General features: G+C 72.2%; 111 protein-coding genes and 2 rRNA genes (1 of these 113 running past the window's edge). 69 read left to right on the forward strand and 44 right to left on the reverse strand.

Annotated features, from left to right (window positions below):
- The first annotated feature begins 52 nt into the window (after window positions 1-52).
- From BSB02_RS08505 to BSB02_RS08515, 3 genes are all read left to right on the forward strand, one after another.
- Window positions 53-3161: ribosomal RNA gene (locus BSB02_RS08505) — 23S ribosomal RNA — on the forward strand.
- An 88-nt stretch (window positions 3162-3249) separates the two neighbouring features.
- Window positions 3250-3366: ribosomal RNA gene (rrf, locus tag BSB02_RS08510) — 5S ribosomal RNA — on the forward strand.
- A gap of 154 nt (window positions 3367-3520) precedes the next feature.
- Complete coding sequence (locus tag BSB02_RS08515; protein ID WP_084958161.1) at window positions 3521-4033, forward strand: pyridoxamine 5'-phosphate oxidase family protein; 513 nt, start codon at window positions 3521-3523, stop codon at window positions 4031-4033.
- Window positions 4034-4048: 15 nt separating this feature from the next.
- On the opposite strand, the gene BSB02_RS08520 is transcribed toward BSB02_RS08515, so the two are convergent.
- Both BSB02_RS08520 and BSB02_RS40515 read right to left on the reverse strand, forming a co-directional pair.
- Window positions 4049-4777 (reverse strand): SAM-dependent methyltransferase, encoded by a 729-nt coding sequence (locus BSB02_RS08520; protein ID WP_206184588.1) that lies wholly within the window; start codon window positions 4775-4777, stop codon window positions 4049-4051.
- Window positions 4778-4860: 83 nt separating this feature from the next.
- Complete coding sequence (locus BSB02_RS40515; protein ID WP_158088585.1) at window positions 4861-5919, reverse strand: hypothetical protein; 1059 nt, start codon at window positions 5917-5919, stop codon at window positions 4861-4863.
- Here BSB02_RS40515 and BSB02_RS08530 point away from each other — a divergent pair.
- Window positions 5863-6891, forward strand: coding sequence for a hypothetical protein (locus BSB02_RS08530; protein WP_206184589.1), 1029 nt, complete (start codon window positions 5863-5865; stop codon window positions 6889-6891). The genes BSB02_RS40515 and BSB02_RS08530 overlap by 57 nt on opposite strands.
- A gap of 108 nt (window positions 6892-6999) precedes the next feature.
- On the opposite strand, the gene BSB02_RS08535 is transcribed toward BSB02_RS08530, so the two are convergent.
- Window positions 7000-7941: an MBL fold metallo-hydrolase gene (locus BSB02_RS08535; protein ID WP_240506280.1), complete on the reverse strand. Its 942-nt coding sequence runs from the start codon at window positions 7939-7941 to the stop codon at window positions 7000-7002.
- A 109-nt stretch (window positions 7942-8050) separates the two neighbouring features.
- Here BSB02_RS08535 and BSB02_RS08540 point away from each other — a divergent pair, with 109 nt between their 5' ends.
- Window positions 8051-8452 carry a single-stranded DNA-binding protein gene (locus BSB02_RS08540; RefSeq protein WP_084958164.1) on the forward strand — a complete coding sequence of 134 codons (402 nt, stop codon included), beginning with the start codon at window positions 8051-8053 and terminating at the stop codon, window positions 8450-8452.
- A 141-nt stretch (window positions 8453-8593) separates the two neighbouring features.
- Here the strand turns inward: BSB02_RS08540 and BSB02_RS08545 are convergent, their stop codons facing one another.
- Entirely contained in the window at window positions 8594-9841 is a 1248-nt protein-coding gene (locus BSB02_RS08545) for a DUF1015 family protein (protein ID WP_084958165.1), read from the reverse strand.
- 95 nt (window positions 9842-9936) lie between these two features.
- Between BSB02_RS08545 and BSB02_RS08550 the strand changes: the two genes are divergently transcribed.
- Window positions 9937-10329, forward strand: coding sequence for a tetratricopeptide repeat protein (locus BSB02_RS08550; protein ID WP_084958166.1), 393 nt, complete (start codon window positions 9937-9939; stop codon window positions 10327-10329).
- Between the two features lie 8 nt (window positions 10330-10337).
- On the opposite strand, the gene BSB02_RS42055 is transcribed toward BSB02_RS08550, so the two are convergent.
- Window positions 10338-11123: a BTAD domain-containing putative transcriptional regulator gene (locus BSB02_RS42055; RefSeq protein WP_240506281.1), complete on the reverse strand. Its 786-nt coding sequence runs from the start codon at window positions 11121-11123 to the stop codon at window positions 10338-10340.
- Window positions 11124-11639: 516 nt separating this feature from the next.
- Between BSB02_RS42055 and BSB02_RS08560 the strand changes: the two genes are divergently transcribed.
- Window positions 11640-12635, forward strand: coding sequence for a M23 family metallopeptidase (locus BSB02_RS08560; RefSeq protein WP_240506282.1), 996 nt, complete (start codon window positions 11640-11642; stop codon window positions 12633-12635).
- Between the two features lie 122 nt (window positions 12636-12757).
- A complete protein-coding gene (locus tag BSB02_RS42930; RefSeq protein WP_084958168.1) occupies window positions 12758-14209 on the forward strand; it encodes an N-acetylmuramoyl-L-alanine amidase in 1452 nt (483 codons plus the stop codon).
- A gap of 88 nt (window positions 14210-14297) precedes the next feature.
- Here BSB02_RS42930 and BSB02_RS08570 read toward each other — a convergent pair whose 3' ends face one another.
- On the reverse strand, window positions 14298-14735 hold the full coding sequence (locus BSB02_RS08570) for a TipAS antibiotic-recognition domain-containing protein (RefSeq protein ID WP_084958169.1): 438 nt from the start codon (window positions 14733-14735) through the stop codon (window positions 14298-14300).
- A gap of 49 nt (window positions 14736-14784) precedes the next feature.
- On the opposite strand from BSB02_RS08570, the gene BSB02_RS08575 reads away from it, so the two are divergent.
- Window positions 14785-15735 (forward strand): HAD-IIA family hydrolase, encoded by a 951-nt coding sequence (locus BSB02_RS08575; RefSeq protein ID WP_084958170.1) that lies wholly within the window; start codon window positions 14785-14787, stop codon window positions 15733-15735.
- 103 nt (window positions 15736-15838) lie between these two features.
- Here the strand turns inward: BSB02_RS08575 and BSB02_RS08580 are convergent, their stop codons facing one another.
- From BSB02_RS08580 to BSB02_RS08590, 3 genes are read right to left on the reverse strand one after another with little or no spacing between them, the layout of a single operon-like run.
- Window positions 15839-16099, reverse strand: coding sequence for a hypothetical protein (locus BSB02_RS08580; protein WP_084958171.1), 261 nt, complete (start codon window positions 16097-16099; stop codon window positions 15839-15841).
- On the reverse strand, window positions 16027-16365 hold the full coding sequence (locus tag BSB02_RS08585) for an ATP-binding cassette domain-containing protein (protein WP_084958172.1): 339 nt from the start codon (window positions 16363-16365) through the stop codon (window positions 16027-16029). The genes BSB02_RS08580 and BSB02_RS08585 overlap by 73 nt, the downstream gene beginning before the upstream one ends.
- A gap of 31 nt (window positions 16366-16396) precedes the next feature.
- A complete protein-coding gene (locus BSB02_RS08590) occupies window positions 16397-16735 on the reverse strand; it encodes an SCP2 sterol-binding domain-containing protein (RefSeq protein WP_084958173.1) in 339 nt (112 codons plus the stop codon).
- 103 nt (window positions 16736-16838) lie between these two features.
- Between BSB02_RS08590 and BSB02_RS40520 the strand changes: the two genes are divergently transcribed.
- From BSB02_RS40520 to BSB02_RS08655, 13 genes are all read left to right on the forward strand, one after another.
- A complete protein-coding gene (locus BSB02_RS40520) occupies window positions 16839-16976 on the forward strand; it encodes a hypothetical protein (RefSeq protein WP_158088586.1) in 138 nt (45 codons plus the stop codon).
- Window positions 16976-17785, forward strand: coding sequence for a TlyA family RNA methyltransferase (locus tag BSB02_RS08595; RefSeq protein WP_084958174.1), 810 nt, complete (start codon window positions 16976-16978; stop codon window positions 17783-17785). Before BSB02_RS40520 ends, BSB02_RS08595 begins: the two co-directional genes overlap by 1 nt.
- Window positions 17782-18681, forward strand: coding sequence for an NAD kinase (locus BSB02_RS08600; protein ID WP_084958175.1), 900 nt, complete (start codon window positions 17782-17784; stop codon window positions 18679-18681). Before BSB02_RS08595 ends, BSB02_RS08600 begins: the two co-directional genes overlap by 4 nt.
- Window positions 18682-18757: 76 nt before the next feature.
- A complete protein-coding gene (gene recN, locus BSB02_RS08605; RefSeq protein ID WP_084958176.1) occupies window positions 18758-20467 on the forward strand; it encodes a DNA repair protein RecN in 1710 nt (569 codons plus the stop codon).
- Between the two features lie 145 nt (window positions 20468-20612).
- The gene (steA, locus tag BSB02_RS08610) at window positions 20613-21809 is read left to right on the forward strand and encodes a putative cytokinetic ring protein SteA (protein WP_084958177.1); all 1197 of its coding nucleotides are present in this window, start codon (window positions 20613-20615) and stop codon (window positions 21807-21809) included.
- Complete coding sequence (locus BSB02_RS08615; RefSeq protein WP_084958178.1) at window positions 21806-22756, forward strand: copper transporter; 951 nt, start codon at window positions 21806-21808, stop codon at window positions 22754-22756. Before steA ends, BSB02_RS08615 begins: the two co-directional genes overlap by 4 nt.
- A gap of 1 nt (window position 22757) precedes the next feature.
- Window positions 22758-23585: a hypothetical protein gene (locus BSB02_RS08620; protein ID WP_084958179.1), complete on the forward strand. Its 828-nt coding sequence runs from the start codon at window positions 22758-22760 to the stop codon at window positions 23583-23585.
- 20 nt (window positions 23586-23605) lie between these two features.
- Window positions 23606-25216 carry a murein biosynthesis integral membrane protein MurJ gene (murJ, locus tag BSB02_RS08625; protein ID WP_240506283.1) on the forward strand — a complete coding sequence of 537 codons (1611 nt, stop codon included), beginning with the start codon at window positions 23606-23608 and terminating at the stop codon, window positions 25214-25216.
- A complete protein-coding gene (locus tag BSB02_RS08630) occupies window positions 25209-26315 on the forward strand; it encodes a glycosyltransferase family 4 protein (RefSeq protein ID WP_084958397.1) in 1107 nt (368 codons plus the stop codon). Before murJ ends, BSB02_RS08630 begins: the two co-directional genes overlap by 8 nt.
- A gap of 196 nt (window positions 26316-26511) precedes the next feature.
- Entirely contained in the window at window positions 26512-27507 is a 996-nt protein-coding gene (locus BSB02_RS08635) for a TerC family protein (RefSeq protein WP_084958180.1), read from the forward strand.
- Between the two features lie 103 nt (window positions 27508-27610).
- Window positions 27611-28261: a phosphatidylserine decarboxylase gene (locus BSB02_RS08640; protein ID WP_420855838.1), complete on the forward strand. Its 651-nt coding sequence runs from the start codon at window positions 27611-27613 to the stop codon at window positions 28259-28261.
- Window positions 28248-29075 (forward strand): CDP-alcohol phosphatidyltransferase family protein, encoded by an 828-nt coding sequence (locus tag BSB02_RS08645; RefSeq protein ID WP_084958182.1) that lies wholly within the window; start codon window positions 28248-28250, stop codon window positions 29073-29075. Before BSB02_RS08640 ends, BSB02_RS08645 begins: the two co-directional genes overlap by 14 nt.
- Before the next feature lie 54 nt (window positions 29076-29129).
- A complete protein-coding gene (locus tag BSB02_RS08655; protein ID WP_084958183.1) occupies window positions 29130-29399 on the forward strand; it encodes a hypothetical protein in 270 nt (89 codons plus the stop codon).
- Here BSB02_RS08655 and BSB02_RS08660 read toward each other — a convergent pair.
- The 3 genes from BSB02_RS08660 to BSB02_RS08670 form a co-directional block, all read right to left on the reverse strand.
- Window positions 29383-30123 carry an Ig-like domain-containing protein gene (locus BSB02_RS08660; RefSeq protein ID WP_084958184.1) on the reverse strand — a complete coding sequence of 247 codons (741 nt, stop codon included), beginning with the start codon at window positions 30121-30123 and terminating at the stop codon, window positions 29383-29385. The two genes, BSB02_RS08655 and BSB02_RS08660, sit on opposite strands and share 17 nt — an antisense overlap.
- 79 nt (window positions 30124-30202) lie before the next feature.
- A complete protein-coding gene (locus tag BSB02_RS08665) occupies window positions 30203-30844 on the reverse strand; it encodes an MBL fold metallo-hydrolase (RefSeq protein WP_084958185.1) in 642 nt (213 codons plus the stop codon).
- Window positions 30841-31611, reverse strand: coding sequence for a maleylpyruvate isomerase family mycothiol-dependent enzyme (locus BSB02_RS08670; protein WP_084958186.1), 771 nt, complete (start codon window positions 31609-31611; stop codon window positions 30841-30843). Before BSB02_RS08670 ends, BSB02_RS08665 begins: the two co-directional genes overlap by 4 nt.
- Before the next feature lie 215 nt (window positions 31612-31826).
- Here BSB02_RS08670 and uvrA point away from each other — a divergent pair, with 215 nt between their 5' ends.
- Window positions 31827-34667 carry an excinuclease ABC subunit UvrA gene (uvrA, locus tag BSB02_RS08675; protein WP_084958187.1) on the forward strand — a complete coding sequence of 947 codons (2841 nt, stop codon included), beginning with the start codon at window positions 31827-31829 and terminating at the stop codon, window positions 34665-34667.
- A 96-nt stretch (window positions 34668-34763) separates the two neighbouring features.
- Here the strand turns inward: uvrA and BSB02_RS08680 are convergent, their stop codons facing one another.
- The 3 genes from BSB02_RS08680 to BSB02_RS08690 form a co-directional block, all read right to left on the reverse strand.
- Window positions 34764-35561 (reverse strand): MBL fold metallo-hydrolase, encoded by a 798-nt coding sequence (locus tag BSB02_RS08680; RefSeq protein WP_084958188.1) that lies wholly within the window; start codon window positions 35559-35561, stop codon window positions 34764-34766.
- A 96-nt stretch (window positions 35562-35657) separates the two neighbouring features.
- The gene (locus tag BSB02_RS08685; protein WP_084958189.1) at window positions 35658-36395 is read right to left on the reverse strand and encodes a maleylpyruvate isomerase family mycothiol-dependent enzyme; all 738 of its coding nucleotides are present in this window, start codon (window positions 36393-36395) and stop codon (window positions 35658-35660) included.
- Window positions 36395-36997, reverse strand: coding sequence for a TetR/AcrR family transcriptional regulator (locus BSB02_RS08690; protein ID WP_084958190.1), 603 nt, complete (start codon window positions 36995-36997; stop codon window positions 36395-36397). Before BSB02_RS08690 ends, BSB02_RS08685 begins: the two co-directional genes overlap by 1 nt.
- Before the next feature lie 165 nt (window positions 36998-37162).
- Between BSB02_RS08690 and BSB02_RS08695 the strand changes: the two genes are divergently transcribed.
- The 7 genes from BSB02_RS08695 (at window position 37163) to whiA (ending at window position 43733) form a co-directional block, all read left to right on the forward strand.
- Window positions 37163-37567 (forward strand): Rieske (2Fe-2S) protein, encoded by a 405-nt coding sequence (locus tag BSB02_RS08695; RefSeq protein WP_240506284.1) that lies wholly within the window; start codon window positions 37163-37165, stop codon window positions 37565-37567.
- Between the two features lie 40 nt (window positions 37568-37607).
- Complete coding sequence (locus tag BSB02_RS08700) at window positions 37608-38141, forward strand: Rieske (2Fe-2S) protein (protein ID WP_338064331.1); 534 nt, start codon at window positions 37608-37610, stop codon at window positions 38139-38141.
- Between the two features lie 7 nt (window positions 38142-38148).
- The gene (locus tag BSB02_RS08705) at window positions 38149-38616 is read left to right on the forward strand and encodes a Rieske (2Fe-2S) protein (protein ID WP_240506285.1); all 468 of its coding nucleotides are present in this window, start codon (window positions 38149-38151) and stop codon (window positions 38614-38616) included.
- A 259-nt stretch (window positions 38617-38875) separates the two neighbouring features.
- Complete coding sequence (gene uvrC / locus BSB02_RS08710) at window positions 38876-40777, forward strand: excinuclease ABC subunit UvrC (RefSeq protein WP_084958192.1); 1902 nt, start codon at window positions 38876-38878, stop codon at window positions 40775-40777.
- Complete coding sequence (gene rapZ / locus BSB02_RS08715) at window positions 40764-41636, forward strand: RNase adapter RapZ (RefSeq protein ID WP_143590395.1); 873 nt, start codon at window positions 40764-40766, stop codon at window positions 41634-41636. The genes uvrC and rapZ overlap by 14 nt, the downstream gene beginning before the upstream one ends.
- A gap of 113 nt (window positions 41637-41749) precedes the next feature.
- Window positions 41750-42667 carry a gluconeogenesis factor YvcK family protein gene (locus BSB02_RS08720; protein ID WP_084958193.1) on the forward strand — a complete coding sequence of 306 codons (918 nt, stop codon included), beginning with the start codon at window positions 41750-41752 and terminating at the stop codon, window positions 42665-42667.
- Window positions 42668-42752: 85 nt separating this feature from the next.
- Window positions 42753-43733 carry a DNA-binding protein WhiA gene (gene whiA / locus BSB02_RS08725; protein WP_084958194.1) on the forward strand — a complete coding sequence of 327 codons (981 nt, stop codon included), beginning with the start codon at window positions 42753-42755 and terminating at the stop codon, window positions 43731-43733.
- A gap of 36 nt (window positions 43734-43769) precedes the next feature.
- Here whiA and BSB02_RS08730 read toward each other — a convergent pair whose 3' ends face one another.
- Window positions 43770-44405, reverse strand: a complete 636-nt coding sequence (locus BSB02_RS08730) for a hypothetical protein (RefSeq protein WP_143590397.1) — start codon at window positions 44403-44405, stop codon at window positions 43770-43772.
- Window positions 44406-44622: 217 nt separating this feature from the next.
- Between BSB02_RS08730 and gap the strand changes: the two genes are divergently transcribed.
- The 6 genes from gap to BSB02_RS08760 all read left to right on the forward strand — a co-directional run bounded on the left by gap (window position 44623) and on the right by BSB02_RS08760 (window position 49493).
- Window positions 44623-45627, forward strand: a complete 1005-nt coding sequence (gene gap, locus BSB02_RS08735) for a type I glyceraldehyde-3-phosphate dehydrogenase (RefSeq protein ID WP_084958196.1) — start codon at window positions 44623-44625, stop codon at window positions 45625-45627.
- A gap of 2 nt (window positions 45628-45629) precedes the next feature.
- The gene (locus BSB02_RS08740) at window positions 45630-46817 is read left to right on the forward strand and encodes a phosphoglycerate kinase (RefSeq protein WP_084958197.1); all 1188 of its coding nucleotides are present in this window, start codon (window positions 45630-45632) and stop codon (window positions 46815-46817) included.
- Window positions 46818-46834: 17 nt separating this feature from the next.
- Window positions 46835-47596 (forward strand): triose-phosphate isomerase, encoded by a 762-nt coding sequence (gene tpiA, locus BSB02_RS08745; protein ID WP_084958401.1) that lies wholly within the window; start codon window positions 46835-46837, stop codon window positions 47594-47596.
- 99 nt (window positions 47597-47695) lie between these two features.
- A complete protein-coding gene (secG, locus tag BSB02_RS08750; RefSeq protein ID WP_084958198.1) occupies window positions 47696-47926 on the forward strand; it encodes a preprotein translocase subunit SecG in 231 nt (76 codons plus the stop codon).
- A gap of 76 nt (window positions 47927-48002) precedes the next feature.
- Window positions 48003-48347, forward strand: a complete 345-nt coding sequence (locus BSB02_RS08755; RefSeq protein ID WP_084958199.1) for an RNA polymerase-binding protein RbpA — start codon at window positions 48003-48005, stop codon at window positions 48345-48347.
- A 90-nt stretch (window positions 48348-48437) separates the two neighbouring features.
- On the forward strand, window positions 48438-49493 hold the full coding sequence (locus BSB02_RS08760) for a beta propeller repeat protein (protein WP_084958200.1): 1056 nt from the start codon (window positions 48438-48440) through the stop codon (window positions 49491-49493).
- On the opposite strand, the gene BSB02_RS08765 is transcribed toward BSB02_RS08760, so the two are convergent.
- Window positions 49478-51088, reverse strand: a complete 1611-nt coding sequence (locus BSB02_RS08765; protein ID WP_084958201.1) for an amidohydrolase — start codon at window positions 51086-51088, stop codon at window positions 49478-49480. The two genes, BSB02_RS08760 and BSB02_RS08765, sit on opposite strands and share 16 nt — an antisense overlap.
- Window positions 51089-51170: 82 nt before the next feature.
- Window positions 51171-52571, reverse strand: a complete 1401-nt coding sequence (locus BSB02_RS08770; protein ID WP_084958202.1) for an NAD(P)/FAD-dependent oxidoreductase — start codon at window positions 52569-52571, stop codon at window positions 51171-51173.
- Between the two features lie 75 nt (window positions 52572-52646).
- Between BSB02_RS08770 and BSB02_RS08775 the strand changes: the two genes are divergently transcribed.
- On the forward strand, window positions 52647-53669 hold the full coding sequence (locus tag BSB02_RS08775; protein ID WP_084958402.1) for a GNAT family N-acetyltransferase: 1023 nt from the start codon (window positions 52647-52649) through the stop codon (window positions 53667-53669).
- On the opposite strand, the gene BSB02_RS08780 is transcribed toward BSB02_RS08775, so the two are convergent.
- Window positions 53640-54236 (reverse strand): Clp protease N-terminal domain-containing protein, encoded by a 597-nt coding sequence (locus BSB02_RS08780; RefSeq protein ID WP_084958203.1) that lies wholly within the window; start codon window positions 54234-54236, stop codon window positions 53640-53642. The genes BSB02_RS08775 and BSB02_RS08780 overlap by 30 nt on opposite strands.
- Window positions 54237-54318: 82 nt before the next feature.
- Between BSB02_RS08780 and BSB02_RS08785 the strand changes: the two genes are divergently transcribed.
- From BSB02_RS08785 to add, 4 genes are all read left to right on the forward strand, one after another.
- Window positions 54319-55065, forward strand: a complete 747-nt coding sequence (locus BSB02_RS08785; RefSeq protein WP_084958204.1) for a hypothetical protein — start codon at window positions 54319-54321, stop codon at window positions 55063-55065.
- A 36-nt stretch (window positions 55066-55101) separates the two neighbouring features.
- The gene (locus BSB02_RS08790) at window positions 55102-55932 is read left to right on the forward strand and encodes an oxidoreductase (protein WP_084958205.1); all 831 of its coding nucleotides are present in this window, start codon (window positions 55102-55104) and stop codon (window positions 55930-55932) included.
- Window positions 55929-56510 (forward strand): TetR/AcrR family transcriptional regulator, encoded by a 582-nt coding sequence (locus BSB02_RS08795; RefSeq protein ID WP_084958206.1) that lies wholly within the window; start codon window positions 55929-55931, stop codon window positions 56508-56510. Before BSB02_RS08790 ends, BSB02_RS08795 begins: the two co-directional genes overlap by 4 nt.
- 67 nt (window positions 56511-56577) lie before the next feature.
- Entirely contained in the window at window positions 56578-57594 is a 1017-nt protein-coding gene (gene add / locus BSB02_RS08800) for an adenosine deaminase (protein WP_084958207.1), read from the forward strand.
- Here the strand turns inward: add and BSB02_RS08805 are convergent.
- The 11 genes from BSB02_RS08805 to tkt form a co-directional block, all read right to left on the reverse strand.
- A complete protein-coding gene (locus tag BSB02_RS08805) occupies window positions 57572-58222 on the reverse strand; it encodes a hypothetical protein (protein WP_084958208.1) in 651 nt (216 codons plus the stop codon). The two genes, add and BSB02_RS08805, sit on opposite strands and share 23 nt — an antisense overlap.
- Window positions 58219-59232: a DUF58 domain-containing protein gene (locus BSB02_RS08810; RefSeq protein WP_084958209.1), complete on the reverse strand. Its 1014-nt coding sequence runs from the start codon at window positions 59230-59232 to the stop codon at window positions 58219-58221. The genes BSB02_RS08805 and BSB02_RS08810 overlap by 4 nt, the downstream gene beginning before the upstream one ends.
- Window positions 59214-59468: a hypothetical protein gene (locus BSB02_RS08815; RefSeq protein ID WP_084958210.1), complete on the reverse strand. Its 255-nt coding sequence runs from the start codon at window positions 59466-59468 to the stop codon at window positions 59214-59216. Before BSB02_RS08815 ends, BSB02_RS08810 begins: the two co-directional genes overlap by 19 nt.
- Complete coding sequence (locus tag BSB02_RS08820; RefSeq protein WP_084958211.1) at window positions 59465-60439, reverse strand: AAA family ATPase; 975 nt, start codon at window positions 60437-60439, stop codon at window positions 59465-59467. The genes BSB02_RS08815 and BSB02_RS08820 overlap by 4 nt, the downstream gene beginning before the upstream one ends.
- A complete protein-coding gene (locus BSB02_RS08825; RefSeq protein WP_084958212.1) occupies window positions 60440-60916 on the reverse strand; it encodes a hypothetical protein in 477 nt (158 codons plus the stop codon). It abuts the gene before it with no gap.
- Window positions 60917-60989: 73 nt separating this feature from the next.
- Complete coding sequence (locus BSB02_RS08830) at window positions 60990-61679, reverse strand: DUF4129 domain-containing protein (protein WP_084958213.1); 690 nt, start codon at window positions 61677-61679, stop codon at window positions 60990-60992.
- Between the two features lie 78 nt (window positions 61680-61757).
- The gene (gene pgl, locus BSB02_RS08835; RefSeq protein WP_084958214.1) at window positions 61758-62531 is read right to left on the reverse strand and encodes a 6-phosphogluconolactonase; all 774 of its coding nucleotides are present in this window, start codon (window positions 62529-62531) and stop codon (window positions 61758-61760) included.
- Window positions 62532-62629: 98 nt separating this feature from the next.
- A complete protein-coding gene (locus BSB02_RS08840) occupies window positions 62630-63541 on the reverse strand; it encodes a glucose-6-phosphate dehydrogenase assembly protein OpcA (protein ID WP_084958215.1) in 912 nt (303 codons plus the stop codon).
- Window positions 63541-65205 carry a glucose-6-phosphate dehydrogenase gene (zwf, locus tag BSB02_RS08845; RefSeq protein ID WP_240506286.1) on the reverse strand — a complete coding sequence of 555 codons (1665 nt, stop codon included), beginning with the start codon at window positions 65203-65205 and terminating at the stop codon, window positions 63541-63543. The genes BSB02_RS08840 and zwf overlap by 1 nt, the downstream gene beginning before the upstream one ends.
- 1 nt (window position 65206) lies before the next feature.
- On the reverse strand, window positions 65207-66298 hold the full coding sequence (gene tal / locus BSB02_RS08850) for a transaldolase (protein ID WP_084958216.1): 1092 nt from the start codon (window positions 66296-66298) through the stop codon (window positions 65207-65209).
- Window position 66299: 1 nt separating this feature from the next.
- Window positions 66300-68330, reverse strand: a complete 2031-nt coding sequence (gene tkt, locus BSB02_RS08855) for a transketolase (RefSeq protein ID WP_240506309.1) — start codon at window positions 68328-68330, stop codon at window positions 66300-66302.
- Window positions 68331-68612: 282 nt separating this feature from the next.
- Here tkt and BSB02_RS08860 point away from each other — a divergent pair, with 282 nt between their 5' ends.
- The 4 genes from BSB02_RS08860 to BSB02_RS08875 are packed head-to-tail and all read left to right on the forward strand — an operon-like array spanning window position 68613 to window position 72170.
- Window positions 68613-69566 carry a heme o synthase gene (locus BSB02_RS08860; protein WP_084958218.1) on the forward strand — a complete coding sequence of 318 codons (954 nt, stop codon included), beginning with the start codon at window positions 68613-68615 and terminating at the stop codon, window positions 69564-69566.
- Between the two features lie 39 nt (window positions 69567-69605).
- Window positions 69606-69980, forward strand: a complete 375-nt coding sequence (locus BSB02_RS08865; RefSeq protein WP_084958219.1) for an ArsR/SmtB family transcription factor — start codon at window positions 69606-69608, stop codon at window positions 69978-69980.
- Window positions 69981-70026: 46 nt separating this feature from the next.
- Window positions 70027-70959: a cation diffusion facilitator family transporter gene (locus BSB02_RS08870; protein WP_240506287.1), complete on the forward strand. Its 933-nt coding sequence runs from the start codon at window positions 70027-70029 to the stop codon at window positions 70957-70959.
- Window positions 70960-70985: 26 nt separating this feature from the next.
- Window positions 70986-72170, forward strand: coding sequence for a PrsW family intramembrane metalloprotease (locus tag BSB02_RS08875; RefSeq protein WP_084958221.1), 1185 nt, complete (start codon window positions 70986-70988; stop codon window positions 72168-72170).
- On the opposite strand, the gene BSB02_RS08880 is transcribed toward BSB02_RS08875, so the two are convergent.
- Both BSB02_RS08880 and BSB02_RS08885 read right to left on the reverse strand, forming a co-directional pair.
- A complete protein-coding gene (locus tag BSB02_RS08880) occupies window positions 72149-72832 on the reverse strand; it encodes a SanA/YdcF family protein (protein WP_206184592.1) in 684 nt (227 codons plus the stop codon). The genes BSB02_RS08875 and BSB02_RS08880 overlap by 22 nt on opposite strands.
- 8 nt (window positions 72833-72840) lie before the next feature.
- On the reverse strand, window positions 72841-73776 hold the full coding sequence (locus BSB02_RS08885; RefSeq protein WP_240506288.1) for a COX15/CtaA family protein: 936 nt from the start codon (window positions 73774-73776) through the stop codon (window positions 72841-72843).
- A 61-nt stretch (window positions 73777-73837) separates the two neighbouring features.
- Between BSB02_RS08885 and BSB02_RS08890 the strand changes: the two genes are divergently transcribed.
- The 8 genes from BSB02_RS08890 (at window position 73838) to BSB02_RS08925 (ending at window position 81294) form a co-directional block, all read left to right on the forward strand.
- Window positions 73838-74983: an NAD(P)/FAD-dependent oxidoreductase gene (locus BSB02_RS08890; protein WP_240506289.1), complete on the forward strand. Its 1146-nt coding sequence runs from the start codon at window positions 73838-73840 to the stop codon at window positions 74981-74983.
- On the forward strand, window positions 74980-75249 hold the full coding sequence (locus BSB02_RS08895; protein ID WP_084958225.1) for a (2Fe-2S)-binding protein: 270 nt from the start codon (window positions 74980-74982) through the stop codon (window positions 75247-75249). The genes BSB02_RS08890 and BSB02_RS08895 overlap by 4 nt, the downstream gene beginning before the upstream one ends.
- On the forward strand, window positions 75246-76709 hold the full coding sequence (locus tag BSB02_RS08900; RefSeq protein ID WP_084958226.1) for an FAD/NAD(P)-dependent oxidoreductase: 1464 nt from the start codon (window positions 75246-75248) through the stop codon (window positions 76707-76709). Before BSB02_RS08895 ends, BSB02_RS08900 begins: the two co-directional genes overlap by 4 nt.
- Window positions 76696-77589, forward strand: coding sequence for a dihydrodipicolinate synthase family protein (locus BSB02_RS08905; protein ID WP_084958227.1), 894 nt, complete (start codon window positions 76696-76698; stop codon window positions 77587-77589). The genes BSB02_RS08900 and BSB02_RS08905 overlap by 14 nt, the downstream gene beginning before the upstream one ends.
- On the forward strand, window positions 77586-78587 hold the full coding sequence (locus BSB02_RS08910) for a proline racemase family protein (protein WP_084958228.1): 1002 nt from the start codon (window positions 77586-77588) through the stop codon (window positions 78585-78587). Before BSB02_RS08905 ends, BSB02_RS08910 begins: the two co-directional genes overlap by 4 nt.
- On the forward strand, window positions 78584-79537 hold the full coding sequence (locus tag BSB02_RS08915; protein ID WP_084958229.1) for a proline racemase family protein: 954 nt from the start codon (window positions 78584-78586) through the stop codon (window positions 79535-79537). The genes BSB02_RS08910 and BSB02_RS08915 overlap by 4 nt, the downstream gene beginning before the upstream one ends.
- Before the next feature lie 65 nt (window positions 79538-79602).
- Window positions 79603-80595: an ornithine cyclodeaminase family protein gene (locus tag BSB02_RS08920; RefSeq protein ID WP_084958230.1), complete on the forward strand. Its 993-nt coding sequence runs from the start codon at window positions 79603-79605 to the stop codon at window positions 80593-80595.
- 30 nt (window positions 80596-80625) lie between these two features.
- Complete coding sequence (locus BSB02_RS08925) at window positions 80626-81294, forward strand: GntR family transcriptional regulator (RefSeq protein WP_143590399.1); 669 nt, start codon at window positions 80626-80628, stop codon at window positions 81292-81294.
- A 13-nt stretch (window positions 81295-81307) separates the two neighbouring features.
- On the opposite strand, the gene BSB02_RS08930 is transcribed toward BSB02_RS08925, so the two are convergent.
- From BSB02_RS08930 to BSB02_RS08940, 3 genes are all read right to left on the reverse strand, one after another.
- A complete protein-coding gene (locus BSB02_RS08930; RefSeq protein ID WP_084958232.1) occupies window positions 81308-82225 on the reverse strand; it encodes an EamA family transporter in 918 nt (305 codons plus the stop codon).
- 78 nt (window positions 82226-82303) lie between these two features.
- Complete coding sequence (locus tag BSB02_RS08935) at window positions 82304-83065, reverse strand: ABC transporter permease (protein WP_084958233.1); 762 nt, start codon at window positions 83063-83065, stop codon at window positions 82304-82306.
- Window positions 83062-83970 carry an ABC transporter ATP-binding protein gene (locus tag BSB02_RS08940; RefSeq protein ID WP_084958234.1) on the reverse strand — a complete coding sequence of 303 codons (909 nt, stop codon included), beginning with the start codon at window positions 83968-83970 and terminating at the stop codon, window positions 83062-83064. The genes BSB02_RS08935 and BSB02_RS08940 overlap by 4 nt, the downstream gene beginning before the upstream one ends.
- Before the next feature lie 134 nt (window positions 83971-84104).
- Between BSB02_RS08940 and BSB02_RS08945 the strand changes: the two genes are divergently transcribed.
- From BSB02_RS08945 to BSB02_RS08995, 11 genes are all read left to right on the forward strand, one after another.
- Window positions 84105-84896: a VOC family protein gene (locus BSB02_RS08945; protein ID WP_084958235.1), complete on the forward strand. Its 792-nt coding sequence runs from the start codon at window positions 84105-84107 to the stop codon at window positions 84894-84896.
- A gap of 115 nt (window positions 84897-85011) precedes the next feature.
- Window positions 85012-86247 (forward strand): multidrug effflux MFS transporter, encoded by a 1236-nt coding sequence (locus tag BSB02_RS08950; protein WP_084958236.1) that lies wholly within the window; start codon window positions 85012-85014, stop codon window positions 86245-86247.
- A gap of 81 nt (window positions 86248-86328) precedes the next feature.
- Entirely contained in the window at window positions 86329-87012 is a 684-nt protein-coding gene (locus BSB02_RS08955; RefSeq protein WP_084958237.1) for a helix-turn-helix transcriptional regulator, read from the forward strand.
- Window positions 87009-88421: a Fe-S cluster assembly protein SufB gene (gene sufB / locus BSB02_RS08960; RefSeq protein WP_084958238.1), complete on the forward strand. Its 1413-nt coding sequence runs from the start codon at window positions 87009-87011 to the stop codon at window positions 88419-88421. Before BSB02_RS08955 ends, sufB begins: the two co-directional genes overlap by 4 nt.
- Window positions 88421-89554 carry a Fe-S cluster assembly protein SufD gene (sufD, locus tag BSB02_RS08965; RefSeq protein WP_084958239.1) on the forward strand — a complete coding sequence of 378 codons (1134 nt, stop codon included), beginning with the start codon at window positions 88421-88423 and terminating at the stop codon, window positions 89552-89554. Before sufB ends, sufD begins: the two co-directional genes overlap by 1 nt.
- Window positions 89551-89865 carry a Rieske (2Fe-2S) protein gene (locus tag BSB02_RS08970; protein ID WP_084958240.1) on the forward strand — a complete coding sequence of 105 codons (315 nt, stop codon included), beginning with the start codon at window positions 89551-89553 and terminating at the stop codon, window positions 89863-89865. The genes sufD and BSB02_RS08970 overlap by 4 nt, the downstream gene beginning before the upstream one ends.
- Before the next feature lie 3 nt (window positions 89866-89868).
- Complete coding sequence (gene sufC / locus BSB02_RS08975; RefSeq protein WP_084958241.1) at window positions 89869-90615, forward strand: Fe-S cluster assembly ATPase SufC; 747 nt, start codon at window positions 89869-89871, stop codon at window positions 90613-90615.
- 137 nt (window positions 90616-90752) lie between these two features.
- On the forward strand, window positions 90753-91994 hold the full coding sequence (locus BSB02_RS08980) for a cysteine desulfurase (protein WP_084958404.1): 1242 nt from the start codon (window positions 90753-90755) through the stop codon (window positions 91992-91994).
- Between the two features lies 1 nt (window position 91995).
- Window positions 91996-92436, forward strand: coding sequence for a Fe-S cluster assembly sulfur transfer protein SufU (gene sufU, locus BSB02_RS08985; protein WP_084958242.1), 441 nt, complete (start codon window positions 91996-91998; stop codon window positions 92434-92436).
- Complete coding sequence (locus BSB02_RS08990; protein ID WP_084958243.1) at window positions 92433-92795, forward strand: metal-sulfur cluster assembly factor; 363 nt, start codon at window positions 92433-92435, stop codon at window positions 92793-92795. Before sufU ends, BSB02_RS08990 begins: the two co-directional genes overlap by 4 nt.
- A gap of 284 nt (window positions 92796-93079) precedes the next feature.
- A complete protein-coding gene (locus tag BSB02_RS08995; RefSeq protein ID WP_084958405.1) occupies window positions 93080-95200 on the forward strand; it encodes a DEAD/DEAH box helicase in 2121 nt (706 codons plus the stop codon).
- Window positions 95201-95281: 81 nt separating this feature from the next.
- Here the strand turns inward: BSB02_RS08995 and BSB02_RS09000 are convergent, their stop codons facing one another.
- Window positions 95282-97798 carry a glycoside hydrolase family 9 protein gene (locus BSB02_RS09000; RefSeq protein ID WP_084958244.1) on the reverse strand — a complete coding sequence of 839 codons (2517 nt, stop codon included), beginning with the start codon at window positions 97796-97798 and terminating at the stop codon, window positions 95282-95284.
- Window positions 97799-97964: 166 nt separating this feature from the next.
- Between BSB02_RS09000 and BSB02_RS09005 the strand changes: the two genes are divergently transcribed.
- The gene (locus BSB02_RS09005) at window positions 97965-100394 is read left to right on the forward strand and encodes a glycoside hydrolase family 2 protein (protein WP_084958245.1); all 2430 of its coding nucleotides are present in this window, start codon (window positions 97965-97967) and stop codon (window positions 100392-100394) included.
- On the opposite strand, the gene BSB02_RS09010 is transcribed toward BSB02_RS09005, so the two are convergent.
- The 4 genes from BSB02_RS09010 to BSB02_RS09025 all read right to left on the reverse strand — a co-directional run bounded on the left by BSB02_RS09010 (window position 100384) and on the right by BSB02_RS09025 (window position 104790).
- Entirely contained in the window at window positions 100384-101343 is a 960-nt protein-coding gene (locus BSB02_RS09010) for a carbohydrate ABC transporter permease (protein ID WP_084958246.1), read from the reverse strand. The two genes, BSB02_RS09005 and BSB02_RS09010, sit on opposite strands and share 11 nt — an antisense overlap.
- Window positions 101343-102260: a carbohydrate ABC transporter permease gene (locus tag BSB02_RS09015; protein ID WP_158088588.1), complete on the reverse strand. Its 918-nt coding sequence runs from the start codon at window positions 102258-102260 to the stop codon at window positions 101343-101345. Before BSB02_RS09015 ends, BSB02_RS09010 begins: the two co-directional genes overlap by 1 nt.
- An 89-nt stretch (window positions 102261-102349) precedes the next feature.
- On the reverse strand, window positions 102350-103606 hold the full coding sequence (locus tag BSB02_RS09020; RefSeq protein WP_084958248.1) for an extracellular solute-binding protein: 1257 nt from the start codon (window positions 103604-103606) through the stop codon (window positions 102350-102352).
- A 176-nt stretch (window positions 103607-103782) separates the two neighbouring features.
- Window positions 103783-104790, reverse strand: coding sequence for a LacI family DNA-binding transcriptional regulator (locus BSB02_RS09025; protein ID WP_084958249.1), 1008 nt, complete (start codon window positions 104788-104790; stop codon window positions 103783-103785).
- A 251-nt stretch (window positions 104791-105041) separates the two neighbouring features.
- On the opposite strand from BSB02_RS09025, the gene manA reads away from it, so the two are divergent.
- The 3 genes from manA (at window position 105042) to hisG (ending at window position 107344) form a co-directional block, all read left to right on the forward strand.
- A complete protein-coding gene (gene manA / locus BSB02_RS09030) occupies window positions 105042-106121 on the forward strand; it encodes a mannose-6-phosphate isomerase, class I (protein WP_240506290.1) in 1080 nt (359 codons plus the stop codon).
- 101 nt (window positions 106122-106222) lie between these two features.
- A complete protein-coding gene (locus BSB02_RS09035; protein WP_084958250.1) occupies window positions 106223-106486 on the forward strand; it encodes a phosphoribosyl-ATP diphosphatase in 264 nt (87 codons plus the stop codon).
- 12 nt (window positions 106487-106498) lie between these two features.
- On the forward strand, window positions 106499-107344 hold the full coding sequence (hisG, locus tag BSB02_RS09040) for an ATP phosphoribosyltransferase (protein ID WP_084958251.1): 846 nt from the start codon (window positions 106499-106501) through the stop codon (window positions 107342-107344).
- 8 nt (window positions 107345-107352) lie between these two features.
- Here the strand turns inward: hisG and BSB02_RS09045 are convergent, their stop codons facing one another.
- Together BSB02_RS09045 and BSB02_RS09050 are read right to left on the reverse strand one after the other, a co-directional pair.
- A complete protein-coding gene (locus BSB02_RS09045; RefSeq protein WP_084958252.1) occupies window positions 107353-108654 on the reverse strand; it encodes an aminotransferase class V-fold PLP-dependent enzyme in 1302 nt (433 codons plus the stop codon).
- Between the two features lie 19 nt (window positions 108655-108673).
- The gene (locus BSB02_RS09050) at window positions 108674-109765 is read right to left on the reverse strand and encodes an EAL domain-containing protein (RefSeq protein ID WP_240506291.1); all 1092 of its coding nucleotides are present in this window, start codon (window positions 109763-109765) and stop codon (window positions 108674-108676) included.
- Between the two features lie 88 nt (window positions 109766-109853).
- On the opposite strand from BSB02_RS09050, the gene BSB02_RS09055 reads away from it, so the two are divergent.
- Window positions 109854-110504, forward strand: coding sequence for an acVLRF1 family peptidyl-tRNA hydrolase (locus BSB02_RS09055; protein ID WP_084958253.1), 651 nt, complete (start codon window positions 109854-109856; stop codon window positions 110502-110504).
- On the opposite strand, the gene BSB02_RS09060 is transcribed toward BSB02_RS09055, so the two are convergent.
- Both BSB02_RS09060 and BSB02_RS09065 read right to left on the reverse strand, forming a co-directional pair.
- Complete coding sequence (locus tag BSB02_RS09060) at window positions 110476-111108, reverse strand: TetR/AcrR family transcriptional regulator (RefSeq protein ID WP_240506292.1); 633 nt, start codon at window positions 111106-111108, stop codon at window positions 110476-110478. The genes BSB02_RS09055 and BSB02_RS09060 overlap by 29 nt on opposite strands.
- Window positions 111101-111632, reverse strand: the 3' end of a protein-coding gene (locus BSB02_RS09065; protein ID WP_084958255.1) for a PEP/pyruvate-binding domain-containing protein. It continues 1808 nt past the right edge of the window; the window shows 532 of its 2340 coding nt (coding positions 1809-2340); its start codon lies beyond the right edge, outside the window; its stop codon occupies window positions 111101-111103. Before BSB02_RS09065 ends, BSB02_RS09060 begins: the two co-directional genes overlap by 8 nt.

Here is a 111632-nt window from a genome sequence, read left to right on the forward strand (position 1 = left end):
CTGGTGGCTGTGTGTTGTTTGAGATTTGCATAGTGGACGCGAGCATCTTTGTGGCCAAGTTGTGTAGGGCACACGGTGGATGCCTTGGCATCAGGAGCCGATGAAGGACGTGGGAGGCTGCGTTAAGCCTCGGGGAGTCGCCAACCAGACGTTGATCCGGGGATGTCCGAATGGGGAAACCTGGCCCGAGTCATGTCGGGTCGCCGCCGTCTGAATGTATAGGGCGGTTGGTGGTAACGCGGGGAAGTGAAACATCTCAGTACCCGCAGGAAGAGAAAACAAAGTGTGATTCCGTGAGTAGTGGTGAGCGAAAGCGGAGGAGGCTAAACCGTGTACGTGGTAAAGCCGGCGGGCGTTGCGTATGCGGGGTTGTGGGACCTCTCTGATCTCTCTGCCGGGGGATCGGGCAGTGAAAAATCTTCGGGGTAGCCGAACGCTCTGGGATGGGCGGCCGGAGACCGTGAGAGCCGGGTAGGCGAAACTTCGGAGACTGCCGGGGGTGTTCCCGAGTAGCACGGGGCTCGAGGAATCCTGTGTGAATCTGCCAGGACCACCTGGTAAGCCTAAATACTCCCTGGTGACCGATAGTGCACGAGTACCGTGAGGGAAAGGTGAAAAGTGCCCCGGTGAGGGGTTGTGAAAGAGTACCTGAAACCGTGTGCCTGCAAGCCGTGAGAGCCCGGGCGCCGCTGGCTTGTGCTGGTGGTGTGGGTGATTGCGTGCCTTTTGAAGAATGAGCCTGCGAGTTATGGTGTGTGGCGAGGTTAACCCGTGTGGGGGAGCCGTAGCGAAAGCGAGTCTGAAGAGGGCGGTTGAGTCGCATGCTGTAGACCCGAAGCGGGGTGATCTACGCATGGGCAGGGTGAAGCTCAGGTAAGACTGGGTGGAGGCCCGAACCCACCAGGGTTGAAAACCTGGGGGATGACCTGTGTGTAGGGGTGAAAGGCCAATCAAACTCCGTGATAGCTGGTTCTCCCCGAAATGCATTTAGGTGCAGCGTCGCGTGTTTCTTGCCGGAGGTAGAGCACTGGATGGCCGATGGGCCCGACAAGGTTACTGACGTCAGCCAAACTCCGAATGCCGGTAAGTGAGAGCGTGGCAGTGAGACTGTGGGGGATAAGCTCCATGGTCGAGAGGGAAACAGCCCAGATCACCGACTAAGGCCCCTAAGCGTGTGCTAAGTGGGAAAGGATGTGGAGTCGCAGTGACAACCAGGAGGTTGGCTTAGAAGCAGCCATCCTTGAAAGAGTGCGTAATAGCTCACTGGTCAAGTGATTCCGCGCCGACAATGTAGCGGGGCTCAAGCACACCGCCGACGTCGTGGCACTCGGCTCTATGTGAGCCGGGTGGGTAGGGGAGCGTCGTGTATCCGGTGAAGCCGCCGAGTGATCGAGTGGTGGAGGGTGCGCGAGTGAGAATGCAGGCATGAGTAGCGCATCAGAAGTGGGAAACTTCTGCGCCGGATGACCAAGGGTTCCTGGGGCAGGTTAATCCGCCCAGGGTAAGTCGGGGCCTAAGGCGAGGCCGACAGGCGTAGTCGATGGACAACGGGTTGATATTCCCGTACCCGCGGCAACGCGCCCATATCGAACCCNAGTCCTTAGCCCGCCTCGGCCTTCGGGCCGGGGGTCGGGGTGAACGCTGGATCCGAGGGGGTAGTAGGTAAGCGATGGGGTGACGCAGGAAGGTAGTCCAGCCCAGGCGATGGTGGTCCTGGGGTAAGCATGTAGGGCGAGCGGCAGGCAAATCCGCCGTTCAGGTGCCTGAGGTGTGATGCCGAGCCGAGTGTGGCGAAGTGGATGATCCTCTGCTGCCGAGAAAAGCCTCTAGCGAGTGTTGCGGCGGCCCGTACCCGAAACCGACTCAGGTGGTCAGGTAGAGAATACCGAGGCGATCGGGTGAACTGTGGTTAAGGAACTCGGCAAATTGCCCCCGTAACTTCGGGAGAAGGGGGGCCCCTGCTGGTGATCGGACGTGCTCCGGGAGCTGGTGGGGGTCGCAGTGGCCAGGGGGAAGCGACTGTTTACTAAAAACACAGGTCCGTGCGAAGTCGTAAGACGAGGTATACGGACTGACGCCTGCCCGGTGCCGGAACGTTAAGGGGACCGCTCAGCCCGCGGGGAACCGTGGGCGAAGGTGAGAACTTAAGCGCCGGTAAACGGCGGTGGTAACTATAACCATCCTAAGGTAGCGAAATTCCTTGTCGGGTAAGTTCCGACCTGCACGAATGGCGTAACGACTTCCCCGCTGTCTCAACCGCAGACCCGGCGAAATTGCAGTACGAGTAAAGATGCTCGTTTCGCGCAGCAGGACGGAAAGACCCCGGGACCTTCACTACAGCTTGACATTGGCGTTTGAGGCGGCTTGTGTAGGATAGGTGGGAGACTGGGAAGCTCCGACGCTAGTCGGGGTGGAGTCGTTGGTGAAATACCACTCTGGCCGGTTCGAGCGTCTAACCCGCGCCCCTGGATCGGGGTGGGGGACAGTGTCTGGTGGGTAGTTTAACTGGGGCGGTTGCCTCCTAAAGGGTAACGGAGGCGCCCAAAGGTTCCCTCAGCCTGGTTGGCAATCAGGTGGCGAGTGTAAGTGCACAAGGGGGCTTGACTGTGAGACCGACGGGTCGAGCAGGAGCGAAAGCTGGGACTAGTGATCCGGCATCGGCGTGTGGAAGCGGTGTCGCTCAACGGCTAAAAGGTACCCCGGGGATAACAGGCTGATCTTCCCCAAGAGTCCATATCGACGGGATGGTTTGGCACCTCGATGTCGGCTCGTCGCATCCTGGGGCTGGAGTAGGTCCCAAGGGTTGGGCTGTTCGCCCATTAAAGCGGTACGCGAGCTGGGTTTAGAACGTCGCGAGACAGTTCGGTCCCTATCCGCTGCGCGCGTAGGAGACTTGATGGGGGCTGTCCCTAGTACGAGAGGACCGGGACGGACGAACCTCTGGTGTGCCAGTTGTATCGCCAGGTGCATGGCTGGTTGGCTACGTTCGGAAGGGATAACCGCTGAAGGCATCTAAGCGGGAAGCTCGCCCAAAGATGAGGTCTCCCACCCCCAGTGATGGGGGGTAAGGCTCCCGGGAGATGACCGGGTTGATAGGCCGGAGGTGGAAGCGCGGTGACGTGTGGAGCTGACCGGTACTAATCGGCCGAGGACTTGACCACAAGGCATCATCCCCCGTGGTGGGGGGTGTGCTCGCGTCCGCTACGCAATTCTGAGGCAACACCCGGCGTGGTGTGTGTCTGGCAGGGTTGCGGTGGTTATGGCGGGAAGGAAACACCCGGTCTCATTCCGAACCCGGTAGTTAAGCTTCCCAGCGCCGATGGTACTGCACCTGGGAGGGTGTGGGAGAGTAGGTCGCCGCCGCACAAACAGTAGAGGGGAGGGGGGCTGCCCGGCAGGGGCGGCCCCCCTTTCCTGCGTTATGGGGTCAAATCTCATGCTCATCCACCGCAGACCGATGAGCTCGGTGTGATCCACTGGTCTACCCGTGCGTAAGCCGTACTCGAGAAGGGAGACGCACATGGCGCACAGGGAAGCCACGGCCACGGTCGACGCCAGGTTCAGCAGCGACAACGCGGCGGCGCCGGCCTGGGATGACGTGGTGAGGCTGGTCAGGGACTCCAGGACGTACTGGCTGACGACCGTGCGGCGGGACGGGCGTCCGCACACCACCACCCTGCTGTCTATCTGGCTGGACGGCGTGCCGTACTTCTGCACCGGGCTGGACGAGCAGAAAACCAAGAACCTCGAGCACAACCAGCACTGCATCCTCATGACCGGGTGCAACGGCGACGCCGGGCTCGACGTCGTGGTGGAGGGCAGGGCGGTTCGCGAGACCGATGAGGACAGGCTCATCAGGCTGGCGGCGGGCTGGGAGGAGAAGTACGGCGAGGAGTGGCACTTCGACGTGCGGGATGGGGCGTTCCATGCCGGAGGGAATTCGGCGGCCGTCTTCGCCGTCGTCCCGGACAAGATCCTCACGTTCGCCAAGGGTGAGACCTACAGCCAGACGCGGTGGACGTATCCGGTCTGAGGGAGGTCGCCGCCGTCATCCGGTGAGGCGGGTGACGAAGACGCCCCAGCCGAGGTGCCGGCGTTGGTACTCCAGGTAGGGCCGTCGTGATCTGTCCAGGAAGTCCCGCATGGCGGGCGCGTCGGGATCGTCAGGGTTGGCGCGGAGCCATTCCGTGATGGTCCACCACTGGCTCGCGACGTAGCGATCCCAGTCGTCCTGGCTGGCCAGGACCATCTCCACCAGCTCGTACCCGCCTGCCGCGAGCCGCTCCGCCGTACCGGCCAGCGAGGTCGCGTCGAAGTCGACATCGACATCGGACGGGGGTGGGGTGATCCAGTACGTCTCGCCGACGAGGGCGAGGCCGCCGGGCCTGAGGGGGCGGCGCATCAGGTCGAGGGTGCCGGACAGGCCGCCGCCGATCCACGTCGCTCCGATGCAGGAGACGATGTCGAAGGCGTTCTCCTCGGCTTCGTAGGCTCCGGCGTCGCCGTGCACGAACGTCACCTGATCGGAGACGCCCAGCTCGGCGGCGCGTTTGCGGGCGGCGTCGAGGAAGACGTGGCTGATGTCCATGCCGACGCCGTGCAGGCCGTACGTTGCCGCCCACGTGCTGAGCAGCTCGCCCTTGCCGCACGCGAGATCCAGGTGGCGGGTGCCCGGGGTGATGTGGCAGATGCGTCCCAGGAGGGCGAGCTTGTCCTCCGAGAGCGGGTTGAGGATACGGCGGTCTCCCTCGGAGATCTCATGGAAGCGAAGCGACATGCAGGTCATCGTTCCCCACGGGGTGGACGGCGGGCGAACGGTTTTCCGGTCCGTTCGGCGGTCACGTGCATGTCGGGGCCTTGCTAGGCTGGGAACACCGGGCCACCCCACCACGGGTGGCCTTCGTCGCGTAGGCGACCAGCAAGCTGAATGGACCAGAAGTGAACAGAGACAACGGATCGGGCGAAGACCGGCGACGCGGTGAAGGCCCTCGCGACGGCGAGCGGCGGCGCTCCTACGGCGATGATCGTGGGCGGGGTGGGCGTGACTCCCGGGGGGAGCGTTCGTTCCGATCCGACGACCGGCCGCGTGGCGACTACGGGCGCGACGAGCGCGGTTTCCGCGACCGTGACGACCGGCGTGGGTTCGAGCGTGGTCCGCGTCGCGAAGGTGGCTTCCGGGACAGGGACGATCGTGGTCCGCGTCGCGAGGGTGGTTTCCGGGACAGGGACGATCGTGGTCCGCGTCGCGAGGGTGGTTTCCGGGACAGGGATGACCGTGGTCCGCGTGGCGAAGGTGGCTTCCGGGACAGGGATGAGCGCGGTCCCAGGCGTGAGGGGGGCTTCCGCGACCGTGACGACCGGCGTGGGTTCGAGCGTGGTCCGCGCCGCGAAGGCGGCTTCCGGAACGGGGATGACCGTGGTCCGCGTGGCGAAGGTGGCTTCCGGGACAGGGATGAGCGCGGTCCCAGGCGTGAGGGGGGCTTCCGCGACCGTGACGACCGGCGTGGGTTCGAGCGTGGTCCGCGCCGCGAGGGCGGCTTCCGTGACAGGGACGAGCGTGGTCCGCATCGCGAGGGCGGCTTCCGTGACAGGGACGATCGTGGTCCGCGCCGCGAGGGCGGGTTCCGAGAAGGTGGCTTCCGCGAGGGCGGCTTCCGTGAGCGTGGCCCCCGGCGTGAGGGCACCGGCGGCAGTCGTCCGTTCCAGCGGCGTGACGACCGTGACCGGCCGTTCTCGCGTGACCGCGACCAGGGCGGCGCGACACGGGCGAGGTACGGCAGGCCGGAAGGCGGCGAGCGGCGGCAGCGTGAGCGCCTTCCCGAGGTGGCGCCCGACATCACCGTCGAAGACCTCGACAAGGACGTGCGCGACGAGCTCCGGACCCTGCCGGGCGACCTGGCCGAGCTGGTCGGCCGGCACCTGGCGGCCGCCGAGCGCGCGCTGTCCGAGGACGACCCCGAGCGCGCGCACGAGCACGTCAAGGTCGCGCGCAAGTTCGCCGCGCGGGTCGGCGTCGTGCGCGAGGCGGCCGGCATCGTCGCCTACCGCGCCGGTCACTACGCCGAGGCGCTGAGCGACCTGCGGGCCGCGCGCCGCCTGACCGGCTCGGACGAGTACCTGCCCGTCATGGCCGACTGCGAGCGCGGCCTGGGCCGTCCCGAACGCGCCCTCGACCTGGTCAAGTCGCGCGAGGCCGAGCGGCTGGACCGGGCCGGGCGCATCGAGCTGACCATCGTGGAGTCCGGCGCCCGCCGTGACCTCGGCCAGCATGACGCCGCCGTGATCACCCTCCAGCGCCTGCCCGAGCTGCGCGACCCCCAGCCGCGGCCCTGGTCGGCGCGCCTGGCCTACGCCTACGCCGACGCCCTGGCCGACGCCGGTCACACGCAGGCGGCGGTCGACTGGTTCTCCAGGGCCATGGCGTTCGACGAGGACGGCGAGACGGACGCGGCCGAGCGGTACGCCGAGCTGACCGGCTCCGTCATCGAGGACGTCGAGGAGGAGTTCCAGGAGGATCTGGGCGAGGGCTTCGAGACGGACCTCGGCGAGATGCTGGAGGGCCGCGCCGCGACGGCCGAGGGTGAGGCCGTGGACGTCGACCTCGAGGCGGAGGTGGACGAGCAGTACGAGGTGGCCGAGCCAGCCGAGGCCGTGGACGAGAACCACGACGCCGAGGCGGAGGTCGCCAAGCCGGGAGTGACGCCCGCGTTCATCGAGCCGGTCTTCAGCGACGTCCGCGACGTCCGCGACGTCAGCGACGACGACGCTGACGAGGACGCCGACGAGGACGCCGACGAGGACGCCGACGAGGACGCCGACGACGGTGACGAGTCAGACGACTCCGGCGAGCGGGACGCGCCCGGCGAAGGACGTGACCAGGGAAGGGCCTGACGGGGCGGCTCCGCCGTACAGGACTGTGAGATGACCGGAGAGCCCGCTTGGGACTCTCCGGTTTCTCGTCGAACCGCCTCCCGTACGGCGGAGCCGCGCCTGCGCGGCTCAGTCCTTCTGCTGCGGCCGGGGCGAGGTCTTGCCGAGCCAGTGAAGGATGCCGGCGACGTTCGACTCCGCGGGGCTGAGCAGCTCGAACTGCCTGGCGGTCGCCTCGTCCTTCAGGGCCGCGTACCGCTCGCGCGTGCGCTCGCGCACCATGGCGACGGCGTGGTCCAGGTCCATCCCCTCGGAGTGGGCCTGGCGCGTCAGGTCGACCCAGACGCGCAGCTCCTCGGCCGAGCGTTCGAGCGTCTCCTGGACGGCGTCGACGGGGCCGTAGTGGCTGAAGAGCAGCCGCTGGGGTTGCAGGTCGCGGAACAGCGTGAGCGAGTCGAGCGCGGTCTGCAGGTCGAAGTCGGGCGGCGGGCTGGCCGGGCGCAGGTCGCCGGTCTGCGGGAGGTAGACCCCGGCCGCGTCGCCGACGTAGAGGTCCCCCGTCGCCGAGTCGATCAGGCCGACGTGGTGCTTGGCGTGGCCGGGGGAGTAGTGGCTGATCAGCTTCCTGCCGTTGCCCAGGTCGATCGCTCCGGTGTCGCCGAGCGCGACGATGCGCTCGGCCTCGGTGGGGGACAGTTCGCCGAAAAGGGTGTCCAGGCGGTCGCCCCACACCATCCGGGCGCTCGCCATCAGCCTGGACGGGTCGACCAGGTGCCTGGCGCCCTTCTCATGCACCACCACCTGGGCGTTGGGGAAGGCGCGGGCGATGTCGCCCACGCCGCCCGCGTGGTCGAGGTGGATGTGCGTGACCACGACGGTGGCCAGGTCGCCCGGGCCGACGCCGAGGGAGGCGATCGCGTCGCGGACGGTGGGCGCTGACGTCGCCGTGCCGGTCTCGACCAGGCAGGGGCGGTCGCCGAGGATGAGGTAGCCCGCGGTGATCCCGGAGTGTCCCGCCATCTTCGTGTCGATTTCGTATACGTCGCCGCCGAGGGCGGTGATGTTGTCCACAGGCAACTCCCGTCGTGGAACCGCTGTCCCCAGAACGGCGCTCGGGCCGTACTGGCTCGTCTCTCATCGTAAAGAGTGATCTCCGGCACGAACGCGAACGGGAGGTCACATGGACCGCAACGAAGTGCGCCTCGTCGGGCGGATGTCGGAGACTCCTCCTCGGGAGAGACCCATGCCCAGCGGCGACACGCTCACCAGCTGGAACGTCATCGTCCGGAGGAGGGGCGGTCACCGGCGCGCGCCGTTCGACGTCGTGCGCTGCGTGACGTTCGATCCGGAGCTGGGCGCGCTCGCCAAGGGCTTGGCCGCGCGGGAGCAGGTGGAGGTGGTGGGCTCGCTGCGGTCGCGGATCTTCGGGCCGCCTTCGGGGAAGATCTGGACCTACGAGGTCGAAGTGGCCTCCATCGAGGCCGTCGCGCAGGCCGAGACCGGGGAGGAGACCGAGGAGCCGGTGCGGGAGCCGGAGGCCCGATCGCCGCGATCGGTGGCGTATCTCGCCGCGAGTGCCTGAAAGGCCCGGGCCGGTGGCTGCCGAGGCTCGCTCACACCTGGGTGCCGTGGCACGCTCACGCCTGGGGCGAGCAGGCGACCGCCCCGCCCGAGAGCCTTCGGACAGGCGTCGACGCCGGTGTACGGCGGAGCGTGCGGGCACTCAGTCGATCGCGAACGTCCGGAGCACCAGACCGGTGCGCGGCTTGGGCCCGAAGGAGGTGGACTTGCGGGGCACGCGCTCGCCGCCCTCGGCCACGGCCAGCACATGCGACACCGAGAGCGGCTTGAGGATCACCGCCGTGCCGTGGCTGCGGGCGGCCAGCTCCACGGCCGCCACGGCGTCATGGTGCACGATCCTGACGGTGTGCTCGTCGTCCCGCATGCCCCAGACCTTGGGCATGACGAACTCGGTCAGGACGGCGGTGTTGAGGGCGTTCCACCGGGGCGAGCGGTCCGCGGGCATCGCGTTGGCGAGCTGCAGCGGATCGGGGTCGGTCATGAGGTGGAAGCCTTCGGCGCCGCCGAGCAGGAAGGCGGGGTCGTCGGCGGCCTCCAGGGCGGCCAGCGCCTCGCCGAGGTGGTCGAAGTCGTGCACCTGCCAGGCGCCCTTGGCGCGCGCGGTGGCCTCCTGCAACGGCAAGGCGGGGATGACGCGGTGGATGGCCTTGAGGTCGGGCGGATAGGCGGCGGAGTCGACCAGCAGGGCCAGGCCGTAGTCCCAGGGGCCGTCGCCGCGCCCGGCGGCACGCTCGCGGCGCTGCAGCTCCCGATAGGTGGCGTAGCGGTGGTGGCCGTCGGCGATGAGCGCGCGCTTGTCGTGGAGGGCCGCGTTGACGGCGGCGATCGAGGACGGGTCGGTGAGCGCCCACAGGCGGTGCCGCACCCCGTCGCCGGTCACCGTGTCCACGACCGGCTCGTGGCGCATGGTCAGGTCGGGGCCGTTCTCGTACAGCAGGAAGATCGGCTCGAGGTTGGCCTGGGTGGTGCTCATGAGCGCGAGCCGGTCGGCGACGGGGCCGGGCATGACGTCCTCGTGGGGCAGCACGATGCCGAGCGAGGGGTCGGCGAGCATGAGGTCGCCGATGACGCCGCGCTGGAGGACGCCGGGGCCGCTCTGCTCGTAGACGTACAGGGCGGGCTCGGGGTCCGGCACGAGGACACCCGAGGCCAGCCAGGCCGCCAGGGTGTCGCGGGCCTCGCCGTACCTCTCCTTCCCGGTGGGAAGAATGAGGCGCACGACGTTGTTGGGATGGAGGTCCAGGAGCTCGGGCACGTCGCTGTCGGAGATCAGGTCGTACGGTGGTGAGGTTACCTTGGCCGGATCCTCGACAGCGAAGCGGACTCCGCGGAACGGACGTAGCACCAGCCCATCGGGTACCGGCAGTTCGGGCGTCGCCATATCGGGCATGTTCCCATATAGCCGGGAGATCCAGAATCACCAGGGTGCCCCCCGCCCCGAACGGCGTGGGGTCACGGTGTCGCGACGAGGAGGCCCCACACAGCATGAGTGACCCAGAAGGCGACGTCTACGACTGGTACCAGCGTGGGGTCAAGCTCCTGAAAGACGGCAGCCCGGCAGCGGCCGCCGCCCTGCTTGAGCGCGCCGCCCTCGCCGAACCCGAATCGCGCAGCATCCGCGAAGCGCTCGCCAGAGCGCAGTTCAACTCACGGCAGTACGAGCAGGCGGCCGAGAGCTTCCGCTGGATCGTCACCGCCAATCCGGCGGAGGACTACGCCTACTTCGGGCTCGGCTTGTCGCTGTGGCGGTCGGGCGACATGGAGGCGGCGCAGGAACCGTTGGCCATCGCGGTGGCGATGCGACCGGATGAGCGCAACTACGTCTCGGCACTCAGGAGCGTCCGCGCGACCCTGCGCGCCAGGCGCGAAAGCGCCTAGCCGCTCGGTCACTCCATGACCCGGCGCCGACCGGCATCGCGCCAAGGCCTGGGGTCTCCTGTCCGTGCTCGGGCTGACGCCGTCCCGGGCAAGCCAGCTATTCGTGTCTGGGTTGGCCGCGTCCAGGCAGCCGGTGAGCGGCGATCTGTCGTCCGGCATCGGCTGGACGGACCGCCTCCCGGGGTCGCCGCCCGTGGCGGGTTCGACGCCGTCGTCGGCGATCCGACGTTTCCGGGCGCCGGAGATCGTGCCGGTGTCCGATACGGTGAGCTCGGGGCCGGGCGAGGCACGGCACGGTGACCTTTGCGGCCAGGTGAGGTGGGCACGGTGACCTTCCGGCGGCTGGCGAGGGACGGCGTCCTCTGTGGCCTCTGAGGCCACGGCACCGCGTCGCCTGTGGCCTCGTGAGAGGCGGTACGGCACGCGCCATCCTCATCGCGACCAGCCCCTCGGCTGCCTCGGCCACTCCTGGGTGAGCGCATGCAGTCGCCCGTCCCACGAGGGCTCGCGGGCAGGCCGATGAGCGGCGTGTCACGCCACAGTGCAAGAGCCGTGCACAACCGGTCGTAGGCCTCCTGGGTACGGCCCGCCGCCCGTGCTCTGGCGATCAGATCCTCGAACAGCAGCGCGTCCAGTCCTTCCTTCCACCGGCACCTCGATCGCGTAGCCGGAGGGGTGGGTGACGATCCTGGCCCCCGGAGGCGCGGACCGTGTGACGCAGGAAGCTTCCGTAGGTCCCCCGAGGTTGGCCGATGCGGAGGGCGGTGGCGGTGGCGTTCGTGCGCTCCCCGCACGCGCCCCCAGGCCGGCCCGCGCGGCGAGCGGGCTTCGCGGCCACAGCGCCTCGATCAGCATGTCACCTCGGTCGGCGCATTCGAGTCGACCCCAGCGCGTTCGCGCCGGCCTCATGCACGTCCAAGCGGGCCGCAAGCACGTTCGCGCCGGCCTCCTGCGCGTCCAGCAAGAGCCAGGGCTTCCCGTCCGCGATGCGGAGGACCTCGTCCAGCCCCCGCACCCGCAAGGGACCAGAAGGGGCCCAGAACGGGCCGAGAACGGTGAAATCCGGCTGATCAACCACGGCACCCGCACCCACTCCCCGACTGGAGGCCATGGCGCCGGTTCGTCGGGTTACCCGTGTACCGGCTCGGCCTTTATACCGATTTTGGATGTTCTCTGTACGCCGGACCTCCACTCTTGATCCCCAGCAAGAGCGCTCGAGAGATCCACCAGACCGTGCGCGCTGCCGTACGGGCCTCGTCCCAGGGCACGCGCAGACACGCGCAGAAAGGATCCTGATGAGACCCAAAGGGGTGCTTACCTTAGGTTTCGCGCTGTTCCTCGGCCTCGCGGCGGGCCAGAGCGCGGCGGCGAGCCCGCTCGCGGCCGCCGCTCCGACCCCGAGCCCTGCGCCGACCGGCACGGCGACGCCCTCGCCGGATCCCACGCGGGACCCGAACGACCCCCCGAACGAGGTCGACGTCCCCGACGTGACGACCCTGGCGGCGCCGAGCTTCCAGCTTCCCTTCCCCTGCGGCCAGAAGTGGACGGGCAACTCCAGCGCGAGCAGCGCCCACCGCTCCTACGAGATCGACTTCAACCGGGGCAGTACCGCGGACGCCGACCTCGGGGACACGGTCGTCGCCGCCGCGGCCGGCACCGTGGTGATCTCCTCCCACCAGGGCTCGGCCAACGGCTTCGGCAACCTCGTCAAGATCGACCACGGGGGCGGCTGGACGACCTACTACGCCCACCTGAACGTGCGCTCGGTAAAGGCCGGCGACCGCGTCTCGCAGGGCCAGAAGATCGGCACCGTCGGCAAGACCAGCAAGCCGGGCAACAACATCTCACCCCACCTGCACTACGAGGTGCGCCAGGGCAGCGGCTACCCGGGCAACATCCGCAAGGCGGTGTTCAACGGGGTCACCTTCGGCTACCCGCACCAGACGCTGACCTCCAAGAACAAGTGCGGAGGCGGCACGACGAACCCGCACACGCCCGGGGAGGTGTGCGGCGCGGGGTACAAGGTGATCGACTCTGCGGCGTTGGGGTCGGCGGGCACGGTGTATCTGCTGTACAACGCGGGCAACGGCTACAACTGTGTGGCCACGTTGAAGAAGACCTCGCTGGGGACGGCCACGGCGACCAGCGCCTTCCTGGAGGTGCAGGGTAAGGCGCGGGTCACCGACAGCGGGAGTTTCGCCTACTACGCGGGGCCGGTGCGGGCCGCGGCGGCCGGCAAGTGCGTGAAGTGGGGCGGCAAGGCGGGCTCGGCCACCTACACCAGCCCCTTCGAACACTGCGGCTGACGCGCGGACGCCGTGCGCGCCTTTCCACTCCGGCGCCGTGCTCTCCGGGGGCGGCGCCCCTTTCCCGCGCGCGGCGTCCCTCCCGCGAAGAACCCGGACACCTTTCCGAGGAGAAACAACCTGTGAAGGCCCAACTCCGCCGCCGGGCCGCGCTGCTGACCGGCGCGCTCATCCCCCTCGCACTGCTCGCGCCACCACCGGCCGGCGCCTCGTCCGCCGAGCCCATGGCCGCCGCGTTCGACTCCGCGGCCACGGCGTACGAGGTGCCCCGCGACCTGCTGGTGTCGCTCGCCTACGCCGAGACCCACCTGGACGGGCACGGCGGCGAGCCCAGCGCCAGCGGCGGCTACGGCGTGATGCACCTGGTCAGCAACCCCACCACGCACACCCTTGAGCGCGCGGCCACGCTGACCGGCAAGCCCGCCTCCGCGCTGAAGACGGACGACGCCGCCAACATCGCGGGCGGCGCCGCCGTCCTGCGCGCCTACGCCGACGAGCTCGGGATGGACGCCGCCGCCCGCAAGGACCTGGGCAAGTGGTACCGCGCGATCGCCAAGTACGGCAACGCCGCCTCGGCCGATGTCGCCAGGCTCTACGCCGACACCGTCTACGACCTGCTGGCTCAGGGCATCCGCGCCACCACTCCCGGCGGCGAGACCGTCACGGTGCAGCCGCGCGCCGTCCAGCCCGACAGGGGCGAGTACGCCAAGGCCCGCGACCTGGACAACCCGGCGAAGACGCTGGCCGCGTCCGCCGACTACCCGGCGGCCCAGTGGGTGCCCGCGCACAGCAGCAACTACGCGGTCTCCAACCGGCCGGCCAGCGACGCGATCGACCGCATCGTCATCCACGTGACCCAGGGCTCCTACGCCGGGACGATCTCCTGGTTCCAGAACGGGCCGCGGCCGAACCCCACCTCCGCGCACTACGTCATCCGCTCCTCCGACGGCGCCATCACCCAGATGGTCAGGGAGAAGGACAGGGCGTTCCACGCGGGTGGCTACAACCGCCGCTCCATCGGCATCGAGCACGAGGGCTACGTGAACAACGCCTCGTGGTTCACCGACGCGATGTACCGCGCCTCGGCCGCGCTGGTCCGTACCATCGCCGACCGGTACCGCATCCCCAAGGACCGCACCCACATCGTCGGGCACCACCAGGTGCCCGGCACCGACCACACCGACCCCGGCCCCCACTGGGACTGGAACAGGTACATGCAGTACGTCACCAACGGCTCGGGTGGCGGGACGAACCCGCACACGCCCGGGGAGGTGTGCGGCGCGGGGTACAAGGTGATCGACTCTGCGGCGTTGGGGTCGGCGGGCACGGTGTATCTGCTGTACAACGCGGGCAACGGCTACAACTGTGTGGCCACGTTGAAGAAGACCTCGCTGGGGACGGCCACGGCGACCAGCGCCTTCCTGGAGGTGCAGGGTAAGGCGCGGGTCACCGACAGCGGGAGTTTCGCCTACTACGCGGGGCCGGTGCGGGCCGCGGCGGCCGGCAAGTGCGTGAAGTGGGGCGGCAAGGCGGGCTCGGCCGCCTACACCAGCCCCTTCGAACACTGCGGCTAGCTGTGGTGGCCGCGACACACTCGGCCCCGGCGCCGCGCACCGCGACGCCGGGGCCCCGGCTTCTCACCACGGCGAACCGGGCCCGGACCTACGACGCCGCCCGGGCGGCGTTGGCCGCGATCGCGTCCCGGAGGTAGGCCGCCAGTCCCGGAGCCGCCCTGTCGATCGAGGACGTGAACCGGGGATCGGCCACGTACATCTCCCCGAGCCCCCGGTGCGTCTCCACGTCGCACGAGTAGAACCACCGCGACAGCAGCAGCCGGTGCTCCTCCGCCGCGGCGGCCGCCTCGGCGCTGTCGGCCGGCGTCCCCGCCCGCATGAGCGCCACCAGCCGGTCGGTCACCTCGGCCGACTCCGCCTTGAACCGCTCCCAGTCCGCCTTCGTGTAGGACGAGACGCGGCGCTGGGACTCCGCCCAGGCGTCGGTGCCGCCCCAGCGTTCCTCGGCCTCGGCGGCGTACCGGCCGGGGTCGAAGTCCCCGAACAGCTCGGAACGGTCCTCAGGTGTCAGCTCGTCACTCGTCATGGCGCTGACGCTAGAGTCTCACGCAACGTGAGAGTCAACCGGAGGCAAGGTGCTGATCGACGCCTACGACACGTTGCTGCTCGACCTGGACGGCGTGGTGTACCTGGGCGAGCACGCGGTGCCGGGCGCGCCGGAGGCGCTGGGCAAGGCCAGGGACCAGGGCGTACGGCTGGCGTACGTCACCAACAACGCCTCCAGGACGCCCGCGGCGATAGCCGAGCACCTGCGAGAGCTCGCGGTGCCCGCGCAGGCCGGGGACGTGGTGACCTCGGCGCAGGCGGCCGCGCGGCTGGTGGCCGAGCGCGTGGGCCGGGGCGCGAAGGTGCTGGTCGTGGGCGGCATGGGGCTCCGGCAGGCCGTACGGGAGCAGGGGCTGCGCCCGGTGACCACGGCGGCGGAGGACCCGGCGGCCGTGGTGCAGGGCATGTGGCAGGGCCTGAGCTACGGGCTGCTCACCGAGGGCACGCTCGCGGTACGGCGGGGCGCGCTGTTCGTGGCCGCCAACGGGGACACCACCATGCCCACGCGGCGCGGCGAGCTGCCGGGCAACGGGGCGATGGTGCGGGTGATCGCCACGGCGACCGGGGTGGAGCCGGTCTACGCGGGCAAGCCGGAGCCGCCGCTGCACCGCGAGTCGATGATCAGGACCGGGGCGGAGAGCCCGTTGATCGTGGGCGACCGGCTGGACACCGACATCGAGGGAGCCACCCGGGCGAACGTGGACAGCCTGCTCGTCCTGACCGGGGTGACGACGCCGCGTGACCTGCTGACGGCCGACCCCGCGCACCGGCCGACGTACATCGCCGAGGATCTCGGCGCGCTGCACCGGCCCTACCCCAAGACGCCGCAGGGCTGGCGCGCCGTCTGGGAGGACGGCCGGCTCCGCCTGGAGGGCGACGGCTCCTGGATCGACGGCCTGCGGGCGGCGTGCCAGGCGGCCTGGGCCGCGGGCGTGACGGACCCGGAGGCCGTCGCCCCCGTGCTGGACAGGCTCGGCTGACCGGCGCGCCACGGTCCGTGAAGCCATCCAACGCGCCACGGCCCGGGAACACGCCGGGCGCGGGCCGGCGTCACCGCACCCGGTCGGCCGTCTGCCGGGCGAACTACCACGATCCGAGCGCGAGCAGCCCGGCCGACACCGCCACCAGCGGCACGACCAGCACCTGGGCCGAGTTCATGCCCACCTGGAAGACGAACCGCGACAGGATGATCGAGCTCCTGCGGATGGGCATGCTGAGCAGCTTGTCCAGGTACCCCGTCTCCTCGTCGAACAGCAACGGCATGGCCGCGGTCACGCCGTTGCCCGCGACGGTGAAGTGGTAGAGGGCCGCCTCGATCTTGGCCTCCTCCCGGCCGGTGAGCATGTGGTACCCATGGGGGAGACCTGCTGCATGGCGTAGCCGACGCGCCGCCGTACCTCCTGGGCGGCCCGCGTGACCTCGAACCCGCACACCCGCGCGGCGCCCGAGGTGGGCGGCGGCAGGGTCACCGGCATCCGGATGGTGGTCTTGCCCGCGCCGTTGGGCCCGAGCAGGCCGAAGATCTCTCCCCGGCGCACCCGGAAGGTGAGGGGGTCCACCACGGTGCGCTCGCCGAAGGCGCGGCTGAGCCGGCCGGTCTCGATGATCATGCGAACACCGCCTCGGCAGTGGGCCGGAGGATCACAGGAGACGGCGCAGCCGCAGCAGGTCGCCGAAGCTGGCGTCGATCTTGACGCGCCCTCCCAGCAGCGCTCTGGCCATGTCGAGCTCCCCGTCCACCAGCCGGATCAGGTCGTCGCTGGCCATGGTGAGCCTGATGTCGGAGTTCGCGCCGGCGGGCTCGTCGAGGATCTCCAGCCGTCCCTGGTGGATGCGGCCGTGGAAGGTCATGTCGAGGTCGGTGATGCGGCAGCTCACGGTGCGGTCGACCACGTGCTTGGCGCGGTCGGCCGCGTCGATCTCCTCGAACTGGGCGACGAGCTTGCCGAGCGCCGCACGGCACTCCTCGACGCTTGCCATCGTGGGTGGCTCCTTTCACACGTGTCCCCGCACGGTAGTGTTCCGCACGTTGATTCAACGCGCGACAGGCCGGCCCGGGTGCCGGGTGCGTTACGGTCATGACATGAGCGAAGAGCCGATCGAGGCGGTCGTGCGCGGGCTGGGCCGGGTGGCCGAGCTGCCGGTGGGCGCGCAGGTGGCGGTCTTCGAGCAGGCGTGCGCCGCCCTGGAGGAGGCGCTGGCCGCCATGGACGACGCATGATGACTCGTCGCGTCAGGCTCGACAGCGAGCTGGTGCGGCGGGGGCTGGCCCGGTCCAGGGAGCAGGCGGCGCAGCTGATCGAGGCCGGGCGCGTGAGCGTGGGCGGCCAGGTCAAGACCAAGCCCGCCACGCAGGTCGGCACGGACGCGCCCGTGGTGGTGACCGCCCAGGAGGGGCCGGAGTACGTCTCGCGGGGCGCCCACAAGCTGCTCGGCGCCCTCGACACCTTCCCCGCGCTGCGGGTGGAGGGCCGCCGCTGCCTGGACGCGGGCGCCTCCACCGGCGGCTTCACCGACGTGCTGCTGCGCCGCGGCGCCGCCCACGTGGTCGCGGTCGACGTCGGGTACGGCCAGCTGGCCTGGTCGCTGCGCACCGACCCGCGCGTGACCGTGATGGAGCGGGTCAACGTGCGCGACCTGACCCCCGAGATGGTCGGCGAGCCGCCGTCGCTGGTGGTGGGCGACCTGTCGTTCATCTCGCTGAGGCTCGTGCTGCCCGCCCTGACGCGGGTCGCCGCGCCGGAGGCCGACCTGGTGCTGCTGGTCAAGCCGCAGTTCGAGGTCGGCAAGGACCGGGTGGGCGCGGGCGGCGTGGTGCGCGACCCGGCGCTGCGGGCAGATGCCGTACGGCAGGCCGCGGCGTGCGCGGCCGGGCTGGGGCTCGTCGTGCGCGGGGTGACCTACAGCCCTCTGCCCGGCCCCTCGGGCAACGTCGAGTACCTGCTGTGGTTGGGCAAGGGCGCGGGCGAGCCGCCCGTCGCCGACGTCGAGGCCGCGATCGAGCGGGCCGTGGCGGAAGGGCCGCGATGAAGCGAAGCATGCTGGTGACCGTCCACACCGGGCGCGAGGCGGCCATCGACAGCGCGCGGCTCGTGGTCACCCGGCTGGTGGCGGCCGGGGTGACCGTGCGGGTCCTGGAGAGCGAGGCCGCCGAGATCGGCTGCGCGGGCGTCGAGGTGGTCTCCTGCGAGCCCGACGCCGGCAAGGACGCCGAGATGATCATCGTGCTCGGCGGCGACGGGACCATCCTGCGCGCCGCCGAGATGGCCAGGCCGGCGCGCACGCCCCTGCTCGGCATCAACCTCGGGCACGTGGGCTTCCTGGCCGAGGCCGAGGTGGAGAACCTGGAGTCGGCCGTCGACAACCTGCTCGCCGGCCGCTACGACGTCGAGGAGCGCATGACCATCGACGTCAGCGCCCGCCTGAACGGCACCGTCATCGCCGACACCTGGGCGCTGAACGAGGCCACCGTGGAGAAGGGCGACCGCATGCTGGAGGCGGTCGCCGAGATCGACGGCGCGCCGCTGTCGCGCTGGGGCTGCGACGGGGTGATCTGCGCCACGCCGACCGGCTCGACGGCCTACGCCTTCTCCGCCGGCGGCCCGATCGTCTGGCCCGAGGTGGAGGCGCTGCTGGTGGTCCCCATCAGCGCGCACGCGCTGTTCGCCAAGCCGCTGGTGGTCTCCCCCCGCTCGGTGGTGGCGGTGGAGCTGCTGCCGCACACCCCGGGCGGGGTGATGTGGTGCGACGGCCGCCGCCGGTTCGACCTGCCCTCCGGCACGCGCGTGGAGGTGCGGCGCTCGCAGACGCCGGTGCGGCTGGCCCGCATCCGGGGCGTGGAGAGCACGGGCGCGCCGTTCACCGACCGGCTGGTGGCGAAATTCGAGCTGCCGGTCGCGGGATGGCGTGGAAGGGTGCGTCCCTGACTGCCGCTGCGCGTAGGATCTCATGCGCACAGGTGTTCTCATGGACTCCGGGTGAGAGAGCGAACAGGAGCAGGCGGTGCGACCAAGGGTCGAGGAGGTCCGCATCCAGGGGCTCGGCGTCATCGACGAGGCCGTGCTGGAGCTGTCGCCCGGGTTCACCGTGGTCACGGGGGAGACCGGCGCCGGCAAGACGATGGTCGTGACGGGGCTCGGGCTGCTGTTCGGCGGGCGCGCCGACCCCTCGCGCATCCGGCCGGGCGCCGAGCGCGCCACGGTCGAGGGCACGCTTGTGGTCGAGCCCGGCGGCCGGGTCGCGCAGCAGGTGGAGGACATCGGCGGCGAGATCGAGGACGGCACGCTGATCATCTCCCGCACGGTGTCGGCCGAGGGCCGCTCCCGCGCGTGGCTGGGCGGACGCTCGGTGCCCGTCGGCACGCTGACCTACCTGGCCGACGACCTGGTGGCCGTGCACGGGCAGATGGACCAGCAGCGGCTGCTGCAGCCGGCCCGCCAGCGCGCCGCGCTCGACCGTTACGCGGGGGAGGAGCTCGTCAAGCCCCTGCGCGCCTACACCCAGGCCTACCGGCGGCACAAGCAGGTCACCGCGCAGCTGGAGGAGCTCACCACCCGGGCCAGGGAGCGGGCGCAGGAGGCCGACCTGCTGCGCTTCGGCCTGGAGGAGATCGAGAAGGTCGCCCCCAAGGCGGGTGAGGACGTCGAGCTGCGCGAGGAGGAGGAACGCCTGTCGCACGCCGACACGCTGCGCACCGCCGCCACCGCCGCGCACGAGGCCCTGCTGGGCGACCCGATGGACACCTCCGGCGGCAACCACGACGTGGTGTCGCTGCTGGGCCGGGCCCGGGCGGCCGTCGAGGGCGTGCTCGACCACGACCCGTCGCTGGCCGGCATCGCCGAGCGGCTGGCCGAGGCGGGCTACCTCATCTCCGACGTGGCCACCGACCTGGCCGCCTACGCCGAGTCGATCGAGGCCGATCCGGTACGGCTGGCCGTGGTCCAGGAGCGCCGGGCCGCGCTGTCGGGGCTGATGCGCAAGTACGGCGACTCCGCGGCCGCGGTCCTGCAGTGGGCCGAGCGGGCCGCGGCGCGCCTGGCCGAGCTCGAAGGCGACGACACCAGGATCGAGGAGCTGCGCCAGGAGGAGGCCGAGCTCACCGCCAAGCTGGGCGAGCTGGCCGGCGAGCTGACCCGCGTCAGGCAGGCCGCCGCCGAGCGCTTCGGCCGGGCCGTGACCGAGGAGCTGACCGCGCTGGCCATGCCGCACGCCCGCGTGGTGGTCCACCTCACCCAGGCCGGGGAGTTCGGCCCCGACGGCGTCGACGAGGTGGAGCTGCGCATGTCGGCCCATCCCGCCGCGCCGCCCCTGCCGCTGCACAAGGGCGCCTCCGGCGGCGAGCTGAGCCGCGTCATGCTGGCCATCGAGGTCGTCTTCGCGGGCGCCGACCCGGTGCCCACATTCGTCTTCGACGAGGTCGACGCGGGCGTGGGCGGCAAGGCGGCCGTGGAGGTGGGCCGCAGGCTGGCCCGCCTGGCCCGCACCGCGCAGGTGATCGTCGTCACCCACCTGCCCCAGGTGGCCGCCTTCGCCGACCAGCACCTGGTGGTGGAGAAGTCCGGCGACGGCAGCGTGGTCCGCAGCGGCGTGGTCGCCCTCGACCACGAGGGCCGCGTGCGCGAGCTGTCGCGCATGCTGGCCGGGCTGGAGGACTCCGAGCTGGGCAAGGCGCACGCCGAGGAACTGCTCGCCCTGGCGGCGGCCGACAAGTGACCGCTCGTGACCTTCCGGCCACCGGGCCGGCCAGAATTGGACAATGCCGGATAAGGCTTGCCATTAGTCATGTTTCTTGCCGGTATCAGACACGCCGTGCCGTGCTTGGCTCCCGGGCTGCCCGCCTCTGGCAGGATGGTCAGCGATGAAGGTACCGGGAAACAAGTTGCCGGGCCTGCGCGCCAGGAAGGTCGCCGACCTTCCCGGTCTGACGGCGGTGGCGAGAGTGGACCGCCGGACCAAGAGACTGACCAAGCGTCTCAGGCCCGGCGAGATCGCGATCATCGACCACGTCGACCTCGACCGGGTCAGCGCGGAGGCCCTGGTGTCGTGCGGCGCGGCGGCGGTGGTCGACGTGGCCAGCGGCATCAGCGGCCGCTATCCCAACCTCGGCCCCCAGATCCTCGTCGAGGCCGGCGTGCCGTTCGTCGACAACGCCAGCCCCGAGCTGTTCGAGCGGGTCAGGGACGGCGACGTCGTGCGCCTGCACGAGGGCATCGTCTACCGCGGCGACGAGGTGATCGGCAAGGGCGAGGTCCAGACCGCCGACAGCGTCGAGGCGGCCATGGCCGAGGCGCGCGCCGGGCTGGCGGTGCAGATCGAGGCCTTCGCGGTCAACACCATGGAGTACGTCCGCGGCGAGGGCCGGCTGCTCATCGACGGCGTGGGCGTGCCGGAGATCCGCACCCGCATCGAGGGCCGCCACGTCCTCATCGTGGTGCGGGGCTACCACTACCGCGAGGACCTGGCCCTGCTGCGGCCCTACATCCGCGAGTTCCGCCCGGTCCTCATCGGCGTCGACGGCGGCGCCGACGCCCTGCTGGAGGCCGGCTACCTGCCCGACATCATCGTCGGCGACTTCGACTCGGTGTCCACCAAGGCGCTGTCGTGCGGCGCGGAGCTGGTCGTCCACGCCTACCGCGACGGCCGCGCGCCGGGCCTGGACCGGGTGCGCCAGCTCGGCAGGGAAGCGGTGATCTTCCCGGCCACGGGCACCAGCGAGGACATCGCCATGCTGCTGGCCGACGACAAGGGCGCCGAGCTGATCGTCGCCGTCGGCACCCACTGGACCATGGAGGAGTTCCTCGACAAGGGCCGCTCGGGCATGGCCAGCACCTGGCTGACCCGCCTGCGCGTGGGCAGCAAGCTCGTCGAGCCCAAGGGCGTCAGCCTGCTGTACCGCAGCAGGATCTCCTGGCCGTCGCTCATCCTGCTCGTCGTGGCCGCGCTCGTCACCATGGGCGTGGCGCTGTATGTCTCGCCGCTGGGCCAGACCTGGTGGAACGGCGTGCAGAACTTCTGGAACGGCTTCGTCTTCTGGCTGGTCGGACTCTTCTCGTGATCGATTTCCGCTACCACCTCGTGTCCATCGTCGCCATCTTCCTGGCGCTGGCCACCGGCATCGTGCTGGGCACCACCGTCCTGCAGGAGCCGGCGCTGCAGTCCGCCAGGCAGGTGACCGACACGCTCAACAAGGAGACCGACGACCTGCGCGGCCAGCTCGACGTCCTGCGCAAGCGCGAGAGGGGCAACGACTCCTTCGTCGCCGCGCTGACCCAGGAGCTGGTGAGCGGGCGGCTGGCCGGCCAGCGTGTGGTCCTGGTCGAGGTGCCCGGCCTGAACTCCTCCCTGCGCGAGCAGCAGGAGCAGGTGTTGACGCAGGCCGGCGCGGCCGTGACCGGCCGCATCGCGCTCACCGAGGCCTACACCGACCCCAAGTCCACCCTGCTCGACCAGCTGTCCGCCCAGTTCAAGCCGGCCGCCGTCGCCTTCCCGGAGAACGCCTCGCAGTACCAGAAGGCCGCCACGGTGCTCGGCGCGGCGCTCATGGGCAAGGAGGACGCCGCCACGCCGGTGGCCGGCACGACGCTGGCCGCCTTCGAGCAGGCGGGCGTCATCAGCGTCGAGGAGGAGATCACCGACCGGGCGACGCTCGCGGTGATCTTCGCTCCCGAGACCGTCTACTCGGGCGAGAACGCCGACACCCAGGCGGGCGCGATCGTCGAGCTCGCCTCCGGGCTGGACGCCGCCGGGCGCGGCGCGGTCGTCACCGCCACGGCCGCCGCCACGGCTCCCGGCGGCCTCATCGCGGCGGTGCGCGACGACAGCGAGGCGGCCGCCCAGGTCTCCACCGTCGACTCGCTCGACATGCCCTCGGGCCGCGTCGTGGTCGTCTACGCTCTGCGGGAGCAGATCGACGGGGGAGCCGGGCAGTACGGCATCGGCACGGGCGGCAAGACGTTCCAGCCGCCGGTGGCCTCCCCCAGTCCCACTCCCACAGGAGGCTGACATGGCTCGCGCGCTGGTGGGCGCCCTGGCCGGAGCGGCGATCGGCGCCCTGGCGGCCCGCGCCGCCTACACCGCTCTCACCCGCCGCCCCGGCAAGCGCTGGGAGCGCACCAACCACCGGGGCGAGACGCTCACGCTGCTGGAGGGCCCCGCGCTGGTGGCGGGCTCGGCCGCCGGCGCCGCGCTGGCCCCCGGCCTGCCGCCCCGCGTACGGCTGGCCGCGCTGCTGGCCGGAGCCGGCAGCGGCGCGCTGGGCGCCTACGACGACCTGTACGGCACGGCCTCCTCCAAGGGGTTCAAGGGCCACCTGGGCGCCCTGGCGCGCGGCGAGGTGACCAGCGGCGCGGTCAAGATCCTCGGCATCGGCGCCACCGGGCTGGCCTCGGCCGCGCTGGTCTCCCGCGGGCCCGTCGACACCGCGCTCAACGGGGCGCTGATCGCGGGCAGCGCCAACCTGGCCAACCTGTTCGACCTGCGTCCCGGCCGCGCCATCAAGGTCGGCCTGCTGGCGGGGGCGCCGCTGCTGGCCGCCTCGCTGCTGCGGGACCGGCCGGCCGCCGCCGCGCTGGCCGCCGTCCCGCTGGGCGCGGCGGGGGCGCTGCTGCCGGAGGACCTCGGCGAGCGGGCCATGCTGGGCGACGCGGGCGCCAACGCCCTCGGCGCGCTGCTCGGCCTGGCCGCCGCCACGCAGCTGGGCCGTCCGGGCCGCCTGGCGGTGCTCGGCACGGTCGCCGCGCTCACCGCCGCCTCGGAGAAGGTGAGCTTCACCCGCGTCATCGCCGGCAACCGCGTGCTGAACAAGCTCGACATGCTGGGCCGGCGGCCCTGACGGCCGTGTCCCCCCGGACGGTGAAAGGCGTCGCCGCGGCCGCGGCGCTCATCGCGGTCATCACGATGGCCGCCCGCGTGGCGGGCTTCGGCCGCTACCTCGTGCAGTCCTCGGCGCTGGGCAACGGCTGCCTGAACACCGCCTACAGCACCGCCAACTACGTCCCCAACATCGTCTTCGAGCTCGTCGCGGGCGGCGCGCTGGCCGGCATGGTCGTCCCCGTGCTGGCGGCCGCGGCGGCCGACCCGGCGCGGCGCGAGGAGGCGGGCCGGATCGCCTCGGCCCTGCTCACGTGGGTGACCGTGGTGCTGGTGCCGCTCACGGTCCTCATCGCCGTGCTGGCCGAGCCCATCGTGCGGCTGCTGACCGGCGACGACGTCCCCGGCTGCCGGGTCGAGCAGGTGGTCGGCGTCGGCGCCGACATGCTCAGGGTCTTCGCCGCGCGCATGCTGTTCTTCGGCTGGGCCGTCGTGCTGTACGGGGTGCTGCAGGCCCACCGCCGCTTCCTCGGCCCGGCCCTGGCGCCGCTGGTCTCCAGCCTCCTCATCGTCGGCTCCTACGTGGCGTTCCTGCCCGTCGCCCGCGACGCCCAGGGGGATCTGGGCCGCCTGTCCGAGGCGGGCGAGCTGACGCTGTCGCTCGGCGCCACGGTCGCCGCCGCCGGGATGGTCCTGACCGTGCTGGGCCCGGTCGCCCGGCTGCGCCTGCGCTGGCGGCCCTCGCTGCGCTTCCCGCCGGGCGTGGCCGCGCGGGCCCGCGCGCTGGGGCTGGCCGGGGTGGCCGTGCTCGTCGCCCAGCAGGTGGCGCTGGTGGTGGCCATCCGGCTGGCCAACGACGCCGGGGGCGCGGGCGCGGTGCCGGTCTACAGCTATGCGTGGGCGCTGCTGCAGCTGCCGTACGCGGTGCTGGCCGTCCCGATCGGCACCAGCGCCTTCCCCGCCCTGTCCACGCGGGCCGCCGAGGGCGACAAGGCGGGCTTCGCCGCCCTGGCGGCGGCGGGCACCCGCGCGGTGCTGCTGCTGTCCGGCCTGGCCGCGGGCGTCATGGCGGCCGTCGCGATCCCCGTGGCCCGGGTGTTCATGCTCGGTACGGCGGGCGCCGGGCCGGAGATGATGGCCTGGGGGGTGGCGCTGTTCGCCCCCGGCCTCATCGGGTATTCGGCGCTGTTCCACCTGGGGCGCGTGCTGTACTCCGCCGGGCACGGCCGCGCCGCCGCGACCGCGACCGTGACCGGCTGGCTGGTGACGCTGGCCGCCCAGCCGCTGTTCGTCCTGCCGGCTCGCGGGCCCGAGCAGGTGGTGGGCGGGCTGGCGCTGGGCGGCACGCTCGGCATGACCGTCGGCGGGGTGCTGATCTGCCTGGCCGTACGGCGGGCGCACGGCAGCGCCGCGCTGGCCGGGTGCGGGCGGGCCCTGGCCGCGGCCGTGGCCGGGGCGGCGGTGGCGTGCCTGGCCGGGATGGGGCTGGCCTGGCCGCTGGCGGACCTGGGCCGGTGGGGCAGCGTGGCCGCCGCGGTGGCGGTGGCCGTGGTCGCCGCCGGGGCGTTCCTCGGGGCCGCCCTCGGGCTGGACCGCGGCGACGTCCGGGATGCGCTGGGGCGCGTGCTGCACCGGGGAGGCGGCCATGGCTGAGGGGGCGCGCGTGCTGCTGGTGCTGGGCACCAGCGCGGGCGGCGTGGGGCGGCACGTGCGGATGCTGGCCGAGGAGCTGGGACGGCGCGGCCACCGCGTGGTGGTCGCCGGGCCGCGCGCCACCGAGGAGGCGTTCGGCTTCACGCGCGCCGGCGCGGGCTTCGCCGAGGTGGCCGTCGCCGACCGGCCGCGCCCGGCGGGCGACCTGCGGGCCGTGGCCGCCCTGCGGCGCCTGGCCGGCGAGGCCGGCGTGGTGCACGCCCACGGGCTGCGGGCCGGGGCGCTGGCCGCGCTCGGCCGCAGGCGGGGCGTGCCGCTGGTGGTGACCCTGCACAACGCGCTCACGACCGGCGGCCTGGTCGGCGCGGTCTACGGCGTGCTGGAGCGGATTGTGGCCGGGCGCGCCGACCACGTCCTGGTCGTCTCGCCCGACCTCGGCGAGCGCATGGCCGCCCTGGGCGCGCGGCGGGTCTCGCCCGCCGTGGTGCCCGCCCCCGCGCTGCGGGCGCCGGCGCGCGCCCCCGAGGAGGTGCGTGCCGAACTCGGCGCCCTGGGGCGGCCCCTCGTCCTCACCGTCGCCCGGCTGGCCCAGCAGAAGGGCCTGGAGGCCCTCCTGGACGTGGCCGCGGGCCCCTGGCCGGAGGGCGCGCCGCTGTTCGCGGTCGCCGGCGACGGCCCGCTGCGGGCGGCGCTGCAGGCCAGGATCGACCGGGAGGGCCTGCCGGTGGTGCTGCTGGGGGACCGGGCGGACGTGCCCGACCTGCTGGCCGCCGCCACGGTCGTGGTGTGCCCCAGCCGCTGGGAGGGCCAGCCGCTGAGCCTCAGCGAGGCGCTGATGGCCGGCCGGCCCGTGGTCGCCACGGCCGTGGGCGGCATCCCCGGCCTGCTCGGCGACGCCGGGGTGCTGGTGCCGTACGGAGATGTGGAGGCGATGCGCGCCGCCGTACGGAGGCTGACCGCGGACCCCGACGAGGCGGGCAGGCTCGCGAGGGCGGCGGCCCGGCGGGGCGGGCGGCTGCCGGACGCGAGGGCGGCCGTGGAGGCGGTGCTCGCCGCCTACCGGGCCGCGGGCCTGAGCGGCGCTTGGCCGGAAACTTAGCTGAAACTGGGATGAAAAGGTCTCCCTGCGGCGTTCATCTATACTGCTTGCCTTGGGAGGGGAGTATCCCTTCGCGGTAGTCTCGTCATCACGGTTCAGTCCGACGCCATCGGGCCCCCGGGGCTGCCGGTCCGCGCTGTCGCTGGCGGGAGAGACCTCCGGCTGTCAGTCATGCGTGCCGGAAGGTTGTTGAATCGTGGTTGTACCTGTTTGGGCGTGGATCGCCGTCATCGCCGGACTCCTGCTCGTCGTCGCCGTCGACCTGTGGATCGTCGACCGGGGCGAGGCGCGGGAGTTCTCTATGCGCCAGGCGACCTTCTGGGTCAGCTTCTATGTGGTGCTCGCCATCGCCTTCGGCTTTTTGATCTGGGCGACGGCCGGCGGCGTGAGGGCGGGTGAGTTCTTCGCCGGGTACATCACCGAGTATTCGCTCAGCGTCGACAACCTGTTCGTGTTCTTCATCATCATGAGCAGGTTCGCCGTGCCACGCGTCTACCAGCACAAGGTCCTGCTCGTCGGCATCCTCATGGCCCTGGTGATGCGGGGCATCTTCATCGCCCTCGGCGCGGCGGCCCTGCAGCGGTTCAGCTGGCTGTTCTACCTGTTCGGCGCCTTCCTGATCTACACCGCGATCAACCTCGTCCGCCACCACGTCAAGGGCGAGGACGAGGAGTTCCAGGAGAACGCGGTGCTCCGCTGGGTGCGCAGGGCGTTCCCCACCACCGACACCTACGTCGGCTCCAAGGTCACCGTCAAGATCGACGGCAGGCGCATGGTCACCCCGATGCTGATCGTCATGGTCGCCATCGGCAGCACCGACCTGCTGTTCGCGCTCGACTCCATCCCGGCCATCTTCGGCCTGACCACCGACCCGTTCATCGTCTTCACCGCCAACGCCTTCGCCCTGATGGGCCTGCGCCAGCTGTACTTCCTGCTGGGCGGGCTGCTGGAGCGCCTGGTCTACCTCAGCTACGGCCTGGCGTTCATCCTCGGCTTCATCGGGGTTAAGCTGATCCTCGAGGCGCTGCACCTGGGCGGGGTCTCCTGGGCCCCCGAGATCCCGATCTCGGTGTCCCTGTCGGTCATCGCCGGGACCATGGTGATCACCACGGTCGCGAGCCTGCTCAAGTCCCGCCGCGAGGCGCGCAAGCCCGAGAGCCCCGTCTCCAAGGCGGACCTTCGCCAGGGCTAGCGCGACGGCGGCCGACGCGCTTTGCTGGTGAGGGTCATGCCGTGACCTATGTACCATCACGCAAGGCGCTGCCTCACAAGTCATCCACATCAAAAGGTTGTCCGTGTCATCCGTGTCAGACGAATCCGCCAAGACCCGCCGCGTGCCCCTCGCGCGCGGCATCACCCCGTGGTTCCTGCCGACGGCCGCCGCCGCGGCGGCCACGGCGCTGCTCACCGGCCGTGACCGGCGGTGGGCGCTGGCCTCCGTGCCGCTGACGGCGCTCACGGGGGGCATGCTCTGGTTCTTCCGCGACCCCGAGCGGACTCCCGGGCAGGGCCGCATCCTGTCGCCCGCCGACGGCGTGGTGCAGAGCATCGACCCCTGGCCGGACGGCCGCACCCGGATCGCGATCTTCATGAGCCCGCTGAACGTGCACGTCAACAGGGCTCCCCTTGCGGGCACGGTCACTTCCGTGGAGCATGTGGCGGGTGGGTTCCTGCCGGCGTTCAACAAGGACAGTGACCGGAACGAGCGCGTGGTGTGGCATTTCGAGACCGCGCTGGGCGACATCGAGATGGTGCAGATCGCGGGCGCGGTGGCGCGCAGGATCGTGCCGTACGTGAGCGCGGGCGCGAAGGTCGCCCAGGCCGAGCGCATCGGCTTGATCAGGTTCGGCTCGCGCGTCGACATCTACCTTCCTGAAGGGATCTCGCCCGCGGTGTCCGTCGGGCAGAGGACGGTGGCGGGGGTGACCCGAATTGACCGAGGCTGAGGCCGCCGGCTGGCAGGCCGAGGAGGAGCAGCCGCGCGGACCGGTGGGCAAGGCCTTCCGGCTGTCGGCCGCCGACTCGCTGTCGCTGGGCAACGCGCTGTGCGGGTTCCTGGCCGTGTGCGTGCTGGCCACGGCGGCGATCCAGTCGCTCCAGCAGGTCGGCGGCGACCTGCGGATCGCCCCGCGCTTCTTCGCCACCGCGGTGGTGCTGCTGCTCATCGGTGCCACCTGCGACCTGTTCGACGGCCTGGTGGCCCGCCGCTTCCGCGCCTCCGCGATGGGCGCCGAGCTGGACAACCTGGCCGACGCCATCAGCTTCGGCTTCGCGCCCGCCTTCATGGTGGTGATCTGGGGCGGCTTCTCGCCCGACGTGGAGCTGTGGGCGGTGCTGCTGGCCGCCGGCGCGGTGCTGCTCGCCGGCGTCGTACGGCTGGCCCGCTTCGCGTGCGTGAAGACCAAGAGCGGCGACTTCATGGGCCTGCCCATCCCCATGGGCGCCATGACCGTCATCTCCCTGGTCATGCTGTTCAAGCCGAGCTACCCGGTCCTGCTGGCGCTGCTGGGCGTGGCCTGGCTCATGGTCAGCCGGATCGAGTACCCCAAGCCCAAGGGCCAGCTGGCCGCCGTCGTGCTCGGCTGGATCATGGTCAACGTGGCGTTCCTGACCGTCTGGGTGGCCTTCCCCGACGGCGGCGACATGCCGATCAAGGTGGGCGCCAGCATGCAGATCGCCCTGGTGGCGGCGATCCCGCTGCGGATGCTGTTCTACAAGCGCGAGCAGCGCAGGGAACGCAAAGACTCGCTCAGCGGCTGAGATTCCGCGCGATTGGCCGGGGACATTTCCCCGGCCATCGGCTTTCATGGACTCATGCGCGAGCACACCCGGACCTACTACCTCGGCAGGCTGGCCGACGAGCTGCAAGCCAGGGGACTGGACGTGACGCTGCGCTCCGACCCTCCCGCGCTGAAGGTGAGCGACCCTGACACGGCGCTGATGACCGAGACGGTCGACTGCGTGCCGCTGTCGGGCGGGTGGTTCTACCGGTGGTCGTGGGGGGAGACGCTCGGGCTGGCCGACGACCCGGCGGGCGCGGCCCAGCGGATCGCCGGCCTGTTCCGCGTCACCGGACGCGGATGATCACGACGGCCTTGTCGGCGCCGCCCCTGCCGTCCAGGATCCGATAGGCGAAGCCGTCCACGCCGCGGAAGCGCTTGGCCGGGGTGTAGGTGAAGCCGCCGTCGGGGTGCAGGACGAGCTTGCCCCAGCGGGGGCCGCGCAGCCTGGTGACGGTGAGCCGGTCGCCGTCGGGGTCGGCGTCGTTGGCCAGCACGCCGGGCGCGCCGAGGCCGAGGATCCGGTTCTTGCGGGTCTGGTAGAAGTCGGACCTGGCGTCGGGCGGGCGGTTGGCCCGCTCGCGGATCTCGCCCGTCGCGCAGTCGTAGACGGCGCCGATGGCGTTGGCGCGGAAGAAGCCGTTGATCGCCGGGCAGAGCGCCGCGGGCTCTTCCGGCAGCTTGGCGCAGTCCAGGCGGTCGGGATAGCTGTGGTCGCGCAGCCAGGCGTTGACCTTCACGCAGGCTTCCAGCCGGGGATCGGGCCTGTCGGCGATCTGTCCGGTGGCGCAGTCGTAGACGGCGCCGATGGCGTTGGCGCGGAAGAAGCCGTTGATGGCCGCGCAGAGCGCCGCGGGCTCTTCGGGCAGCTTGGCGCAGTCCAGGCGGTCGGGGTAGTTGTGGTCGCGCAGCCAGGCGTTGGCGTTCGCGCAGGCCTCTTCCCGCGCCGGGGCCGCGGCGCCGGCCGTACCGGGAGCCGGCAGGAAGGCGCCGAGCAGGGCGAGGACGAGCAGCAGTGTGCGTCTCATGCGCCCAGCGTCGGGCGGGCCGCGCCGGGCGGACAGAGTATGGCCTACTCAAACGGACAGGGCGGGCCTGCTCAACCCGCTACCAGCCGCGGGCGCGCCACTCCTCCAGGTGCGGCCGCTCGGCGCCGAGCGTGGAGTCCTTGCCGTGGCCCGGGTAGAACCACGTGTCGTCGGGGAACCGGTTGAAGATCCGCTCCACCACGTCGGTGTAGAGCTGGGTGAAGCGCTCGGGGTCGTTCCACGTGTTGCCCACCCCGCCCGGGAACAGCGAGTCGCCGGTGAACAGGTGGCCGGGGTAGGACAGCGCGATCGAGCCGGGCGTGTGGCCCCGCAGGTGGATCACCTCGAGCGTGACCTCGCCGAAGGTGATCTCGTCGCCGTGCTCGACCAGGCGGTCGGCGGCGACGGGCAGCGCCGGCGCGTCGAGCGGGTGCGCGATCGTCGGCGCGCCGGTGACCTTGGCCACCTGCTCCAGCGCCTGCCAGTGGTCGCCGTGCTGGTGGGTGGTGACGATGGCGGCCAGCGGCTGGTCGCCGACCAGGGCGAGCAGGCGGTCGGCCTCGTTGGCGGCGTCGATGAGCAGCCCCTGGCCGGTCGCGGTGCAGCGCAGCAGGTAGGCGTTGTTGTCGAAGGGACCGACGGCCAGCTTGGCGATGGTCAGCCCGGGCAGCTCGCGCACGTCGGCCGGGCCGCCGACCCGGACGTCGCCGGTATACGTCATGGGTACTCCTCCGGTGGCGCGGCGGGCAGGCCGGCCGGCGCGATCCTGGTCATCCAGGGCGGCGGCGCCGGCAACGGCCCCTGCGGCACCACCTTAACCCCCTCGCCGGCGGAGCGGCCGGTCAGCCAGGCCAGCACGTCGGCGGGCGCGCCCTCGACCAGCGGGCCGTCGCCCAGGTCGCGAGCCATGAGGGCCAGCCGCTCCGGCCCGCCCTCGAACCGGATGCCGCCGATCGTGCTCCGCTCGCGCGGCCAGCAGGCCAGGCAGTCGTGCAGCTCGCGCACGACGAACGGCTCGGGCCAGTCGGCCGGGCCGTACCCGGACCCCAGGTCGACGTGGTGGATCTCCACCTCGCGCAGCCTGCGCACCAGGATGTACCAGGCCGGGTGCGACGGGCCGCGCAGCCCGCCGACCATGGCCGGCCAGGCCTGCTCGGGCGTCGACCTGATCTCCTGGGCCAGCCGCGCGGTGCTGTCCTCCAGGTCGGCCACGTGCTCGGCGGCCGGACGCGCCGCGCCCGCCTCGATCTCGGCGTCCCTGGCCTCCTGGGAGGGGTACTGCGGCGTCACCACGCCCGTGCGGGCCCACGTGAGCAGCCGGATCAGGCTGTCGGCGTTGCGCGCCAGATGGGTCAGCACGTGCCCGCGCGTCCAGCCGGGCAGCCGCGAGGGCGCGGCCACGTCGGCGTCGGACAGGGTCACCGCGGTGGCCAGCAGGCGGTTGGTGGCCGCCGCCAGCTCGGCGCTCAGGCCGGGGATGACGGTCATAGGCGGTATTCCACCACGGGCGCCGCCTGCCGTACCACGGCGGAAACGCGCAGATGGCGGGGCCTGTCGGGGAAAGTGAGCCTGCCCGGTCGCGGGGAGGCCGTAATCTGGAGGGCGGCTGGTTTTCGGGCGGCGAGCGGGCCGCAGAAAAATGTCAGTGCCCCCCTCTACCATCCGCGTGGACCTATCAACTCACTACATGATCCGGGATCACCGTGGCAGACCGCTTGATCGTGCGTGGCGCACGTGAGCACAACCTCAAGGACGTCTCGCTGGACCTTCCGCGAGACTCTCTGATCGTCTTCACCGGCCTGTCCGGCTCGGGCAAGTCCAGCCTCGCCTTCGACACGATCTTCGCCGAGGGCCAGCGGCGCTACGTGGAGTCGTTGTCGTCCTACGCCCGGCAGTTCCTGGGCCAGATGGACAAGCCCGACGTCGACTTCATCGAGGGCCTGTCGCCCGCGGTCTCGATCGACCAGAAGTCCACCAGCCGCAACCCGCGCTCGACCGTCGGCACGATCACCGAGGTCTACGACTACCTGAGGCTGCTGTGGGCGCGCATCGGCAAGCCGCACTGCCCGGTCTGCCGCCGCCCGATCGCCCGGCAGACCCCGCAGCAGATCGTCGACCGGGTCATGGAGCTTGAGGAGGGCACCCGCTTCCAGGTCCTGGCGCCGGTGGTGCGCGGCCGCAAGGGGGAGTATGCCGAGCTGTTCCGCGAGCTGCAGAGCAAGGGTTTCGCGCGGGCCCGCGTCGACGGCACGGTGGTCAGGCTCGAGGAGCCGCCCGCGCTGAAGAAGTACGAAAAGCACGACATCGAGGTCATCGTCGACCGGCTGTCGGTCAAGGACTCGGCGCGGCGGCGGCTCAACGACTCGGTGGAGACCGCGCTGCAGCTGTCGGGCGGCACGATCACGCTGGAGTTCGTCGACCTGCCCGAAGACGACCCGGGCCGCGAGCGCTTCTACTCCGAGCACCTCTACTGCCCCTACGACGACCTGTCCTTCGAGGAGCTGGAGCCGCGCTCGTTCTCCTTCAACTCGCCCTACGGCGCGTGCCCGGAGTGCACCGGCCTGGGCACGAAGATGGAGGTCGACCCCGAGCTGGTGGTGCCCGACCCCGAGCGGACGCTGCGCGAGGGGGCGCTGCACCCGTGGTCGGGCGGCCACACGAGCGAATACTTCGTCCGCCTGATCGAGGCGCTGGGCAACGCCATGGGCTTCACCCTCGACACGCCGTGGGAGAAGCTCAGCAAGAAGGCGCAGAAGTCGCTGCTGTACGGGCACGACGAGCAGGTCCACGTCCGCTACTCCAACCGGTACGGCCGGCAGCGCGCCTACTACACCACCTACGAGGGCGTGATCTCGTGGGTGCAGCGCCGCCACGCCGAGGCCGAGAGCGACGCCACGCGCGAGCGCTTCGAGGGCTACATGCGCGAGGTGCCCTGCCCGGCCTGCCAGGGCGCCCGCCTCAAGCCCGTCTCGCTGGCGGTGACGATCGCCGGCAAGTCCATCGCCGAGGTGTCGGCCATGTCGATCGGCGAGTGCGCGAAGTGGCTGGCCGGCCTGAAGCTGTCCGAGCGCGACATGCACATCGCCGAGCGGGTCGTCAAGGAGATCAACGCTCGCATGGGCTTCCTGCTCGACGTGGGCCTCGACTACCTCACGCTCGACCGGGCGGCCGGCACCCTGGCCGGCGGCGAGGCGCAGCGCATCCGGCTGGCCACCCAGATCGGCTCTGGCCTGGTCGGCGTGCTGTACGTGCTGGACGAGCCGTCCATCGGCCTGCACCAGCGCGACAACATGCGGCTGCTCGACACGCTGATCCGGCTGCGCGACATGGGCAACACGCTCATCGTGGTCGAGCACGACGAGGACACCATCTCGGCCGCCGACTGGGTGGTCGACATCGGCCCCGGCGCGGGCGAGCACGGCGGCCAGGTCGTGGTGTCCGGCACGGTCCAGGACCTGCTGGTCTGCGAGGCGTCGCTGACCGGCGCCTACCTGTCGGGCCGCAGGAGCATCGAGATCCCGGCCGTGCGGCGGCCCCGCAACAAGAAGCGCCAGATCTCGGTGAAGGGCGCCCGCGAGCACAACCTCAAGGGCGTCGACGTCGACTTCCCGCTCGGCCTGTTCACCGCCGTCACCGGCGTGTCGGGGTCGGGCAAGTCCACGCTGGTCAACGACATCCTCTACAACGCGCTGGCCAAGGAGCTCAACGGCGCGCGCACGGTGCCGGGCCGCCACTCGCGGGTCACCGGCATCGACCTGGTCGACAAGGTCGTCCACGTCGACCAGTCGCCGATCGGCCGCACCCCCCGCTCCAACCCGGCCACCTACACCGGGGTGTTCGACCACATCCGCAAGCTGTTCGCGGCCACGACCGAGGCGAAGGTCCGCGGCTACCAGCCGGGGCGCTTCAGCTTCAACGTCAAGGGCGGGCGCTGCGAGGCGTGCGCGGGCGACGGCACCATCAAGATCGAGATGAACTTCCTGCCGGACGTCTACGTCCCCTGCGAGGTCTGCCACGGCGCCCGCTACAACCGCGAGACGCTCGAGGTCCACTACAAGGGCAAGACCATCGCCGAGGTCCTCGACATGCCGATCGAGGAGGCGCTGGGGTTCTTCGACGCCATCCCGGCGATCAAGCGGCACCTGCAGACGCTCAACGACGTGGGCCTGGGCTACGTCCGGCTGGGCCAGCCGGCCACCACGCTGTCGGGCGGCGAGGCGCAGCGCGTCAAGCTGGCCTCGGAGCTGCAGCGCCGCCAGACCGGCCGCACGATCTACGTGCTCGACGAGCCGACCACCGGCCTGCACTTCGAGGACATCCGGCGGCTGCTCGGCGTGCTGGGGCGGCTGGTCGACGGCGGCAACACGGTGATCGTCATCGAGCACAACCTCGACGTCATCAAGACGGCCGACTGGATCATCGACATGGGCCCGGAGGGCGGCTCCCGCGGCGGCACCGTGGTCGCCACCGGCACGCCGGAGGAGGTCGCGCTGGTGGACGAGAGCCACACGGGACGCTTCCTGCGCAAGATCCTGTCCGTGTGACGGGTACGACGGGGCGCGCTCGCCGCCGGTCCTTCCCGCCGGGTCGCGGTGTAGGTCATGGGGAGGGCTGGGCGCTTCGCCGTACGCGATGGAGACTCACGGGGCGGCGGGTTCGAAGCTCTTCAGCAGCGTGGTGAGCGCCTCCTGGTCGGGGCCGGTGAAGGCGGGGGCCATAGGTGCGAGAGCGAGGGTGTCGAAGAAGTCGCGCGAGCGGTCACGAGCGGGCGGCAGGTGAGAGCTGAGGATCAGCGGCGGGTCGGCGTCACGCAGGGGCCGGATGGTGGCGAGGTAGGCGTCCTGGTTCACCAGGTGCACCCACGGGCTGTCGACCGCCGCCCACAGCAGTTGCGCGTCGCGCACCGAGCTGTCGCCGATCTCGGGGACGCTCGCGTCCTCCACCGCGGGCAGCGGCGCTCCGCAGCAGTCGGAGCTGAAGCACGCGCCCGATCCCGTGTCGAGGAAGCCCACCGTGGCCGGGTTGTCGAACAAGGGCGGGCGGAAGGCGGCCAGGGTCCGGTCGCCGACGTCGAGCCGCTCGCCGGGATTGACGATGCGCACCCGGTCGGGCGGGAGCGGGCGCTCGGTGGACATGATCCCCATGCCGAGGAACGTGGTGACGACCAGCGCGCGCGGCGCGGCCTCCAGAAGATCGTGGGGGGCTCCGGTGTGGTCGCGGTCGGGATGGGTGAGCCAGATCCAGCGGACGTCCTCCGGCGCGACGGCGGTGGCCAGCGCATCGAGGAAGCCCCGGCCGGGCAGGCCCACGCCGGTGTCGACGACGACGGGCTCGGCGGCGTGCAGGACGAAGGCGTTGACGGGCAGGAAGCCCAGCCCGGGCACGGGCAGGCAGTCGTTCAGCACGGTGACGTCAGGGGTGACGTGGTGGACGAGCATGGGCCCTCCGTTCCGGAGGGTGATGATGGCTGTGGAAGGTGACGAGAGGGCGGCAGGAGAGCCTCGCAAAGGCGGCTCGGAAAGGCGTGAGAAGGCTCAGAAGGGAACGGGGTTCCGCAGCGGGCCCGTGCCGGTGCCCCGGCCCGACAGGATCCGGCAGAACTCCACCGCGTCCTCGACGATCTCCTCCCCGTCCTCCCCGTCGTCGCCTCGGCTGAAGGTCCCGCCCGCCGGTCCCGTCAGCGTGAGCCGGTACGGCCGGCCGTGCCGCCAGGCCCATTCGGCGACGACGTCGGCGATGAGGCGGCCGTCGTGCTCCGGCGTCAGCTCGATGTCGCGCCCGATCGCCCGGCAGATGTCCACGCGGTGCATCCACGTGTCCCTGGTGAGGATGACCTTGAAAAGGTAGCCCAGCGACCAGGTCTCCATCCCGCCGTCGAACTCCTGCCGGGTGGGCAGCCAGCCGACGGCGGCGGCGCGGCGCAGGCGGGAGCGGGCCGCGACGGGAGCCATCGTGGCCAGGCGCTCGGCCAGCTGCGCCTCCGTGAGGTGGGCACGCTCGGCGACCTGCACCTCCGTCATCCCGTCGATCACCGGGCGGCCTCGGGCCGCACGCTTTCCGGCACGCAGGACGTGCATGAACTCCCGGGTGGACGACGCGAACTCCATCATGCCGAGCACGTGCCCGGCCATCGCCCGCACGTCCCACGCCGGGCACTCGGTCTGCTTGCTCCACTCGCCCGGGCCGAGAGAGCGGATGAGCCCGGCGAAGCGGCGGTTCTCGGTGGCGGCCAGGGTCGCCGCCTCATGGCGGGACAGTCCGATGGGAGGCATCACTCATCACTTGTCCTTCTGTTCTTGACGTGGGCCAGGAACATCTCCATGGCCTCGTCGGCCAGCCGCGTCCAGCGGTCGCCGCCGGGGTCGTTGGCGATCTGCTGGGAGGCGAGCCCGGCGTTGATCGCGGTGAGCAGGTCGAGCGTCCGCTCGTCGTCCAGGCCCAGTGCGGCCAGCCGTTCCCGTGCGAGGTCCAGGCACTTCACCGCGAGCGCGTAGGACTCGGGTGAGGGCTCGAACCCCGGGATGGTCCGCTGGTTCATGAGCTGGAAGCGGGCGGGGTCGGCGGTGGAGAACTCGAGGAAGTAGCGGGTCATGCTCTTGAGGTCGGCCAGCGGGTGGCCGGTGAGGGGCATCTCGCCGTACCCCTCCAGGAGCCGGCGCCAGCCCTGGGCGAACATCGCGTCGTAGATCGCGTGCTTGGAGGCGAAGTACGAGTACAGCGAGGGGGCGCGCATGCCGACCCGCTGTGCGACGTCCCGCAGGGTCAGCCCGGCGAGCCCTTCGGCCCGTGCGATCTCCCAGGCGGCGTCCAGGATCTCCTCACGTGTCCTCTCACGACGTTCGGTTTTCCTATCGCGCTTCGGTTCTCCGTACATAGTTAGGAGTTTCGCACGCTGTTAGGCGAGGGTCAAGGCCCTGAATCGGGGACCGGCAGGGTGCGCCCCTAGGCTTTCCGGTGGCAGCGAACGTCAAAGGCCGCCCCCAGGGGCGGTTTCGTCATGACGACGGGGGAGGATCCGTTGGCGCAGGGGGATGCTGACGTGCGCGCGCTCGGGCGGCGCGAGATGCTGGGAGCGGCCGGAGTGGCGGCCTGCGGCCTGGCCGCGGCCGGGTGCTCGGGAGGCGCGCAGGCGGGCGGCCCGGCGCCGGGCATCAAGGGCAAGGTGATCGCCAAGACCTCCGAGGTGCCCGTGGGCGGCGGCAAGATCATCCAGAAGTGGAAGATCGTCGTCACCCAGCCGACGGCGGGCGTCTACAAGGCCTTCAGCGCGGCCTGCCCCCACAAGGGCTGCGCCGTGGGCAGCCCGCGGGACGGCGTGATGACCTGCCCGTGCCACGGCAGCCAGTTCGACGCCGCCACCGGCAAGTGCCTCAAGGGCCCCGCCGACGCCCCGCTGCCGGCCTACTCGGTCAAGGTCGAGGGCGACGGCATCGTCATCCTCTGAGGCGTCAAGCCGTAAATTTGCCTTTTCCCAGGAAATTCCCATGCGGCAGGCTGAACCGGCGCTGCGGCGGGAGCCGTACTTCTGGAAGAAACGGAACCTGGGAGGGATCATGGCGGATACGACGCGACGCGCGGTGGTGCTGGGAGCCGGAGGGGCCGGGCTCACGGCGCTGCTGGCCGCGTGTTCGGGGTACGGCCAGCAGCAGGCGGACACCGGCGCGACCGCCGATCCGCCGGCCGAGCAGAGTCCGGCGGCGACCGCGAACCCCGAGAAGGGCGAGGCCAAGGGCGACGCGCTCGCCAGCACGGACGACATCCCCGTGGGCGAGGGCAAGGTCTTCAAGGAGCAGAAGGTCGTCGTGACCCAGCCGGCCGCGGGCGAGTTCAAGGCGTTCAGCGCCACGTGCACGCACCAGGGCTGCACGGTGGCCGACGTGTCGAACGGCACGATCAACTGCCCGTGCCACGGAAGCAAGTTCAAGATCGAAGACGGCTCGGTCGCCGACGGGCCCGCCACCAAGCCGCTCCCCGAGAAGCAGATCACCGTGGAGGGGAACTCGATCCTGCTTTCATGATTTTCTCATGACCGTGCGCTTGGCTGCCCGCATGACAGACAACCGGCACACGCGCAGGGCAGTGATCGCGGGCCTGGGAGCGGGCGGCCTGGCCGTGACGCTCGCCGCCTGCGGCGGGGATTCGACGGACACGGCGGCGGCACAGCCTTCCCAGGGCTCGCCGTCGTCCCCCGCCCCGCAGGCGGCGGGCGGATCGCTGACCACGACCAGCGAGATCCCCGTCGGCGGGGCCAAGGTCTTCAAGGAGCAGAAGGTCGTGGTCGCGCAGCCGACCGAGGGGCAGTTCAAGGCGTTCAGCGCCGCGTGCACGCACCAGGGCTGCACGGTGGCCGACGCCTCGAACGGCCAGATCGTCTGCCCGTGCCACGGCAGCGCCTTCGCCATCGCCGACGGCTCGGTCCTCAAGGGCCCGGCCACCAAGCCGCTGCCCGAACAGCCCATCAAGGTCGAGGGCGACTCCATCTCCCTGGCCTGACCTCTCCTCCACCCACCTGTGCGGCCACTACGGCGGTCAGCAACGCTCCTACGCCAGCCACCGATACGGCGACCAGGCAGCACTCGTACCTCAACCACTGAGGGGTGCCTCGGGCGTTCCACGCCCGAGGCTGCGAGGGGCGCGGCTCGCTCTGGACTGAGGAGGGTAAGGGCGCCCCGGCGCCCTCACCCGACGAGGGAAGAGTGAGCCTTCCCGGCGCCCCGAGCTCGTCGCAGCCGAAGGCTGCGACAATAAGCGCGTGTTGAGTTTTCGGCCCAAGCCGGGCTCCATTCCCGACTCCCCCGGGGTCTACAGGTTCAAAGACGCCGCCCAGCGGGTCATCTACGTGGGCAAGGCCAAGAGTCTCCGGCAGCGGCTGAACTCCTACTTCGCCGACTTCGCCGGCCTGCACCCGCGCACCCAGACCATGCTGTCCACGGCGGCGTCGGTCGACTGGACCGTCGTCGGCACCGAGGTCGAGGCGCTCCAGCTGGAGTACTCCTGGATCAAGGAGTTCGACCCGCGCTTCAACGTCAAGTACCGCGACGACAAGTCCTACCCCTACCTGGCCGTGACGCTGAGCGAGGAGTTCCCGCGGGTCCAGGTGATGCGCGGGGCGCGGAAGAAGGGCAACCGCCACTTCGGCCCCTACTCCCACGCCTGGGCCATCCGCGAGACGGTCGACCTGCTGCTGCGGGTCTTCCCGGTGCGCACGTGCAGCTCGGGGGTGTTCAAGCGGGCCGGGCAGATCGGCCGTCCCTGCCTGCTCGGCTACATCGACAAGTGCTCCGCGCCGTGCGTGGGCCGGGTGACCCCCGAGGAGCACCGCAAGATTGCCGAGGACTTCTGCGACTTCATGGCGGGCAACACCGGCCGCTTCATCAAGCGGCTGGAGAGGCAGATGCGGGAGGCGGCCGCCGAGCAGGAGTACGAGCGGGCGGCCCGGCTGCGCGACGACATCCAGGCGTTGCAGCGGGCGCTGGAGAAGCAGGCCGTGGTGCTGGGCGAGGCGACCGACGCGGACGTGATCGCGCTGGCCGAGGACCAGCTGGAGGCCGCCGTCCAGGTGTTCTACGTGCGGGGCGGGCGCATCCGCGGCCAGCGCGGCTGGGTGGTGGACAAGGTGGAGGAGACCACCCCCGGCGAGCTGGTGGAGCACTTCCTGCTGCAGATCTACGCCGACGCCGAGATCCCTCGCGAGGTCCTCGTCCCCGCGCTGCCGCCGGATGCGGAAGCCGTACAGGAGCTGCTGGCAGAGCAGCGCAAGGGCCGTGTCGAGCTGCGGGTGCCGCAGCGCGGCGACAAGAAGGCGCTGATGGAGACCGTCGAGCGCAACGCCAGGGAGGCGCTGGCCCAGCACAAGATCAGGCGCGCGAGCGACCTGACCACCCGCAGCCGGGCGCTGCAGGAGATCGCCGACGCCCTGGAGCTGGACCAGGCGCCGCTGCGCATCGAGTGCTACGACGTCTCCCACCTGCAGGGCGAGAACGTGGTGGCCTCCATGGTGGTCTTCGAGGACGGCCTGGCGCGCAAGAGCGAGTACCGGCGCTTCGCCATCAAGGCCGCCGAGGGCGACGTGGCCTCGATCCACGAGGTGATCACCCGGCGGTTCAAGCGCTACCTGGAGGAGCGCTCGGCCACCGGCGAGATCGCCGCGGCCGACGACTTGGGGCCCATCGACCCAGAGACCGGCAAGCCGCGCAAGTTCGCCTACCCGCCCAACCTGGTGGTCGTCGACGGGGGCCCGGCCCAGGCGGCGGCCGCCCAGCGGGCCCTGGACGAGCTGGGCATCGACGACGTCAGCGTGTGCGGCCTGGCCAAGCGGCTGGAGGAGGTGTGGCTGCCCGGCGAGGACCAGCCGGTCATCATGCCGCGCTCCAGCGAGGGCCTCTACCTTCTGCAACGGGTTCGTGACGAGGCGCACAGGTTCGCCATCAACTACCATCGGACCAAGAGGGCCAAGAGCGTCAAGGAGAGCGCGCTCGACGCGGTTCCCGGGCTCGGCCCCGCGCGCAGGCAGGCGTTGCTCAAGCACTTCGGATCCGTCAAGCGGCTGCGGGAGGCCGACGTCGCCGAGATCCAGCAGGTCCAGGGCATCGGCCCCGCGCTCGCCGAGGTCATCGTGTCGACTCTGAAGGGGGAGGGCCGTGAGCGAACGTAGCGATCCTGCGTTCGTCATCGTCACCGGCATGTCCGGGGCGGGACGGAGCACGGCCGCCAAGGCCCTGGAGGACATCGGCTGGTTCGTGATCGACAACCTGCCGCCGGGCCTGCTGTTCGCCATGGCGGAGGAGGCCGGCCGGGTCAAGCTGGCCGCCGACAAGGTCGCCGCCGTCGTCGACGTGCGCAGCCTGGCCTTCACCACCGACCTCAACGCCGCCATCGAGGAGCTGGAGGGCCGGGGCGTCCCGGTCCGGGTGGCCTTCCTGGAGGCCAGCGACGAGGAGCTGGTGCGGCGTTTCGAGAACGTGCGGCGCCCCCACCCGCTGCAGGGCGACGGGCGGCTGGTCGACGGCATCGCCCGCGAGCGGGGCATCCTGCGCGAGGTGCGCGCCAACGCCGACCTGGTCATCGACACCTCCTCGCTCAACGTCCACGAGCTGCGCAACAAGATCGTCTCCTTCTTCGGCGGCGACCAGCGTCCCGGCCTGCGGCTCAACGTCGTCTCCTTCGGCTTCAAGTACGGCCTGCCGGTCGACGCCGACCTGGTGGTCGACTGCCGGTTCCTGCCCAACCCGCACTGGGTGCCCGAGCTGCGCCCGATGAACGGCCTGGAGGCCCCGGTGCGCGACTACGTGCTGGGGCAGCGCGGCGCCAAGGAGTTCCTCGACGCCTACGAGGAGGTGCTGCGGGTCGTGGCCACCGGCTACCAGCGGGAGGGCAAGAGCTACGCGACCCTGGCCGTCGGCTGCACCGGCGGCAAGCACCGCAGCGTCGCGATGGCCGAGCAGATCGCCGCCCGGCTGCGCGACCGCGGCATGGACGTCCAGGTGACCCATCGGGATGTGGGGCGCGAGTGACCGATGAGCGTCACGGCCCGGCCCTCCCCCCGCATGTTGGGCCGGCGCCGGGGGGCGCGGCTTCGCCGTACCCCGGCGGATCTCGGAGCGAGGGGGCGGGCGGCGGGCCGAAGGTGGTCGCGCTGGGCGGCGGGCACGGCCTGTATGCGTCCCTGTCGGCCCTCAGGATGGTCACGCGCGACCTGACGGCCATCGTCACGGTGGCCGACGACGGGGGCTCCAGCGGGCGTCTCAGGCGCGAGCTGGGCGTCCTGCCGCCGGGGGACCTGCGCATGGCCCTGGCCGCGCTGTGCGGCGACGACGAGTGGGGCAGCACCTGGAGCGAGGTGGTCCAGCACCGCTTCAGGAGCGAGGGAGAGCTCCACGGCCACGCGGTCGGCAACCTGCTGATCGTGGCGCTGTGGGAGCTGCTGGGCGACACGGTGGCCGGGCTGGACTGGGTCGGGCGGCTGCTGGGCGCCCACGGCCGCGTGCTGCCGATGGCCTCGGTCCCGCTCGACATCGTCGCGGAGGTGGAGCTGGAGGGGCGCATGTCGACCGTGCGCGGGCAGGTGGCCTGCGCGCTCACCCCCGGCAGGGTGCAGTCGATCTCCCTCGTTCCGCGTGACCCGCCGGCGCCGCCGGAGGCCATCGAGGCCGTGCTGGAGGCCGACTGGGTGGTGTTCGGGCCGGGCTCGTGGTTCACCAGCGTGCTGCCGCACCTGATGGTGCCCGAGCTGGCGCGGGCGCTGCACCTGACCAGGGCCCGGCGGCTGGTCACGCTCAACCTGGCCCCCCAGCCGGGCGAGACCGACGACTTCTCGCCGCAGCAGCACCTGGAGGTGCTCAGGCAGCACGCGCCGGAGCTGGCCATCGACGTGGTGCTGGCCGACACCGGCGTGGTCGACGACCGCGACGCGCTGGAGAAGGCGGCCGCCGCGATGGGGGCGGGCCTGGTCATGTCGGACGTCGCCGCCGAAGACGGGTCGCCCCGGCATGATCCACGACGTCTCGCCTCCGTCCTGGCCGAGATTTTCCTCCAGAAGCGGTGATCCTGGCCCAGGAAGCGCCATGGGCGGACCGAAGGTGCGGCAGACTGCTGGCAAGCCGGTCTGGATGGGGGAGGACTGAACGCTTATGGCGATGACGGGTGTGGTGAAGGACGAGCTGAGCCGCCTGCCGGTGCTGAAGCCCTGCTGCCGCAAGGCGGAGGTCTCCACGCTGCTGCGGTTCGCGAGCGGGCTGCACCTGGTGGGCGGGCGCATCGTGATCGAGGCCGAGCTCGACACCAACGCCACCGCACGGCGGCTGATCAAGGACATCGGCGAGGTGTTCGGCCACAAGGCCGAGGTCATGGTGCTGGCGCCGGCGGGGCTGCGCAAGGGCTCGCGCTACGTCGTGCGGGTCTACAAGGACGGCGAGGCGCTGGCCAGGCAGACCGGCCTGATCGACAACCACGGGCGCCCGGTGCGCGGGCTGCCGCGCCAGGTGGTGGCGGGGGCGGCGTGTGATTCCGAGGCCGCCTGGCGGGGGGCGTTCCTGGCGCACGGCTCGCTCACCGAGCCGGGCCGGTCGATGTCGCTGGAGGTCACCTGCCCGGGCCCGGAGGCCGCGCTGGCGCTGGTGGGGGCGGCGCGGCGGCTGAAGATCCACGCCAAGGCGCGCGAGGTGCGCGGGGTGGACCGGGTCGTGGTGCGCGACGGCGACGCCATCAGCGCGCTGCTGACGCGGCTGGGCGCGCACGACAGCGTGCTGGCCTGGGAGGAGCGGCGGATGCGCCGCGAGGTGCGGGCCACCGCCAACCGGCTGGCCAACTTCGACGACGCCAACCTGCGCCGCTCGGCGCGGGCCGCGGTGGCGGCCGGGGCGCGGGTGCAGCGGGCGCTGGAGATCCTGGGCGACGACGCGCCCGAGCACCTGGTGACGGCCGGGCGGCTGCGCGTGGAGCACAAGCAGGCCTCTCTGGAGGAGCTGGGCCAGCTCGCCGACCCGCCGCTGACCAAGGACGCCATCGCGGGCCGCATCCGCCGCCTGCTGGCCATGGCCGACAAGCGCGCCGCCGACCTGGGCATCCCCAACACGGAGGCGAACCTGACCGCCGAGATGCTCGCCCCCTGACCGATCGTCTTCCGGTACGGCCGTGCCGGGGCGGCGTCAGTCCTGGCGGGGGGTGAACAGGTCGCCGGGCTGGGCGGTGGCGGGACGGGGCGGGACGACGGGCTCGAAGGCGCCCCGATACTCGGCGTCGTCCTCCTCGACCGCCGGCTCGGAGGCGGAGGCGCCGCGCTCGGCGTCCACGGCGTCCACGGCGTCCACGGCCGCGTCGTCGCGGGCGCGCAGGCGCAGCACGCGCCGCAGGACCAGGAGGAAGGCCGTGGCCCCAGCGAGGGCCGCCAGCGTCCACAGCGTCCAGGCCTTCTTGGGCGGTTCGGCGACCCACTGGCGGGCCACCTCAGCGAAGACCGCGGCCAGCTCGGCGGCGTCGCCGGGCTGGGGCCGGCCGCCCACGGGGTACACGGTGCCCTGCGCGGAGTCGAGCGTGACGGCGGCGAGCACGCCCAGCGCGCCGGCGGCGCCGCCGTACAGGAAGGCCAGCGGCGGGAGGAGCAGGCTGCGCGGCCGGACCGCGCACAGGGCCAGCCCGACGAGGAGCCCGGTGAGCAGGGCGAGGCCGCCGTGGAACGGCCAGCCGTCGGCGAAGCGGACCACCGCGCGGGGGAGGCGGTCGTCGAACCACAGTGCCGCTCCCGTGGCCGCCGCCCCGGCCAGCGTCGCGACAAAGCCGACCACCAAGCCGGCGGCAAGTCCGGATCGCCGAGAAGGCATGCGTCCCCCAGAGTCTCCCCGTTTTACTCTGACGAGTGGGGCACTTTACTTCATGGCCGCAAATCTCGTCCAAAGAACGAGGTGAAAGAGATGGGCCCTGAAGAGGTCTAAACCAATCCTGTTCCGATAGTGTTCGTGGTTGAGGTTTCAGCCCGCATCACGTACGAGGAGATCGGTTTCCGTGAGCATCCGCGTAGGCGTCAACGGCTTCGGCCGCATCGGCCGCAACTTCTGGCGAGCGGTCGCCGCGAGCGGCAAGGACATCGAGATCGTCGCCGTCAACGACCTGACTGACAACGCGACGCTCGCCCATCTGCTGAAGTACGACAGCATCCTCGGCCGCCTGCCGTACGAGGTGAAGGCCACCAGCGACGAGATCACCGTCGACGGCAAGGCGATCAAGGTCTTCGAGGAGCGCGACCCGGCCAAGCTGCCCTGGGGCGACCTCGGCGTGGACGTGGTGGTGGAGTCGACCGGCCTGTTCACCGACGCGACCAAGGCCAAGGTGCACGCCGACAACGGCGCCAAGAAGGTCATCATCTCCGCGCCGGCCAAGAACGAGGACGTCACCATCGTCATGGGCGTCAACCACGACGTCTACGACCCGGCCAAGCACACGATCATCTCCAACGCCTCCTGCACCACCAATTGCCTGGCCCCGATGGCCAAGGTCATCCACGACACCTTCGGCATCGAGAAGGGTCTGATGACCACCATCCACGCCTACACCCAGGACCAGAACCTGCAGGACGGCCCGCACAAGGACCTGCGCCGCGCCCGCGCCGCCGCGCTCAACGTGGTGCCGACCTCCACCGGCGCCGCCAAGGCCATCGGCCTGGTGCTGCCGGAGCTGAAGGGCAAGCTCGACGGCTTCGCCATGCGCGTTCCGATCCCGACCGGCTCGGCCACCGACCTGACCGTCGACGTCTCCCGCGAGGTCAGCGTCGAGGAGGTCAACGCCGCGATGAAGGCTGCCGCCGAGGGGCCGCTGAAGGGCATCCTGTCCTACACCGAGGACGAGATCGTCTCCGCCGACATCGTCACCGACCCGGCCTCCTGCATCTTCGACGCGGGCCTGACCAAGGTCATCGGCAACCAGGTCAAGGTCGTGGGCTGGTACGACAACGAGTGGGGCTACTCCAACCGCCTGGCCGACCTCATCGAGCTGGTGGGCCGCGACCTGTGACCATGCGCACGATCGACGATCTCGACGTGAAGGGGCGGCGCGTGCTGGTGCGCGCCGACCTCAACGTGCCGCTCGAGGACGGGCGGATCACCGACGACGGGCGCATCCGCGCCTCCGTGCCGACCATCAGGGCCCTGCTCGGCCGGGGCGCCAAGGTGATCGTCTGCGCGCACCTGGGCCGCCCCAAGGGCCGGCCCAAGCCGGAGTACTCCCTGCGTCCCGTCGCCGCCCGCCTGGGCGAGCTGCTGGGCCGCGAGGTCGCCTTCGCGACCGACGTGGTGGGCGAGTCCGCCCAGGCCACGGTGCGCGGCCTGGAGGACGGCCAGGTGGCGCTGCTGGAGAACCTGCGCTACGAGCCGGGCGAGGAGTCCAAGGACGACGCGGAACGGCAGGCCTTCGCCCAGCGGCTCGCGGAGCTCGCCGAGCTGTACGTGGGCGACGGGTTCGGCGCGGTGCACCGCAGGCACGCCAGCGTCTACGACGTGCCCAGGCTGCTGCCGCACGCGGCGGGCGGGCTGGTCGTGGCCGAGGTGGAGGTGCTGCGCAAGCTGACCGAGCACCCCGAGCGCCCCTACGTGGTCGTGCTCGGCGGCGCGAAGGTCTCCGACAAGCTGGGCGTCATCGCCAACCTGCTGACCAAGGTCGACCGGCTGCTCATCGGCGGCGGCATGGCCTACACCTTCCTCAAGGCGCAGGGCCACGAGGTCGGCCGGTCGCTGCTGCAGGAGGACCAGCTCGACGACGTGCGCGGCTTCCTCAACGAGGCGGCCAAGCGCGGCGTGGAGCTCGTGCTGCCGGTCGACGTGCTGGCGGCCACGCACTTCGCCGAGGACGCGCCGCACGAGGTGGTCGACGCCACGGCCATCCCGGCCGACCGGCAGGGGCTCGACATCGGCCCGCGCACCCGCGAGCTGTTCGCGGGCAGGCTGGCCGACGCCCGCACGGTGTTCTGGAACGGCCCGATGGGCGTCTTCGAGTTCGAGGCGTTCTCGGGCGGCACGCGGGCGATCGCCGAGGCGCTGGTCACGTCCGAGGCGTTCACCGTGGTGGGCGGCGGCGACTCGGCGGCGGCCGTCCGCAAGCTGGGCCTGCCGGAGGACGGCTTCTCGCACATCTCCACCGGAGGCGGTGCGAGCCTGGAATACCTGGAGGGCAAGACCCTCCCCGGACTCGCCGCACTGGAGGAGTAGCCGTGCGCAAGCCGCTCATGGCCGGCAACTGGAAGATGAACCTCAACCACCTCGAGGCCATCGCCCTGGTGCAGAAGCTGGCCTTCGCCCTGACGGACAAGGACTTCGACAACGTCGAGGTGGCGGTGCTGCCGCCGTACACCGACCTGCGCAGCGTGCAGACCCTGGTCGACGGGGACAGGCTGCGCATCGTGTACGGCGCGCAGGACCTGTCCGCCCACGACGCCGGCGCCTACACCGGCGAGATCTCCGGCGCGATGCTGGCCAAGCTCGGCTGCACCTACGTGGTGGTGGGGCACTCGGAGCGCCGGCAGTACCACGGCGAGGACGACGCCCTGGTCAACGCCAAGGTCCACGCCGCGCTGCGGCACTCGCTCACGCCGATCCTGTGCGTGGGCGAGGCGCTGCCGATCCGCCAGGCCGGCGGCCACGTGGCCTTCACGGTCTCCCAGCTCGACGGTGCGCTGCGCAAGGTGACCGCGGAGCAGGCACAATCGGTGGTGGTGGCCTACGAGCCGGTGTGGGCGATCGGCACCGGCGAGGTGGCCACGCCCGAGGACGCCCAGGAGGTCTGCGAGGCGCTGCGCAGGCGACTCGCCGAGCTGTACGACCCCCAGGTGGCCGATGGTATCCGTATCCTGTACGGAGGCTCGGTGAAGTCCGGCAACATCGCGGGGATCATGGCTCAGCCCGACGTCGACGGCGCGCTCGTGGGCGGCGCGAGCATCGACGCGGGGGAGTTCGTGAAGATCTGCCGGTTCACCGAAATGTCGGGCTAACCATGACATATCGGAGGCGCGACTTGACAACAGGTCGTACCCTCTAGAAGCAAGTTTGAATCGTCACGCAGTCCAGAGCACCGAAAGAACAGGTCTACCGTGGTCATTGGAATCTCCATCGCCCTGATCCTGGCGAGCTTGCTCATGATCCTGCTCGTCCTGCTCCACAAGGGCAAGGGCGGCGGTCTGTCCGACATGTTCGGCGGCGGCTTCTCGTCGAACTTCGGGGGTTCCTCGGTGGTCGAGCGCAACCTCGACCGGCTCACCGTCATCACGGGCGCGGTCTGGCTGGTCTGCATCATCGCTCTGGGCCTGCTGCTCAAGCCGTAGGCAGCGCAGGTTCGCACGCGCGTGACAGTGATTCTTCCCCCGTGTCCCGCGGGGCGTTCGAGCGAGGAGTTCATCCGTGGGTAGTGGCAACGCGATCCGTGGCAGCCGGGTAGGCGCGGGCCCGATGGGCGAGGCCGAGCGCGGCGAGGCCGCCCCCAGAGTGCGGGTCTCGTTCTGGTGCGCGAACATGCACGAGACGCGCCCCAGTTTCGCCAGCGACGCGGCGATCCCCGAGCTGTGGGACTGCCCGCGCTGCGGCCTGCCCGCCGGTCAGGACCAGTCCAATCCGCCTGCGCCGCCGAAGAACGAGCCCTACAAGACGCATCTGGCGTACGTCAAGGAGCGCAGGAGCGACAAGGACGGCAAGGCCATCCTCGAAGAGGCGCTGGAGCGGCTGCGCATGAACAAGAGCCCCTGGTGACCGGCGGCTGACCGGCCCCCGCCGATCTTCGGCGGGGGCTTTCGCCGTATCGCGCCTTTTGGGGTGGTACGGCCGTGCACAATGATCTCCATGATGCTGAGGAGCGCCGTCGTGGCGCTGCTGATCACGGGCCTGCCGGCTGCTCCCGCCGAGGCGTCGGCCTCCTGGCGGCCCACCTGGACGGGGAGCCTCGCCTTCCACGAGCGCGACCACGAGATCGACGGCGAGCGCGCGATCGCCTTCGACTGGGCGGATCGTGAGACCTGGCACATGCTGCGCTGGGACGGCAGGCGGTGGAAGCGGGCGGCCACCCCGGCGGCCTTCCGCAAGGCGGCGCACGCCAGGATCAGCGGCCCGTGGGTGTTCGGCGACGTGCGAGGCGGCACACGCGGCGGGACCATTCACACCTGGCGGGTGTCGGGCAACCGCTGGAGCGACCATCCGATCCCGGGCGCCGGCCGGCTGGCCGACGCCGTCGCGACCGCCGACGGCCAGGCGTGGGTGGCGAGCTCCGGCGGGAGGATCTGGCGCTGGGACGGCGCCTCCTGGGCCCGCCAGGACGCCCCCAGGGCCGTCTCCAGGCTGCTGGCGGCCGGACCCGGCGACATCTGGGCGCTGAGCGCCGACGGGAAGACGCCCCTGCACTGGGACGGCGGTCAGTGGATCGAGACGTCGCTCCCCGGCGACTCGCTGCCGCCCAAGCCGAAGGGCGGCTTCTCAGGGGCGTGCGGCTCCACGCTCACCGAACCGGCCGTCGAGATCACCGACTGGGCCACCGGCGCCGGCGGCGAGGTGTGGGCCTCGGCCGAGATTCGCTCGCACCTCACCAAGTGCGTCGGCCACGTCTACACGAGGCTCGGGGACTTCGCCCTGCACTGGGACGGCCGGCAGTGGCGGCGCGTCACCCCGCCCGCCAAGGACGTCGACCTCCAGCACGTGGCGATCGCGGCGTCCGGCGACGTCGTCTTCACCGATGACGCCCTCACGCTGCCGCGCCTGTTCCTCCTGCGGGAAGGCAGGTGGCGGACCCTGAAGCCGCCCCGGCACCTCACGGAGGCCCTGGCACTGGGCCGGACGCCCGCCGGGCGCCTATGGCTGTGGGGCGACCTCTCGGACGCCCGGGAGAGGATCTACGAGCTCTCGTAGACCGCCTCCCCGTTTAGGAACGTCATGCGCACCCGCGTCGTCCAGATGTCGCCCGGGTCCAGCCGGAACGGGTCGCGGTCCAGCACGACCAGGTCGGCGGGGCGGCCGGGCTCGATGACGCCCGCCGGGGAGCGGTTGATCCACGCCGATCCGGCCGTGTAGGCGGTCAGCGCCGTCGCCAGGTCGATGCGCTGCTCGGGCAGGAACGGCGTCTGCGCGGTCGGGTAGCCGGCGTGGACCGAGCCGCCGGGTTCGGTACGGTTGACCGCCACGTGGAGCGCCTGGACGGGATCGGCGTTGGACACCGGCCAGTCGCTGCCCGCGCAGAACCGGGCGCCCGCCTTGCGCAGGTCGGCGAACGGGTACTGCCAGGCGGAGCGCTCCTCGCCGAGGAACGGGATCGTCAGCTCATCCATCTGGGCGTGGTGCGTGGCCCACAGCATCTGCAGGTTGGCCGTCACGCCGAGGGCGGCGAAGCGCGGCACGTCGGACGGCTCGATGATCTGCAGGTGCGCGATGTGGTGGCGGTTGGCCGGGTCGGTGCCCTCCAGGCTGTCCAGCGCCTCGCGCACCGCCCGCTCGCCGATCGCGTGGAAGTGCACCTGGAAGCCGTGCCGGTCCAGCTGGGCGACGTACTCCTTCAGCTTGCCGGGGTCGACGTAGGACAGGCCGGTGCCGCCGCACCTGCAGTACGGCTCCAGCACGGCGGCGGTGAAGTTCTCGGTGATGCCGTCCTGCATGATCTTGACCGAGGTGGCGCGGAAGCGCTCCAGGTGCTCGGCCGAGCGGCGGCGCTCGACCAACTCCTCGATCTGGTCGGCGCCGCGGGTGCGGTCCCACCACAGCGCGCCCACCACGCGGGCCTTGAGCGTGCCGCGCCCGGCGGCGGACAGGTAGGTCGGCAGCTGGTCGTCCGACCCGGCGTAGGAGCCGACGATGGCGTCCTGCCAGCCGGTGACGCCGAGCGTGAACAGGTGCCGCTGGGCGTCCAGGAGGGCGTCGTCGAGGTCACGGGCCGTGGGGCGGGGGGTGAGCAGGCCGACGAGGTCCATGGCGCCCTCGTGCAGCACGCCGGTGGGCGTGCCGTCCGGGTCGCGCTCGATCCTGCCGTCGGCGGGGTCGGGGGTGTCCCTGGTGATGCCCGCCCGCTCCAGGGCCCTGGTGTTCACCCAGGCCGCGTGGTGGTCCCGCTGGATCAGGTAGGCCGGGCGGTCGAGGAAGTCGAGCTGCTCGCGGCGCGGCAGGCCGCCGGGGAAGGCCGACATGTCCCAGCCGCCGCCGTCGATCCACTCCCTGCCGGGATCGCTCTCGGCGTAGGCGGCGACCTTGGCCAGGTAGGCGTCCAGGCCGTACACCTCGGACAGGTCGCACTTGGCCCGCTCCAGCCCGGCCTGGACGGGATGGATGTGCGCGTCGGTGAAGCCGGGCGTGAGCAGCCCGCCGTCCAGGTCCACCGTCTCGTGCCCGGGGGAGGCCGCCCCGGCCAGCTCGGCCTCGCCGCCCACGGCCGCGATCACGCCGTCGCGGACCAGCACGGCCTCGGCGAACCCGCCCGCCGCGGTGAACACGCGCCCGCCTCGGAAGAGGATCTCCATTGCTCTCCTTGTCGAATGAGTGGGGTGGGCGACCTTCAGTGGCCGGTGACTTCGGTGGCCGGTGACTTCAGTACCGCCGACTTCAGTGCCCGGTGATGAGGTCGGCGAAGCGGGCCAGGACGGACGTGCGGCGCATCGTGCGCTCCCGGGCGTCGGCCATCCGGTACAGCCGGTACATGGAGTGCACCCCGAGCCACCGCAGCGGCTCGGGCTCCCAGGCGCGCACCTTCCGCCCGACCCACGGCAGCGTGACGAGCTCGGTGTCCTCTCCCAGGATGAGGTCGCGCAGCGTGCGCCCCGCCAGGTTGGCCGTCGTGACGCCGTGGCCGGTGTACCCGCCCGCCCAGCCGAGCCCCGTGGCCGGGTCCAGGTGCACGGTGGAGCACCAGTCGCGCGGCACCCCCAGCACCCCCGACCAGGCGTGCGCGACCGACGAGGAGGCCGCGGCCGGGAAGAAGTCCACCAGCAGCCGCCACAGCGCCTCCACGGTCCAGTCGTGGGTGTGCCCGCGGGCGTCCACCCTCGACCCGTAAAGGTACGGCCGGCCGCGCCCGCCGAAGGCGATGCGCCCGTCGGCGGTCCGCTGGGCGTACATGTAGTAGTGCGCCGTGTCGCCCAGCAGCTCGCTGCCCGACCAGCCCACGGACTCCCAGAACGACTCCGGCAGCGGCTCGGTCACGATCATGGAGCTGTTCATGGGGAGCCACTGGCGGCGCAGCCCGCGCAGGCGCGGCGTGAAGCCCTCGGTCGCGCGGATCACGAACTTCCCCGTCACCGTGCCGTAGGGGGTCACCGCCCGCCGGGGGGCGATGGCGGTCACCGGTGTCTGCTCATACAGCTCCACCCCCAGCTCCCTGACGACGCGCGCGAGCCCCTGGACCAGCTTGGCCGGCTGGATGCGGGCGCAGTGCGGGCTCCACGCCGCCTCCACGGCCCCCGCGACCCGCAGCCGCGCCTCCCGCTCCTCCGGCGGCAGCAGCCGCAGGTCCGCCTGCTCCAGGCCCCAGGCCCGCAGACCCGAGACGTGCGCGCGCAACCGTGACGCCTGCGCCGTGTTGCGCGCGACGGTGAGCACGCCGCCCTTGACGATGTCGGCGTCGATGCCCTCTTTGGCGCACACGTCGATCACCTCGTCGATGGAGGCGAACATCTCCCGCTGCAGCGCCCGCACCGCGTCGGCGCCATGGGTCCTGGCGTAGCGGGCGTGCGAGCCTGCCAGGTCGCCGGTCAGCCAGCCGCCGTTGCGGCCGGACGCGCCGAACCCGGCGAACTCCTGCTCCAGCACCACCACGCGCAGCTCGGGCGCGGAGCGCTTGAGGTAGTACGCGGTCCACAGCCCGGTGTACCCGGCCCCCACGATGACGACGTCGGCCGACAGCGACCCCTCCAGCCGCGGCCCGGGCGCGGGCACGCCGGAGGACCGGTACCAGAACGAGACGTCACCATTGACGAAACCGGCGGAAAGCGGAACGCGCGTACTCATGAGCCCACATCATGCCATTCACCTAGAAACACCCACGTAGCGGCGGTGTAACAGACCTCCCGCATGCTGGAGGACATGGGATTCCTGCGCATCAGAACGACGGTCGACGAACGACCCGGCAGGCTCGCCAAGCTGGCCGCGGCGCTGGCCGAGCGGGGCGGCAACATCCTGGGCCTGAGCGTCCAGCCCGACGTCGACGGCACGGTCGACGAGTTCGTCGCGGACATCCCGGCCTCCCCGGAGGCCGTCAGGCAGGCCCTGGAGGCGGCGGGCGGCAGGCGGGTGCGGGTCGTCCCCGCCACCGCGCACGAGCTGACCGACGAGCCCACCCGGGTGCTGCTGCTGGCCGCGCGGCTGCGCGCCACCCCGTGGCGCCTGCCGGAGCTGCTGGCCGAGCTGCTGCGCGCGGACGACGCCCGGTGGATCTATGGTGAAGCGGTGAACGATCTTCCCGACCCGACCCAGCTGGTGGTGCGCGTGACCGACAAGCGGTCGGTACGGCTGCGCCGTACCGGCCTGCCCTTCACGTTGACCGAGTCGGCCAGGGCGGCGGCGCTGGTCCGCCTGGCCCAGCCGCCCGCCGAGGACCGCGGCGGCGACCGGGAGATCACGCTGTCGGACGGCACCCGCCTGGAGGTGCGCCCGCTCACCCCGATGTACCGCGAGGCCGTCCGCGACCTGCACGAGCGGTGCTCGCCGGAGTCGCGCAGGTTCCGCTACTTCACCTCGCTGCCGGCGCTGCCGCCGCGCGTGTTCGACCGCATGTGCGACCGCGGCCGCGGCCTGTCGCTGGTGGCGGGCCACGACGGGCAGGTCGTGGCGGTGGCGAACCTGATGTTCACCCCGGACCCCGGCATCGCCGAGATGGCCTTCCTGGTCGAGGACCGCTGGCAGGGCCGCGGCCTGGGCACGCTCCTGGCCGGGAAGCTGGTGCGGGCGGCCAGGGACCTGGGCTACGCCGAGGTGCGCGCCACCCTGCTGTCGGACAACGTGCGCATGCGCCGGCTGATGGTGAGGCTGGGCGCCACGCTGAGCTACACCGACGACCCGGGCGTGGTGGAGGCGCGGCTATCCGTCGGTGCCGGTGTCCTGGTCTGAGCCGGAGTCGCGGCGGCCCTCCAGAGCCTCCAGGCGGGCCTCGATGCGGTCCAGGCTCTGCTGGATGCGGTCCAGCCGTTCCAGAAGCTCCCGCTCGACGGCCGAGCGGCCGTGCTCGGCCCCGGGCCGCTTGTGCCGGATCCGCTCCACGACCCGCTCGCGCAGGTCGGCCAGGTTCAGCCCCTGGCCGGTCAGCACCTGCGCGGCCACCCCCTCGCCCTCGCGGATGAGGCCGAGCAGGATGTGCTCGGTGCCGATGTAGGTGTGGTGGAGCTGCAGCGCCTCCCGCAGCGACAGCTCCAGCACCTTCTTGGCACGCGGCGTGAAGGGGATGTGCCCGGCGGCGACCTCGGTCGCGCCCACGCCGATGATGTCCTTCACCGCGCGGCGCACCGTCTCGAGGTCCACCCCGGCGTCCCTGAGGACCTGGCAGGCCAGGCCCTCGTGGTCGTGGAGGAGCCCGAGCAGGATGTGCTCGGTGCCGATGTAGTTGTGGTGCAGCATCCGGGCCTCGTCCTGGGCCAGGACGACGACGCGGCGGGCGCGGTCGGAGAAGCGTTCGAACACGTCGGCCTCCGGAGGAGCGGGCGACCATGAGCGCTGTTTCCACTATGCGCTACAAGTCCCCATCGAGGGGTATCCCCCTTGCGTGGATCTTGACGAGGTCGCCGACCGGCTCTACGCGCTCCCGCCCGGCGAGTTCACCGCCGCCCGGGACGCCGAGGCCCGCGCCGCCAAGGAGGCGGGCGACGTACGGCTCGCCCGCGAGATCGGCAGGCTCCGCAAGCCCACGGTCTCGGCCTGGGCGGTCAACCGGGCCGCGCGCGAGCACCCGGGGGAGCTGGCGGAGCTGGTCCGGCTGGGGGAGGAGCTGCGCGCCGCCTGGGAGCGGCACGACGCCGACGCGCTGGCGGCGCTGACGCAGCGCCGGGGCACGGTCACCGGCAGGCTGTCCCGGCTGATCCGCGACCGGGCGGGCCTGTCGGCCGCGGCGGCCGCCGAGGTGGACCAGACCCTCGACGCCGCGGTGGTCGACGCCGAGGCCGCCGAGCAGGTACGGCGGGGCCGCCTGGCCAAGCCCCTCAGCTACAGCGGCTTCGCCCCCGCCCCCGTCCCCAGGCAACGGCCGCCCCGCAGGGCCAGGCCGTCCCAGGAGGAGGCCGGGCAGGCCGAGGAACGGCGGGCCAGAGCGCGGCGGGAGGCGCAGGCCGACCTCGAGCAGTGGCGCGAGAGGCTGGGGCAGGCCGAGCGCGAACGCCAGGATCGGGCCGGGCGCGTGGCCGAGCTGGAGCGGGAGCTCGCCCAGGCCAAGAGGGAGCTCGCCGAGGCGGGCCAGCGGCTGGAGGTGGCCAGGCGGGAGGAGCGGAACGCGCGCCGACGCCTGGAGGCGCTATAGGGTGTACGAAACGGTACCGTACACCCGGAGGGTCCCATGAAGACCGCCATCGTCACCGGCGGCAACGCCGGCATCGGCCTGCCCACCGCGCGGGAGCTGGCCAGGAGAGGCATGCGGGTGATCGTCGCCGCCCGCTCGCCCGAGAAGGGGCGGGCGGCGGCCGAGCTGATCCGCCGGGAGGTGCCGGGCGCGCAGGTCGTCCACGGCCGGCTCGACCTGGCCGACCTGGGCTCCGTGCGGGAGTTCGCCGCGGGCGTCGAGGCGGTCGACGTGCTGGTCAACAACGCCGGCATCGGGATGATCCCGCGCGGGGAGACCAGGGACGGCTTCGAGCTGCAGTTCGGCGTCAACCACCTCGGGCACTTCGCGCTCACCGGCCTGCTGCTGCCGTTGCTGCTCAAGAGCCCCGGCGCGCGGGTGGTCACCGTCTCCAGCGACGCGCACAAGGCCGGGCGGCTCGACTTCGCCGACCTCGGCCTGACTCGCGGCTACGGACGGTTCAGCGCCTACGGCCGGTCCAAGCTGGCCAACCTGCTCTTCGCCCTGGAACTCGACCGGCGGGCCAGGCGGTCGGGGGCCGGCCTGGTCAGCGTCGCCACCCACCCCGGCGCCACCGCCACCGGCATCTTCAAGGTCGGGCCGCTCCAGCCGCTGCTGAGGGTCTTCCTCCAGTCCGCCGAGGCCGGCGCCCGGCCGTCCGTCCACGCCGCCACCTCGCCGGAGATCCGCGGCGGCGAGTACATCGGCCCTCGCCTCAAGCTCCTCACGCCCTCCCCCGACGCCCGCTCCGCCGAACTGGCGGCACGGCTGTGGGAGGTGTCCGCCGAGCTCACCGGCGTACGATTCGAGGAGATCGCCCATCGATGAAGGACGTGTACGTGGCGCCATTGGATCCGGACCGGGAGACAGCCATCCTCGACGCCACGCTGCAACTGCTGTCGGAGGTCGGCTACGACCGCATGTCCATCGACCAGATCGCCAGGCGCGCCAGGGCCAGCAAGGCGACGATCTACCGCCGCTGGGCCGGCAAGCCGGAGCTGGTCGTGGACGTGATCTGCCGCCGCTTCGATGCGGAGGCCGCCGCCGAGGCCGCCGACACCGGCTCGCTGCGCGGCGATGTGATCTCGCTGGTGGCCGCGCTCTGCCGGAAGGTGGAGCGCAAACACTCGGTGGTCATGGGACTGTCCTCGACGCTCGTCTCCCACCAGGAGCTGGCCCGCACGCTGCGCGCCCACATGCCCGTGAAGGACGTGACCGGCGCCGCGGCGCTGCTGGAGCGGGCGGGGCTGGGCGGCAAGGTGGATCCGGCCAGGCTGCACTCCGTGGCCGAGGCGATGGTCTGGCATCGGATGATCTTCGTCGGGCCGCCGCTGGACGACGACTTCGCCGCCAGGACGGCCGACGAGATCCTGCTGCCGCTCATCCAGGCATGGGCCACATCTTGACATTCTTGTGGGAGATTAAGCCGAAAAGTCTGGAAATATCACCCTGAAAGGACGATCGTCGGGCGGTATGACGATCGACGCCTTCATCGACGCCCTGCCCAAGGTCGAGCTGCACGTCCACCTCGTCGGCTCGGCCTCGGTGCCCACCGTGCTGGAGCTGGCCAGGCGGCATCCCGACGGCGGCGTGCCCACGAACGAGGAGGAGCTGCGCGCCTTCTACACCTTCCGCGACTTTTCCGACTTCGCCCGCGTCTACCAGCGCGTCAACGCCCTGGTGCGCGAGCCGGAGGACGTCGCCACGCTGGTGACCGGCCTGGCCCGCGACCTGGCCGCACAGAACGGCCGCTACGCCGAGCTGCAGGTCACGCCTTACTCCCACTGGCGCATGGGCCTGCCGATGCCCGCCGTGACCGAGGCGCTGGACCTGGCCGCCCGGCAGGCGCAGGAGGAGTACGGCGTGCGGATCGCCTACATCTTCGACATCCCGGGCGAGTACGGGGAGGAGGCGGCCAAGGTCACGCTACGGCACGCGCTGGAGCATCCTCCCGTGGCTTTGACAGGTTTCGGGCTGGCCGGCATCGAGCAGGAGCGCGGGCCGTACCGGCAGGCCTTCCGCGACGCCTTCACCGCGGCCCGCGCGGCGGGCCTGCACAGCGTCCCGCACGGCGGCGAGATGACCGGGCCCGAGACGATCTGGGAGGTGATCGACGGCCTCGGCGCCGAGCGCATCGGCCACGGCATCAGCTGCCTGGCCGACCCCAGGCTGGTGGACTGCCTGCGCGAACGGCAGCTGCCGCTGGACGTGTGCCCCACCTCCAACGTGTGCACCGGGCAGGTGGCCGCGATCGAGGACCACCCGCTGCCCAGGCTGCTGGCCGAGGGGCTGTTCGTGACCATCAACAGCGACGACCCGCCCATGTTCGGCACCACGCTGACCGACGAGTACCGGATCGCGGCCCGCGTCTTCGGGCTGGGCCAGGCGGAGCTGGCCCGGCTGGCGGCCAACGCGGTGACGGCCTCGTTCCTGCCGGAGCCGGACAAGCAGCGGCTGCTGGCGGAGATCAGGACCGCAGCAGGTGCCTGATCACCGCCGCCACGCCCACCGCGCCGAGGGCGCCCACCGGCAGCACGACCGCGAGCGGCACTCCGGCCAGCAACGGTGGCCCCAGCTGGACGGCCAGGCCGAGCAGCGCCGACAGGCCGACGACGAGCGCGACGCGCAGCGCCCAGCCGCCCAGCAGCCGCGCCGGCACGTCCGCGGCGACCGGCACCTGCGCGCCCAGAGCGGCGGCGCTGTGGTGGACGTACAGCAGGCAGCCCAGCAGCAGCGCCGTGGCGGCGGTGGGCGTCTCGCCGTAGATCATCCCGCCCGCGACCCACAGCGTGAAGGCGATGGCGAGCGTGGCGCCCACCGCGGCCGAGCGCGGCCGGACGGCCGAGCACACCGACACCACGACGACGATGACGGGCCAGGCCAGGCGCTCGGTGAACGGGGCCGGGAGCGCCACGGCGAGCGCCGCGGCGCCCGCCACCGCCACCACGCACCGCACGAGCAGCGCCGAGAGGGTGACCTTCGGCCACGCGGTCGGCTTGGCCGGCTTCGACGGCCTGTCCGGGTTGCCCGGCTTCGACGGCTTGCCCGAGGTGGTCGGGTTGGCCGAGGTGGTCGGGTTGGTCGGGCTGGCTGGCTTGGTCGAGTCGGTGGGCTTCATCGGCGCATCTCCGCCCGCGTCACGTCGCGCAGCACGGCGTCCAGGCTGGCCGAGCCGTGCCAGGGCTCGACCGGCACACCGGACTCGCGCAGCCGGTCCAGGAAGTTCTCGCGCTCCAGCCGCCAGATCCGCTCGGGCAGGCTCCCGGCCCGCCCGGTGCCGAGCGTGTCCACGGCCACGAGGGGACGCCGGGAGACGGCCAGCGCGGTCAGCCCGGCCACGCTGCGCTCGTCCACCAGCGGCGTCAGCATGAACACCAGCCCGCGCCCGCGCGGCAGGGCCGAGGTCAGCAGCCGCTCGCCCGCCTCGTCGCCGCTGCCGCCGTGGGGCCTGACCCCGGCCAGCCACTCCAGCGCCGCCAGCAGGTGCCTGCGGCCCGTGCCCGCGCGCAGCCTGCGCGGCAGCGAGCCGAACTCCGTCAGCGTCACACGGTCGCCGGTCGAGGCGTAGTGGCCCGCTATCGCCGCCGCGGCCCTGACCGCGGTGCCGAGCGCCGTCTCGTGCAGCACGTCGATCATGATGACGATCTCGGCGTCGCGCTCCGACAGCGTCGCGTTGACGTGGGTCTCGCCCGTGCGCACGGTGGTGCGCCAGTCGATGCGGCGCAGCCGGTCGCCGGGCTGGAAGCGCCGCACGCCCGCCAGCTCGCCGCCCTCGCCGGGGCGGCGCGAGCGGTGCGCGCCCGACAGCCCGGCGGCGTGCGGCAGCTGGGCGCGGGAGGTGAAGGAATCGGCCAGGGGCAGGACGGCCACCCGCCGCACCGGCACCCGGAACTCCGGCAGCTCCAGCAGCCCGTCGCAGGCGAAGGACGTCACGTGGACCGGGCCGACCTCCAGCACGCCCCAGGTCGTGGCGGTGTAGCCGAAGGCGACCCCGGCGGCGCGGCCCGGCCGTACCGGAACGGCGCGGTGGCGGGAGCCGTAGGCGGGCTGGAGCTGGGGCGCGGCGCGCGGGGTGAGCAGGCAGTGCATCGGCTCGGCGCCACGGACGGTCACCTTGGCGCCGACCACCTCGCCTCCAGGACGGACACCGCCTCCAGGCTCAGGTCGGCCCGCGGCGCGCCGGCGGGCCGCCTGCTCAGCGCGGCCACCGCCCCGACGACCATGGGCACGGCCACCAGCAGCACGTCGGGGCGGCCCAGGAACAGGGCCAGCAGCGGCGCGACGGCGGCCAGCACGGCCACGCGCCGCAGCGCGGGCGTGGGGGCCCAGCGCGGCGGGCCCGCCGCGTTCCCCTGCGAGCTCATCGGCCGCTGTAGGAGGGCAGCTGGGCCGAGGCCGGGACGGGCACCTGCTCGCACACCTCGGCGACCACGGCCGCCGGGTCGACCTTGCGCAGCCACACCTCCGGGCGCAACGCGATCCGGTGGGCCAGGGCGGGCACGGCCAGGTGCTTGACGTCCTCCGGGATCACGTAGTCGCGACCTTGCAGGACGGCCCTGGCCCGGGAGGCGAGCAGCAGCGCGAGGGAGCCGCGGGGCGAGGCGCCCATCTGGACCTGCGGATGCCCGCGGGTGGCCGCGGCCAGGTCGACCATGTAGCGGGCGACAGAGTCGTCGACGGCGACGTCCTCCAGCGCCTCCTGCATGGCCATGAGCGTCCGGGCGTCCACCACCGGTTCGAGCACGCTCTCCTCCCGCCTGCGCGCCATGCGCCGGGTGAGCACCTCGACCTCCTCCTCGGCGGTGGGGTAGCCGAAGGACACCCGCAGCAGGAAGCGGTCCAGCTGGGCCTCGGGCAGGGGATAGGTGCCCTCGTACTCGACGGGGTTGGCGGTGGCCAGCACGTGGAACGGCGAGCTGAGCGGGTGCGTGACGCCCTCGACGCTGACCTGCCGCTCCTGCATGGCCTCCAGCAGCGCGGCCTGGGTCTTGGGCGGGGTGCGGTTGATCTCGTCGGCGAGCAGCAGGTCGGTGAAGACCGGGCCGCGGCGGAACTCGAACTCTCCGGTGCGCTGGTTGTACAGGTACGAGCCGGTCACGTCCGAGGGCAGCAGGTCGGGGGTGAACTGCAGGCGGCGGAAGTCCAGGCCGAGGGCCTGGGCGATGCTGCGCGCGGTGAGCGTCTTGGCCAGGCCAGGGAAGTCCTCGAGCAGCACGTGGCCGCCCGCCAGGATCCCGGTCAGCACGGTCTCCAGCGCCTCGCGCTTGCCCACCACGACGGTCTCGACGCGGTCGAGCACGGCCCGCGCCAGGCGGCAGACCTCCGGCAGGTCCATCTACGTCTCCTCGATGCGGGTGATGAGCCGGGCCAGCTCGGCCTCGGACGGTACGCGGGCCACGGGAGAGGTCAGCATGGCGTGCGCCTCCTCGCCGAGGACGGCCGCCGCCTCGGCGAGACCGACGCCGTGCCGGCGCCGCAGCCGCTCGTCGGCGATCTCGGCCAGCCGCGCGAGGACCGTGCGCCGGAAGCGCTCGGGGTCCTCGCGGCCCGCCGACAGCCGCAGCCGCCACAGGTCCACCCCGGTGGACACGCGCGGCGCGTGGAGCGCGGTCTGGGACGAGCGCGGGCGCAAGGCGGGCGGCCTGGGGCGGGGGAGCGCGCGGGTCAGCGCGAAGACGGCGAGCCCGGCCCCGGCCAGCGCGGCGGCGCGCCAGCCTGGCATCTCGTAGCCGAGGGACGCCATGGCCGGGGGACCGGCGAACCAGGCGAGCACGGTCCCCGCGGCGACGATCAGCATCCAGCGCGTGCTCATGCGCGGTTCTCCCCGGACGCCGGACGGCTCGGCCTCATGGGCGGGCTCCCCGCGAAGGCCAGGCGGCTCGGCCTCATGCGCGGCTCCCTCCGAACGCCAGGAGGCTCAGCGCCCGCCGGGCCGTCGCGCGCAGCTCTTCGGGGACGTCGTGCGGCGCGTACCGGGCCAGGCGGTAGGCGCCGGCCAGCTCGTCCAGCGCCTCCCGCTCGACGCCTTCGCCGCCCAGCAGCCGCGCCACCAGGTCGGCCGGGGTGTCGGACACCCGCCGCGGGACGCCCGCCTCCGCGGCGGCCCGCTCCAGCCGCAGCCAGCACGCGATGACCGCGCGGCGGGGATCGTCGCCCTCGTCCAGCTCCGCCAGGCCGGCCAGCACCGCGGCCCTGGCCTGCTCGGTGTCCTCCTCCAGCTCCATGGCCGGGCCGCGGGCCGCCGTCCTGGGCGGCGCGCCCCGGTCGCGCAGCAGGTGCTTGAGGATGGTGTAGAGGATGGCGCCGGCGGTCACCAGCAACAGGGCCACGATCACGCTGCCGGCGAGGGTGACCCACAGGTCGGTGTCGAAACCGCTCTCGCGGAAGCCGAAGACGCCCTCCTCCTCCTTGCGCTGGTCCACCGTCTTGATCTGGTCGGCCCGGCCCAGCCAGCTGAAGTCGCCGATCCTGGAGGTGAAGTCGCCCTCCACGCCCCCGGCCACCCCGGCGGCCGTCCCGGCGCACACCAGCGCCACGGCCGCCAGGACCGGCGGCAGCCACGGCCGTAGCCGCATGTGTGAACCTCCCCGTGATCGTGGCCATAGTGTCAGCCAACCCGCCGGAATGTCCACATACGGCCTTCCGGGCCGGATCTACGGCGAGGCGATGCGTCCCATGCTCGGCGGGATCTTCGCGGCCGCCGCCCGGTCCAGCAGGAACAGCGTCCGCTGCCGCCCCCTCGCGCCCGCGGCGGGCACCTGCACCGGGCCGGAGTCCGACAGCGCCAGCCGTACCGCGCCGGACTTCTCCTCGCCCGCGGCCACCACCCACACCTCGCGGGCGGCCTGGATCGAGGGCAGGGTCAGCGAGATCCGGGTGGGCGGCGGCTTGGGCGAGCCGTGGACGGCGACGACCGGACGGGTGTCGTACAGCGCCGGCATGCCCGGGAAGAGCGAGGCGACGTGGGTGTCGGGGCCCATGCCCAGCAGCAGGATGTCGAAGGACGGCACCGGGCCGTGGTCCTCCGGGCGGGCCGCCTGGCGCAGCTCGGCGGCGTACGCCTCGGCGGACTCCTCGGCGGTCATCCCCGAGTCGGGGCCGCGCATGACGTGGACGCGGGCGGGATCGACGTCGACGTGGTCGAGCAGGGCCTTGCGCGCCCCCGTCTCGTTGCGCTCGGGGTCGCCGGAGGGCAGGAAGCGCTCATCGCCCCACCACACGTCCAGGCGCCGCCAGTCGACCGCGTCCCGCGCCGGGGTCTCGGCGATCGCGGCCAGCGTCGCGATGCCCACCGTCCCGCCGGTCAGGACGATGGAGGCGGACCCCTTGGCGGACTGGGCGTCGACCAGGCGGGTGATGATGCGCGCCGCGACGGCCTTGGCGAGCACGTCGGCGTCGCGGTGCACGACTACGTTGGGAACACTCACAGTCTTAACTCTTTCATGGGCGACGCCCGCCGATGCCCCTTGATCGCCGTGGCGGCGGCTCGGGCGGGTGCCGGGCCGCCGCCGGACGGGTGGGACGGTCAGGAGCGGTGGGAGCGGGCGACCCGCTTGACCGCCGACTCGAAGATCTCGTCGGGGTCCAGCCGCCTGAGCTCCTCGGCCAGCAGCTCGGAGGTGTGCCGACGGGCCAAGGCGACGTGCCTGTCGGGCTGGCCCGGGCGCGACAGCGTCGCCAGACGCCCGTCGCCGCGCGTGAGCGCCAGCTCCCCGTCAGGCAGCGACAGCCGTACCGCCGTCAGCCCAGGCCCCGCCGACTCGGCGAGCTTCACCGGCGCGTCGAGCCGGTCAGACAGCCAGGCCGCCAGCAGCGGAGCGCTCGGGTGCCGCGCCGGGGCCTCCACGAAGCCCTTCCTGACCCTCCCCACCGGCTGGTCGAAGGCCGCCGCCAGCAGGCTGCGCCAGGGGGTGAGCCGGGTCCAGGCCATGTCGGTGTCCCCGGGCGTGTAGCCCTTGGCGAGCGTGACCAGCGCCGCGATGCCGTCGGGAGCCGACCGCGCGTCGGTGATCCGCCGTTGGCCCAGCGCCCCGATCGGGTCCTTGGCCGGTACGGCGGGCGCCTGCCCCGGCCACCAGACGACCACCGGCGTGTCGGGCAGCAGCAGCGGGCTGACCACCGAGTCGGCGTGCTCGGTCAGCTCGCCGTACAGCCGCAGCACGACCACCTCGCCCGGCGTGGACTCCCCGATGCGCAGCTCGGCGTCCAGCCGGTTGGCCTCCTCCCGCTCCCGGTTGATGACCGCCAGGATGCGGGAGGGATGCTCGCGCGCCGCCTCGGTGGCGGCCTTGAGCGCGTCGTACTGGTCGCGCTCGTCGGTGACCACCACGAGCGTGAGCACCATGCCGATGGCCGGGGCGCCCATCTGGTGGCGCAGGTGCGTGAGCTGGCTGGAGATCTTGCCCGCGGTGGTGTCGGTCAGTGCGAACGCGGTCATCAGAGCCGCCTCCAGGTGCGCCCGTCACGGGCCATCATGGCGTCGGCCGAGGGCGGGCCCCACGTGCCGGCCGGATAGGGCTCCGGCTGGCCCTGGGTGGCCCAGAACTCCTCGATCGGATCGAGGATCTGCCAGGACAGCTCCACCTCCCGCTGGTGCGGGAACAGCGGCGGGTCGCCGATCATGACGTCCAGCAGCAGCCGCTCGTAGGCCTCCGGGGAGGACTCCATGAACGACTCGCCGTAGGCGAAGTCCATGGAGACGTCGCGCACCTCCATGGCCGTGCCCGGCACCTTCGACCCGAACCGCACCGTGACCCCCTCGTCCGGCTGGACCCGGATGACCAGGGCGTTCTGCCCGAGGATCTCGGTGTCGTCCTTGCTGAAGGGCAGGTGCGGGGCGCGCTGGAACACCACGGCCACCTCGGTGACGCGGCGGCCCAGGCGCTTGCCCGTGCGCAGGTAGAACGGCACGCCCGCCCAGCGCCGGTTGGCGATCTCCAGCTTGATGGCCGCGTAGGTCTCGGTGATGGAGTCGGCGGGGATGCCCTCCTCCTCCAGGTAGCCGACGACCTTCTGGCCGCCCTGCCACCCGGCGGCGTACTGGCCGCGCGCGGTGCCGAGGGCCAGGTCGGCGGGCAGCCGTACGGCCTGCAGCACCTTCTCCTTCTCCCGGCGCAGCGCCTTGGCGTCGAAGGAGGTCGGGTCCTCCATCGCCACCAGCGCCAGCAGCTGGAGCAGGTGGTTCTGGATCACGTCGCGCGCCGCGCCGATGCCGTCGTAGTAGCCCGCGCGGCCACCGATGCCGATGTCCTCGGCCATGGTGATCTGCACGTGGTCGACGAAGCTGCGGTTCCAGATCGGCTCATACAGGTTGTTGGCGAAGCGCAGCGCCATGATGTTCTGGACGGTCTCCTTGCCCAGGTAGTGGTCGATCCGGAAGATCGACGACTCGGGGAAGACCTCCGTGGTGATCTCGTTGAGCTCGCGGGCGCTGTGCAGGTCGTGGCCGAAGGGCTTCTCGATGACCACGCGCCGCCAGGAGCCCTCCGGCGGGCTCGCCAGGCCTGTCCGCTTGAGCTGCTGGACCACCGTGGGGAAGAACTTCGGCGGGATCGACAGGTAGAAGGCGTAGTTGCCGCCGGTGCCGCGGGTCTGGTCGATCTCCTTCAGCGCCATCGCCAGCGCGTCGAAGGCGCCGTCGTCGGTGAACTCGCCGGGCACGAAGTGGATGCCCTCGCTCAGCTGCTTCCAGACCTCCTCCCGGAAGGGGGTCCTGGCGTGCTCCTTTACCGCGTCGTGGGTGACCTGGGCGAAGTCCTCGTCCTGCCAGTCGCGGCGGGCGAAGCCGATCAGGGAGAAGCCCGGCGGCAGCAGGCCGCGGTTGCCCAGGTCGTAGATCGCCGGCAGCAGCTTGCGCTTGGCCAGGTCGCCGGTCACGCCGAAGAGCACCAGCACGCAGGGGCCCGCGACGCGGGGCAGCCGCTTGTCGCGGGGGTCGCGCAGCGGGTTGGCCGCCGCCACCTCGCTGGTGGTGGCGGTGCCCGCCACGGCGGCGGCGGCCGTGACCGTCTCCTCGGCCGGCGCCGCCGGCTCGGGCACGGCCTCGCTCGGCGCCTCGGCGGTCTTGCTCCGAGCTCCCCGGTTGCCGCTCGGATCGGTCATGTCAACCCACCAGCTTCTTGGACAGGGTTTCGAGCAGCTCGTTCCAGGAAGCCTCGAACTTCTCCACGCCCTCCTCCTCCAGGACCCTGACCACGTCGTCGTAGTCGATCCCGGCCTCGCGCAGCGCGGCCATGTGGTTCCAGGCGTCCTGGTAGAAGGGGCGCACCGTGTCGCCGGTCACGTTGGCGTGGTCGGCGACCGCGTCGAGGGTCTTCTCCGGCATGGTGTTGACCGTGCCGGGGACCACGAGCTGGTCGACGTACATGGTGTCGGAGTAGTCGGGGTTCTTCACCCCGGTGGAGGCCCACAGCGGGCGCTGGGCGTGCGCGCCGGCCGCGCGCAGGCGCTGCCAGCGCTCGGAGTTCATGACCTCCTCGAAGGCCGCGTAGGCCAGGCGCGCGTTGGCGACGCCCGCCTTGCCCTTCAGCTCGGGCCTGCCGAGCTTGTCGAGCCGCTTGTCGATCTCGGTGTCGACGCGGCTGACGAAGAAGGAGGCCACCGACTCGATCGCGGCCAGGTTCAGGCCCTTGGCCTGCGCCGCCTCCAGGCCGGCCAGCCAGGCGTCCATGACCTGGCGGTAGCGCTCCAGGGAGAAGATCAGCGTGACGTTGACGCTGATGCCCTCCGAGAGCGCCTGGGTGATGGCGGGCAGCCCCTCGAGCGTGGCGGGGATCTTGATGAACAGGTTGGGCCTGTCCACCAGCCACCACAGGGCGCGCGCCTCGGCGACGGTCTTGTCGGTATCGCGGGCCAGCCGCGGGTCCACCTCCAGCGACACCCGGCCGTCCACGCCGCCCGTGGCGTCGTAGACCGGCCGCAGCACGTCGCAGGCCCAGCGGATGTCGTAGGCGGTGATGGAGCGCACCGCCTCGCCGACGTCGACGCCGCGCACGGCCAGGTCGTGCAGCTGGGTGTCGTAGGCGTCGCCCTTGCTCAGCGCGCCGGCGAAGATCGTCGGGTTGGAGGTGACCCCGACGACGTTCTTCTCGCGGATCAGCTGCTCCAGGTTGCCGGTGAGCAGCCGGTCGCGGCTGATGTCGTCGAGCCAGACGGCCACGCCCTGGCCGGACAGCTTCCTCAGGATCTCGCTCATCTCAGTTTCCCGTCGTCTCGCCTTTGTCGTAACCGAGCTTGGCCAGGCTCGCGTGCGCCGCGGCGGCCACGCGCTCGGCCGTGAGGCCGAACTGCTCATACAGCGTCCGGTACGGCGCGGAGGCGCCGAAGTGCTCCAGGCTGACCACGCAGCCGTGCTCCCCGACGAACTCGCGCCAGCCCAGCGCGACGCCGGCCTCGACGGCGACACGCGCCTTGATCTCGGGCGGCAGCACCGTCTGCTGATATGCGTGGTCCTGCCCGTGGAACCACTCGACACACGGCATCGAGACCACCCGCGTGGGGATGCCCTGCGCCTCGAGCAGGTCGCGGGCGCCCATGGCCAGCTCGACCTCGCTGCCGGTGGCGATGAGGATCACCCTGGGCCGCCCGGTGGAGGCCTCGCGCAGGATGTAGCCGCCCCGGGCCACGCCCTCGGCGCGAGTGCCCTCGTAGACCGGCAGGTTCTGGCGGGTCAGCGCGAGCGCCGCGGGCCGGTCGGTGTGCTCCAGGATCGTCTTCCACGCCGCCGCCGTCTCGTTGGCGTCGGCGGGCCGTACCACGTCCAGGCCGGGGATCGCGCGCAGCGACCACAGGTGCTCGACCGGCTGGTGGGTGGGGCCATCCTCGCCCAGGCCGATGGAATCGTGCGTCCACACGTAGATCACCGGCAGCTTCATCAGGGCCGCGAGTCGTACGGCGGGGCGCATGTAGTCGGAGAACACCAGGAAGGTGCCGCCGTAGGGGCGGGTGCCGCCGTGCAGCGCGATGCCGTTGAGGATGGCGCCCATGGCGTGCTCGCGGATGCCGAAGTGCAGCGTGCGGCCGTAGCGGTGGCCGGGGAACTCCTTGGTCTGGAACTCCTCGGGGATGAAGCTCGGCTCGCCCTTCATCGTGGTGTTGTTGGACTCCGCCAGGTCGGCCGAGCCGCCCCACAGCTCGGGCAGCACCGGGGCCAGCGCGGTGAGCACCTCGCCGGAGGCCTTGCGGGTGGCCATGCTGCCGCCCGGCTCGAAGACGGGCAGCTTGGCGGCCCAGCCGTTGGGAAGCACACGCCTGGAGATACGGTCGAACTCGGCGGCGCGTTCGGGGTTGGCCTGGCGCCACTCGGCGAAGGTCTTGTCCCACTCGATGCGGGCGGCGTGGTTGCGGTCGATGACCTGGCGCGCGTGCTCCAGCACCTCGTCGGGGACGTGGAAGTGCTTGCCGGGGTCCATGCCCAGCACCCGCTTGGTGGCCGCGACCTCCTCGGCGCCCAGGGCCGAGCCGTGGATCTTGCCGGTGTTCTGCTTGTTCGGCGCCGGCCAGCCGATGATCGTGCGCAGCTTGATGAAGGAGGGCCGGTCGGTCTCCGCGCGGGCCGCCTCCAGGGCCGCGTACAGCGCCTCGACGTCCTCGGCGTACTCGCCCGTGGCGGTCCAGTCGACGCTCTGCACGTGCCAGCCGTAGGCCTCGTAGCGCTTGAGCACGTCCTCCGACAGCGCGATCTGCGTGTCGTCCTCGATGGAGATGTGGTTGCTGTCGTACAGGACGATCAGGTTGCCCAGCTTCTGGTGGCCGGCGAGGGAGCTGGCCTCGTGGCTGATGCCCTCCTCGATGTCGCCGTCGCTGACGATGCACCAGATGTGGTGGTCGAACGGGCTCGTGCCGGGGGCGGCGTCGGGGTCGAACAGGCCGCGCTCGCGGCGGGCGGCCATGGCCATGCCGACGGCGTTGGCGATGCCCTGGCCCAGCGGCCCGGTCGTGGTCTCCACCCCGGCCGTGTGACCGTACTCCGGGTGGCCGGGCGTCAGGCTGTCCCACTGGCGCAGGCGCGTGAGATCCTCCAGCGTGAGCCCGTATCCGGCCAGGTAGAGCTGGATGTACAGGGTGAGGCTGGAGTGCCCGCAGGACAGGACGAAACGGTCACGGCCCGCCCACGTCGGATCGGTCGGGTCGTGGCGCATCACCCGCTGGAAAAGCAGATAGGCGGCGGGAGCGAGGCTCATCGCGGTTCCGGGATGGCCGGAGCCCGCCTTCTCAACGGCGTCCATTGCCAGGGCCCGGACCACGTCGACCGCCTTGCGGTCGAGGTCAGTCCACTCCAGGGCCGGCACGAGTTCGGTGCTCAAGTGCTCGATCTCCGCAATCTAGTTGTCGTTAACAGCTGGCAGTTCCCGCCCACACCGGACGATAACCGAGTGGACCTTGGGAGCGATTCCCAACACCCCGTTGACCGGACCGCGCCTGCCGGCGACTACAGTTCTGTTGTTCTGTTCGCAAGGGATCCGCTCAATCAGAGGTTACGCGTTGACTCCGCACACGCTGGAAGCGCCTTGGCGGTGCTGACCAACAGGCAGGCGGCCGCCCCTCCGGGGTCCGCCGCCCCACGCCGGGCTTCCCGGACTGCGGGTGCGGTCATCGGGGCCTACGTCGCGCTGATGAAGCCGCGGGTCATCGAGCTGCTCCTGATCACCACGCTGCCGGTGATGTTCCTGGCGGCAGGCGGCCTGCCGCCGCTGTGGACCTCGCTGTCGGTGATGGTCTTCGGCACGTTGTCGGCGGGCAGCGCCAACGCGCTGAACTGCTACATCGACCGCGACATCGACGTCAAGATGCGCCGCACGCGCCGCCGCCCCCTGGTCAGGCACCAGGTCACGCCGCGGGCGGCGCTCGTCTTCGGCATCGTGCTGGGCGCGCTGTCCACCGCGGGCCTGTGGGTGACGACGAACTGGCTGGCCGCGGCGCTGTCCCTGGGCGCGATCCTGTTCTACATCTTCGTCTACTCGATGCTGCTCAAGCGGCGCACCAAGCAGAACATCGTGTGGGGCGGCATCGCGGGCTGCATGCCGGTGATGATCGGCTGGGCGGGCATCACCGGGCGGCTGGACTGGGCGCCGCTGGTGCTGTTCGGCGTGGTGTTCTTCTGGACGCCGCCGCACACCTGGACGCTGGCGATGCGCTACAAGGAGGACTACGCCGCCGCGGCCGTGCCGATGCTGCCCGTGGTGGCCACCGAGCGGCGCGTGGTGCTGGAGTCCATCGCCTACACCTGGGCGACCGTGCTGTGCTCGCTGCTGCTGTGGCCGGTCGCGGGCACCACGCTGTTCTACCCGGTCGTGGCCGCTGCGCTGGGCGCGGTGTGCCTGTGGGAGGTATACGGCCTGCTGGCCCGGCTCAACGCCGGCAAGACCGGGGTCGCCCTGCGCCCGATGCGATTCTTCCACTGGTCCAACGCCTACCTGGCGCTGCTGTCCCTCGCGGTGGCGATCGACCCCCTGCTCGTGTGAGCTTGCCCCGATCCGGCGCCGCCGTCTATGCTCCAACATATGAATAGCTCTTCAGGTGTTATTGACGAGGTGGACACCTGCGCCGCGAGGGTCGAGGCCACGCGCCCGCACCTGGTCACCCCGGAGGAGGCCACCCGGCTGGCCGAGCTGTTCCGCCTGCTGGGCGACCCCACCCGCGCGCGCCTGCTGTACGCGCTGCTGGAGGCCGGGGAGCTGTGCGTCCACGACCTGGCCGAGGTCGTGGAGGTGACCGACACCGCGGTCTCCCACGCGCTGCGGCTGCTGCGCACGGCCGAGATCGTCGCCAGCCGGCGGGCCGGGCGGATGATCTACTACCGCCTGGCCGACGCCCACGTGCGCATGCTGCTCGACCTCAGCCGCGAGCACCTGCGAGAGGTCCGTCATGGGCGCTGACCACGGGCACGGTCGTCACGGTCACGGGCACGGTCACGGGCACGCCGTGAGCGCCGACGCGGACAGGCGCTACCTGCTGGCCGCGCTGGGCCTCATCGTCGGCTACATGGCGGTCGAGGTCGTCGTCGGCCTGCTGGCCAACTCCATGGCCCTGATCGCCGACGCCGCCCACATGCTGACCGACGCCAGCGCCATCGTCCTGGCCCTGGTGGCCATGCGCATCGCCGCCCGGCCGGCCGGGGGCGCCTACACCTTCGGCTACAAGCGCGCCGAGATCCTGTCCGCCCAGCTCAACGGCGCGACGCTGCTGGTGCTGACGGCGTACTTCACCTACGAGGGCATCGCGCGCATCGTCGACCCGCCCGCGGTCAAGGGCCCGCTCGTGGTGGTCACCGCCCTGAGCGGGGTGGCCGTCAACGCGGCGGCCGCGTGGCTGCTGTCCAGGGCCAACCGGCGCAGCCTCAACATCGAGGGCGCCTTCCAGCACGTCCTGAACGACATGTACGCCTTCATCGCCACCGCGGCCTCCGGCGTGGTGGTGTGGGCGACCGGCTTCACCCAGGCCGACGGCGTCGCCACGCTGGTGGTGGCCGCGCTGATGGCGCTGGCGGGCTGGGGCCTGCTGCGCGACTCCAGCCGCGTGCTGCTGCAGGCGGCGCCCAGCGACCTGGACCCCGACGAGATCGGCCGCGTCCTGGCCGCCGTGCCGGAGGTGGAGGAGGTCCACGACCTGCACGTGTGGACCGTGACCAGCGGCTACCCGACGCTGTCCGCCCACGTGATCGTCAAGGAGGGCTGCGGGACCTGCCACGAGGTACGGCAGCGCCTGGCGGGCCTGCTGCACGACCGGTTCGGCATCGAGCACACCACGCTCCAGGTCGACCACGGCGGCGACAGGCCGGGCGAGGACCTGCACTGCCCCGACCCGCACGGGCCCCGCCACCGGGGTGGCCACTCCCGTGTCGGCACCGACCAGTGATCGCGGCCTCTTGGTAAAGTCACCCTATGACGTCCCGTGATCCACGCTGGGTGTTCAAGGATCGCCCGTCCGTCGCGTTGATCATCGGGTTGGTGCTGACGGGGATCTGCGCGCTGGTGTCGTTCTCCTTCGACGTGATCAACGGCGCGCCGGTGGAGTTCTTCGTCTCGCTGGCCTTGGCGCTGGCCCCGGTCCCGCTGCTGCTGGCCGCCGTGCTGGCGCTGGACCGCATGGAGCCCGAGCCGCGCAGCAACCTCGCCTTCGCCTTCGCCTGGGGAGCGGGCGTGGCGGTCCTGGTCGCGGGCGTCGTGAACTCGCTCAACCTCCGCTACATCATCCACGCCACCGACCTGCCCCCCGACAACGCCCGCAACATCGCCGCCACCTTCGGCGCGCCGCTGGTGGAGGAGACGATGAAGGGCCTGGTGCTGCTGGGCCTGCTGAGGTTCCGCCGGGCCGAGCTCGACGGGCCCACCGACGGCGTCATCTACGCCTCCATGGTCGGCCTCGGCTTCGCCATGAGCGAGAACGTCAGCTACTACATCGCCGCCTTCGACTCCCCGCAGGGCGTCACCGGGCTGGCCGTGACCGTGGTGCTGCGCGGCATCCTGTCGCCGTTCGCCCACCCGCTGTTCACGTCCATGATCGGCGTCGCGGTGGCCTACGCCGCGCCGCGCCCGCCGGGCGAGCGGGCCGCCATCGTGCTGAGCGGCTGGGGCGGCGCCATGCTGCTGCACGGCCTGTGGAACGGCCTGGCCTCCTACGGCGGGGCCGCCGGCCTGGCGGTGGCCTACGTGACGCTGCTCATCGTCATGTGCGTCCTGATCGGCGTGGTGTGGCGCGACCGGCGCCGCATCGTGGAGCTCCTGCTCCGCTACCTGCCGCCCTACCAGCCCACCAAGCTCGTCGACCCGGCCGACATCCACATGCTGTCCTCGCTGTCGCGGCGCAGGCGGGCCCGCCAGTGGGCCAAGGCGTACGGCGGCAGGAAGGGGCTGCGGGCCATGAGCGACTACCAGCTGGCCGCCACCGAGCTGGGGCTGCTCCACGAGCGGGCCGAGCGGCGCATGGTCGACGACCACACCTTCCACGAGGAGCAGCGCGCGCTGCTGGAGTGCATGAGCGCCGCGCGCGCCGAGCTGCCGGCACCGCTGCCGGAGGCCTTCATGGCGATGGGCAGACCGCCCGGCTACGCTCCGCCGCCCGCCTGAGCGACGATCCGCCGCAGCGAGGTCTCCCGGGGGCCGGGGAAGACCGGCGGGGTCCTCAGCACCGCGTCGGCCATGCCCTTGGCGGAGGCGAACACCTCGCGGGCCGCGTAGGCGTAGGTGGGCTCCGGGAAGGCCCTGGCGGAGTCGTCGCCCACGCCGAAGGTCTCCAGCCCCGCCGTACGGCACAGCGCCACGGCCCTGGGCAGGTGGAAGACCTGCGTGACCACGGTCACCCGGTCGGCGCCGAAGACCTGCCGGGCCCGCACGCAGGAGTCCCAGGTGTCGAAGCCCGCGTAGTCCAGGACCATCACCCGGTCGGGCACGCCGCGGCCGCGCAGGTAGTCGCGCATCGCGGTGGGCTCGTCGTAGTTCTTGCGGCTGTTGTCGCCCGACAGCAGCAGCGCCCTCACCTTGCCCGCGTGGTAGAGCTCGGCGGCGATGTCGAGCCGCCTGGCCAGCATCGAGCTGGGGCGCGAGCCGTACACGCCGGCGCCGAGCACGAGCGCGGTGGGGGAGTGGGGCACGCGCGCCGGCCAGCCGTCGGCGCCGGCGACCACGCGGTGGCCGGAGCTGTCGAGCAACACCCAGGCGAGCGGGGTCAGGACGAGCAGGGTGGACACGGCGAGCACCTGATAGGCGCGCCGTAACGCTTTCCTCCGCACGAGATCGGTTATACCGCCTGTTTGGCCGGCACGGGCGCGATGGGGGAGGGGAGCGGGTCGCGCACCCGCAGCGAGGTGACCACGCGCAGCGTGGCGATCCACACCAGCGTGGCGCCCAGGACGTGCAGCAGGACCAGCGCGGCGGGCACGGCCAGGAAGTACTGGACGTAGCCGATGAGGCCCTGGGACAGCTCGACGCCGAGCAGGGCCAGCGCCGCGCGGCGGGCCGGGCGGGGCGCGCCGGTGACGCGCAGGGCGAACAGCAGCGCGAAGGTCAGGCCCACCACGACGTAGGCCACGTCGGCGTGCAGGCGGGCGACGGTCTCGATGTCGAAGGCGAACCGCGTGGCGATCACGTCGCCCGAGTGCGGCCCGGTGCCGGTGACCACGACCCCGGCGACCACCAGCGCGAGCGCGGCGCCCACCAGCACGTGGCCGAGCCTGCGGATGTCGCGGCGCACCACGGCCCGCGCGGGGCCGTCGCCCTCGCTCGCCCTGGCGTACAGCATCCAGGCGGCGGCGATCATGCCGACCGACAGCAGGAAGTGCACGCTCACCGTCACCGGGTTGAGGGCGGTCTTGACCACCAGGCCGCCCCACAGGCCCTGGACCGCGCAGCCGATGGGCTGCAGCCAGGCCAGCCGCACCAGCGACCTGCGGCGCGGGACCAGCCGCAGCGCGGCGATCACGCACGCCGCGGCGACGGCGAGCACGAGGAAGGTGAGCAGCCGGTTGCCGAACTCGATCAGCGTGTTGACCATCGGGATGTCCTCGTGCCTGGCGGGCACGAAGCTGTCGGGCGTGCAGCGCGGCCACGTCGGACAGCCCAGGCCGGAGCCGGTGACGCGGACGGCGGCGCCCGTCACGGTGATGAGCGCGTTGACCACCACGGCGGCCAGGGCCCAGGCCCGCATCGATCGAGGGGTCGGCGTCCAGAAGTTCACCTCTCGATGGTAGGCGGCCCTGCGGCCGGTCCCGCCGCGAGGGTGCGCCAGCTTTGGGTATGTGACATATTACTGGTGGGAGGTGAGCATGGCCGACGTCATCGTCATCGGTGCCGGAGCGGTCGGCGCGGCGTGCGCCTACTACGCGGCCCGCGCCGGCCTCGACGTCACCGTGGTCGACCGCGGCCCGGTCGCGGGCGGCACGACGGGCGCCGGCGAGGGGAACGTCCTGGTCTCCGACAAGGAGCCGGGCCCCGAGCTGGACCTCGCGCTGCTGTCCAACCGGCTGTGGCGCGAGCTGGCCGAGGTCGCCGACTTCGAGTACGAGCCCAAGGGCGGCCTGGTCGTCGCCGAGACGCCCGAGGTGCTCGCCCGGCTCGAGGAGCTGGCCGGCAAGCAGGGCGTCGAGCACACCCGCGTGACGGACCTGCGCGATTATGAGCCCCATCTGGCTCCCGGGCTGGCCGGCGGCGTCCACTACCCCCAGGACGCCCAGGTCCAGCCCATGCTGGCGGCCGCGCGGCTGCTGAAGGCCGCGCGTGAGCGGTACGGCTCGCTGCGGCTGCGCACCGGCGTGACGGTCACCGGCGTGCTCACCTCCTCCGGCCGCGTCACCGGCGTCCGCACGACCGAGGGCGACATCCTGGGCGGCGCCGTCGTCAACGCGGCCGGCACGTGGGGCGGGGAGATCGCCCGGATGGCCGGGGTGGAGCTGCCGATCCTGCCGCGGCGCGGGTTCATCCTGGTGACCGAGCCGCTGCGCGAGCCGCTCGTCCGGCACAAGGTCTACACCGCCGCCTACGTCACCAACGTCGCCAGCGACTCGGCCGGGCTGGAGACCTCGGCCGTGGTCGAGGGCACGCCCGCGGGCACCGTGCTCATCGGCGCGTCACGCGAGCGCGTCGGCTTCGACCGCACCGTCTCCCTGCCCGTGCTGCGGCGGCTGGCCGCCCAGGCGGTCGCCCTGTTCCCCGCGCTGCGCGACGTCCGCGCGATCAGGGCCTACTGCGGCTTCCGCCCGTACTGCCCCGACCACCTGCCGGTCATCGGAGAGGACCCGCGCCTGCCGGGCCTCCACCACGCCTGCGGCCACGAGGGGGCGGGCATAGGCCTGGCCCCGGCCACCGGCCACCTGCTCGCCCAAGTCCTGTCCGGCGAGCGGCCCGACCTGGACCTGACGCCCTTCGACCCGGGGAGGTTCTCGTGAACGACCTGGCCGGCGCCCGGCCCGAGCAGCCCTTCGACATCCTCGTCGACGGCCGCGCGGTGCCCGTCCTGCCGGGGCAGACCATCGGCGCGGCGCTGCACGCCGCCGGCATTCGCGCCTGGCGGACCACGCGGTTCGGCGGCCGGCCGCGCGGCCTGTTCTGCGGCATCGGCGTCTGCTTCGACTGCCTGGTGAGCGTCAACGGCGCCCCCGAGCAGCGCGCGTGCCTGCTCCAGGCCCGGCCCGGGGACGAGGTGCGCACATGAGTGCCTACGACCTGGCCGTGGTGGGCGGCGGGCCCGCCGGCGTGGCGGGCGCCCTGACCGCCGCCCAGGCCGGGCTACGGGTGGCGCTGCTGGACGCCGCGCCCCGCCTGGGCGGGCAGTACTTCCGCCGCCTGCCCGAGACCTTCCACGCCACCCGCGAAGCCGCGCTGCACCACGGCCTGGACCGTTTCCTGCGGCAGAGCCGCGCCCTGCGCTCGCTGGCCGACGTGCTGCTGGAGCACCGGGTGTGGGCGGTGGAACGGCACGGCGGCCTCGGGGACTTCGTCGTGCACGCCGTGGCGGGGGACCGGGAGGAGCGTCCCGTCACGGTGCGGGCCTCGGCCCTGCTGATCGCGACCGGGGCGCACGACCGGCCGCTGCCGTTCCCGGGCTGGGACCTGCCCGGGGTGCTGACGGCGGGCGGGGCCCAGGCGCTGCTGAAGGGCAACCTCGTGGTGGCGGGGCGGCGCGTCGTGGTCGCGGGCACCGGCCCCTTCCCGCTGCCGGTCGCGGCGGGCCTGGCCCGGGCCGGCGCGAGGGTGGTGGAGGTGCTGGAGGCCAACGGGCCGCTGGGGCTGGCGCGCCATCCGGCGCTGGCCGCGTCCAAGCTGGGCGAGGCCGCCGGGTACGCGCTCGCGCTGGCCCGGCACCGCGTGCCGTACCGGGCCCGCCAGGCGGTCGTCGCCGCGCACGGCGACGGGGAGCTGACGCACGTCACGGTGGGGCGGCTGGACCGGGACTGGCGGGTCGTCGCCACGCGCACCGTCGAGTGCGACACGCTCGCCGTGGGGTACGGCTTCGTACCGCAGGTCGAGCTGGCCGTCCAGGCGGGGTGCGCGATGGGGCACGACCTCGACGGCAGCCCGGTCGTCAGCGTGGACGCGGCCCAGCGCACCAGCGTCGCGGGCGTCTACGCCGCCGGGGAGCCCACGGGCGTGGGAGGCGCCGAGCTGGCCGAGGTCGAAGGGCGCATCGCGGGCCACGCCGCGGCGGCCGACCTCCGCTCCGCCGTACACCTGGCCGCCGAGCCGCCCGGCACCGCCGTACACCGGCCCGCCGAGCCGCCCGGCACCCCCGCGCACTGGGCCGCCGGCCCGGCCGGCCTCGCCGTGCCCGAGCCGCTGCTCCGCCGCCGGGCCCGCCTGCGGGCCTTCGCCCAGGCCCTCCACCGGGCCTACCCCGTCCGTCCCGGCTGGCGGGACTGGCTCACCCCCGCCACCCTGGTCTGCCGCTGCGAGGAGGTGCCCTACGAGGCCGTCCGCGAGGCCATGGACCTCGGCGCCACCGACGCCCGCTCCGTCAAGCTCCTGGCCCGCCCCGGCATGGGCTGGTGCCAGGGCAGGATGTGCGGCTACGCCGTCGCCTGCCTGGCCGGGGAGCTTCCGCAAGCCCCCCGGCGCCCGATCGCCCAGCCGATCACGCTCGGCTCCCTTGAGAGGATGACTGATGACCCATCGTGACAAGCCCTGGCGCGGCGTGATGGTCGCCACCGCCCTGCCGCTCCGTCCCGACCTGTCGGTGGACTTCGACCGCTACGCCGGCCACTGCCGCTGGCTGGCCGAGAGCGGCTGCGACGGCGTGGTGCCCAACGGCTCGCTCGGCGAGTACCAGACGCTCACCCCCGAGGAGCGGGCCCGCGTGGTGGAGACCGCCGTGGCCGCCGTCGGCGGCCGGAACGTGATGGCCGGCGTGGGCGCGTACGGCTCGGCCGAGTCGCGCCGCTGGGCCGAGCAGGCCGCAGCGGCCGGATGCGGCTCGGTCCTGCTCCTGCCGCCCAACGCCTACCGGGCCGACGAGCGAGTCGTGATCGAGCACTACCGCGAGGTCGCCAAGGCCGGCCTGCCGATCGTCGCCTACAACAACCCCTACGACACCAAGGTCGACCTCACCCCGGCCCTGCTGGCCAAGCTGTTCGACGAGGGCCTGATCGTCGCGGTGAAGGAGTTCACCGGCGACCCCCGCCGCGCCTATGAGCTGGCCGAGCTCGCCCCGGGCCTGGACCTGCTGATCGGCTCCGACGACGTGCTGCTGGAGCTGGCCATCGCGGGGGCGGCCGGCTGGATCGCCGGCTACCCCAACGCCCTGCCCGCCTCCTGCGTCGAGCTCTACCGGGCCGCCGTGGCCGGCGACCTGGAGACGGCGCTGCCGCTGTACCGCAGGCTGCACCCGCTGCTGCGCTGGGACTCCAAGACCGAGTTCGTCCAGGCCATCAAGCTGTCGATGGACATCGCGGGACGCTACGGCGGCCCCTGCCGCCCGCCGCGGCTGCCGCTGGCGGCCGAGTCCGAGGCCGCCGTGCGCGCCGCCACCGAGAAGGCGCTCGCCGAGGGCCTGCGATGAGGACGAAGCGGGTCTTCCACGCGGTCGACTCCCACACCGAGGGCATGCCGACCCGCGTGATCGTGGGCGGCGTGGGCGTCGTGCCGGGCGCGTCGATGGCCGAGCGGCGCCTGTACTTCCGCGACAACCTCGACCACATCAAGCAGCTGCTGATGAACGAGCCGCGCGGCCACGCCGCCATGAGCGGCGCCGTCCTGCAGCCGCCCACCCGGCCGGACGCCGACTGGGGCGTGATCTTCATCGAGGTCTCCGGCTACCTGCCGATGTGCGGGCACGGCACGATCGGGGTGGCCACGGTGCTGGTCGAGACCGGCATGGTGGAGGTCACCGAGCCGGTCACCACGGTGCGCCTGGAGGTGCCCGCCGGGCTGGTGGAGGCCCACGTCGCCGTCGAGGACGGCCAGGCCGTGTCGGTGACGCTGCGCAACGTGCCGTCCTTCGCCGAGCGGCTCGACGCCTTCGCCGAGGTGCCCGGCTTCGGCCGCATCCGCTACGACCTGGCCTACGGCGGCAACTTCTACGCCATCGTGGACCTGGAGGACTACAAGCTGCCCTTCGACCGGGCCGCCAAGAACGAGATCCTGGCCGCCGGGCTGGCCACGATGGCCGCGATCAACGCCGCCGACGAGCCCGTCCACCCCGAGGACGAGCGGATCAGGGGCTGTCACCACGTCTACTTCAAGGCGCCGGGCTCCACCGCCGAGCACTCCAGGCACGCGATGGCGATCCACCCGGGGTGGTTCGACCGCTCGCCCTGCGGCACCGGCACCAGCGCCCGCATGGCCCAGCTGCACGCGCGCGGCGAGCTGCCGATCGGCCGCGACTTCGTCAACGAGTCGTTCATCGGCACCCGCTTCATCGGCCGCCTGGTGGAGGAGACCAGCGTCGGCGGACGCCCGGCCGTGATCCCGACGATCACCGGCCGGGCGTGGATCACCGGCACGGCGCAGTACTTCCTCGACCCGCGCGACCCCTTCCCCGAAGGGTTCGTCCTATGATCTCGACGGTGGACTACCACACCGGCGGCGAGCCGTTCCGCATCGTCACCGGCGGGGTGCCGCAGATCCCCGGCGCGACGGTGCTGGACCGCAGGAGCAACGCGCCCGCGACGGTGGACCACATCCGGCGGCTGCTGTGCCACGAGCCGCGCGGCCACGCCGACATGTACGGCTGCTTCCTGGTGCCGCCCGACTCCCCGGAGGCGCATCTGGGCGTGCTGTTCTGGCACAAGGACGGCTACTCCACCGCCTGCGGGCACGGCACGATCGCGCTGGGCGCGTACGCCGTCCACGAGGGGCTGGTCGACGCCGCGCCGGACGGCGAGACGGACGTCGTCGCCGACGTGCCCTCCGGCCGTGTCACCGCCCGCGTGCGCTGCGCGGGCGGCAAGGTCACCGCCGTCACCTTCCGCAGCGTGCCGTCGTTCGTGCTGGCCCGCGGCGTGCCGGTGGCCGGGGTCACGGTCGACCTGGCGTACGGCGGAGCCGTCTACGCCGGCCTGCCCGCCTCCGCCCTCGGCCTCACGGTGGCCCCGTCCGACCTGGTGCCGCTGATCGCCGCGGCCCGCGCCGTCAAGGCCGGGCTGGCCGGGCACCCGGCGACCGAGCACCCGGCCGACCCGCGCCTGTCGGGCGTCTACGGCGTGATCTTCTACGACGAGCTCGGCCCCGGCCACCAGCGCAACGTCACGGTCTTCGCCGACGGCGAGGTGGACCGCTCGCCCTGCGGCTCGGGCACCGCCGCACGCCTGGCGCTGCTGCACGAGGACGGGTTCAGGGGGACGCTCGTCCACGACAGCATCGTCGGCAGCCGCTTCCTGGGCACCGTGGCCGAGGTGTCGCCCGAGGGCGTGATACCGGAGATCGAGGGCATGGCCTACCGTACGGGCAGGCACCAGTTCGAGCTGGATCCCGACGACCCGCTGGGGACCGGGTTCACGCTCCGCTGACCCAAGCCCCGGCCGGGGCGGGGAACCGCGCCCCTCGCCCCGGCCGGCTCCACCCGGAGGATCTGATGGACGCCCTGCCGTACCTCGACGCCGACACTCTCGCCGCGCTGGTGCCCCTGTCGCGGGCCGTGGAGGTGCTGGAGCAGGCGTTGCGCGACGGGCTGGACCCGGAGCGGACGCCGCCGCGCGCCGGCGTGCCCGTGCCGGGCGGCGAGCTGCTCATGATGCCCGCGGGCGACGGCCGGTACGCGGGGGTCAAGGTGGTGAGCGTCGCGCCCGCCAACCCGGCCCGCGGCCTGCCGCGCATCCAGGGGACGTACCTGCTGTTCGACGGGGACACCCTGCGCCCTCTCGCGGTGCTGGACGGCATGGCGCTGACGTCCCTGCGCACGCCCGCCGTCTCGGCCGTGGCCGTGTCCCGCCTGGTCGCCCCGCACGCGCGCCGCCTGGTCCTGTTCGGCACGGGCCCGCAGGCCTGGGGCCACCTGGCGGCCATCCGGGCGATCCGCCCGCTGGAGCACGTCACGGTCGTCGGCCGCAACCCCGCCGGCGTCGGCGCGCTGGCCTCGCACTGCCGCCGACTGGGCCTGCGGGCCGAGTCGCTGTACGGCCCCGCCGGCACGGCCACCGGCCAGCCAGCCGACGAGCACGCCGGCAGGGTGGCCGAGGCGGTCGCGCTGGCCGACATCGTGGCCTGTTGCACGACCGCCAGGACCCCGCTGTTCCCCGGTAAGCTCGCCCGCGACGGCGCCGCCGTGGTCGCCGTGGGGTCGCACGAGCCGGACGCCCGCGAGGTCGACGAGGACCTCGTGGCACGGGCCACCGTGGTGGTGGAGTCGAGGGCGGCGGCCCTGGCCGAGGCGGGCGATGTGATCATCCCCGTCCGGAACGGTACGATCACCACTGGTCACCTGGCCGGCAACCTGGCCGACCTGGTGTCCGGCCGCCTCCTGCCGGGCCCGGGCCCCAGGCTGTTCAAGAGCGTGGGGATGGCCTGGGAGGACCTGGTGGTCGCGGCCGCGGCCCACGAGGCGGCGACGGCGCGGCGGCCCGGGTGAAGCCGGGCGGAGGACGAAAGGATGTGCGCGATGCAGGGTCGGCTGGACCTGCCGGCGGTGGGAGAGCGGCAGAGCCTGCGCGAGCAGGTGGCCAACGCCCTGCGCGCGGCCCTCGTCACCGGCGAGATGCGCCCCGGCGTCGTCTACTCCGCGCCGGTGCTCGCGGCCCAGTTCGGCGTCTCGGCCACGCCCGTGCGTGAGGCCATGCTCGACCTGGCGAAGGAGGGCCTGGTCGAGGCGGTGCGCAACAAGGGGTTCCGCGTCACCGAGCTGTCGGATCGCGACCTGGACGAGCTCACCCAGATCCGCGAGCTGATCGAGGTGCCGACCGTGGCGGCGCTCGCCGACCCCGGGCGCGCGGGCGATTTCGACAGGATCAGGCCGATCGCCGAGGAGATCGTCTCTGCCGCAGAAAGGGCGGACCTGCTGGCATATGTCGACGCTGACCTGCGGTTTCACGTGGAACTGCTGAGCCTGTCGGGCAACGCCCACCTCGTGGACGTGGTGCGGGACCTGCGCAACAGGGCGCGTCTGTACGGCCTGTCCCAGCTGGCCGAGCGCGGCACGCTGGCCGACTCCGCCCGCGAGCACCTTCAGCTGCTGGACCTGCTCGTCCAGGGCGACACCGAGGGCTCCCGGCGGCTGATGGCCCAGCACATCGGCAAGGTCCGCGGCGTGTGGGCCAAGCCCGCCTCCTGACGGGCGGGCCGCCTCAGCCGCGGCTCGTCCGGGTCGCGCCCAGGCTGGCCCCGACGATGCACAGCACCGCCACCCACTGCTGCACCCCCAGCATCTCGCCCAGCACCACGAGCCCGATCAGCGCCGCCACGGCGGGCTCCAGGCTCATCAGCACCCCGAAGACGTGCTTGGGCATGCGCCGCAGCGCGTGCAGCTCCAGCGAGTAGGGGATCACCGACGACAGCAGCGCCACGCCCAGCCCGATGAGCAGCACCTCGGGCCGCAGCAGCTCCGCCCCTCCCGTGGTGAGCCCCACCGGGGCGATGAAGACCGCGGCGATCACCATGGCGAAGGTGAGCCCCGTCGTGCCGGGGAAGCGGCTGCCCGCGGCGGCCGACAGCAGGATGTAGGTCGCCCAGCACGCGCCCGCCGCCAGCGCGAACCCGATGCCCGCCCAGCTGACCAGCGCCGACTCGCCCCACGGCGCGGTCAGGGCCACGCCCAGGCCCGCCAGCGTCACCCACAGCAGATCCAGCCGCCGGCGCGAGGCCGCGACCGCCACGCCGAGCGGCCCCAGGAACTCGATGGCCACCGCGATGCCCATCGGCAGCCGGGCGAGCGCCTCGTAGAAGGTGAGGTTCATCACCGCGAGCGTGACGCCGAAGCCCGCGCCGACCGCCCAGTCGCGCCAGGTCAGCCCCCTCATCCTGGGCCTGGCCAGGGCCAGCAGGATCAGCGCGCCCGCCGCGATCCGCAGGAACACGATGGCGCTCGGCGACACCGCGGCGAACAGCTGCTTGGCGAACCCCGCGCCCAGCTGGACCGACAGGATGCCCAGCAGCACCAGGCCGGAGGGCGGGACGGCGTCGGCGGCCGTCTTGAGCAGCGCGCCCACGCGCGGCAGGCCGGACCTGCCGCGGTCGAAGGGACGGTCGAGGGCGTTGACGGTCACGGGATCCTCTCCAAGGGGCAAGCGGAATCCCGAGCTTACCGAGGCCGGCCGACATTCCCGGAGGCCACCCCCGGCCCCTCACTCCCAGCGGAAGGTCCGCGCCGCCAGCCCCAGCGTCAGGACCGCCCACGCCGCCAGGATCCCCAGCGGCGCCAGCGGGAAGGCCCCTTCGGCGAGCACCGCGCGCACCCCGCCGGTCAGCGCGGCGATGGGCAGCGCCTCCAGCACGGGCCGCACGCCCTCGGGAAAGGCCGACAGCGGGAACACCACCCCGCCGCAGCCCAGCAGCACCAGGTAGACCAGGTTGGCCGCCGCCAGCGTGGCCTCCGCCCGCAGGACGCCCGCCATCAGCAGCCCCAGCCCGCTGAAGGCCGCCGTGCCCAGCAGCAGGTACGGCAGCGCCGCCACGACGAGCCCCTCGGGCCGCCACCCCAGCAGGTACGCCACCACGACGATCACCACGACCTGCAGCAGCTCGACGGCCAGCACGGCGAGCGTCTTGGCCAGCATGAGGCCGAAACGCGACAGCGGCGTGGCGCCCAGCCGCTTGAGCACGCCGTACCGGCGCTCGAACCCGGTGGCGATCGCCTGCCCGGTGAACGCGGTCGACATGACGGCCAGCGCCAGCACGCCGGGGGTCAGGAAGTCGACCCGCCGCGCCGCGCCCACGTCGACCAGCGGCGCCAGCGAGAAGCCGACCAGCAGCAGCACCGGGATGATGAGCGTGAGCAGCAGCTGCTCGCCGTTGCGCAGGATGGCCCGCGTCTCGGCCGCCGCCTGGGCCAGGACCATGCGGCGCAGCGGCGCGGCGCCGGGGGCGGGCGTGAAGTCCAGGGTCATCGCAGCTCCCGCCCGGTCAGCTCCAGGAAGACGTCCTCCAGGGTGCGCCGCTCGATGCGCAGGTCGTCGGCGGTGACGCCCTCGGCGGCGCACCAGGCCGTCACGGTGGCCAGCAGCTCGGGGTCGACCTGGCCCTCGATGATGTAGTGCCCGGCGGGCGACTCCTTGGCCGCGCTGCCCACCGGCAGGGCCGTCAGCAGCTCCTCCAGCGCCAGCCCGGGGCGCGCGCGGAAACGCAGCTGCCGCTCGGCGCCGGTGAGCGAGGCGGGGCTGCCCTCGGCGACGACCCGGCCGTGGTCGATGATCACGACGTGGTCGGCCAGGCGCTCGGCCTCGTCCATGTGGTGCGTGGTCAGCACCACCGACACCCCGGCCGCGCGCAGCTCGCCCACCAGGTCCCAGCACGCATGGCGGGCCTGGGGGTCCAGCCCGGCGGTCGGCTCGTCGAGGAAGACCAGCTCGGGGCGGCCGACGACGGCCGCGGCCAGGGACAGGCGCTGCTGCTGCCCGCCCGACAGCCGGCGGTACGGCGTGCGGGCGTGCTCGGCCAGGCCCAGCCGTACCAGAAGGGCCTGGACGTCCAGGGGGCAGGCGTAGAAGCGGGAGACCAGCCGCAGCCACTCCGCGCAGCGCATGGCGGGGGGCACGCCGCCGGACTGCAGCATCACGCCGACGCGGGGCCGCAGCGCCGGGTCGCGGGGATCCCGCCCCAGCACCCGGACCAGGCCCGAGTCGGCCGTGCGGAACCCCTCGCAGATCTCGACGGTCGAGGTCTTGCCCGCGCCGTTGGGGCCCAGGATCGCGGTGACCGCGCCGCGGGAGGCGGACAGGGTCAGCCCGTCGACGGCGGTGAGGCCGCCGTAGCGCTTGACAAGGTCGACGACCTCGACGGCTGGGGATCCCATGGCCACGAGTCTAGGGACCCTGGGGCGCGGTCGGCCCCCAGGGAGCCGCTTCCCCGGTTCCCTCAAGAAGCCGCCAAATCCGCTGACGGCCTTCGGGGGCCGTGAAAGGGTGACATCGACCGAAGGAGGCTGGGATGTCGGTACGCGACGGCTTCGATCCCGGCGTTCCGTGCTGGGTGGACCTGTCCACCACGGACGTCGAGGCGTCGGTGCGCTTCTACGGCGAGCTGTTCGGCTGGGAGGCGGAGTTCTTCCCGCAGCCCGAGGCCGGCGGCTACGGGCAGTTCCGCTCCGGCGGCAAGGTGGTGGCGGGCGTCGGGCCCGTCTACGCCGAGGGCATGCCCTCGGTCTGGAACGTGTACGTGTGCGTCGAGGACGCCGCCGCCTGCGCCGACCGCGTCAAGAACGCGGGCGGGCAGGTCCTGATGGAGCCGATGCAGGTCTTCGACCAGGGCCGGATGGCCGTCTTCCAGGCCGCCGACGGCTCGGCCTTCTCGGTGTGGCAGCCGGGCGCGCACAAGGGCGCCGAGCTGGTCAACGAGCCGGGCGCCTTCTGCTGGGCCGAGCTCGACAGCACCGACGTGGAGGTCGCCGCGCGCTTCTACGGCCAGGTGTTCGGCTGGGAGGTGGAAAGCCACCACGCGGAGGTTCCGGGCGTGGGGCCGTTCGCCTACCACGAGTACCGGAGCCGGGGCCACCCCATCGCGGGCATGGCCGCCATCTCGCCGTTCCATCCGCAGGGCACGCCGTCGCACTGGCTGGCCTACTTCGCCGTGGCCGACCTCGCCGCGACCCACGCCAAGGCCCGCGAGCTGGGCGCGGCGGTCCTGATCGACTCCATGCCCTCGCCGAAGGGCGAGTTCATGCTGTTCCAGGACCCGCAGGGGGCACACGCCTACGCGATCCAGCTCAACGAACCCGCCTAGAAACCGCCTAGAAACATGCGACATGTGGGAATTGCCGTGACCAGATGGATGTTGTGATCCCTCGGCCCTCGTCGGGCCACCTGATCGCCGGCTCGCGAGGGAGAGGGATTCACGCATGTCCGTGGCAGCACAGGCGGCGACCACCGTCAAGGAACCCCTCGCCGGGAGAGCCGGGGGAGAGCGCCGCGGGCTGCTGCTGCTGATCCTCGGCGCGCTGTCGGCCATCGGCCCGCTGTCCATCGACATGTACCTCCCCGCGCTGCCCGCCATCGCCGGGGAGATGCTCACCGGCCCGGCGCAGGTCCAGCTCACGCTCACCGCCTGCCTGGTCGGCGTCTCGGCCGGGCAGGTGCTGGCCGGGCCGATCAGCGACAGCCGGGGCCGCCGGGTGCCGCTGCTGATCGGCGTCGGCGGCTACGCCGTCGCCTCCCTGCTGTGCGCCTTCGCCCCGTCCGTCACCGCGCTGGTCGTCCTGCGGCTGGTCCAGGGCATCATGGGCGGCGCCGCGCTGGTGATCGTCCGCGCCGTGGTGCGCGACCTGTACGACGGGGCCGTCATCGCCCGCATCTTCGCCACGCTCATGATGGTCAGCGGCCTGGCCCCGATCCTGGCTCCGATCGCGGGCGCGCAGCTGCTGGCGTTCACCTCCTGGCGCGGCGTCTTCGTGGCGCTCAGCCTGGCCGGGCTGGTGCTTCTGCTGCTGGTCCTCCCGGGCGTGCGCGAGACCCTGCCGCGACAGGCCCGCGCCCGCGGCGGGCTGCGCGGCACCGCGGCCACCTTCTGGCGGCTGCTGCGCGACCGTTCCTTCATGGCGCCCGCGCTGGCCTGCTCGCTGGCCTTCGCGGGCATGTTCGGCTACATCTCCGGCGGCTCGTTCGTGCTGCAGGACCTGTACGGCGCCACGCCGCAGCAGTACTCCCTCATCTTCGGCGGCAACGCGCTCGGCCTGGTGGTCACCGCCCAGATCGGCGGCAGGCTCGCCGGCCGCGTCAACCCGGCCCGCCTGGTGCTGACCGGGCTGCTGGCCGGCCTGGCCGGCGGCGCGCTGGTGCTGGCCGCCGTGCTGGCCGGATGGGGGCTGGCCGGAGTGGTGGCCGGGCTGTTCGTCCTGCAGTGCGGCGGCGGGCTGGCCCTGCCGGGCGGCGGCGCGCTGGCCCTGGCCAGCCAGCGGCCCCAGGTGGCCGGCAGCGCCTCGGCCTTCCTCGGCGTCATGCAGTTCGCCCTCGCCGGGGCGGCCGCGCCACTGGCGGGCCTGTCGGGCGCCGCCTCCGCCGTCCCCATGGCCGTCGTGATCATCGCTCTGACGGGCGCCGCCCTGATCGCGTTCGTGCTGCTCCGGCGCATTAGGTAAGGCTATCCTGCGTGACGAATTCCATCCCGGCTCCGGTTGGCCACCGGGAAGGAATTACGGCACACTGATGTTGTGAAAAACATGCAGGGGATCGAGCCGGGCGCGGAGCGCAGCACTCGCGCGCGCGTGGCCAGGCTGATCCTCGAGCATGGCCCCATCACGGCCGCCGCGCTCGGCGAGCGGCTCGGGCTCACGCCCGCCGCCGTCCGCCGCCACCTCGACGCGCTGGAGGCCGAGGGGCTGATCGAGCCTCGCTCGATGCGCCCGCGCGGGCAGCGCGGACGTGGGCGGCCGGCCAAGCTGTTCGCCATCACCGACGCGGGGCGCAGTGCCTTCGAGCACGCCTATGACGACCTGGCCGGCAGCGCGCTGCGCTTCCTGGCCGAGCGCATGGGCGAGCAGGCGGTGGCCGACTTCGCCCGCTCCCAGGTCAAGGGCCTGGTGGAGCGGCTGGCGCCGGTCATGGCCGCGGTGCCGGCGGACCGGCGCGTGCAGGTCCTCGCCGAGGCGCTGTCGGCGGAGGGCTACGCCGCCTCGGCCAGCAAGGCCAAGTCCGGCGGCGACCAGCTCTGCCAGCACCACTGCCCGGTGGCGCACGCGGCCGCGGAGTTCCCCCAGCTGTGCGAGGCCGAGACGGAGGCCTTCGCCCAGCTGCTCGGCACGCCGGTGCAACGGCTGGCCACCATCGCCCACGGCGACGGGGTCTGCACCACACACGTAAGCCCGCACGTTCTGAGAGACAAGAGCAAGGAGACCGGAAGGTGACTGTCACCGACCGCCCGGAGCTGGAAGGCCTCGGGAATTACAAGTTCGGCTGGGCCGACCCGGACATCGCCGGAGCGGCGGCGAAGCGCGGGCTGTCCGAGGAGGTCGTCCGTAACATCTCCGCGCTCAAGAACGAGCCGGAGTGGATGCTCGACCTGCGCCTGAAGGGCCTTCGGCTGTTCGAGAAGAAGCCGCTGCCCACGTGGGGCGCCGACCTGTCGGACATCGACTTCGACAACATCAAGTACTTCGTGCGCTCGACCGAGAAGCAGGCCGCCTCCTGGGACGAGCTGCCCGCCGACATCAAGAACACCTACGACAAGCTCGGCATCCCCGAGGCGGAGAAGCAGCGCCTCATCGCGGGCGTGGCCGCGCAGTACGAGTCGGAGGTCGTCTACCACAAGATCCGCGAGGACCTTGAGGAGAAGGGCGTCATCTTCCTCGACACCGACACCGGCCTGAAGGAGCACCCGGAGATCTTCAAGGAGTACTTCGGCTCCGTGATCCCGGTCGGCGACAACAAGTTCGCCGCGCTCAACACCGCCGTGTGGTCGGGCGGCTCGTTCATCTACGTGCCGCCGGGCGTGCACGTCGAGATCCCGCTGCAGGCCTACTTCCGGATCAACACCGAGAACATGGGCCAGTTCGAGCGGACCCTGATCATCGTGGACGAGGGTTCCTACGTCCATTACGTCGAGGGCTGCACCGCGCCGATCTACTCCAGCGACTCGCTGCACTCGGCGGTCGTCGAGATCATCGTGAAGAAGAACGCCCGCTGCCGCTACACGACCATCCAGAACTGGTCCAACAACGTCTACAACCTGGTCACCAAGCGCGCCGTGGCCTACGAGGGCGCGACCATGGAGTGGATCGACGGCAACATCGGCTCCAAGGTCACGATGAAGTACCCGGCCGTCTACCTGATGGGCGAGCACGCCAAGGGCGAGACGCTGTCGGTCGCCTTCGCCGGCTCCGGCCAGCACCAGGACGCCGGCGCCAAGATGGTGCACCTGGCGCCGCACACCTCCTCGACGATCGTGTCCAAGTCGGTGGCGCGCGGCGGCGGCCGCACCTCCTACCGCGGCCTGGTCCAGATCGAGGAGGGCGCCCACCACAGCGCCTCCACCGTCAAGTGCGACGCGCTGCTCGTCGACACGATCAGCCGCTCCGACACCTACCCCTACGTCGACGTCCGCGAGGACGACGTCGCTATGGGCCACGAGGCCACGGTCTCCAAGGTCAGCGAGGACCAGCTGTTCTACCTCATGAGCCGCGGGCTGAACGAGGACGAGGCGATGGCGATGATCGTGCGCGGCTTCGTCGAGCCGATCGCGCGCGAGCTGCCCATGGAGTACGCGCTCGAGCTGAACCGCCTGATCGAGCTGCAGATGGAAGGAGCCGTCGGCTGATGGGCCTGGACACGAAGCCCCTGTCGACCCTGCACGACAAGTCCTCCTACGACCTCGAGGACTTCGAGGTGCCCACCGGGCGCGAGGAGAACTGGCGCTTCACGCCGCTGTCGCGCCTGAAGGGGCTGCACAAGGGCACGGCCGGCCCGGTCGGCGACACAGGCGGCCACGTGGTGGTGCACGTCGACGCAGCTCCCGAGGTGACCGTCGAGACGGTCGGCCGCGACGACCCCCGCCTCGGCAAGTCCTTCGCCCCCACCGACCGGGTCAGCGCCCAGGCGTGGACCAGCTTCGAGAAGGCCACCGTCATCACCGTGCCGCGCGAGGCCGTCGCCTCCAAGCCGACCGTGGTGACGCTGACCGGCTCCGGAGACGGGGCCGCCTACGGCCACTTGCTGGTCAAGGTGGAGCCCATGGCCGAGGCCGTGCTGGTGCTGGAGCACCTGGGCAGCGCCGTCTACGCCGACAACGTCGAGTTCGTCGTCGGCGACGGCGCCACGCTCAAGGTCGTCAGCCTCCAGGACTGGGCCGACGACGCCGTGCACGTCTCCCAGCACCACGCCCGGCTCGGCCGCGACGCCACCTTCCGCAGCTTCGTGGTGACCCTGGGCGGCGACCTGGTACGGCTGTCGCCGAGCGTGTCCTACACCGGCCCGGGCGCCGACGCCGAGCTGCTGGGCGTCTACTTCGCCGACGCCGGCCAGCACCTGGAGCACCGCCTGCTGGTCGACCACACCCACCCCCGCTGCAGGAGCAACGTCGACTACCGCGGCGCGCTGCAGGGCCAGGACGCCCACGCGGTGTGGATCGGCGACGTGATCATCCGGGTGGAGGCCGAGGGCACCGACACCTACGAGCTCAACCGCAACCTCATCCTCACCGACGGCGCCCGCGCCGACTCCGTGCCGAACCTGGAGATCCTCACGGGCGAGGTCGCCGGGGCGGGCCACGCCTCGGCGAGCGGCCGCCTGGACGACGAGCACCTGTTCTACCTGCAGGCCCGCGGCATCCCCTATGAGGAGGCCCGCCGCCTGGTGGTGCGCGGCTTCCTGGGCCAGCTGATCGAGCGGATCGAGGTGCCCGAACTGCGCGAGCGCGTGTTCGCCGAGGTCGAAGCGGAGCTGTCCAAGTGACGTTCGAGAAGATCTGCAAGGTCAGCGACATCCCCGACGAGGGCGTCATCGGCGTCGAGGTCGGGGACACGCCGGTCGCGCTGGTCCGCCGGGGCGAGGAGGTCTTCGCCCTGCACAACGTCTGCTCGCACGCCGAGGTCATGCTGAGCGAGGGCGAGGTGTACGACGGCACCCTGGAGTGCTGGCTGCACGGCTCGTGCTTCGACATCCGCACCGGCAAGCCCACCGGCCCGCCGGCCACCAAGCCCGTCAACGTCTACCGAGTCAAGATCGAAGGCGACGACGTCCTCGTCTCGCTCTCGAAGGAGTAATACGTGTCCACCCTAGAGATCCGTGACCTGCACGTCGCCGTCGAGGACAAGGAGATCCTCCGCGGTGTGAACCTCACCGTGAAGGCCGGCCAGACCCACGCCATCATGGGCCCCAACGGCTCGGGCAAGTCCACGCTCGCCTACGCGATCGCCGGTCACCCCAAGTACACCATCACCGGCGGCCAGGTGCTGCTCGACGGCGAGGACCTGCTGGAGATGTCCGTCGACGAGCGCGCCCGCGCCGGGCTGTTCCTGGCCATGCAGTACCCCGTCGAGGTGCCGGGCGTGAGCGTGTCGAATTTCCTGCGCTCGGCCGTCACCGCCGTCCGCGGCGAGGCGCCCAAGCTGCGCGAGTTCGCCAAGGACCTCAAGGCGGGGATGGAGGCGCTGGCCATCGACCCGTCCTTCGCCCAGCGCAACCTCAACGAGGGCTTCTCCGGCGGTGAGAAGAAGCGGCACGAGATCCTCCAGCTCGAGCTGCTCAAGCCGAAGATCGCCGTGCTCGACGAGACCGACTCCGGCCTCGACGTCGACGCGCTGCGCGTGGTGTCGGAGGGCATCAACCGCTTCCGCGCCAAGGGCGACACCGGCGTCCTGCTGATCACCCACTACACCCGCATCCTGCGCTACGTGAAGCCCGACTTCGTGCACGTCTTCGCCGGCGGCCGGATCGTCGAGGAGGGCGGTCCCGAGCTGGCCGAAAAGCTCGAGGCCGAGGGCTACGCCGCCTACGTCAAGGAAGTCGCGTGACCGATCATGGTCAGCTTCGTGCGAGGGGCGCGGCGGTGGCCGGACTGAGGAGCGAGGGAGCTCGGGACGAGCTTCCCCGCGACGAGGGAAGCCGCCGCCTTGCAGGCGCCCCGAGCCGGGCTCGCGGAGCGAGCCCCATCGACACGGAGAAGGTCCGGGAAGACTTCCCGGTCCTCTCCCGTGAGCTGCCCGGCGGACGTCCGCTGGTCTACCTCGACTCGGGCAACTCCTCCCAGAAGCCCTTCCAGGTCATCGACACCATGCGCGAGCACCTGGCGCGGCACTACGGCAATGTGGGCCGCGCCATGCACGTGCTGGGCAGCGAGTCGACCGAGGCGTACGAGGCCGCCCGCGACAAGGTCGCCGCGTTCATCGGCGCGCCCTCCCGCGACGAGGTCATCTTCACCAAGAACGCCTCCGAGGCGCTCAACCTGGTCGCCTACTCCTTCGGCAACCCCGCCGCCGACGACCCCCGCTTCCGGCTCGGCCCCGGCGACGAGATCGTCATCTCCGAGATGGAGCACCACTCCAACATCGTGCCGTGGCAGATGCTCGTGCAGCGCACCGGCGCGACGCTGAAGTGGTTCGGCGTCACCGACGAGGGGCGGCTCGACCTGGCCGACGGGGTCATCACCGAGCGCACGAAGATCGTCTCGATCGCCCACCAGTCCAACGTGCTCGGCACCGTCAACCCGGTCGCCGAGGTGGTCGCCCTGGCCCGCCGGGCCGGCGCGCTGGTGATGCTCGACGCCTCCCAGTCGGTGCCCCACCACCCGGTCAACGTCGCCGAGCTGGGCGCCGACTTCATCGCCTTCACCGGCCACAAGATGGTCGGCCCCTCCGGCATCGGCGTGCTGTGGGGACGCCGGGAGCTGCTGGAGGCCATGCCGCCGTTCCTCGGCGGCGGCGAGATGATCGAGGCGGTCTGGATGGACCACTCGACCTACGCGCCCGTGCCGCACAAGTTCGAGGCGGGCACGCCGCCCATCGTCGAGGCCATCGGCCTGGGCGCGGCGGTCGACTACCTCAACGGCGTCGGCATGGAGGCCGTCGAGGCGCACGAGCGCGCCCTGACGGCCTACGCCCTGGAGGCGCTCAAGGAGGTGCCGTCCCTGCGGATCATCGGGCCGCAGAGCCCGGAGGGCCGCGGCGCCACCCTGTCCTTCACGCTGGAGGGCATCCACCCGCACGACGTGGGCCAGATCCTCGACGACCGGTTCGGCATCGCCGTACGGGTCGGCCACCACTGCGCCCGCCCGCTGCACCTGCGTTTCGGAATACCCGCGACCACGCGGGCGTCCTTGTACCTGTACAACACCACGGGCGAGATCGACGCCCTGGTGCGCGGCCTCCACCACGTCCAGAAGGTGTTCGCCTGACATGATCACCGACTCCATGTACCAGGAGCTGATCCTGGAGCACTACAAGCACCCCCAGGGCAAGGGGCTGCGCGAGCCGTACGACGCCGAGGTCCACCACGTGAACCCGACGTGCGGCGACGAGATCACGCTCCGGGTCAAGGTCGGCGAGGGCGGCAAGGTCGAGGACGTCTCCTACGAGGGGCAGGGCTGCTCGATCAGCCAGGCGGCCGCCTCCGTGCTGCACGAGCTGGCCACCGGCTCGACCGTGGAGGAGACGCTGGCGGTGGTCGAGGAGTTCACCAGGCTCATGCAGGGCAGGGGACAGGTCCAGCCGAACGAGGACGTGCTGGGCGACGCCGTCGCCTTCGCGGGGGTGGCCAAGTTCCCGGCCCGCGTGAAGTGCGCGCTGCTGTCCTGGATGGCCTACAAGGACGCTGTTGTGAGGAGTGTTGGCGCATGAGCAAGCCGGTGGAGACGCCCACGGGCTACGACGGCGAGACCACCTACGAGGAGGTCATGGAGGCCCTCAAGGACGTCGTCGACCCCGAGCTGGGCATCAACGTGGTCGACCTGGGCCTGGTGTACGGGCTCAACCTCGACCCCGCCCCCGACGGCGGCCGTCCCGTGGCCACCATCGACATGACGCTGACCAGCGCCGCCTGCCCGCTCACCGACGTCATCGAGGACCAGGCCAACTCCGCCCTGGAGGGCATGGTCTCCGACGTGAAGATCAACTGGGTCTGGCTGCCGCCGTGGGGCCCTGACAAGATCACCGACGAGGGCCGCGAGCAGCTGCGTATGCTAGGCTTCAACGTCTGATCTTTTCCGATCGGTACGGCTGGCGGTCTGGCCGCCGGCCGTTTCGGTGGGGAAGCGCGGAATAACCCCGCCAGTCCCGCGCGTTACACCCAGAGCGCCCGATCGCGGGTGCGACACGCCTCCCTGCGCCGCCTGCGGCCGGCCGGGAGCGCGGTGAGGGCCCCAGAGCGGCCCGGGCGCCCGATGCGCCCCGACCAGATCGCGTACGGCTCGGCCGTACCTCCCCGGCTCGTCCTTTCGCAGAAGTGACGTGCCACTTTGACGAAAGGCACGAGTTCGTGACCATGCTTGACGCTGTCCTGCCCGAGACCCTCGAGGAGACCGTCTCGGAGTTCGAGCTGCTGGGCCTGCCCAGGCCGCTCGTATCCGGCCTGGCCCGGCAGGGCATCGAGACCCCCTTCCCCATCCAGAGCGCCACCATCCCCGACGTGCTGGCCGGGCACGACGTGCTGGGCCGCGGCCAGACCGGCTCGGGCAAGACGCTGGCCTTCGGCCTGCCGACCATGGCCCGTATCGCCGGCACCCGCCCGGCCCCCGGCCGTCCCCGCGCCATGATCCTGGTGCCCACCCGCGAGCTGGCCCTGCAGGTCCACGACGCCCTGGAGCCGCTGGGCCGGGGCCTCGGGCTGCGCATGAAGGTCGTCGTGGGCGGCATGTCCATGGGCAAGCAGATCGAGGCGCTGCGCCGCGGCGTCGACGTCGTCGTGGCCACCCCCGGCCGCCTGGGCGACCTCATCCGGCAGGGCGAGTGCTCGCTGGCCGACATCGAGGTCAGCGTCCTTGACGAGGCCGACCACATGTGCGACCTGGGCTTCTTCCCCGTGGTGTGCGACCTGCTGGCCCAGACCCCGGCCGGCGGGCAGCGCCTGCTGTTCTCGGCCACCCTCGACGGCGACGTCGACAAGCTCGTCCAGCGCTTCCTGAAGGACCCGGTCACCCACTCGGTGGCCCCGGCCACCTCGCCCGTCGACACTATGGAGCACCACCTGCTCCAGGTGACGCGCGAGGAGAAGTTCGACGTGGCCGCCGAGATCGCCAACCGCGAGGGCCGCACGATCATCTTCGTCCGCACCCAGCACGGCGTCGACCGGCTGTGCAAGCAGCTGGCCCGCGTCGGCGTCAGGGCGGGCGGCCTGCACGGCGGCAAGCGGCAGAACCAGCGCACGCGCATCCTGTCGGAGTTCCGCGAGGGCGAGATCAACGTCCTGGTGTGCACCGACGTGGCGGCCCGCGGCATCCACGTCGACAACATCAGCCTGGTGCTGCACGTCGACCCGCCGCAGGACCACAAGAGCTACCTGCACCGCGGCGGCCGTACGGCACGCGCGGGGGAGAAGGGCACGGTCGTCACGCTCGTGCTGCCCAACGAGCGGCGCTCGACCGACGCGCTCACCCGGCGGGCGGGGATCCATCCGTTCAAGCTGAAGGCCGCGCCGGGCCATCCGCGGGTGGCCGAGGTCACCGGGGCCCGGACGCCGAGCGGCGAGTCGATCCCGGTGTGGGAGCCGGACGTGCGCAAGCCGCTGCGCGGGCGCGGCGAGGGCGACTCCGACCGCGGCCCGCGCCGCGGCCGCCGCCCCGGCTTCGACGGCCGCCGCCGCGAGGGCGCCGCCCGGCCGTACGGCGAGCGGTCCCACGGCGGGTCGCGTCACGAGGGTGACCGCCCGTTCGGCGGTGACCGCCAGGAGCGCGTGCGGTCGTTCGACGGTTCGCGTCAGGAGGGTGACCGGCCGTTCGAGGCGCGTCATCGTGAGGGCGGGGAGCGCTTCTCGCGAGCCCGGGAGGGCGGCGACCACGTCGGCCGCGCCCACGAGGGCGACCGCTTCCGCCGCCGCCACGACGGTGACCGTCCCTGGAGCGGTCGCGCCGAGGACGGCCGCGGCTCGCGAGACCGCGACAACTCCTCGGGCCGCGACAACGCCTGGGAGCCGCGCGCCTTCGGCGAGGGCCGGGCGCCCCGGGGCCGCGCCTACGGCGACGACCGCGGGAACGGCGGCCGGTCCGACGACCGCCGCCGGTTTTCCCGCGAGGACCGTCCGTGGAACGGCCACCGGGGTGGCGAGGACCGCTCACCGGGCGGCCACCGCGGCGCCGACGAGCGCCCGTGGGGCGGACGCCGCGGCGATGACCGGCCCTGGAACGGCCGCCGAGGCGAGGACCGCTCGTGGAACGGTCACCGCGGGGACGACCGCTGGGGCGGGCGCCGCTCCGACGGCGAGCGCCCCCGAGGCGACCACCGCGCCGGTTACCGGCCCGACCCGCGGGGCGAGGACCGCCCCCGAGGCGGTTACCGGTCCGACCGCGGCCGGCCTTTCTCCGCAGAAGGCCGTCCCTTCTCCGCCGAAGGCCGCCGCTTCGACCGGGCCGTCCGGGACGGCGAGCGCTCCCCTCGCACCGAGCGCTGACCGCCTCCACGGCAAGCCCGCACCTGCCCGTGAGCTGCCCGCCGTACCCGCAAGACCGGGGTACGGCGGGCAGCGCCGTTCTCACCTCCCGCAGACGCCTCCGTTGAGGACGAACACCTCCGGAGCCGGGTTGGGCCCGGGCGCGGCGGCCCCGAGGAAGCCCAGCGTCACCGACCGGCCGGGCGCGATCTTCGCGTTCCACGGCAGGCTCTTGGCGGTCACCACCGAACCCTCCTGCCGCACCGTCGCGTTCCACGCGCGCCGCACGTTCTGCCCGCCGAGGAACCACCACCGCAGCGTCCACCCGTCGACGGCCTTCTCCCCGGTGTTCGTGATCGTCACCTGGGCGTTGAAGCCGTCGGACCAGCTGCCGTGCGTGGTGTAGGACACCCGGCAGGAGGCCGCCGGGCGCCGGTCGGCGAGGAACGAGGAGATCCACGCCAGCGGCGAGTTCCAGTTGATGGTCAGCTCGTTGGTCGACCACGACTCGATGTGGTCGATGTAGCAGAACTGCGGCTTGCACCCGCGCAGCAGCCGCTGGGCCAGCGGGTCCTGGATGCTGGAGTTCGGCCCTCCGGCGAGCGTGCCGTGCGGCGGGTTGGGCAGGCTCGGGTCGAGCTGGCGCGCGTACCAGCGGCTGTGCTGGTTCTTGGAGGCCACCTCGCCGTAGCCGGTGACGTAGGACTGGTTGAGCGCGTTGCGTCCCAGGATGTAGTCCATCGCCTCGCGCACGCCCGCGCGGTACTTCTCCTCGCCGCTGATGTCGAACGCGACGGCCATGACGACCATGTTGTTGAGCACCAGGTTGTTGGACCCCCAGTCGAAGTCCGGCGGGTTGTACGGCAGGCCGTACGGGTGCTCCCTCATGGTCTTGAGGTACTTGTCGGCCCCTTCCAGCACCGAGGCCCGCACGCGCTCCCGGTCCGGGAGCTTGTTGGGCACGGTGGCCAGCTCCAGGCGGCCCAGCTGGGCGGTGTTGCCCCAGTCGAAGCCGCGCTCGCGCCAGATGTCGCCGGTGTGGTGCTTAGAGGCGAGCACGTGGTCGCGGAACTGCTTGTCGCCGGTGGTGATGTACAGCTCGGCCGCGGCCCAGTAGAACTCGTCGGTCACGTCGTTGTCGGGGTAGGCGCCGCCGCCGGTGCCGTCGTTGGGGTCGGCGTAGACCTCGGGGTTCTTCACCGCCGCGGCCCACGCCTTGACCGCCGCCTGCTGGTTGCGCTCGGCGAACTCCTTGTCATACGGCGCGAACAGGCGGGCCGCCTGCGCGGCGGTGGCCGCCAGGTTGAGCGTGGCCGCGGTGCTCACCGGGTGCAGCTCACGCTTCTGCGGGTCCAGGTGCGGCAGCAGCGGCAGTCCCGTCCACTGCGCGTCGTGGATCTTGTGGTGCGCCATGCCGTCCGGCCGCTGCATCTTGAGCAGGAACTCCATCTCCCAGCGCGCCTCGTCCAGGATGTCCGGCACGCCGTTGCCGCTTTCCGGGATGGCCAGCTGCCCGTCCGGGAAGGCGGTCTTGTCCCGCTCGTAGGCCGACATCAGCTGGTGCACCGAGATGCCGCCGTTGACGACGTACTTGCCGTGGTCGCCCGCGTCGTACCAGCCGCCGGAGACGTCCAGGGTGTAGTCGCACACCCCCGCCTGGCAGGGGACCTGCTTGTCGCCCTGGTTGGGCGCCTGCTGCACGTGCCCGGCGGGCCTGCCGTACCCGGGGCGCAGCGAGTCGAGGATCTCGATGCCGCTGCGCTGGGTGTAGTAGAACTTCAGCGCGTCCACGCGCATCTCGTCGTACAGGTCGGGCGCGATGTCGAACGGGCGGCTGGTCTCGCCGTCGGCGGTGAGCGTGTAGCCCTCGCCGCGCACGCGGTAGGAGCTGAAGTCGATGGTGTGGACCTTCTGTCCCGAGCTGGCGTCCAGGCCGCGCGGGGTGGTGGCGCCCTCGGCGACCGTCTGCCCCGCGTCGTTCCTCAGCCGCCAGGGCAGCGGCTCGTCCTCGTCGGTGACGACCGTGGCGTTCTTCGGCCCCTCGGGCAGGTAGCCCACCATGTTCACGCGCACGCGCGGGCCCGTGTCGGGCTCGTAGACCTCCGGCGGCGCGCCGCCCTTGAGCGAGACCTCGTCCAAGCAGAACCTCCAGGGTTCGGCGCTGCCGCCCAGCTGGAAGGCCACCTGGGCGTTCGGCAGGCCGGCGGGCGCGGTGAAGGTGTAGGAGTAGGAGTTGCCCGAGACGCTGAGCTCGGGCGCCGCCGACAGGTACTGGGTCCAGGGGTCGACGGGCAGCTGCACCAGCGCACGCGCAACCTTGGCGGGGGCGGCGGAGGCGTAGAAGCGGTAGGCGTAGCTCTCGCCCTCCACCAGCTTCAGGTCGTTCTGGCCGATGATGACGTCCCAGGGGTTGACGGTGCCGCCGGGGATGTCGGCGCACAGCCGGCCGTCGACGATCTCGGGGGTGACGTTGGAGGTGTGCCACCAGGGGGCGAGCCCGGCGTCGAAGGAGCCGTTGACGATCTGTTCCGGCCCCTCGTCGGCCGCGTTCGCGGCGCCCGGCGGGAACGCGGCTAACGCGGCTAACAGCGCCAGGGCCGCGACAAGGTGTCGTGTCATGGGTGCCTCTCGATGGGTGGGAGCGCTCCCAGCCTCACGGTGCGTGGCTGTGCGGTCAAGAGGGCGATGAAACTTTCATGAACCGCTGCCTGAACCGATTCACTTACTGATCTCATCCTGGCGCCTGCATAAGGTATGAAACGGTTAAGTGAGCTACGATCATTCCATGCCCTTCCGCCCTCTCCATGACGCCTGGACGGTCAGCGCCGCCGGCGGCCCGGCCGTCCCCGTGTCGATGCCCGAGTCCGTCCCCGCGACCGTGCCCGGCTGCGTGCACACCGACCTGCTGGCCGCGGGCCTGATCCCCGACCCCTACCTCGACGCCAACGAGACCGCGCTGGGCTGGATCGGCCGCACCGCCTGGCGCTACGAGACCGGCTTCGACTGGCACGACGACGGCGAGGACCGCGTCGACCTGGTGTGCGAGGGGCTCGACACGGTCGCCAGGATCGAGCTGAACGGCCACCTGCTGGGCGAGACCGCCAACATGCACCGCTCCTACCGCTTCGCCGTACGCGACCTCCTGCGCCCGGGCGGCAACCGTTTGTCGGTACTGTTCTCCTCGCCGCTGGAGTACGCCGAGCGGCTGCGCGAGCGGCTGGGGCCGCGCCCGGGCGCCTACGCCGAGCCGTACAACTTCATCAGGAAGATGGCCTGCAACTTCGGCTGGGACTGGGGTCCGGCGCTGGTCACCTCCGGCATCTGGCGGCCCGTCGGCCTGCACTCCTGGAGCGGTGCGCGGCTCGCCTCGGTCCGCCCGCTCGTGACCGTCGAGGACGGCGCGGGCGTGGTCCGCGTGCACGTGGAGGTGGAGCGGGCCACCGGCGAGCCGCTGCGGATCGACGCCTCGGTCGCCGGCGTCTCGGCCTCGGCGACGCTGCCCGCCGGGCAGAGCGCGGCGGTGCTGGAACTGCGGGTGCCCGGCCCGGCGCTGTGGCACCCGCGCGGGTACGGCGAGCAGCCCCTGCACGAGCTCGTCGTGACGCTCGGCGAGGAGCGGTGGCGGCGGCGCATCGGCTTTCGCACCGTCGAGCTCGACACCGCCGGCGGCGCCTTCACGCTGAAGGTCAACGGCCTGCCCGTCTTCGCCAAGGGCGTCAACTGGATCCCCGACGACTGCTTCCCCACGCGCGTCGGCCGCGCCCGCTACGCCGCCCGGCTCGCCCAGGCCGTCCGGGCGGGCGTCAACCTGGTGCGCGTGTGGGGCGGCGGCCTGTACGAGAGCGAGGACTTCTACGAGCTGTGCGACGAGCTGGGCCTGCTCGTCTGGCAGGACTTCCCCTTCGCCTGCGCCGCCTACCCCGAGGAGCCGCCGCTGCGCGAGGAGGTCGAGGCCGAGGCCCGTGAGCACGTCACGCGCCTGAGCGCGCACCCCAGCCTGGTGCTGTGGTGCGGCAACAACGAGAACATCTGGGGCTACTTCGACTGGGGCTGGCGCGAGCCGCTCGCGGGCCGCAGCTGGGGCGAGGGCTACTACCTCGACCTGCTGCCGCGCGTCGTCGCCGAGCTGGACCCCACCCGCCCGTACTGGCCGGGCAGCCCCTACTCCGGCTCGATGGACCGCCACCCCAACGACCCCGGCCACCACACCATGCACATCTGGGACGTGTGGAACGAGCGCGACTACACCGCCTACCGGGAGTACCGCCCGCGCTTCGTGTCGGAGTTCGGCTTCCAGGCGCCCGCCGCCTACGCCACCATCCGGCGGGCCGTCGCCGACGAGCCGCTCGCGCCCGACTCGCCCGGCCTGCTGCACCACCAGAAGGCCGTCGACGGCAACCTCAAGCTCGCCGCGGGCCTGAAGGCGCACTTCCCGCCGCCCTCCGGCTTCGACGACTGGCACTACCTCACCCAGGTCAACCAGGCCAGGGCCATCCGGCTGGGCGTGGAGCACTTCCGGTCGCTGTGGCCGCACTGCTCGGGGGCCGTGGTGTGGCAGCTCAACGACTGCTGGCCGGTCACCTCCTGGTCGGCGGTCGACGGCGACGGGCGGCCCAAGCCGCTGCTGCACGCGCTGCGCCGGGCCTTCGCCGACCGCCTGCTGACGCTCCAGCCGGAGGGGGACGGCCTGGCGCTGGTGGCCGTCAACGACACCGCCCGCCCGTGGCGGGGCCGGGCGCGAGCCGTACGGCACGGCCTGGACGGGCGGGAGCTGGCCGCGGCCGGCTTGGAGCTGGACGTGCCGCCCCGCGCCGCCGTACGGCTGAGGCTGCCCGAGACGGTCGCGACGCCGGGCGACCCCGCCCGCGAGCTGGTCGCGGCCACCACCGGGGACGCCGAGCGGGCGCTGTGGTTCTTCCTGCCCGACAAGGACCTGGCCCTGCCCGAGCCGAAGTGGATCGCGGTCGCCGAGCCGGAGGGCGACGGCGTGGCCGTGACCGTCACGGCCGGGACGATCCTGCGCGACCTGGCGCTGTTCCCCGACCGGCTGGACCCGGCCGCCGAGGTGGACGACCAGCTCGTCACGCTGTTGCCGGGGGAGAGCGTCACCTTCCGCGTGGCCACCCGCCGGAGCCTGGACGGGCAGGCCCTGACGAGTGGCCCGGTGCTGCGGTGCGTCAACGAGGTGGTGGCCGCCCGGCCGGTCACCCCCTGAGGCCGCTGAGGGCGATCCCCCGGGTGAAGTACTTCTGGAAGACCAGGAAGAAGGCGATCGTGGGCAGGGAGGCCAGCAGGCCGCCCGCCATGATCGCCCCCTGGTGGTCGGGCCCGGCGAAGTAGGAGTTGAGCCGGGCCAGCGCCACCGGCAGGTTGGCCATCTCGTCGCTCTGCACGATGATCAGCGGCCACAGGAAGTTGTTCCACTCGGCCAGCACGATGAAGATCGACATCGCGGCGAGGGCCGGGCGCAGCAGCGGCAGCACGATCCGCCACCAGATGCGCCACTCGCCCGCGCCGTCCACCCGGGCGGCCTGGATGAGCTCGTCGGGGATGGACTGCAGGTACTGCACGAGGAAGAAGAGCACGAAGGCCTTGGCCAGGGCGGGGACGATGTACCCGGCGTAGCTGTCGAGCCAGCCCAGGTTCCGCATGATCACGTAGTTGGGGATCAGCGTGGTCTGCCAGGGCACCATCATCGACGCGATGATCATGACGAAGACGACCTTGCGGCCCTTGACGTCGTGCTTGGCGATGACATAAGCGGCCAGGGAGCAGATCAGCAGCGAGCCGACCGTGATGGCGGTGGTGATCACGATGCTGTTGAACATGAACCGCCAGAAACCGAAGTCGACCTGGAAGCGCTGGAAGATGCCCTGCAGGTGGCCGGGATTGACCCCCGAGGGCGACCACAGCGGGTCGTAGAAGTTGTCCAGCACCGGCTGCTCGGGCACGAACGACGGCGGCAGCTTGGCCAGCTCGGCGGGCCGCTTGAAGACCGTGATGAGCAGCCAGTAGAACGGCACGATCATCGTCAGCGACAGCAGGTAGAACGGCAGCCGCAGCAGGTGCCGGTTCACCCGCGCCCTGCGGGAGCGCGGGCGCGCGGCGCCGCGCGGGGAGACCGCGGCGGCGCCGGGCGGGGTCGTGGTCGGGGCGATGGCCATCACAGCTCCTTCGTCGCGCGGCCCAGGCGCAGGTTGACCAGGCTGATCACGAAGATGATGAGGAACAGCACCCAGGCGACGGCCGAGGCATAGCCCAGCTTGAAGTGGGTGAAGCCCTGGTCGTACAGGTAGGGGACGATCATGAGGCCGGAGTCCAGGACGCCGCCGATCTGGTTGGTGCCGCGGAAGACGATGTAGACGGCCTCGAAGACCTGGAAGGCGCCGATGAGGCCGGTGACGACGACGTAGGTGGTGACCGGCCGCAGCAGCGGCAGCGTGATGCGGCGGAACTGCTGCCAGGTGGAGGCGCCGTCGATGCGGGCGGCCTCGTAGTACTCCTCTGGAATCGCTCCCAGTCCGGCCACGTAGAGCACCATCCCGTAGCCCATGCCGCCCCAGACCGACATCAGCACCAGGATCGGGACCGTCAGGCCGGGCGTGGCCAGCCAGGCGACCGCCTTCTGCCCGAACCAGTCCAGCACGGTGTTGGCCAGGCCCACGTCGCTCGGGAAGAAGATCCACTTCCACATGAGCATGAGCGCGATGGAGGAGGTGACCGAGGGCAGGAAGAAGATCGTCCGCATGACGCGGTGCGGCCAGCTCGACCCGTTGAACGCCAGCGCCAGCCCCAGTGACAGCAGCGTGCCCAGCGTCACCGAGGCCGCCACGTAGACGGAGGTGTTGCCGAGGGCGTGGCGGAACCGCTCGTCCTCCACCAGCAGGCGCCGGAAGTTCTCCAGGCCGGTGAACGTGGGCGGCTTGATGCCGTCGAAGCTGGTGAAGCTCAGGTACAGCGAGTTGAGCAGCGGCCAGATCAGGAAACCGGCGAACAGCCCCAGGAACGGCACCAGCATCAGGTAGGAGGTGCCGTAGCGGCGCAGCCTGCTCCGCCGGAGGGAGACGGCGTGGTTTGCCATGTCTGCTCCAGATGCCATGTCTGCTCCAGATGTCGGAAAGGGCGCCCGGCCGGAGGCGGCCCGGCCGAGCACGGGTGGGCACGGGCGGATCAGCCGGCGTTGCGTTCCATGATCTTGGCGGACTCGGCCAGGGCGGTCTTGACGTCCGCCTTGCCGAGGATCGCCGCCTGCAGCTGCTTGCTCACGTCCGGCGCGCTCTCGTCCCAGCCGGGGCAGCCGGGCGCGGCCTTGCCCGAGCCGATCGACTGGGCGAACACCGCCGACTGCTCGGGCGTGAACGTCGACTCGGCGATCTTGTCGGGGCGCGGCGGGATGTAGGGCAGGTTGCGCTTCTTGCCCTCCTCGACCATGGCCCTGATCGCCTCGTCGCCGTAGAGGAACTTGATGAAGTCGGCGCCCTGCTTGGCGTACTTGCTGAACGCCGTCACCCCGATGGCCCGCCCGCCGATGAACGTCGTCGGCCCGGCCGGGCCCGCCGGCAGCGTGGCCATCGCCCACTTGCCCTTGAGGTTGGGCTTGCCCGTGTCGATGCCCTTGGCGATCCAGCTCCCGGCCACCACCAGCGCGGTCCCGGTGTCCAGCGCCTCGGCCCCCTCCACGGTGGCGGTCGGCGCGCCGTGCTTGCGGTACAGGTCCACCCAGTACTGCAGGGCCTGCTCGGCCTGCGGGGTGTTCAGGGACGGCTTGCAGTCGTCGGTGTAGAAGCCGCCGCCCGCCTGGTACAGGTAGTTGAAGTAGCCGATCCAGTCCAGGTTCCCCCAGTCCTGGCTGTACGGCTTGGCCACGCCCGCCTTCCTGAGCTTGGCGATGGCGTCGGTCAGCTCCTCCCAGGTCTTGGGCGGCCCGCCGAGCCCGGCCTTCTCCAGCAGGTCGGTCCGGTAGTACAGGGCGAAGGTCGACATGTCGAGCGGCACGCCGTACACCGAGCCGTCGGGGGAGATCGCCGAGTCCCACTGGGCGGGCTGCGCCTGCGCCTTAAGGGCGTCCAGGCCGTGGGAGCGCAGGTCGACCATGGCGCCGCGGGCGCCGAACTGGATCATCCAGGTCATGCCGCCGGAGACGATGTCGGGGCCGGTGCGGCTGGTGGCGGCGGCCAGCAGCTTGGCGTAGGCGTCGTCCCAGGTGAGGGTCTGGACCTTGATGGTGACGTTGGGGTGGGACCGCTTGTAGAGGTCGGCGGCCTTCTGGAAGATCGCGGTCTCGTCGTCGCCGCCGGTCGACCAGAACGACAGGCTGGCGGGGGCGTTGGCGTCGGCCTGCTCGGTCTGCTGCTGCCCGCTGGTGGCGCAGGAGGTGAGGGTAGCGGCCAGGAGAGCGATGCAACCGATTGCGGTGAGTCGTCGCATGGGCTATCCGATCGTCGGGGGCGTGACGGGTCGGGCGTGGCCCGATTTAGTTGGATCTCACCACTTAATCGGATAAGTCACGATATGCAGAGATTAATGTTGCCGAATTGTTTCCATCGGGCTTTCCGGCGGCTCGGTCTCGCCCGGCCTGCCATGAATCGGTTCAGCCAGGCAGTTCAGCTCTCCAGGGCCGCGGTGCTGCCGCGCGGGACGAGCCTGGCCACGGCGTCCTCGAAACCCTCGACCTCCTCGCCCTCGATGCGCCGCAGCAGGAGGCGGGCCGCGTGCTCGCCGTAGGCGGGGATGTCGCGGGTGAGGGCGGTCAGCGGCGGGCGGACCACCTGCGCGAGCGGCGAGTCGTCCCAGGCCACGATGGACAGGTCGGCGGGCACGCGCAGCCGCATCTCCTGGGCCACCGACAGCCCGGCGACGGCCATGATGTCGTTGTCGTAGACGATCGCCGTCGGCCGCGCCCGCGAGCTGAGCAGCCGCCGCGTGGCGCGGGCGCCCTCCTCGCCGGTGTAGTCGGTGTGCGCGAGCTGCGGCTCCAGGTCGGCCATCGCCTCCTGGAAGGCCCGGTCCCTGATCGCGGTGTGGGCCAGCGCGGGCAGCCCCGCCACGCGGGCGATGCGCCGGTGGCCCAGCGCGGCCAGATACTCCACCGTCTCCCGCATCGCGGCGGCGTCGTCGGACCAGACGGCCGGTAGCGACCCGGCCGCCGACGGGTGGGCGACCGCCACGGCAGGCATGCCCAGCCGCTCCACCTCCGGCACGCGCGGGTCGTCGGCGTGCAGGTCGACCAGGATCGCGCCGTCCACCCGGCCCTCGCCCCACCAGCGGTGGTAGACCGCGATCTCCTGCTCGTGGTCGGCGACGACCTGCAGCATCAGCGCGCCCGAGCTCGCCGCCAGCTCGCCCTCGATGCCGCTGATCAGCTCCATGAAGAACGGCTCGACGCCGAGGAAACGCGCCGGGCGGCACAGCACCAGGCCGATGGCGTTGGCGCGGGCGCCGCTGAGCGAGCGGGCCGCCAGGTTCGGCCGCCAGCCGATCTCCTTGGCGATCGCCTGGATCCTGGCGCGGGTGGCCTCCGACACCCCCGGCTGGCCGTTGAGGGCATAGGAGACCGCCCCCTTGGACACCCCGGCCCGCCGTGCGATGTCGGCGATCGTCGGCCTCTTCACCGCCCACCCCTCTTTCTGAACCGAATCAGGCCTGTTGGCAGCATGCTGCCTGGAAGTTTACGGTCGGCATGCTTATCCGGTTCATAACCCGCTCGCGTGCCTGCGTCCAGGTCACCATGGTCGAGCAGGAGCCCCGCCTTGCGCCATGCCGTACACGAGATCGAGATCGACCCGCCCGCCGCAGGCGACGGCGGTCTCACCGGGACAGGCGGGCCCGTTGAGACGGGCCCGGTGAGATAGGCTCGGTGAACGTGATCGACCCCCTGACCAACCCCATCAAGGACTACGCTTGGGGGTCGCGCACCGCGATCGCCGCGCTCACCGGGCGGCCGACGCCGTCGCCGGGTCCCGAGGCGGAGATGTGGCTGGGCGCGCACCCCTCGGGTCCCTCGATGCTGCGGCGCGGCGAGACGGAGCGGACGCTGGACGAGGTCGTCGCCGCCGACCCGGCCGGTGAGCTGGGCGAGGCGACCCTGACGCGGTTCGGGCCGCGCCTGCCGTACCTCATGAAGCTCATCGCCGTGGCCGCCCCCCTGTCCCTGCAGGTGCACCCCACGGCCGAGCAGGCGCGCGAGGGGCACGCCCGGGGGAAGTACGTGGACCCCTGCCCCAAGCCGGAGCTGGTCTGCGCGCTCACGCCGTTCACCGCGCTGGCCGGGTTCCGGCCGCCGCGGGAGGCGGCCGAGCTGGTCGCCGCACTCGGCGTCGCGGAGCTGGAGCCGGTGATCGGCCGGCTGCGCGACGGCCAGACGTCGCAGGCCCTGCGCGCGCTGCTGGAGTGGCCGCGCGAGCGGCGGCGCGAGCTGGTGTCCGCGATCGCCGCCAAGGGCGACGACCTGGTGGTACGGCTGGCCGAGCTGTACCCCGAGGACCCGGCCGTCCTCGCGCCGCTGCTGATGCGCCGCCACGAGCTGCGGCCCGGCCAGGCGCTGTTCCTGGGCGCGGGCGTGCTGCACGCCTACGTCGACGGGTTCGGCGTGGAGATCATGGGCGCCTCCGACAACGTGCTGCGCGCCGGGCTGACCCCCAAGCCGATCGACGTGGAGGAGCTGCTGCGCGTCGTCGACCCGGCCGGCCAGCCCCTCGAGGTCGAGCCGGAGGGTCACCTCTACCGCACCCCGGCCCCCGAGTTCGCGCTGGGCCGGGCCCACAACCCGAGGCTGCGCCTGACCGGCGGGCTGCCGCGCATCCTGCTGTGCACCGAGGGCGAGGTGCTGGCGAACCGGCGGCGGCTGGCGGCGGGGGAGTCGGCGTTCGTGGCGGCCCGGGTGGGCGACGTCGAGCTCCACGGCCGCGGGACGGTCTTCTGGGCCCAGCCGAACCTCGCCTGAGGGCCGCTCTTGGCGGGTCTCGCGTGCTGGACGGTGCACCGGCCCGTCGCCGGTAGAGACTAGGCTGGTCACGCACGTCTGCCGAGCGCCGAAGAGAGACCATGAAGACCTTCGAAGAGCTGTTCGCCGAGCTGTCAGACAAGGCGCGCACCCGGCCGTCGGGCTCGGGCACCGTGGCCCTGCTCGACGCCGGCGTCCATGCCATCGGCAAGAAGGTCGTGGAGGAGGCCGCCGAGACGTGGATGGCCGCCGAGCACGAGTCCGCCGATCGCGCCGCCGAGGAGATCTCGCAGCTGCTCTACCACCTGCAGGTGCTGATGATCGCCCGCGGCATCGGGCTGGACCAGGTCTACAAGCACCTCTAGAGGGTTGGGATCATGCTGCGGCTCGCCGTACCGAACAAGGGCGCCCTCAACGAGGCCGCCCAGCAGATGCTCAAGGAGGCCGGCTACCGGTCTCGCAAGGACGCCAAGGAGCTCGTCGTCGTCGACACCGACAACGGCTGCGAGCTGTTCTTCCTGCGCCCGCGCGACATCGCCGTCTACGTGGGCGAGGGCACGCTGGACGCGGGCATCACCGGGCGCGACATGCTCATCGACTCCGGCGCGCCCGCCGAGGAGATCATGCCGCTGGGCTTCGGGGCCTCCACCTTCCGCCTGGCCGCCAAGAGCGGCTCGCTGTCGTCGGTGCACGACCTGCAGGGCCTGCGGGTGGCCACCTCGTATGCGGGGCTGCTCGGCAAGTACCTGGCCGACCAGGGCGTCGACGCGCGCGTCATCAAACTCGACGGCGCGGTGGAGACCGCCATCCGGCTCGGCGTGGCCGACGCGGTGGCCGACGTCGTCGAGACGGGCACCACGCTGCGCAACGTCGGCCTGGAGGTCTTCGGGGAGCCGATCATGCGCTCGGAGGCCGTGCTGATCAAGCAGCGCGGCGCGGCCGAGCACAACGGGCTCACCCAGCTGGTGCGCCGCCTGCAGGGCGTCATCCACGCCCGCGACTACGTGATGATGGACTACGACATCCGCGCCGAGCGGATCGAGGAGGCCATCGCGCTCACCCCCGGCATGGAGGGGCCGACCGTCTCGCCGCTGCACCGCGAGGGCTGGGTCGCCGTGCGGGCGATGGTCCGCAGGAAGGGCCACCAGCAGGTCATGGACCAGCTGTGGGACATCGGCGCCAGGGCCATCCTGGTGACCGACATCTACGCCTGCCGCCTCTGACACCCGCCTCAGCGCAGCGCGGCCACGGCCTTGACGGCCTGGTCGACCTCTTCGGGCGTGTTGACGATGGTGGTGCCGAAGCGCAGCAGCGGCTCGCTGTACGGCGTGACGCCGGCCTCGATCCGGTGGCGCTCCCGCAGCAGCTGGACCGCCCGGTAGGGCTCCAGGCCGTCGACCGAGCAGCACACCAGCCCGGCCGACAGCTCGCGCGCCGCCGGGGTGGCGAGCCTGACGTGCGGGAGGCCGGCCAGGCCGGTCTTCAGGCGCGAGGCCAGCTCGGCGGTGCGGTCCGCGACGCGCTGCTTGCCGATGGCCTGGTGGAGGGCGAAGGCGGCGGGCAGCGCCCAGCGGTGCTCGAAGGCCTTGAACCCGCCGGGGGTGAAGTAGTCGGCGCGCGGGGCGCGCGGCGGCGTGCCGAGCTGCCAGGCCTCGAAGGAGGCGCCGCTGAAGCTGGCGATGACCGGCGACAGCGCGTTCCAGTCGCGGCCCCACAGGATGCCGGTGCCGCGCGGGCCGAACAGCCACTTGTGCGTCCCGGTGGCCAGGAAGTCGCAGCCGAGCTCGGCCACCCCGTCGGCCAGCGCGCCGAAGCCGTGGACGCCGTCGACGCACAGCAACGCCTGGTCGGCCGCGTCGCGGCCCTTGTTGGCCTCGGCGAGCATGTCGGCGATCGCCTTGATCGGCAGGCGGACGCCGGTGCTGGAGTGGACCCACGTCACCGCGACGACCCGGGTGCGGGGGCGCAGGCCGGCCCGCAGGCGCGAGACGATCTCGTCGGCCGAGGCGCGGGCGGGGTCGTCGTAGAGGCGCACCCGCCGCACCCGCGCGCCGGTGCGCTCGGCGAGCAGCCGAAGCCCCTCGTGCGTGGCCAGGAAGTCGTGCTCGGTGGTCAGGACGTCCTGGCCGGGGCGCAGCCGCAGCCCCGAGTACAGCAGGCCGAGCCCCATGGTGGTGCTGTCGGTCAGCGCGATGTCCTGGCCGCGGGCGCCGAGGTAATCGGCGGCGGCGTCGCGCGGCGCGTCGTCGGGGTTGGCGCCGCCCGCGGGGACGTAGTGGGGGTCGGCGTCGAGGGCGTCGCGGTGCCGCTGGATCGCCTGCCGTACCGGGGCGGGGTGCGGGGCCAGGACGAAGGCCGCGAAGTGCGCGAGGTCCGGCTTCAGGGCGAACTGCGCCCGCACCGAGGCCCAGTCGTCGGCCCAGTCCTCCAGGGCGGGGGCGTCGCGGGCGGGGGCGGGCGCGGAGGTGCAGGCGGCGACCGGGCCCAGCAGCCCGGCGCCGAGCAGGGTCCGGCGGGTCAGCGCGTGAGTCACGCCCCCTTCCTACCCGCCGTCAGCTCCTGACGAGCTCCCGCATCAGGTCCGAGACGCGCACGATGCCCATGCACCGCCCGAGCTCGTCGGTGACCACCAGGTCGTCGTAGGCGCGCCCGCTGTCCCTGCCCGCCAGCTGCATGGCGGCGATGGCCGGGGTGGTCTTGGGCACCGCGCGCGGCGGGTCGGCCAGCCGCAGCGCCGGCTTGCTGCCGTGCAGGGCGTGGCCGTAGCGGGAGGAGAACGACAGCAGGAAGCGGTTGCGGTCCAGGCTGGCCACGGGCCGCTGGTAGTCGTCCACGAGGATCACGCTGGTGGTGGTCGGCTCGGCGAACGCCTCCAGCGCCTGGTCGGAGGTGGCCGGCTCGGGCAGCGTCACCGCGGGCACGAGCAGCTCCTGCACGCGCGGCCCGAGCACCGCGCCGGACTGCTCCTCCATCGGGGCGGCCAGCGGCACCGGCACCCGGCCGGTGGCGTCGGGCCGCAGCGCCGGGCCGTCGGCCAGCCGGATGCCCGCCGACCTGGCGGTCACCAGCTGCTGCTCGTCGGCGAGGTCGGTGGCCAGCAGGTGGGTGCCCAGCACCCGGCACAGCTTCACCAGGGCCTCGGTCAGCGCCGCGCGCCGCGGCGCGCCCGGGACGATCAGCCCCGGCGACAGGGCCACCAGGTACGGCGAGGCGTCCGCGACCGTCTCCAGCGGGACCGGCCCGCCGCCCAGGTCGCCCAGCGCCACGAGGTAGCCGACGGCGCGCAGCCCGGCCAGCGCGTTGACCACGGCGGGACCCGCGCCGGGCGGGAAGTCTGCGCGGACCATGAGCACGATCTCGCCCGGCCGCCGCCCCGCGGCCCTGAGCGCCTCGTGCAGCGGCGCGAGCGCGCCGGGGCCGCCCAGCACGATCCGGGAGGGCAGGGTCAGCAGCAGCGGCAGCCGCGTCTCGTGCCGCGTGGCCTCGAGCGTGGCGCGCACGACGGCGGGCAGGTTGTCCACCGTGGGCTGGAGCACCGCCCGCAGCCCGATCACGCCGCCCGTCTCGAGGTCCACGATGGGGACGCAGGCCTGGGGCGAGGGCGGGGGAGCCGGGCGAGCCTGGAGGTTCAGCGGAGTCGGCACACGCCGATGATGCTGGGGAGAATAGCGTTCTGACAGCGGGCGGCGCGGGAGTTCATCAATAATTCGCCTGCCGGAGAGGAAGTTGTCGATGGCGAGGCCGGCCAAGGGCGGAGGCCGCTGGGTGGAGGTGCCGCCCGAGCGGCTGCACCGCTGGATCGACGGCTTCGCCGGCCGGCACGGGCCCGTCCAGGCCTCCGCCGGCCCGCTGGTGGTGCGGCTGGTGGCCGAGGACGGCGCGGTGGCCGAGTTCACCGTGCCGTTCCCGCCGCTGGAGCCGGCCGCGCCGTACGTGGCCCGGCTGGTGGCCCACGCGCGCAGGGACAGGACGGTCGGCGTGGCCCTGGTACGGCTGGGCGGCTTCGCGGCGGGGGTGTTCCGCGGCGAGGAACTGGTGGCCTCCAAGGTGGGATCCCGCCACGTGCAGGGCAGGACCGCGGCGGGCGGCTGGTCCCAGCAGCGCTTCGCCCGGCGGCGGGCCGGACAGGCGGACAAGGCACTGGAGGCCGCCGCCGACGCCGTGGCCGGGGTGCTGCTGCCGCGCCTGGGCGAGCTCGAGGCCGTGGTGCTCGGCGGCGACCGCCGGGCCGTCGACCGGTTGCGCGCCGACCCCCGCCTGGCGCCGGTGCTGGCCAAGGAGTGCCCGCCGTTCCTCGACGTCCCCGATCCCCGGCTGGCCGTGCTGCGGGACACGCCGCGGCTGTTCCGTGCCGTCAGGGTCCGGGTGGTGGACCCGCCATGAACGCGGGCAGCACCACCTCGTCCACGATCTCGGCGATCACGTGGTCGGGGATGGGCACCCCCTGGAAGAGGAAGTGGCTGCGCAGCATCGCCTGGGCGGCCTCCAGGCGGCGGGGCGTGATCGAGGCCGGGTGGATCTCCCCGCGGGCCGCAGCCCGGCGGGCGATCTCCTGCATGGCCCTGCGGCCGACGCCCTGGGAGTTGCGGCGGATCTGCAGCGTCCCGTCCCGGTCGCTCAACGCCTCGCCGAGCAGCCCGCGCAGCGCCTCGCCCGCCGGTCCGGCGAGCGCCTCGGCGGCCTGGCGCAGCCAGGCGATCAGGTCGCCGCGCAGGCTGCCGGTGTCGGGCGGGGAGTCCGGATCGGGCAGCGTGTGGTAGACGGCCTCGATCGCCAGCTGCAGGCGGGTGGGCCAGCGCCGGTAGAGGGAGGCCTTGCTGGCCCGCGCGCGCTCGGCGACCCGTTCCATGGTCAGCTTCGCGTAGCCGTTCTCGGCCAGCTCCGCCAGCGTGGCCTGGAAGATCGCCGCGTCGAGGGCCTCGCCCCGGCGGCGCGGCCGCTTGCGGTGGTCGGTGTCCTGGCCGCCCATGGCAGAGATCCTAGGCATGCCGGAGATCCTGGGCCGCCGCGACCACTCGGCCGCTGTCGCCGTCCACGGTCACGATCTGCCCGTCGGTCAGGACCGTGGTGCCGGTCACGGTGCCCATGACGGCGGGCAGGCCGTACTCGCGGGCCACGATGGCGGCGTGGGAGGCGATGCCGCCGGTGTCGACGACCACGGCCGCGGCGCGCTGGAACAGCGGGGTCCACGACGGGTTGGTGTAGGGGCAGACCAGCACGTCGCCGGGGGCGAGCCTGCCGAACTCCGACGGGTCGCGGACGACCTTGACCGGGCCGGTGGCCGTGCCGCCGCCGGCCGGGGCGCCGGACACCAGCGCGTCGGCGTGGCGGTCGTCGGCGGGGAAGACGGCGCGGGGGTCGATGAGCCGCACGCCCGACAGCTCCTCCCGCCGGGCGGCCCTGGCCAGGGCGAGGCCGCGCAGCCGCGCCACCTCGGGACCCTCGGGGTCCGCGATTCCCTCCAGCTCCTCCAGCCGCAGGTGGAAGACGTCCTCGGGGCGCTCCAGCAGC

The sequence above is a fragment of the Thermoactinospora rubra genome (assembly GCF_002093975.1).
Lineage (GTDB): Bacteria > Actinomycetota > Actinomycetes > Streptosporangiales > Streptosporangiaceae > Nonomuraea > Nonomuraea rubra_A.

Excerpts from the sequence above, each read along its gene's own strand:
- BSB02_RS08655 (WP_084958183.1), top strand. The coding sequence starts at position 29,130 with ATGCGCGAGCACACCCGGACCTACTACCTCGGCAGGCTGGCCGACGAG.
- BSB02_RS08590 (WP_084958173.1), bottom strand. The coding sequence starts at position 16,735 with ATGGCAAGCGTCGAGGAGTGCCGTGCGGCGCTCGGCAAGCTCGTCGCC.
- BSB02_RS08825 (WP_084958212.1), bottom strand. The coding sequence starts at position 60,916 with ATGAGCACGCGCTGGATGCTGATCGTCGCCGCGGGGACCGTGCTCGCC.
- BSB02_RS08570 (WP_084958169.1), bottom strand. The coding sequence starts at position 14,735 with ATGACGAGTGACGAGCTGACACCTGAGGACCGTTCCGAGCTGTTCGGG.
- BSB02_RS08630 (WP_084958397.1), top strand. The coding sequence starts at position 25,209 with ATGGCTGAGGGGGCGCGCGTGCTGCTGGTGCTGGGCACCAGCGCGGGC.
- BSB02_RS08600 (WP_084958175.1), top strand. The coding sequence starts at position 17,782 with ATGAAGCGAAGCATGCTGGTGACCGTCCACACCGGGCGCGAGGCGGCC.
- add (WP_084958207.1), top strand. The coding sequence starts at position 56,578 with ATGACGATCGACGCCTTCATCGACGCCCTGCCCAAGGTCGAGCTGCAC.
- BSB02_RS09005 (WP_084958245.1), top strand. The coding sequence starts at position 97,965 with ATGCCCTTCCGCCCTCTCCATGACGCCTGGACGGTCAGCGCCGCCGGC.
- BSB02_RS08700 (WP_338064331.1), top strand. The coding sequence starts at position 37,608 with ATGCGGCAGGCTGAACCGGCGCTGCGGCGGGAGCCGTACTTCTGGAAG.
- BSB02_RS09015 (WP_158088588.1), bottom strand. The coding sequence starts at position 102,260 with ATGGCAAACCACGCCGTCTCCCTCCGGCGGAGCAGGCTGCGCCGCTAC.
- BSB02_RS08685 (WP_084958189.1), bottom strand. The coding sequence starts at position 36,395 with ATGCCTCCCATCGGACTGTCCCGCCATGAGGCGGCGACCCTGGCCGCC.
- BSB02_RS09060 (WP_240506292.1), bottom strand. The coding sequence starts at position 111,108 with ATGCCTAGGATCTCTGCCATGGGCGGCCAGGACACCGACCACCGCAAG.
- BSB02_RS08690 (WP_084958190.1), bottom strand. The coding sequence starts at position 36,997 with ATGTACGGAGAACCGAAGCGCGATAGGAAAACCGAACGTCGTGAGAGG.
- BSB02_RS40520 (WP_158088586.1), top strand. The coding sequence starts at position 16,839 with ATGAGCGAAGAGCCGATCGAGGCGGTCGTGCGCGGGCTGGGCCGGGTG.
- BSB02_RS08875 (WP_084958221.1), top strand. The coding sequence starts at position 70,986 with ATGACGTCCCGTGATCCACGCTGGGTGTTCAAGGATCGCCCGTCCGTC.
- BSB02_RS08775 (WP_084958402.1), top strand. The coding sequence starts at position 52,647 with ATGGGATTCCTGCGCATCAGAACGACGGTCGACGAACGACCCGGCAGG.
- BSB02_RS08900 (WP_084958226.1), top strand. The coding sequence starts at position 75,246 with ATGAGTGCCTACGACCTGGCCGTGGTGGGCGGCGGGCCCGCCGGCGTG.
- BSB02_RS09035 (WP_084958250.1), top strand. The coding sequence starts at position 106,223 with ATGAAGACCTTCGAAGAGCTGTTCGCCGAGCTGTCAGACAAGGCGCGC.
- BSB02_RS08840 (WP_084958215.1), bottom strand. The coding sequence starts at position 63,541 with ATGACCGCGTTCGCACTGACCGACACCACCGCGGGCAAGATCTCCAGC.
- BSB02_RS08955 (WP_084958237.1), top strand. The coding sequence starts at position 86,329 with ATGCAGGGGATCGAGCCGGGCGCGGAGCGCAGCACTCGCGCGCGCGTG.
- BSB02_RS08830 (WP_084958213.1), bottom strand. The coding sequence starts at position 61,679 with ATGCGGCTACGGCCGTGGCTGCCGCCGGTCCTGGCGGCCGTGGCGCTG.
- tkt (WP_240506309.1), bottom strand. The coding sequence starts at position 68,330 with ATGGACGCCGTTGAGAAGGCGGGCTCCGGCCATCCCGGAACCGCGATG.
- BSB02_RS08915 (WP_084958229.1), top strand. The coding sequence starts at position 78,584 with ATGATCTCGACGGTGGACTACCACACCGGCGGCGAGCCGTTCCGCATC.
- BSB02_RS08905 (WP_084958227.1), top strand. The coding sequence starts at position 76,696 with ATGACCCATCGTGACAAGCCCTGGCGCGGCGTGATGGTCGCCACCGCC.
- BSB02_RS08995 (WP_084958405.1), top strand. The coding sequence starts at position 93,080 with ATGCTTGACGCTGTCCTGCCCGAGACCCTCGAGGAGACCGTCTCGGAG.
- BSB02_RS08705 (WP_240506285.1), top strand. The coding sequence starts at position 38,149 with ATGACCGTGCGCTTGGCTGCCCGCATGACAGACAACCGGCACACGCGC.
- BSB02_RS08665 (WP_084958185.1), bottom strand. The coding sequence starts at position 30,844 with ATGACGTATACCGGCGACGTCCGGGTCGGCGGCCCGGCCGACGTGCGC.
- BSB02_RS08765 (WP_084958201.1), bottom strand. The coding sequence starts at position 51,088 with ATGGAGATCCTCTTCCGAGGCGGGCGCGTGTTCACCGCGGCGGGCGGG.
- BSB02_RS08545 (WP_084958165.1), bottom strand. The coding sequence starts at position 9,841 with ATGCCCGATATGGCGACGCCCGAACTGCCGGTACCCGATGGGCTGGTG.
- BSB02_RS08680 (WP_084958188.1), bottom strand. The coding sequence starts at position 35,561 with ATGCTCGTCCACCACGTCACCCCTGACGTCACCGTGCTGAACGACTGC.
- BSB02_RS08865 (WP_084958219.1), top strand. The coding sequence starts at position 69,606 with ATGAATAGCTCTTCAGGTGTTATTGACGAGGTGGACACCTGCGCCGCG.
- BSB02_RS08940 (WP_084958234.1), bottom strand. The coding sequence starts at position 83,970 with ATGGGATCCCCAGCCGTCGAGGTCGTCGACCTTGTCAAGCGCTACGGC.
- sufU (WP_084958242.1), top strand. The coding sequence starts at position 91,996 with ATGATCACCGACTCCATGTACCAGGAGCTGATCCTGGAGCACTACAAG.
- sufD (WP_084958239.1), top strand. The coding sequence starts at position 88,421 with ATGGGCCTGGACACGAAGCCCCTGTCGACCCTGCACGACAAGTCCTCC.
- BSB02_RS09010 (WP_084958246.1), bottom strand. The coding sequence starts at position 101,343 with ATGGCCATCGCCCCGACCACGACCCCGCCCGGCGCCGCCGCGGTCTCC.
- BSB02_RS08515 (WP_084958161.1), top strand. The coding sequence starts at position 3,521 with ATGGCGCACAGGGAAGCCACGGCCACGGTCGACGCCAGGTTCAGCAGC.
- BSB02_RS08740 (WP_084958197.1), top strand. The coding sequence starts at position 45,630 with ATGCGCACGATCGACGATCTCGACGTGAAGGGGCGGCGCGTGCTGGTG.
- tpiA (WP_084958401.1), top strand. The coding sequence starts at position 46,835 with ATGGCCGGCAACTGGAAGATGAACCTCAACCACCTCGAGGCCATCGCC.
- steA (WP_084958177.1), top strand. The coding sequence starts at position 20,613 with ATGAAGGTACCGGGAAACAAGTTGCCGGGCCTGCGCGCCAGGAAGGTC.
- BSB02_RS08760 (WP_084958200.1), top strand. The coding sequence starts at position 48,438 with ATGATGCTGAGGAGCGCCGTCGTGGCGCTGCTGATCACGGGCCTGCCG.
- BSB02_RS08820 (WP_084958211.1), bottom strand. The coding sequence starts at position 60,439 with ATGGACCTGCCGGAGGTCTGCCGCCTGGCGCGGGCCGTGCTCGACCGC.
- BSB02_RS08660 (WP_084958184.1), bottom strand. The coding sequence starts at position 30,123 with ATGAGACGCACACTGCTGCTCGTCCTCGCCCTGCTCGGCGCCTTCCTG.
- BSB02_RS08795 (WP_084958206.1), top strand. The coding sequence starts at position 55,929 with ATGAAGGACGTGTACGTGGCGCCATTGGATCCGGACCGGGAGACAGCC.
- zwf (WP_240506286.1), bottom strand. The coding sequence starts at position 65,205 with ATGACCGATCCGAGCGGCAACCGGGGAGCTCGGAGCAAGACCGCCGAG.
- BSB02_RS08585 (WP_084958172.1), bottom strand. The coding sequence starts at position 16,365 with ATGATCATCGAGACCGGCCGGCTCAGCCGCGCCTTCGGCGAGCGCACC.
- BSB02_RS08935 (WP_084958233.1), bottom strand. The coding sequence starts at position 83,065 with ATGACCCTGGACTTCACGCCCGCCCCCGGCGCCGCGCCGCTGCGCCGC.
- BSB02_RS08910 (WP_084958228.1), top strand. The coding sequence starts at position 77,586 with ATGAGGACGAAGCGGGTCTTCCACGCGGTCGACTCCCACACCGAGGGC.
- whiA (WP_084958194.1), top strand. The coding sequence starts at position 42,753 with ATGGCGATGACGGGTGTGGTGAAGGACGAGCTGAGCCGCCTGCCGGTG.
- BSB02_RS08550 (WP_084958166.1), top strand. The coding sequence starts at position 9,937 with ATGAGTGACCCAGAAGGCGACGTCTACGACTGGTACCAGCGTGGGGTC.
- BSB02_RS08945 (WP_084958235.1), top strand. The coding sequence starts at position 84,105 with ATGTCGGTACGCGACGGCTTCGATCCCGGCGTTCCGTGCTGGGTGGAC.
- BSB02_RS08670 (WP_084958186.1), bottom strand. The coding sequence starts at position 31,611 with ATGACCGTCATCCCCGGCCTGAGCGCCGAGCTGGCGGCGGCCACCAAC.
- BSB02_RS08520 (WP_206184588.1), bottom strand. The coding sequence starts at position 4,777 with ATGTCGCTTCGCTTCCATGAGATCTCCGAGGGAGACCGCCGTATCCTC.
- BSB02_RS09020 (WP_084958248.1), bottom strand. The coding sequence starts at position 103,606 with ATGCGACGACTCACCGCAATCGGTTGCATCGCTCTCCTGGCCGCTACC.
- BSB02_RS08540 (WP_084958164.1), top strand. The coding sequence starts at position 8,051 with ATGGACCGCAACGAAGTGCGCCTCGTCGGGCGGATGTCGGAGACTCCT.
- BSB02_RS08805 (WP_084958208.1), bottom strand. The coding sequence starts at position 58,222 with ATGAAGCCCACCGACTCGACCAAGCCAGCCAGCCCGACCAACCCGACC.
- BSB02_RS08580 (WP_084958171.1), bottom strand. The coding sequence starts at position 16,099 with ATGCTCACCGGCCGGGAGGAGGCCAAGATCGAGGCGGCCCTCTACCAC.
- tal (WP_084958216.1), bottom strand. The coding sequence starts at position 66,298 with ATGAGCGAGATCCTGAGGAAGCTGTCCGGCCAGGGCGTGGCCGTCTGG.
- hisG (WP_084958251.1), top strand. The coding sequence starts at position 106,499 with ATGCTGCGGCTCGCCGTACCGAACAAGGGCGCCCTCAACGAGGCCGCC.
- BSB02_RS08790 (WP_084958205.1), top strand. The coding sequence starts at position 55,102 with ATGAAGACCGCCATCGTCACCGGCGGCAACGCCGGCATCGGCCTGCCC.
- BSB02_RS08950 (WP_084958236.1), top strand. The coding sequence starts at position 85,012 with ATGTCCGTGGCAGCACAGGCGGCGACCACCGTCAAGGAACCCCTCGCC.
- BSB02_RS08920 (WP_084958230.1), top strand. The coding sequence starts at position 79,603 with ATGGACGCCCTGCCGTACCTCGACGCCGACACTCTCGCCGCGCTGGTG.
- BSB02_RS08595 (WP_084958174.1), top strand. The coding sequence starts at position 16,976 with ATGACTCGTCGCGTCAGGCTCGACAGCGAGCTGGTGCGGCGGGGGCTG.
- BSB02_RS08815 (WP_084958210.1), bottom strand. The coding sequence starts at position 59,468 with ATGAGCTCGCAGGGGAACGCGGCGGGCCCGCCGCGCTGGGCCCCCACG.
- BSB02_RS09055 (WP_084958253.1), top strand. The coding sequence starts at position 109,854 with ATGGCGAGGCCGGCCAAGGGCGGAGGCCGCTGGGTGGAGGTGCCGCCC.
- BSB02_RS08925 (WP_143590399.1), top strand. The coding sequence starts at position 80,626 with ATGCAGGGTCGGCTGGACCTGCCGGCGGTGGGAGAGCGGCAGAGCCTG.
- BSB02_RS09000 (WP_084958244.1), bottom strand. The coding sequence starts at position 97,798 with ATGACACGACACCTTGTCGCGGCCCTGGCGCTGTTAGCCGCGTTAGCC.
- BSB02_RS08990 (WP_084958243.1), top strand. The coding sequence starts at position 92,433 with ATGAGCAAGCCGGTGGAGACGCCCACGGGCTACGACGGCGAGACCACC.
- BSB02_RS08770 (WP_084958202.1), bottom strand. The coding sequence starts at position 52,571 with ATGAGTACGCGCGTTCCGCTTTCCGCCGGTTTCGTCAATGGTGACGTC.
- BSB02_RS08620 (WP_084958179.1), top strand. The coding sequence starts at position 22,758 with ATGGCTCGCGCGCTGGTGGGCGCCCTGGCCGGAGCGGCGATCGGCGCC.